Origin of the sequence: Amycolatopsis sp. MEPSY49 (assembly GCF_051337345.1) — a bacterium.
GTDB lineage: Bacteria > Actinomycetota > Actinomycetes > Mycobacteriales > Pseudonocardiaceae > Amycolatopsis.
Genome location: NZ_JBDLYJ010000013.1, coordinates 59,543 through 170,366, shown reverse-complemented (window position 1 = coordinate 170,366; position 110,824 = coordinate 59,543). Strand labels below are relative to the sequence as shown.

The window sequence follows — 110,824 nt, the reverse complement described above, 5'->3', positions numbered from 1 at the left end:
GCCGCCGTCGACGACGACGATCAGGTGCGGCAGGTCGAGCTCGGCCGCCGCGCGCCGGCTGAACGCGGGGCGTTCGCCGAGATCGGCGGCGAGCAGCTCGGCCAGGCCGGCCGCCGAGTCGGCCGCCAGGCGCCGGGACCCGACGGCGTCGGTCGCGCCGGCCGCCGTCGCGTGCGGCAGCCACTTCGCCCATTCCCAGTCGTGCTGCCGGTCCGCCGAGACGCACAGCGCGACCCGCAGGTCGGACGGGGAGTGGAAGGTGACGAGCTGGCACAGCAGCGCCCGCGTCAGGCCGAGCACGTCCGGCCGCCGCCCGGCCAGGGTGACCGCCGCGAACGAGCGCAGCGACAGCGCCACCGGCAGCCCGTCGACCGTGGAGTAGGTGCGGATGAAGTGCTTGAGGCTGGTGGAGGACACCGGGTCCAGGTCCTCCAGCGGCACGGTCTGCGGCGCCTTCAGCGGCGTCGCGAGCCGCTGGGGACCGGTCCCCGCGCGGACCTGCGCGAACTGGCCGTCGGTGCGCCGCCGGTCCCACAGCTGCCCGGTCTCGACGTAGGCCCAGAGGTCGGCCGGATCGGGCTGGAGCGCGATCATGGTCGCGCGCTGGCCGTCGGCGATGTCGCGGACCTGGCTGCGGAGCCCGGACAGGTACCGCTGGTAGTCGCGGCGCTCGTCGTTGATCTGCGCCTTCTTCGCCATGCCGCCGCGGCCCAGCGACATCACGACCATGCCGCCCATCGCGCAGACGAACAGGGCGCCGAAGATCCAGGTCATCACCCCGCCGTCGCGTCCGATGTAGACGAACGACATGGCGCCCATGCCGAGCATCATCGGCAGGAACATCATCAGCTGCACCATCCCGCCGGACGAGCTCTTCGGGAGCATCGGCGGCGACTGCAGCACGATCTCGGAAGGTCGCTCGGGCGGGATGCTCATGCGTCAAGGCTCCAGCAGATCGGAAGGGCGCTGACCGGTATTTTGGCCACTCGCCGACACGGCGCGGTGGGTACTTTTGCCGTCCGCCCGCTTCCGGGGCCGAACTTACGCTCTGCCGAGCAGCCACCCGCGGAAGGAGAGCCATGGCCGGCGAGTACCGGGCTGAGCCCGAGGCGATGCGCTCTTCCGTCGGGAACGTCGGAGGCATCATCGCCCACGGCATCAACGCGGTGTCCGACCTCGAGCGCCTGGTCGTGCAGCCGTTGTCGTTCGCGGGCTTCGGCAGCGCGGTCGCGGCCGCGAACGCCGCCCTGCACTCCAGCCAGGTCACCGCCGTCCGCACGCTCCTGCAGCTGCTGCAGCAGATCAACGGCCTGGTCAAGGCCAGCGCCGACGCCTACCAGGCGGCCGACCAGGCCACCGCGGCCGGCTACGGCGGCGGCCACGACGGCTCGGCGGCGGCGCCGGCGTCGTCGATCTGGGGGAGCCCGCACGCCTCGGAGCTCGCCACCCTGGCGATCAACGACAGCGCGGGCGCCCACGGCGAACCGTCGTCGGTCGGGAACGTGCTGCGCTACCTGGGGGACGCGCGGCTCGGGCAGCTCGGCGACCACCCGATCACCGACACCCGCTTCCACGGGGTCGCCGACTTCAACGACTGGCTGGCCGGCGACGCCGACAACCAGGCGCGCGTCGGGCTGATCGAGGTCTACGCCGGCACCGCGCGCACCTTCTCCGACGTCCCCGGCGGCGTGCACAGCGGGGACGTCGTGGTCGTGGAGCCGCTGCTGTTCTCCGACCGCCAGCCGGTCATCGGCGTCGCCGGCGACGGCGGCCGCCTCTACAACCACGGGCTCCTCGACGCCCGCATCAGCGGACTGGCCAAGGTCAGCGTGTACCGGCCCGCGTCCGTCGTCGCCTGATCGTCCGTCCTTGAATCTCTGTGAGGTCCGATGCTGACTTTCCCGAACTCCAGCGCGATGGACGCGACCGCGTCCTCGGGCGGGCCGATCACCATCCTGCCGCAGATCGTCACCGGCCAGCCCGAGCAGATCGCGAAGCACGTGGCGGACCTGGTCCGCAAGGCCGAGCAGTTCCTCAGCATGTACAACGAGCTGACGAAGGCCGCCGACCAGCTCGGCAAGATCTGGTCCGGCGCGGCGAGCGAGTCGGCGCTGAAGAAGATCTCCGACTCCCTCGACCAACTGACGAAGATCATCGGCGTGGTGCAGAAGGGCGCCGAGCTGCTCGGCGTCTCCGGCACGCTGATCAAGACCGCGCAGGAGGCCTACCGCGCGGTGGTCTCGGCGGTGAACCCGACGGTCGCCGCGCTGATGTCGAACTGGTGGACCTACGGCGCGGCGGTCGCTTTGTCGACCGCGACGAGCGCGTCGCTGCGGGCGTTCATCACCGCGATCGGCGCGCTGCTCAAGGCGCTGGGCGCGGTCGACCTCGCCCAGCAGATCACGCAGCTCGCGCAGGTCATCGGCCAGATCGAGAAGCTCTTCCACCACGACTCCGGCAGTTCGGGCGCGACGACGCCGTCGATCGGGAACACCCCGGTCACGGCGCCCCAGGCCCCGTCGCCGGTGGCGAGCCCGTCGGGGCAGCAGGCGGTGGCGGGCGGGAGCGGCGGGGGGATCCCGCAGCAGCCTTCGTTCACCGACTACACCCCGCCCGCGCTCGCCACCGGCGGCGGTTCCAGCTCTTCGGGCGTGCCGGTCTCCGGCAACGGCACCCCGCTGAACCCGGCGAACAGCTGGATCGCCGTGGACCCCGGGCAGCATGGCGCCACCGTGCCGACCCAGCCGGCGCCGGTCACCCAGCCGGCGCCCGCTCCGGTGCACAGTGCCGACGAGGTCGTCATCCACACCAACCTCACCACCGGTGAGTCCACTGTGGAGGCTCCGGGCGGCCAGGACTTCGACCTCGACATCGACCTGGACTACAACGGCAAGCACTTCAGCCAGCACGTCGGCTACGACGCCGCCGGGAACTAGCCGTGTGGTCCTCGGGGGTCGTCGACGCGTCGGGGGTGGTCAGCTCCGTGCTGTCCGGGTACCGGCGCGTCCTGGTGGAGTGCCGGAGACGCGTCACCGGTGACCCCGGTGCGCTCAGTGCCGCGTCGCAGCGGGTCGCCACCCAGGCTTCGACGGTTTCCGGCAAGGCTCGCGAAGTCGACGAGTCCGCGAAGGCGTTGCACGCGGACTGGGACGGCGACGCCTACACCGCGTTCGCCACCGCGTCCGGGAAGCTCGGCGAAGAGCTCACCGAAGCGGCGGCGAAGCTCGACGACCAGGCGAAACGGCTCGCCACCGCGGCGCGGCTGGTCCAGTCCGCGGAGGCCGCCGTCGACTCGATCATCGCCCAGTTCGACCAGTACGCCCAGCAGCTGACGGCGCAGGCCCGCGCGGTGAACTCCGGCTCGGTCGGCGCGTTCATCCAGGCCGCGCGGCAGCTCGGCGAGCAGAGCGTGGAGGCCGCCCGCCAGGTCGTCGACGAATTCTCCGACGCGCTCGCCGAGCTGTTCCCGCCCGAGGGCGTCGGACGGCTGGAGCACGAGCTGGGCAAGTGGGCGCGTGGCCCGCTGCACTGGCTCAACGGCGAACCGCTGGACGGCCGGAAGCGGCCGCGGACCGTGCCGTCGTGGTTCGGCAACTCCGGCTGGAAGAAGCTCACCTGGGACGGCCTGGAAGGCACCCGCGCGCCGAAGAAGGCGGACACGCCGTTCGGGCAGCCGGAAGCCGAAGGCCTCAAGGAGAAGATCGGCCGCAACACCGAGATCACCTACTACAAGTTCCAGCACGAGCAGGACGGGTTTTCCCCGGAGTACGACGGGAAGATCACGTCGAAGGGCTGGGACGTCGGCGCGTCCGGGCACGCGGAACTCGCGGCCGTGCACGGCGAAGCCGAGCTCAAGAAGGAGTGGGGCGTCGCCGAAGCCCACGCCAAGGGCACGGTGTTCGCCGGCGGCGAGGTCAGCGCGTCCGGCACGATCGGCGCGCACGGCGTCGGCGCGCACGCGAACGCCTTCGTCGGCGGGAAGGTCGAGGGCGAGGTCGCCGCGGACGTCGCCGGCATCGGCGTCGGCGCGAACGGCACGCTGCAGTACGGCCTCGGCGCGCAGCTCGACGCCCAGGCCGTCTACGACGCCGGGCACCTCAAGGTCAACTTCAAGGCGGGTGCGGCACTGGGCCTCGGCCTCGGGGTCGGCGCGAAGATCGACATCGACCTGCCGAAGCTCGGGCACACCATCGGCGAGTACGGCGGCGCCGCCGTCGACGCCGTGAGCCACGCGGCAACCGATGCGGCCGACGCCGTCGGATCCGCTTGGGACGACGCCGTTTCGTACGTGGGGCTGTGATGACCCTTCCCCTCGACTTCGTCATCCCGGACGGCTGGACCGCCGTCGACCCGGGCGACTCCGGCGCGGTGTTCGTCGCCGTGCACGACGCCGCACCGGGCGAGTTCGTCCCGAACATCACGGTGAGCGTCCAGCAGCGGCCGGACGACGCGTCGATCGACGCCATCGCCGCCGAAGCCGTCGAACGCCTTTCGCTGGTTTCGGCCGGGCTCGAGGTGTTGAGCCGCCGCGACGTCGGCGCCCCGGCCGCGCCCGGCGTCATGCAGCTGCTTCGCCTGAGCACCGGCGAAGGCGACGAGCTGATCCAGACCCAGGTGCACCTGACCGTCCCCGGCGCGACGCCGGAGGAGCGGCTGGTGCTCGAGCTCGCCTGCACGGCCGCGCCCGCGACCGCGCGGCGGCTCTCACCCGGTTTCCAGCGGTTCGTGGGCAGCGTCCACGTCCGCCAGCACGAAGGGACGCAACAGTGACCGATCCGTACGCGGTGCCGGACATGGACGAGCTGCTCGCACAGGTGCGCAAGCAGACCGAAGAGGTCCAGCGGATCCAGCGCACGGTCGAGGCGATGGAGGTCAAGGCGCACTCGCGGCAGAACGAGGTCACCGTCACCCTCCGCGGCGACGGGCGCTTCACCTCGATCGACATCGACCCCCGCGCGATCCGCGAGTACGACGCCCGCAACCTGTCGGAGATCGTGCTGGAGGCGGTGAACGCCGGGCTGCAGAAGCTCGCCGAGGCGTCCAACGCCAAGTTCGCCCCGGTCATCTCGGCCGCCAAGAACGTCTGATGACCGCCGCCGCTCTCACGGGGACGACCCGGCGGGTCACGGTGGTGACCCCGCGGGCGCGCGTCGACGTCGCCCTGCCGCAGCAGTCGACGTTCGCCGAGCTGGTGCCGCAGCTCGTGCGGCTGGCGGGGGCCGCCGGGCAGGCGTCGGCCGAACACCCGGGCTGGGTGCTGTCCCGGCTCGGCGGAGCGCCACTCGCGCTCGGGCTCAGCGTCGCGGCCGCCCAGATCCGCGACGGCGAAGTGCTCCACCTGACCCCGCGGGAACGCCCGCGGGGTCCGCTGCTGTTCGACGACGTCGTCGACTCGATCGCCAGCGTCGCCGACTCGTCCGGGGGCTGGGGCCCGGCGGTCGCGCGGCGGTCCGGTCTGGTGGCGGCGGTCGTGCTGCTGCTGGCCGGCGGCCTCCTGGTGCAGGCGGCGGCGTCCGGCAGCGTGCTGGCCCCGATCGGGACCGGGCTGCTGGCGCTGGTGCTGCTCCTCGGCGGCGGCGCGCTGAGCCGCGCTTACGGCGACGCCGAGGCGGGCGCGGCCGGTTCCCTGGCGGGAGTCGGCGTCGCGTTGCTGGCGGGGATGTCCGTGCTGCCGCCGCACCCGCTGTTCTCACTGTCGGCGGGCCCGCTCGCGGCGGGGCTGGCGGCGGTGACGGTGTACGGCGTCCTGGCGGCGGTCTCGGTGGCCGACCGGTTGCCGTGGTTCGTGGCGATCACTTCGTCGGCGGGGTTCGGCGCGGTGACGACGGGCGTGGTCCTGCTGGCCGGCGTTTCTCCCGTGTCGGCGGCGGCGGTGGTCGCGGTGCTCTGCACGGCGCTGGCGGCGGTGGCCCCGATGCTGGCGTTGCGCTTGGCGCGCCTGCCGCTTCCGCGCGTCCCGGACGACATGGAGGCGTTCCGCGCGGACGAGCAGCCGTCCCTGGGCACGGAGATGATCGGCCGCACGTCCCGCGCGCAGGCGGTGCTGACGGGCCTGCTGGTCGGCTTCGGCTTGGTGGTGCTGGCGTCGTCGGTGGTGCTGGCCTCGGGCGGCCCGTGGGATGCGGGCCTGGCGGGACTGCTGGGCGTGGCGTGGATCCTGCGGTCCCGGTCGTACGCGGGCCGGGTACAACGGCTGGTGCTGGTCGGCTTCGGCATTCTTGCGCTGGTGAGCGCGGGAGTGTGGCTGGTGGCCTCGGGCGACCGCACGGTGGTGTTCGCGGCGGGCGGCACGGTGATCTTGGCCGCGGTGGTGTGCCTGGTGTACGCGACGCGGGTGGCGCGCGGGCTGCGTTCCCCTTACTGGTCACGGCTTTTGGACGTGTCCGAGTTCCTGGTGCTGCTGTCGCTGGTGCCGTTCGTGGGCATGATCGCCGGGGTCTACGAGGCTGTTCGCGGGTAGGGCCTGCCCGGCGCGAACACGCCGGACAGGCCCCGCGCTCAGCGTTTGAGCGTGAAGGTGAAGTCACCCGAAAGTCGGCCGTCCAGCCGGACGGCCGACACGAGTTTCCCTTCCGTGAGCAGCCTTTCGACTTCGGCCCGCGGCAGTTCGCACCCTTCGGCGATCAACCGCACCGGCCGGACCGGGATCGGCGCGGCGAAGCGCACCGACACGTCGATCACCTCGCGGTCGAGGTGATCCGTTCCGCCGGTGTCGAGACGCCAAGCGCCGTCCCAATCGAGGGCGATGCGGTTCCGGCGCCGCAACGCCGGATCGCGCAGCAGCTCGGCCGCGAGGCCGGGATCGTTGTGGTGCAAGCGATCCAGAAAATCGGGCGGTACCGATCGGACGTTCGTCCGCTCGAAGACCGTGAGCTTGACGGTGTCCCCGCACGAGGTGCACAGCGCGAGGAGCCAGGCGTCGATCAGTTTGTGGTGGGCGTTGACCCGGAACTTGCCGGTCGTCCGGAAGGTCTCCGCCGCGCACGCGTGGCAACGGCGGCGGACGAGCGGCAGGCGGGTGGGCAGGACAAACCAATGGGAGAGCACAGAAGTACACCGGTTCCCGTGAGAATTCCGCAGCAAAAGGCGGCGCGACGCAGGCATGCGTCGCGCGACGGTTCAGCACGAAGGGGTTCTCACGCGATGTACAACGGCACGTCCCGGACTCGGCGACTCGGTCAGGCGCAAGATAACGGCAGACGACCGCGTCGCACCAACGATTTTCAGCTGTCCAGCGCGAGCGGCAGCGTCTGGCGGACCGCGGCACCGTGCCGCCCGTGCAGCGGGATCGCCGCCGCCAAGACCGGCACCGGCGCGCCCGGCCGGGCACCCACCCGGATCGTCACTTCGGCCTTCTCACGCCCGCCCGGCGTCCGGGTGAGCGTGTACGACGTCGCCGTGAAAGCCGCTTCCGGCACCGAAAAGTCCAGCACCCGCGCCGACCTCGGCCGGTAGCACACCTGCGGCGCGCCACCCCACGTCCACGACCGCCACCGGTCGGGTTCGCCACCGGGAGCCCCCTGGACGCCCAGGGCCACGCGAAGCTCCTTCGCCAGCTCGCCGGCCTCCAGCACGGTGCTCTGGTACCCCGCCTCGGCCAGCGCGCCCATCAGGCTCAGCGCCGCCGACGCCGTGCTCCGCAACGCCCCCAGATCGCCGCCGCCGCGGGCCAGCGCCGCGATCGGCGCGAGGTCCGGCCGGTAGCGGACCGCCAGCCAGCGGACCCGCAGCACCTGGTCGCCGCGGGGAATGGCCCACGTCAGCAGCTGCGCCGAGGCGAGGGGAACGTCGGTCCGCCGATAGGCCTCGCGCAACGCCTCCACCAGCGGTCCCGGCGCGCCCGGCCCCTGCGTCAGCCGGACCAGGGCGCTCCAGCCGCCGTCGACTTCGGCGACGCCGAAGCGGTTTCCCGCGCGGTCGACGTGCTGGCGCACCTTCACCGGCCCGGCGACGCGCAGCAGCGGGTCGGGGCTCTCGCGGCGCGTGTCGTGGCGCCGCAGCCGGAACGCCGTCCAGGTCAGCGCCCAGCCCGCCAGGTGCCGCCCGGCGAACCGCGCCGACGTCAGCAGCACCAGGAGTCCGGCGGCCACGCTGACGCCGATCTGCACGGGCCGCGCGACGCCGTCGGCCAGCCACGCGAGCAGCACGGCGATGCCGGCGATCTCCCACAGCGCGGCCTGCAGCGGCCGGATCGGCAGCAGCCAGGGCAGCGGTGTCGACGCGGGCCGCGGCGGTGCCGGGCGGACGGCGCCGGCGGTTTCGACGGACACGGGCTCCCCTTTCCCCGGGTCCTGCGACGCTACTGCCTCCCCAGATGCCGCGTGGGCGTAAAAATTACCCTCCCCGTCCACCGGCCGGGTGCCTAGCGTCGAGCACTCGGGAGGACGACGCACAGCCGGGGGCCAGTCAGCGTGTGGACGCAGCGGGACCAGATCCAGGCGTACCAGTTCCTCCGGCGCAGGCTCGTTTCCGCACTCGTCGCGGCCGACGCCAACCACCCCGTCTCGCCCAGCCGCCGGCTCGTGCTCGGCACGGTGCTGGGACTCGTCGCCGCCCTGCTGATCACCGCCGTCTTCGGCATCATCGGCCTGCTCAACCCCTCCGGCGGCAAGGACTGGCTGGCCGGCGGCAAGGTGATCGTCGAGGAGGGCACCGGCGCGCGGTTCGTGCTCGGCGCCGACGGCGTGCTGCACCCCGTCCTCAACTACGCCTCCGCGCGGCTGCTGGCCGGCGGCGCCGGCGACGCGACCGTGTCCGTCTCCTCGGAGAACCTCGGCAAGGCCGGCCGCGGCACCCAGATCGGCATCCCGGGCGCGCCCGACTCGCTGCCCGCGTCGACCGCGCTCGTCACGACGCCGTGGACGAGCTGCAGCCGCACCACCCAGGACGCGCCCGCGTCGGCCGAGCCGCGCACCGCCGTCCTGCTCGCCGCGCCCGCGTCCGGCGTCGAACTGCCGCGCGACCAGGGCGTGATCGTCCGGCTGCCGTGGGGCGACCGGTTCCTGCTCGCCGGCGGCCGCCGCTACAAGCTGTCCGACGAGGCCGCGACCGCGCTGCAGTTCGACAGCTACCCGACGATCGCGGTGTCCGCGCGCTGGATCGACACCGTCCCGGCCGGCCGCGACCTGACCGCGCTGCCCGTCGACGGCGCCGGCGACCGCGGCCCCGCGGTGGGCGGGCGCGACACCCGCGTCGGCGAAGTCCTCGCCGTCGTGGACGCGATGGCCGCGCCCGGTGCCGCCACGTCGTACTACCTCGTGCGCCGCGACGGGCTCGAACCGGTCGGGCAGACCGAGGCGAGCCTGCTGGTCACCACCGAGGCCAACGCGGCCGCGTACGAGGGGACGCCGAAGCCGGTCGAGGTCCGCGCGGCCGACGTCGCCGCCGTGCCGAAGGTCGCCGCGCCCCGGGCCGGGGGCGCCGACCCCGCGGCCTTCCCGGACCGCATTCCCGGCAAGGCGCCGATCACCGGCGGCTCGGTCGCGTTGTGCGTTCAGGGCAGCCGGTTGCTCGTTTCGGCCGAATTCCCGCTTTCCCCTGGTGCCAAGGCAATCCAGGTCGCCACGAGGACCGAAGCACGGGTGGCGGACGAGGTGTTCGTACCTCCGTCGGGGGGAGCCGTCGTCGTCGAATCCGGCTCGGCCACCACTTACCTGGTGACCGATACGGGCCGGAAGTACCCGGTGGTGAACGCGCAGGCTTTGGCCTCGCTCGGCTACGGAAGCGTGGCGAAGTCACCGGTCGCAGGTAGTTTGCTGGCATTGGTGCCGACGGGCCCCGCGCTGGACCCGGCCACGGCCGGGCAGCCGGCTCCGTCGGGTGGAACGGGGTGAAAGTCGTGCAAATGACAGAAGAGCGTTCGACCGGCGAAGTGGGCCAAGGGCGGGTCCGCGTCGCGGTCATCGAGGACCACCCGTTGTACCGCGTCTCGGTGGAGCGGGTGCTGGCCGAAGCCGAGTTCATCGAGCTCGGCGCGGTCGTGGACTCGGTGGCGCGGTTCCACGTGCACCGGCAGCCGCCGGGCAGCGTGGTGCTGCTGGACCTGGGCCTGCCCGGCGTCGCGGGGGCGGCGGCGGTGCTGGAGGTCTGCGAGCTCGGGCACCACGTGCTCGTGGTTTCCGCGCAGGCCGAACCCGAAGTCGTGCTGGGGGCGATCGCCGCGGGGGCGCGGGGGTTCCTCTCGAAGGACGTCGACGCGGACGAGCTGCTGATCGCGATCAAGACGGTGGCCGACGGCGGCGCGTACGTCTCCGCCGTGGTCGCCGGGATGATCATGAAGGACAACGCGGACCGGCCCGCCGTCTCGGCGGACGTCGAGCTGTCGCCGCGTGAGGAACAGGTGCTGCGGCTGGTCGCGGCGGGGGAGCGCGACGTCGACATCGCGCTGATCCTCGGCATCGGCGTCCGGACCGTGCGGGGCTACCTCGACCGCATCCGCGACAAGACCGGCGAACGGCGGCGGCCGGGGCTGGTCAAGGAGGCCATCCGGCGCGGCCTGATCGGCGGCTCCGGGCCTCGTCGCGGCGGCCGGAAATGAGCGAACCGGCCCCGCCGCCCGCCGCGTCCGGCCGGCGGATCGCGGTCGGGGTCATCGAGGACCACCCGCTCTACCGGTACGCGCTCACGCGCGTGCTCACCGAGGCACCGGACATCGAGCTCGGCGCGGTCGCCGACTCGGTGGCCCGGTTCGCGGTCCAGGACCAGCCGGCGGGCAGCGTCGTGGTCCTCGACCTGAAGCTCCGGGGCGTCCAGGACGCGGCCGCGGTCCTGGAAGTGGGGCAGATGGGGCACAAGGTGCTGGTGGTGTCCGCACACGCGGAACAGCCGGAGGTGCTGGGGGCGATGCAGGCGGGCGCGAAGGGGTTCCTGTCGAAGGACGTCGACGGCGACGAGCTCCTGCGCGCGATCCGCACGATCGCCGACGACAACGCGTACGTGTCGCCGACGCTCGCGGGGATGATCATCCAGGACAGCGAAGAGCGCCACGCGGGCCCGAAGATCGTGCTGTCCGAGCGCGAGAAGCAGGTCCTCCGGCTGGTGGCGGCCGGGGAGCGCGACGTCGACGTGGCGGAGATCCTGAACATCAGCGTCCGGACGGTCCGCTCCTACCTGGACCGCATCCGCGACAAGACGGGCGAACGCCGGCGCGCGGGCTTCGTCCGGGTCGCGATCCGCGAAGGCCTCCTCCGCTAGCCCGAAGCGTCACTTTCCCCGAGAAAGATGCGCCCGGAGGGGCCCTGGACGCATCTTTCCTGGGGAAAGCTCGACTTTGAAACGCAAAGTCGCACTTTCACGTGAAAGTGCCGCTAGAGGCGGCGGTTGGCCAGGGCGCCGGTGGCCGTGCGGGCCTTGGCCGACACCGCCGGGTCGACGTCCGCCACGAGCGTCTCCGGCCCGGCGCCCGCGGCGGCGTGCACCCGGCCGAAACCGTCCGCGACCAGCGAGTACCCGATCCCGGTCGGCGCCTTCGGGTTCACCGAGAGCCCCGACGCCGCCGGGTCGGCCTGGCCGCACGCCAGCACCCAGCAGCCCGAATCCAGGGCCCGCGCCCGCACCAGCACCTCCCACTGCTCGCGCTTGCCCTCGCCGGCGCCCCAGGACGCCGGCAGCAGCACGACGTCGGCGCCGTCGTCGGCCAGCGCGCGGAACAGCTCCGGGAAGCGCACGTCGTAGCAGGTCGCGACGCCGTAGACGACGCCGTCCAGCTCGAAGGTGGCGGGCGCAGCACCGGGCGCGACCGTGTCCGACTCCGCGAAGCCGAACGCGTCGTAGAGGTGGATCTTGTCGTAGCCGCGGTGCTGCCCGCGGCCGGTGATCAGCAGCGTGTTGCGCACGCGGCCCTCGTCGGCCGGGGTGAACATGCCGGCGACGACCACGACGTCGTGCTCGGCCGCCACTGCGGCCACCGCCGTCGCCCACGGCCCGTCGAGCTCCTCCGCGACCGGCGCCAGCGGACGCCCGAACCGCGCCATCGCCGCTTCGGGGAACACGACGATCCGCGCGCCGTCGGCCACCGCGGTCTCGACGCCGGAGCGAATCAGCTTCAGGTTCGCCTCCGGCTCGTCACCCGAGTTGACCTGGCACAACGCGATTCGCGCCACCGCTGCCTCCTGCATGCTGGGATCGGCCGTCACCGGGGAGTATCGCTGAAAAGCCGCTGGGCGTGACCTCGTACCCTGGGGGCATGTTGAACCGCACCGACCTGCGCGGGCAGGTCCCGACCGCCGCCGAACTGCGCGCCACGCTCCCCCGCGCCGAATACGACGTGGACGCGGCGCTGCATCACGTGCGCCCGGTGGTCGAGGCGGTCCGTGCCCGCGGTGTCGAAGCCGTCCTCGAGTACACCGAGAAGTTCGACAAGGTGCGGCCCGCGTCCGTGCGGGTGCCGCGCGCTTCGTTGACGCAGGCATTGCAGCAGCTCGACCCCGAGGTGCGCGCCGCGCTGGAGGAGTCGATCACCCGCGCCCGCAAGGTGCACGCCGAGCAGCGCCGTACCGATGTCACGACGACGGTCGTCGAGGGCGGCACGGTCACCGAGAAGTGGGTGCCGGTCGAGCGCGTCGGGTTGTACGCCCCGGGCGGGCTGGCCGTGTACCCGTCGACCGTCGTGATGAACGTCGTCCCGGCGCAGATCGCCGGCGTCGCCTCGCTGGTCGTCTGCTCGCCGCCGCAGGCCGCGTTCGACGGCCTGCCGCACCCGACCATCCTCGCCGCGGCCGAGCTGCTCGGCGTCGACGAGGTCTGGGCGGTCGGCGGCGCGCAGGCCGTCGCGCTGCTGGCGTACGGCGGCACGGACACCGACGGTGCCGAGCTCGCCCCGGTCGACATCGTCACCGGCCCGGGCAACATCTACCTCACGGCGGCCAAGCGGCTGCTGCGCGGCCTCATCGGCATCGACGCCGAGGCCGGCCCCACCGAGATCGCGATCCTCGCCGACGAGACGGCCGACCCGGTGCACGTCGCCGCCGACCTGATCAGCCAGGCCGAGCACGACCCCCTCGCCGCGAGCGTGCTGGTCACGACGTCGGTGGAGCTGGCCGACGCCGTCGACGGGGAACTGGTGAACCGCGTCGCGGCGACGAAGCACAGTTCGCGGGTCGCCGAAGCACTGGCGGGCAAGCAGTCCGGCGTCATCCTGGTGTCCACAGTGGACGATGGGCTGCGCGTTGTCGACGCTTACGCCGCCGAGCACCTGGAGATCCAGACGGCGGACGCGCGTACGGTCGCCGCCCGGGTCCGCAACGCCGGCGCGATCTTCGTCGGCGCGTACGCCCCGGTGTCGCTGGGCGACTACTGCGCCGGGTCCAACCACGTCCTGCCCACCGGCGGGTTCGCCCGCCACTCCTCGGGCCTGTCCGTGCAGAGCTTCCTCAAGGGCATCCACGTCGTGGACTACACCGAGGACGCGCTGCGCGAGGTCGCCGGCCGCGTCGTCGCGCTGGCCGACGCCGAGGACCTGCCGGCGCACGGCGAGGCCGTCACCGCGCGCTTCGGAGGTTCGGTCCGATGACGATCGGCGAAGAGGTCACGCTGGACGCGCTGCCGCTGCGGGAGGACCTGCGCGGCAAGACGCCGTACGGGGCGCCGCAGCTGGACGTCCCGGTCCGGCTCAACACCAACGAAAACCCGTACCCGCCGCCACCTTCGCTCGTCGAAGACGTGGCCGAGGCGGTCCGCGTGGAGGCGGCTGAGCTGCACCGCTACCCGGATCGCGACGCGGTGGCGCTGCGGCAGGACCTGGCCGACTACCTGAGCGTGTCGACGCGGGTGGTGCTGTCGGAGGCGAACGTGTGGGCCGCCAACGGGTCCAACGAGGTGCTGCAGCAGATCCTGCAGGCGTTCGGCGGGCCGGGGCGCAGCGCGCTCGGGTTCGAGCCGTCGTACTCGATGCACCCGATCATCGCGTCCGGCACGCGCACCGAGTGGGTCCCGGCGCCGCGCCGGGACGACTTCACCTTGGACACGGCCGCGGCGGCCGCGGTGATCTCGGACCGGCGGCCGGACATCGTGTTCGTCACGAGCCCGAACAACCCGACGGGCGGCTCGATCCCGCTCGACGAGCTCCGGTCCGTTTTGGACGCGGCCACCGGGATCGTGGTGGTCGACGAGGCGTACGCGGAGTTTTCGTCGCAGCCCAGCGCGGTCTCGTTGCTGGCGGACTACCCGGCGCGGCTGATCGTGTCGCGCACGATGAGCAAGGCGTTCGCGTTCGCGGGCGGCCGCCTCGGCTACCTGGCGGCGGCCCCGGCGGTGGTCGACGCGCTGCAGCTGGTGCGGCTCCCGTACCACCTGTCGCGGCTGACGCAGGCGGCGGCGCGGGCGGCACTGCGGCACGCGGACGCCACGTTGGACAGCGTGCACAAGCTGGCGGCGGAACGCGACCGCGTCGTGGAAGCGTTGGCGGGCCTGGGTTACGACCCGGTGCCGAGCGACTCGAACTTCGTCCTCTTCGGACGGTTCAGCGACCCGCACGCGGCTTGGCAGTCCTATTTGGACAAGGGGGTGCTGATCCGCGACCCGGGCATCCCCGGCCACCTGCGCGTGAGCATCGGCACCCCGGAAGAGAACGACGCCTTCCTCGAGGCGAGTAAGGAAGTCTCGCGATGACCCGCATCGGCAAGGTCGAACGGACCACCAAGGAGTCCTCGATCGCCGTCCAGCTGGATCTCGACGGCACGGGCGAGGTGGAGATCTCCACAGGCGTGCCGTTCTACGACCACATGCTGACGGCCTTCGGCGTCCACGGCTCGCTGGACCTCAAGGTGGAGGCGACGGGCGACATCCACATCGACGCGCACCACACGGTCGAGGACACGGCGATCGTGCTGGGCCAGGCGATCCGCCAAGCGCTGGGCGACAAGAGCGGAATCCGCCGCTTCGGCGACGCGTGGATCCCGATGGACGAAACCCTGGCCCACGCGGCGATCGATGTGTCGGGCCGGCCGTACTGCGTGCACGTGGGCGAGCCGGAGCAGTTCAACACCTTCACGATCGGCGGAAACTATCCCTTCGTGCTGACGCGCCACGTGTTCGACTCGCTGTCGTTCCACGCGCAGATCGCGCTGCACGTGCGGGTGATCCACGGCCGCGACCCGCACCACATCGCGGAGGCGGAGTACAAGGCGGTGGCGCGGGCGCTGCGAGCGGCGACGGAGCCGGACCCGCGCGCGGGCGGCATCCCGTCGACGAAGGGCGTGCTTTAGACGGCGAAGACGGCGGTCGGAGGGTGCCGACACGGCTGTTGCCGGTGACCTCCGCCGCCATCCAGGCTCCCGGGCACGCTCGCGCTGCCCGGCACGATCGGCTCCCACGGCATGTGGCACCCTGACCGGCGTGAACAGTGGTGTGGTCGGCGTCCTCCTGCTCGCCCTCGGCGGTTTCCTCGTCGGCGGGGTCTACTCGACGTGGAAGACGGCCAAGTTCATGGCCGTGGTGCTGGCCGTCGCGGCCCTGCTCGCCATCGGCGGCGCCATTTTCTGGCTCATGAGCTGACCGATTCCTTTCGCCGCCGGCGGCGGTCTGCACTGCATGACGACGACGGACTGGTCAGAGGAGTTCGCGCAGCAGGCCGAGCCCCTCCGGCGCGAACTGCTGGCGCACTGCTACCGCATGGTCGGCTCGGCCGACGACGCCGCGGACCTGGTGCAGGAGACGTACCTGCGGGCATGGCGGGCGTACGGCACGTTCGAGGGGCGCTCGTCGCTGCGCACGTGGCTCCACCGCATCGCGACCAACGCCTGCCTGTCGGCACTCGAACAGGGCAGCAGACGCGCGCTGCCCTCCGGCCTGGGCGGTCCGGCCGACGACCCTGACGCGCCGGTCCCGGCGGTGCCCGAGGTGGCCTGGCTGGGCCCGGTCCCGGACGCTCTGGTGAGCCCGGAGACCCGCGACACCGTGCGGCTGGCGCTCGTCGCCGCCCTGCAGTACCTGCCGGCCCGGCAGCGGGCCGTCCTCCTGCTCCGGGAGGTGCTGGGGTTCAGCGCCGCCGAGGTCGCGGCGATGCTCGACGTCTCGGCCGCCGCGGTCAAGAGCACCCTGCAACGGGCCCGCGCCCGCCTCGACGAAGTCGCGCCCTCGCCCGAGGACGTCGTCGAGCCGGCCGAACCACACACCCGGGAGCTGCTGCGCCAGTACGTCGCCGGGTTCGAGCACGCCGACCTGGCCGCCCTCGAGAAAGCACTGCGTGCCGACGCCGCCATCGAACTGGTGGGCACGCGGACCTGGTTCGCCGGCAAGGCGACCTGCCTGCGCTACCTGGCGCACGTGCTCGGATCTCCCGGCGACTGGCTGATGACGCCGACCCGCGCCAACGGCCGGCCCGCCGTGGCCACCTACTACCGCGCCGCCGACGGACCCCACCAGGCCCTCGGCGTCGCCGTGCTCGAGGCGACGCCCACCGGGATCGCCCGCGTCACCGTCTTTCCCGGTGGTCCTGACCTGGTCGCGAGCTTCGGCCTGCCGCCGACGAGGACCGCCGTGCCGGCCGACGAAGAGTTCCGGGCCTACAACGAAGGCGTCATCGGCGAATTCCGCGCGAACCACGGCACGGTCAGCCGGCCCCCGTTCCCGATCCTGCTGCTGACCACGACCGGGGCGCGCACCGGACGACGGACGACGGTGCCGCTCGGCTTCGCGGTCGACGACCGGGGCCGCGTCTTCGTGGTCGCGTCCAAGGCGGGCGCTCCCCAGCACCCGGCCTGGTACCACAACCTCCGCGCCAACCCGGCCGTGACGGTCGAACTCGGCGACGGCACCTACGAGGCCCTGGCCGTCGTGACGACCGGCGAGGAACGCGACCGCCTCTACCGCACGGTTTCCGACGGCACCTCCGCCTACGAGCGGAACACCGACCGGGTGTTCCCGGTGATCGTCCTCGACGGCGTTCCCGCCCCGGCCTGACCGGGGTCAGCGGCTCGCGCCGACCAGCTCCCGAGGCTCGTCACCCGGCGCGTCGAGGTGCTTCGTGAGCTTCTCGCCCTCCACGTCCACATCGGGCAGGATCCGGTCCAGCCACTTCGGCAGCCACCACGCGCCGCGGCCCAGCAGCGACATCACCGCCGGCACCAGCGTCATCCGGACCACGAACGCGTCCACCAGCACGCCGAACGCCAGCGCGAACCCGATCGACTGGATCAGCGTCGACTCGGCCAGCACGAAGCCGGCGAACACGCTGATCATGATCAGCGCCGCCGCGACGACCACCCGCGCGCCGTGGCGGAAGCCGGTCACCATCGCTTCCTGGGGTTCCGCGCCGTGCACGTGCTCCTCGCGCATCCGCGTCACCAGGAACACCTGGTAGTCCATCGCGAGTCCGAAGAGGACACCGATGAGCAGGATCGGCAGCATGCTCATGATCGGCCCGGTCGACTCGACGCCCAGCAGGTCCGTCAGCCAGCCCCACTGGAACACCGCGACCACCGCGCCGAACGTCGCCGCGACCGAGCCGAGGAAGCCGATCGTCGCCTTCAGCGGCACCACGACCGAGCGGAACACCAGCATCAGCAGCACGAACGCCAGCCCGACGATCAGCGCGAGGTAGGGCAGCATCGCGTCGGACAGCTTCTCCGAGACGTCGATGTTCGCCGCGGTCTGCCCGGTGACGGCCAGCTTCGCGCCCGTCGCGTTCTCCAGCACGCCGGATTCACTGCGGATCGCGGCGACCAGGTCCTCGGTCTGGGTGCTGCTCGGCCCGCTCTTCGGGATCACCGTGAGCAACGCCGTGTCACCGGTCTGGTTGACGCGCGGCGGGGTGACGGCGGCGACGTCGGGCAGCTTCTGGATGTCCGCCGCGGCCTGGCCGAGCGCGGCCTGGCGGTTGGTGCTCGCGCCGGTGTCGACGACGACCAGCAGCGGCCCGTTCGACCCTTCGCCGAAGCTGCGGCTGGCGATGTCGTACGCCTTCTTCTGCGTCGACTCCGGCGCCGCGGTCGCGTCGTTGGGCAGGCCGAGCTGCATACCGAGGGCGGGCAGCGCGACGACGGCCATCCCCGCCACCGCGACGAGCAGCACCGGCCACCGGTGGCGGGCGACGAACCGCGCCCAACGCTCGCCGTGCGTCGTTTCGACCGGCTTGCGACGCAGCCGGATGCGCTCGCCGGCGACCCGGGTGCCGGCGAAGCCGAGGATCGCGGGCAGCAGCGTCAAGGCGATGACGACGGCGACTGCGACCGTGACCGCGGCGGCCACGCCCATCTGGCCGAGGAACGGGATGCCGATGACGGTGAGCCCGGCCAGCGCGATGATCACGGTGAGCCCGGCGAACACGACGGCTGAACCGGCGGTGCCGGTGGCGCGGCCCGCGGCCTCCTCCGGATCGCGACCGAGCCTCAGCTCGTGCCGGTAGCGCGAGACGATGAACAACGCGTAGTCGATGCCGACGGCCAGCCCGATCATCAGCGCGAGGATCGGGGTGTTCGAGTTCAGCTCGAGAAAACCGGAGGCGAGGAAGATGCCGCCCATCCCGGTGCCGACGCCGATCAGCGCGGTGAGCAGCGGGATCCCGGCCGCGACCAGCGAGCCGAAGGTGATGATCAGCACGACGGCGGCGACCGCGACGCCCAGGCCCTCGGTCGCGCCGGTCTCGGGGATGCCCTGCACGGCGTCGCCGCCGAACTCGACGGTGAACCCGGCGTCGCGCGCCGCGTTCGCCGTGTCGAGCAATGCCTGCCGGTCACCGTCGGTGAGCTCGTACGCCTTCGCGCCGTAGCTGACCTGGGCGAGTGCCACGTGCTTGTCGGGCGAGATCGACTGCGCCTGGAACGGGTCGACGACGGCGGCGACCTTCGGCGCCGTCTTCAGCTGCCCGACCAGGGCTTCGACCGCGGCCTTGCCCTTGGCGTCGGTGACCGTGGTGCCCGCGGGGGCCTCGATGACGACGCGCGCGGTGGCGCCACCCGCGTTGGCCTGCGGGAACTTCTCGGTCAGCTGGTCGACGGCCCGCTGCGACTCGGTGCCGGGGATCGTCACCGAGTTCGACAGCTGGCCGGACAGCGTGAGGGCGCCCAGCCCGAGCGCCACGAGGACGGCCGCCCAGACGGCGGCGACCAGCGCTCGCCGTCGGAAGGACAACCGGCCGAGCCGGTAGAGAAAGGTCGCCACGAGTCAGCTCCGTTTCGCCCGAACGGGGTCGGTTCACTCCATCGAATTACTGACCAAGCTAGCCGATCGGCAAGGAGACGTCCAAGCCGATCGGCAAGTATGTGACTTGCCGAACAGCAAGGTTTATCCCAGCCGATCGGCTAGTAGTCGGTTTGCCGATCGACAGGCAGTGACGTACGCTCCGACGGCTCGCTGAGGAGGAAGAATGACCGCCGGCCCGGACGGGGACACCCGGACCCGACTGCTGCAGACCGCGCTGCGGCTGTTCACCGAACACGGTGTCGAGGGCACGTCGCTGCAGATGATCGCCGACGCGCTGGGCGTCACCAAGGCCGCGGTCTACTACCACTTCAAGACGAAGGCGGAGATCACCGAGGCGGTGGCCGAGCCCGGCGTCCGCGACCTGGACGACCTGGTCCTGCGCGCGGCCGCGCAGAAGCGCCGCGGCGCGCAGGTGGACCTGCTGCTGGAGGGGTTCGTCGACCTGGTGATCCGGCACCGCGCGCTGGTGGCGCTGTTCTCGAGCGACCCGGGGATCGCCCGTGCGATCGAGAAGTCGGCGCACGGCGGCATGGAGGGCTTCGGCCAGGCGCTGCTGGGCATCCTGTCGGGCCCGGACCCGACCCCGTCGGCCCGGGTCAACGCGATGGTGACGTTGACGGGCATCGCGATGGCCGGCGGGTCCCCGGACCTGGCCCGGCTGGGCGACGAAGAGCTCCGCGCGGAGCTGCTGGACGTGGGGCGCCGCCTGCTGGGCCGCCCCCGTCGTCGCGGTCTCGCCCCGGTGACCTAGCCGTCAGCCGACGCGGTACAGGTACTCCGGCGGCACCGCGGCCGTCAGCCACACGCCGTTCGCGCTCACCTGGAACGCGTGTCCCGCGGCGGCCAGCCCCGCGGCGTCGACGCGCAGGATCACCGGCTTCCCGCGCCGGGCGCCGACGATGCGCGCCGTGTCGAGCGTCGCCGAGAGGTGGACGGCGTGGCGGTTCATCGGCCGCAGTCCCTCGCGCAGGATCGCGTCGAGGAACTTCGCGACCGTGCCGTGGTAGAGCACGTCCGGCGGGACGGCGTCCGCCAGCCCGAGGTCGACCTCGACGCTGTGGCCCTGGCTGGCGCGGATGCGGGTGCCGGTTTCGTCGAAGGCGAAGCGGCGCTTGTTGTTCGTCTCGACGACTTCGTCGAGCTGCTCGCGGGTGATCTTCAGCGCGTGCAGGAGCTGCTCGACCGGCGCCCAGCCGTCCGGGCTCAGCGTGAGGCCGATGGCGGCGGGATCGTGGCGCAGGTGCCGCGCCAGCCGCTTGGAGATGCGGATCGTTTCTTTCTCGTTCATTTCCTGCCCAGGATCCCGCGGCGGGCAAGCGATTTAGATGCCGCCTTCGACCGCGGGACGCAGTTTGCTCGCCCCCGGCCCGAAGCGGGCCAGCGCGTCGTCGTTGTTGTAGAGAGCGCAGCTGCGCAGGGACAGGCAGCCGCAGCCGACGCAGCCGGTGAGCCGGTCGCGAAGGCGTTGCAGGGCGTCGATGCGGGCGTCGAGCTCGTGCTGCCAGTCGCGGGACAGGCGCGCCCAGTCGGCCTTGGTCGGCGCGTGGTCGGCGGGCAGCGTCTTCAGCGCGGAACTGATGTCTTCCAGGGAGAGCCCGACGCGTTGCGCGGCGCGGATGAACGCGATCCGGCGCAGCACCGAGCGCGGGTAGCGGCGCTGGTTGCCCGCCGACCGCTCCGAGCTGATCAGCCCTTTTTCCTCGTAGAACCGCAGTGCCGTGTGCGGCACCCCGCTGCGGTCGGCCACCTGTCCGATGCTGAGATGTTCAGCGAGCCTCGTCACCTGCTCAGGCTATCCTTGACTTCGAGTTTAGTCGAGGTTGCATCGTCGAAGACATGACCACTGCGACCGAACTGGGCCACGCCGACCTGCCACGCCTGATTTCCCTGATGACCGGCGACGACAAGCACCACGCCGCCGCGGAGTCCACTGTGGACGTACTGTGGGTCCTGTACGACCGCGTGCTCGACATCACGCCGGCCAATTCCCGCGCGCCGGACCGCGACCGGTTCCTGCTGTCCAAGGGGCACGGTCCGATGGCGTACTACGCGGTGCTGACGGTGAAGGGTTTCCTGGCGGAGGCCGAGCTCCCGACGTGGTCGAACGCGTTGTCCCGCCTGGGCCACCACCCCGACCGCCGGCGCGTCCCCGGTGTCGAGATCTCGAGCGGTTCCTTGGGCCACGGCCTCCCGATCGCGTTGGGAACGGCGCTGGGCCTGCGTGCCCGAGGCTTGCCGTCAAAGGTGGTGACGTTGATCGGCGACGCGGAGCTGGACGAGGGTTCCAACCACGAGGCGATCGTGGTCGCGGCGCGTTCGGGCTTGGAGAACCTGACAACGGTGGTGATCGACAACCAGTCGTCCAGCCGGGGCTGGCCGGGCGGAATAGCGCGCCGTTTCGAGGTGGAGGGCTGGGAGACGCGCACGGTGTCCGGCCGCGACCATTCGGCGTTGTACTCGGCGTTTGTGGGTGCGCACCCGGGCAGGCCGTTGGCCGTGGTCGCCGTCGTCGAGCCGAAGGGGATTTCATGAGGGAGACGTTTCTCCGCGTCACGGAGGAGATCTTGGACGCGGACCCGGACGTGGCGGTGGTACTGGCGGACATATCGGCGGCCCAGCTGGCCGGCGCGGCCCGCCGGCACCCGGATCGGGTGATCAACGTGGGGATCCGCGAGCAGTTGCTGGTCAGCGCGGGGGCGGGGCTGGCGCTGGCGGGGTTGCGGCCGATCGTGCACACGTTCCCGTCGTTTTTGGTGGAGCGGGCGTTCGAGCAGATCAAGCTGGATTTTTCGCACCAGGAGGTGGGCGGGGTCCTGGTGTCGTACGGGGCTTCGTACGACATGTCGACCGAGGGGCGGACGCATCAGTCGCCGGGGGACGTTGCGTTGATCGATTCGTTGCCGGGGTGGACGGTCCATGTGCCCGGCCACGCTGACGAAGCCCGCCGGTTGCTGCTGGAGTCGATTCCGGGGGACGGGCGGGTTTACTTGCGGCTCTCTGCGCAGGCCAATGCTGCGCCGCATCTCGGGGTGGGGTTCACTCGGTTGCGGTTCGGGTCTTCCGGGGTCGTTGTGGCTGTGGGGCCGGTGTTGGATCGGGTGTTGCGGGCCTGTGCCGGTTTGGATGTGACGGTGTTGTACGCGTCGACGATCCGGCCTTTCGATGCCGCCGGTCTTCGGTCGGCGGTGCTTTCTTCATCGCCGTCTGTGGTTCTGGTTGAGCCTTACTTGGCGGGGACTTCGGCTCATTGGGCTTCGGATGCCTTGTCGGACTTGCCGCATCGGTTGAAGTCGTTGGGCGTGCGGCGGGATGTGGAGGTGCGGACTTATGGTGGGATCGCGGACCACGACTTGGCTCATGGGCTGGATGCCGGGTCGTTGAGGTTGTCGATCAGGGATTTCCTGGGGGAGTAGCGGCTGGTGGAGGATTGGCCGCAGTCGGGGGTTGGTAGCTCAAGTCTTCGCGTTTCCCGCGGAGCAGATCCATCAGCCTCGTGTTGGTGGAGCGTTCCTCGGCAGAGCTCCTCGGATGTCGGATCCGAAGGCTCTCGTAAAATTTGAACCTGTTGAGGTCGATCAGCGTTCTGAGGGCCGTCGTGTATTCGTCGGCCGCGGAGACCGAGGCGCGGTACGCGAGATAAGTCAAACCGTAAGTGGCCAAGCCGATGAACAGCCACCAGCCATCCGTCACCAAGCAGGCGACGGTCTCCAAGGTAGCGAGCGCGGACACGACGCAGAGGCGAACCGAGGTGTCCAGTTGCTGGCGGGCGTCACGGAGATACTGCACATGTCGCTCGTCCGCGATGAGCGCGAAGTGGGGAGCAGTGACGACCGCGTCGAGGCCGTATTGTCGTCCGGCGCGGTCTTCTTCGCGGCGAAGTGCGTTGCCCAACCGAGTGGGCATGAGCCGCGCTGGATCGGGGAACCTTTCCGTCGCGTAGCCGAGTGCGTCCAGCGCGAGAACCCAGGCGGTCAAGTCGTTGGCTCGCCGAGAATTCAGCAAGCTCCGCCGCTTCTTCTCGTATGTCACCGGGTCCCACGAATTCGGTGATCCTTCCCCCATTGATTCGAGTCGTGCGTCGACGATCTCCCGCAGCTGACTGCTGACGTTCTCCCTGCGGTTTTCGAGTTCGCGTTGCTTCTTCCGATACCGGTCGATCTTCACGAGGGCGAGCGTCCGAGCGACCTTGGAGTGCCCCCAATAGCCTTCGAGCACCTGGGTCATGGCGAACTGGAGCGGGTGGAGGAAGAGACCGGTCACCAGGCTCAAGAGCAGGATCCAGGCGACTTTGGCCAAGGTGAGCTGGCCGAAGTCCGAGCCGAGCTGCTTCAACTGTGGCCCGCCGGTCCAGGCGCCGGCAGCGATCAACGCGGCCGACCACAGAACCAGGAAGAGTGCTGGCAGCATGCTGACGATGCCGAAGTATCGGCCGATGCGGCTCCCCATCGCGAAGGCGCTTTCGGCCAACGAAGGGGCAGTCACCTGACTCGACCTGGTCCCTCGTCGGAAGTCCTGCCGCAGTCGAGGCATTCGAGATCGTCGTCCGCGTTGCGGCGAAGCACGCCACCGCAGTAACGACAGCGACCGCCTCTACGCCCGGGCGACCTGGCCGGTGTGCGTGGGGAAGGATCGTGGTGACCGAACAGTGCGAAGCCGAGCGTCAGCCGAAGTCTTCGCATCCGCCTCACCCCGCCCTCCAGGATTCGACCATGTTAGGTCAGCATTCAGGCCTAGTCGACAAGTCGGGACGAGGTGGTGATGGGCTTCTCGCCCTGGGCGGTGCCCGCTGTGGGGATCGCCGTAGTCGCCGTGGCCGGGGTGTTCGGGGCCGGCTGGGCCTGGTTCGCCGTCGGGGCCCTTCTCGCCGCTGGGATCGGCTGGCTCGGCTGGGTGGTGCTTCGCGAGCCGCGGGCCGATAGCGTGGCCGGTATGGGGTCCAGCATTCGGCCGATCGCGCTCGGCCTGATCCGGCGGCGTGCGCAAATCCTCGTCTTCGAAGGGCGCGATGACGTCAAAGGCGAGACCTACTACCGGCCTCTCGGCGGGGGCATCGAGTTCGGTGAGCACAGCAAAGCCGCTCTCGAACGTGAGTTCCGCGAGGAACTCGACGCCGAGATCAAGGTCGGCGAACTTCGAGGCGTCCTCGAGAACGTCTTCGCCTGGCGGGGCGACCCCGGGCACGAGATCGCCTTCGTCTACGACGCCGAGTTCGTCGACCCCGCCCTCTACGCCAACGACGAGATGAAGATCCTCGACGATCCCGCCACCGCGATCTGGGTGCCGCTGGCCGACTTCCGAGACGGCCGCAAGATCCTCTACCCCAACGGGCTCACCGCACTGCTCTCATCGGAGCAGTGAACGCGAAGTCGGCTCCAAGGACTCGGCGCCGGGAGAAGGCGAACGGCTGAAGGACACCGTGAACGGACCGTCCGTCCGCACCGGCAACTGCGGGAAGTTGTTCGGCCCAGGCTCGGTCTCGAACACCGCGAAGGCCGACGGCGCCACCCCGAAGGACACGTACACCCCCGACCCCGGCGGCGGCGAAGCCAACCCGCGCACGACCGGACGCAGCAGCAGCACGTTGTCCGAGTCCACCATCGTCGCGTTGGCCTCGTCCCGAAACCGCCGCCACACCGGCCCGGAGTAGAACGCGGAAAGAGCGTCGAAACGAGCCGCAAGGGATGGGAACCCGCGCAGCCACACGAAAGAGTCCGGGGACGATGGCACGCGGAACAGCCCGAACAGATGCGCCCCCACCGCCTCCTGCGGCGAAACGAACTCGCGCTCGAACAACGAGATCAGCTCGTCCCGGCGCCCCGGGTGCAGGGTGTAGCGGCGCAGCTCCAGCACCGTCTCGAACGAAGAAGAGTCCACGACCCGGACACTAGAGACCACCACCGACAAAAACCGCTCAGCGGAACGCCGCCAGCCCCGTCACCGCCTGGCCGAGCGACAGCGCGTGCATCTCCTCCGTGCCCTCGTACGTCAGAACCGTCTCCAGGTTCGCCATGTGGCGCATCACCGGGTACTCGAGCGAAATCCCGTTCGCGCCGAGCATCGAGCGCGCCGAGCGGGCCGCGTCGAGCGCCGAGCGTACGTTCGCCATCTTGCCGAAGCTCACGTGGTTGTGGTGCAGCGTCCCCGCGTCCTTCAGCCGCCCGATCTGGAGCGCCACCAGGCCGGCTCGGTTGACCTCCACCAGCAGGTCCGCCAGCTTGCGCTGCGTCAGCTGGAACCCCGCCAGCGGCTTGCCGAACTGCGACCGCGACAGCGTGTACTCCAACGCCGCCTCGTAACACGCGCGAGCCGCGCCGACCACGCCGAACAAGATTCCGTAGCGCGCCTCGTTCAAGCACGACAACGGTCCCCGCAAGCCCCGGACCTCGGGGAACGCCGCCGAGTCAGGCAACCGGACGCCGTCCAGGACCAGTTCCGCCGTCAGGGATGCCCGCAGCGACAGCTTGTGCTTGACCTCGTTGGCCGTGAACCCCGGCGTCGACGTCGGGACGACGAAGCCGCGGATCCCGTCGTCGGTCTGGGCCCAGACCACCGCCACGTCCGCGACCGTTCCGTTGGTGATCCACATCTTCGTGCCCGACAGCACCCAGTCCGACCCGTCGCGCACCGCCCGCGTGCGCATCGAGCCCGGGTCGCTGCCCGCGTCCGGCTCGGTCAGGCCGAAGCAGCCCAGCGCGTCGCCCGTGGCCATCCGCGGCAGCCACTCCTGGCGCTGCTCCTCGCTGCCCCACTTGTGGATCGCGTACATCGCCAGCGACCCCTGCACCGACACGAAGCTCCGCAACCCCGAGTCGACGGCTTCGAGCTCCCGGCACGCGATGCCGTACGCGACCGCGCTGGTGCCGGCGCAGCCGTAGCCCTCCAGGTGCATGCCCAGCAGTCCCAGCGAGCCGAAGCCCTTGGCGAGCTCGGCGGCCGGCAACGAGCCCGATTCGTACCAGTCGGCGACCTGGTCCAGCAGATTGTCCTTCGCGTACGCGCGGACGGCGTCGCGGATGCCGCGCTCCTCCTCGGCGAGCCCGGCGTCGAGGTCGAGGAAATCGTGCGGGTCAGGGGTGCGGCTGCTCATGAGGGCTCCCGGGGGACGCGTCGATGCGGCCCCCGCAGGAAACCACAGTCAGGCGTCTGTCCTCCGCGTGGCGTTCGTCACGCGGACAGCAGACGCGGACGGCGTGCACCGCGGCCGGACCTGCTGGCGGGGGATCAGCAGCTCGCTGAACTGCGGAAACGGCACGCTCTCGATGTCGTCACGCCAGGCGTGCAGCATCTGGGACAGCAGATCGTCCTCGGCCATCTTCGCCTCCCTGGCGTCCGGTCGCGCGGAGCTCAGCCCACACGATCGGGTGACTTGATACCCAGCGGGCGGGACGCCGAAACGTCCTTCTTCAAGATTCTTCCGGCGCGTGACCCACTCGTGGCAGGATCCCGCCGCCGCTCCGGAGACTTCAACTCCCGAGGAGCGCACCTCGCGGTGACGGACGTCTATTCGGTCGAGCGCCGCTGAGCCCTGCGGCTACGCTGGGTGGCGTGTCTCGTGTGGTGATCCTCGACTACGGTTCCGGCAACCTCCGCTCCGCCGAACGCGCTGTGGCGCGCGCCGGGGCCGACGTCGAGGTCACCGCCGACCCGCATGCCGCCGTCGAGGCCGATGGCCTGGTCGTGCCCGGCGTCGGCGCCTACTCGGCGTGCATGGCCGGGCTGCTCGACGTCAAGGGCCACCGGATCATCGGCAAGCGCCTCGCCGGCGGCCGGCCCGTGCTCGGCATCTGCGTCGGCATGCAGATCCTTTTCTCCCGCGGCGTCGAGCACGGCGAGGAAACCGAAGGCACGGGGGAGTGGCCGGGGGTCGTCGACCGGCTGCACGCCGACGTCCTGCCGCACATGGGCTGGAACACCGTGCGCGCGCCCGCTGGCTCGCAGCTGTTCGCCGGGCTCGACCCGGACGAGCGGTTCTACTTCGTGCACTCCTACGCCGCGCGCAAGTGGGAGCTGGAATCGGGCATCGGCCAGGAGCCGAAGGTCACCTGGGCCAACCACGGCGAGGACTTCGTCGCGGCGGTCGAGAACGGGCCGCTGTGGGCCACCCAGTTCCACCCCGAGAAGTCCGGCGACGCGGGCGCGCGGCTGCTGAAGAACTGGCTCGCGACCCTCTGACCGGGTGACGCACGTCTCCGCCCTAGAGTTACCGGCGTGACTTTCACGCTGCTTCCCGCCGTTGATGTGGCCGATGGCCAGGCCGTGCGACTCGTCCAGGGCGAGGCCGGCACCGAGACCTCCTATGGCAGCCCGCTCGAAGCGGCGCTGGCCTGGCAGCGCGACGGCGCCGAGTGGATCCACCTGGTCGACCTCGACGCCGCCTTCGGCAAGGGCAGCAACCGCGAGCTGCTCGCCGACGTCGTCGGCCGGCTCGACGTGCAGGTGGAGCTCTCGGGCGGCATCCGCGACGACGCGTCGCTGAAGGCCGCGCTGGCCACCGGCGCCCGCCGCGTCAACCTCGGCACGGCCGCGCTCGAGGACCCGGAGTGGACGGCGCGCGTGATCGGCGAGTACGGCGACCGCGTGGCGATCGGCCTGGACGTGCGGATCACCGAGGCCGGCCACCGGCTGTCGGCCCGCGGCTGGACCTCCGACGGCGGCGACCTGTGGGAGGTCCTGGAGCGCCTGGACCGCGACGGCGCGTCCCGCTACGTGGTGACGGACGTGAGCAAGGACGGCACGCTGCGGGGCCCGAACCTCGAGCTGCTGCGCGACGTCGTCGCGCGGACGGACGCGCCGGTGATCGCTTCGGGCGGGGTGTCCAGTGTGGACGATCTCGTGGCGCTGGCCGGGTTGGCCGCCGACGGGGTCGAGGGGTCGATCGTGGGCAAGGCGCTTTACGCGGGGGCGTTCACGCTGCCGGAGGCGCTTGCGGCGGTCGCGAAGGTCTGAGCCGGCATTACCTCCGGCGTAATCGACGCCGTACCGAAAGCGCGTCAGGATTCCTTTCACGACAACGAAAGGACCGCCGTGACCGCTTACGGACTAGCCGACCTGCGCCCGCCCGCCGTGCTGCACGAGGACGTCTTCCGGTACCTGGAACGCATCCAAGCGACGCTCGACCCCTACGGCGGCAAGTTCGTCGTGCACGGCTCGCCCGTCGAGGTCGTGGAAGGGGAGTGGCCCGGCTCGCTCGTCGTCATCGAGTTCCCGGACCTCGACGCCGCCCGCGAGTGGTACGGCTCGGCCGCCTACCAGGAGATCCTCCCCCTGCGGGCCGACCACATCCCCGGTGACCTGGTGCTCGTCGACGGCTGCGGGCCGGACCACGACTCGGCCGCACTCGGTGCCGCCTTGCGCGCGATGGCGTAACCGGCGCAAAAGGGGCTGACAGTGCGCCCCGGGAAGCCGTAGGTTGCCGCGGGTGGAAGAGATCGTCACCGAGCTCGAAATGACCGCCGTCGACCAGCTCAACCCCGCGCCGGTCGTCGACGGCGTCACCTTGAAAGCCACCGAGCCCGGCCCGCTCATCCGGGATCTGCACGTCCGGATCGGGACGCCCTACCGGTGGCCGAGCGCGACCCGGAGCGACGACGACTGGGCACGCTGGCTCGCCGAACCGGGCCGCCGGTACCGGCTCGTCGACTACCGCGGCGAAATCGCGGGCGCCGCCGACTTCGAGCCGCAGAACGAAACCGACGTCGAGATCACCACCTTCGGCCTGCTGCCCGAATTCGTCGGCAAGGGCCTCGGCGGCTACGCCCTCACCCTCGTCGTCGCCGACGCGTGGGCGCTCCCCGGCACGAAAAGAGTCTGGCTGCACACCTCGACGCTCGATCACCCCAACGCGCTGCCGAACTACCTGCGGCGCGGGTTCCGCAGTTTCAGCCGTCCAGCTTGACCGCGATCCCGACCGTCCGGTCGGCCGGGCCGCGCAGCTTCGAGAAGAACATCGTGACGCGCCCGATGATGCCGTACTTGCGGCCGATCACCCGGCGAACCCGCTCGGTCTCCGCGAGGTCCAGCAGCCGTGCCTGGCCGCTGACGACCGCGCCGTGCGTCTTCTGCCCGCGCAGGTCGCACGCCTGGACCTCGACGCGCCCGCTGTTGCGGATGCGCTTGACCTTCCCCGCCTTGCGCTCGGACCAAAACACGAGCTCGCCCGCGTCGCCCGCCAGCCAGATCGGGGTCGGCACCGCGCGCCCGTCACGGCGGAACGTGGTCAGCAGGACGTAGCGCTCGGCGGCGAGCCGGTCCGTTTCGGAGGCCATGGCCCCACGGTAGTCACGGCGTCCGGCGCCGCAGCGTCGCCGCGCCGAGCACCAGCGCCAGCAGCGCGCAGCACGCCACGACCACGAGGTTGCGCAGGATCACCGCGTCCACCGTCGACGACGCCGTGACGCGCGTCAGCGCCTCGACCGCGTACGACAGCGGCATGACGTCCGAAAGCCACCGCAGCAGCCACCCCATGTCGCCGCGCGGCACGAACAGGCCGCACAGCAGGATCTGCGGCAGCACGAACACCGGCATGAACTGGATGGCCTGGAACTCGGTGCGCGCGAACGCGCTGACGAACAGCCCGAGCGCCATGCCCAGCAGCGCGTCCAGGACGGCGATCACCAGCAGCATCCCGACCGAGCCCGCGAGGTCGAGCCCGAGCCACCACAGCGAGACGCCGGCCGCCAGCGAAACCTGGACGACGGCGATCGCGCCGAACGCCAGCGCGTAGCCGAAGAGCAGGTCCAGCCGGCCGATCGGCAGCGTCATCAGGCGTTCGAGGGTGGCCGTCGTGCGCTCCCGCAACGTCGTGATCGACGCGATGAGGAACATGATCAGGAACGGGAACACGCCGAGCAGCGCGGGCGCGACGTGGCTGAACACCAGCGTCGAGTTGAAGACGTACCGCAGCAGGATCATCAGCAGCGTCGGCACCAGGACCAGCATCACGACGGTGCGCGGGTCGTGCCGCAGCTGGGTGAGGATGCGCCGGGTCGTGGCGAGCGTGAGCGCGGGGTTCACGACGCGGCCCGCACCAGGTGCAGGAAGGCGCCTTCGAGGTCGGCGGCGCCGGTGCGCTCGCGCAACACCGCGGGCGCGTCGTCGGCCAAGAGCGTGCCTTCGCGCATGAGCAGGAGGCGGTCGCAGCGCGCGGCTTCGTCCATGACGTGGCTGGACACCAGCAGCGTGGCACCGCCGTCGGCGAGCCGGCGGAAGAGCGCCCAGAGCTCGTCGCGCAGCAGCGGGTCGAGCCCGACGGTCGGCTCGTCGAGCACCAGCAGTTCCGGCGTGCCGAGCAGCGCGACGGCGAGGTTCGCCCGGTTGTGCTGCCCGCCGGACAGCGAGCCGACGAGCTTCCCGGCGTGGTCGGCCAGCCCGACCTCGGCGATCACTCTGTCCACGTCGGACGCCGGCGCGCGCAGCACCGCGGCGAAGTAGCGCAGGGCTTCCCGCACGGTCAGGTCGGCGTAGATCGCCGGGTTCTGCGTCGCGTAGCCGATCCGCCGCCGCAGCGGCGGGCTGCCGGCGGGCAGGCCGAGCACGGTGACCGTGCCGCCCTCGACGATCTGGACGCCGACGATCGCCCGCATCAGCGTCGTCTTGCCGCAGCCGCTCGGGCCGAGCAGCCCGGTGACGGCCCCGCGCGGGACTTCGAAGCCCACGTCCCGCACGACGAGCCGGCCACCCCGCCGGACCCGCAGGCCGGTGACCTCGAGCGCAGAATTAGTCATGTGTTTAATTCTGCGCGCGATGAGTTTCCGGAGTCAAGGGGCGAAGCGGCGCAACGCGATGGGGCATGACGGCAGAAGCGCGCCAAGCCCCCGTCTTGCGACGATTCATCGGTCGGGCTGTGCACCCGCGTACCGGAGGGAACGTCGATGGCTCTCAAGCAGGAAGTCCCCGTTCATCCCCAAGCAGGTTTCTTCGGCGAAGGGCCGTACCCCGCCCGGCGCGCCGCGATCGCCGTCGTCGCGATCCTGGCCGGGTTCGGCCTCACCGCGATCTGGTCGGCGCCGTTCGTGGACTCCGTGATCGGCGACAGCGTCGCCAACGGGCTCCTCGGCTACGACGCCAAGGCGACGCCGATCAGCGGCGCCCTCGCCGGGACGCTGTTCGCGTTCGTCTCCGGGCTCGCCGGCTCGTTCACCGCCTGCAACATCGCCGCGTTCGGGGCGGTCGCGCCGCTGGTCGGCGGGCAGGCGGGCGAGAAGCGCAGCCCGTTCAAGCCGCTCGGCTGGATCGCCGCGGGCATGCTCACGGTCTCCGTCGCCTACGGCGTGATCGTCGCGCTCGTCGGCACGAGCATGCCGCAGTTCTCCACCGCGACGGCCAACGGCCTGTCCCCGCGCAGCATCCAGTCCATGGTCGCCTTCGGCGTCGTCGGCCTCGTCTTCCTGCTGATGGGCCTGGTCGCGCTCGGCATCGTCCGCAACCCCTTCGCCGCGTTCACCCGGCGGCACCCGGCGGCGCCGCACGTCCTGATGGGCGCGCTGATCGGCGGCTTCCTCATCGGGCGGCCGTACCCGCTGTTCCGGATCATGTTCCGGAGCGCCGCCGAGCAGCACAACGTCTTCTACGGCGCCGCCGCGTTCGCCCTGCAGTCGATCGGCAACATCGTCGTCATGGCGGTGCTGTTCCTGATCCTCACCTACGCCACGCGCGGGCGCCTGCAGCGGTGGTTCGCCGCGAAACCGTCCCGGATCGCCGCCGTCACCGGTGCCGCGCTGCTCGTCGGCGGCACGTTCACGCTGCTCTACTGGGACGTCCGCGTGCTCGGCAGGCTCGGGATCATCTGGTTCCCGATGGTCAGCTGGTAGCCCGGCCGAGCCACCGGTAGTCGGGCGCCGGGTCGAGCTGGACGCCGTTCGCGACGGCGATCAGCTCGGCCTCCGGCCGCGCGCCCGACACCGTCAGCCAGCGCCCGGACGGCAGCCGGACGGCGACCATGCCCTCCCTGAAGAACCCCTGGCCGCCGCGGACGGTGACGGGTGTGGCGCCGTTGACGCCGGGCGAGCCCGCGCTCGCCGTGACCCGGACCGCGGGCACCGACGGCCGCGCCGGGTCGGCCGCGGTCAGCTCGGTGCTCGCGTCGGCCGGGCCGGTGCCCTTGACCGCGGCCGAGCGCTCGGTCAGCCCCGCCGGGAGCGGGCCGAAGCGCAGCTCGCCGCGAACGCCGACCGGCGTCGCGGTGACCCCCTGAGCGATCCCCAGGGCCACCACCCGGGCGTCGGGGACCCCGGCGACCCGCGCCGTCAGGACGTGGTCTTCGTCGGCGAGCCAGGTGATCAGCGCGGCCGTCCCGGTGTCGCCGGTGACCATCGCGACGCGGCCGCCCACCAGGACCTGGTCGCGGATCGACGCGATCCGCAGCTCGGTCTGCGACCACTCGGGGTCGGCGGTCGAGTAGACCGACAGCGTGATCTCCGCGGGGCCGGCGAACCATCGCCGGACCTGCGGCGTGGTGCCGGGGCCGCCTTCGCGGAACTGCTCGGTGAAGCCGTCCGGCAGCCGGCCGGGGCTGTAGCCGAGCACCGGGCGGCTCGCGGCCGGGTCGAGGTCCGGGGTGGTGAGCGCCCGCGCGCCCACGAAGACCCCGGCGACCAGCACGACCACCGCCGCCGCGACCAGGGCCAGCTTCGTCGCCGGACGCCGCTGCCGCTCGGCGCGGGCCAGCGCGTCCCGCACCGCCCGGCCGTCCGGGGCGCGGGTGGCGAGGCGGTCGAGGCTGTCCCGGATGAGCGTCTCGGTCTCCTGCTCGCTGTGGGTCATCCGTGGTCTCCGGTGAGGACGTCGGTACGCGGGGCGGCCCGCAGGGTGGTGAGGGCGCGCGAGATCTGGCTGCGCACGGTGGAGGTCCCGCAGCGCAGGACGGCGGCGATCTCGGCGTCGGAGTAGTTCTCGTAGTAGCGCAGGACGATCGCCGCGCGCTGCTTGCGGGGCAGCGTGGCGAGCAGGCCGAGCATCGCGTCCCGCTCGTCGTAGGCCGCCGACGGGTCGGCGGCAGGCGGGCCGAGCGCGTCGAGGACGTCGTGGCTGCTCGGCACCATCCGCCGCACGGCCCGCCGGCGCCACGAGAGGTACTCGTTGGTGACCATCCGGCGCACGTAGGTCGGCGGGGCGGCGATGCCGTCCCACCGCTGCTGGGCGCGCAGGAGCACGTCCTGGACGATGTCCTGCGCGAGGTGCGGGTCGTTCGTCAGGACGGTGGCGTAGCGCAGCAGCCCGTCCAGCCGCTCCGCCACGAACTCTTCGAAACCCACCCCCTATGGACGCACGAGGGCACCTGGGTGCTGCACGCGGGCGGAGTTTTTTTTCAGCGGTCGGGCGTCACCGGTGGGGGAGGACGTCGTCGAGCCGGACGAACGCGAATCCCGTGGTCGCGAGGTCACCGACGGCCGGGCGGCGCTCGCCGTCGTGGACCACCAGCAGGCCGTGCGGGAACCGGCGCCCGAGGGAGGCGGTGCTGATCGCCGAGCCGTCGGAGTGCTCCACCGAGTCGGTGCCGCGGCCCGCGACGATCCGCAGGTCACGCGTGCGCGGGCCGTAGACCACGAACCGCGAGTCACCCTGGCTGGAGGCGAACAGCGTCCCGTCCGCGACGGCCAGGCCCTCGGCGTCGGCCGTCAGCCACTTCCCGCCGAAACCGGGGTCGGCGCCGTCGGGCACGCACTCTTCGGCTTCCGCGTCCCACCGCTGCGGGACGCCGTACGAGCGCACGCGGTCGACCAGCTCGGGCCGCCCGAAGCCGCGGGACGTGAGCGGGATCCGCCAGATCCCGACGTCCTCCTGCGCGGTGTAGAGCACCCGGCCGTCGAGGACGGACCCCTCCAGCTGCGGCCCCTCGCCCGGTTCCTCGCAGGGCGACCAGATCGTGCCGTCCGGCAGCCGGAACGAGGACGGCAGGTCGACGGTGGCCAGCTTCTCCGTGCCGACGGTGCCACCGGGCCGGTCGGCGAGCTTCAGCAGCGCCACCCGCGTCTCGTGCCGCCGGGTCACCGCCGCCCAGCGGATCCCGGTGACCGGGTCGCGGCCCGCGGCCAGGCCGTAGGCGGTGCGCTGTTCGTCCACATCGGACTCCGGGAACACCCGCGCGGCGGCGGGGTCGGTGACGTCCCGCAGGACGGCCGCGCCGGCGGCGGCGCCGCGCGGGTCGATCCGGTAGGACCGGACCTGGTCCCGGCCCCGGTCGCTGACGACGGCGAGGTCGCCGACGACGTCGACGTTGTTGAACCGCCCGCCGTCCCCGGCCGGGACGAGCTGCAGGGTCCGCGCGTCCAGGTCGAACGCCGCGAGGCCGCCCTCCTTGAGCGTCCCGAGCACGACGCTGCGGGCGGGGTCGTGGGGGTGGACCCAGATGGCGGGGTCGTCGGCGTCGGCGGGCTCGGCGAAGGCCTGGGTCTGGAGCACCGGCGCGGGATCGCGGGGCGCGGCGGAGGCGGGGACGGCGGTCAGCAGGGAGACGGCGGCGACGGCCACCGGAAGGAGTCTGCGCACCGGCGCAAAGTAGACGAATCGGGTGGCCGGAACGTGAACGCGCGGTGTGGCGCAGCCCCCGGTCTCCAGTCTACGGCGGGGGACCGACAGTTTTCCGGCTCGGCCCAAGCGGCCCAATGTGGCCTTGGTTGCGTCTGACGCACCGAAGGCCGCCTTGGGTGCGTCTGACGCACCGAAGGCCACATTGGGGCGCTTACGGCGGGGGACCGACAGTTTTCCGGCTCGGCCCAAGCGGCCCAATGTGGCCTTGGTTGCGTCTGACGCACCGAAGGCCGCCTTGGGTGCGTCTGACGCACCGAAGGCCACATTGGGGCGCTTACGGCGGGGGACCGACAGTTTCGCGGCCGTCGAGGTAGTACTGCGCCACCGGGGCCAGCAGCGCCACGATCTCCTCGTCGTCCGCGTCGGCCAGCGGGGGGAGCTTGATCACGTACCGCAGCAGCGCCACGCCCATCATCTGCGCCGCGATCCCCGTCACGCGGATCTTCGGCACGTCCAGCGCGCGCGCCACCTCGGCCAGGACCGTGCGCTCGATGAACTGGCGCATCATCAGCGCCACCTGCTCGTTCGTCGCCGCCGCGCGCAGCATCGCGATGAACGGCGTCCTCCCCTCGGGCGCCGCCCAGACCGTCAGGAACGCCCGCACCAGGCGTTCCCCGACGCCCGGGCGGGGGCCGCTCAGGATCGCCGGGACCAGCGTGGCCGGGTTCACCGGGAGGTTCATCGCCGCCGCGAACAGCGCCTGCTTGCTGCCGAAGAAGTGGTGCAGCAGCGCCGCGTTCACGCCCGCGTCGGCGGCGATCCCGCGGACCGTCGCGCCGTCGTACCCCAGCTCGGCGAACCGGTGCCGGGCCGCGTCGAGGATCTTCTCGCGCGTCTCCGTCTGCCCCGGCCGCCGTCCCGCCCGTGCCATTGCCCGAGCTTAGAGCCTTATTCTGGTTAGCCCGCCGCACCCCGAGCGCCGACCGCCGGGTCCGCGCGGAAGTCATGCGGCGGGCGACGGCTGAATAAGGCTCTCTGAACGCTCTTGACTACGCTGGTGGGCATGTCTGTCGCGGTGCGGGTGATCCCCTGTCTCGACGTCGACGCGGGCCGGGTCGTGAAGGGCGTCAACTTCGCCGGCCTCCGCGACGCCGGCGACCCCGTCGAGCTGGCCCGGCGCTACGACGCCGAGGGAGCCGACGAGCTGACGTTCCTCGACGTCACGGCCTCCTCCGGCGACCGCGAGACCACCTACGACGTCGTCCGCCGCACCGCCGAGCAGGTCTTCATCCCGCTCACCGTCGGGGGCGGCGTCCGCAGCAACGACGACGTCAACCGGCTCCTGCGCACCGGCGCCGACAAGGTGAGCATCAACACCGCCGCCATCGCCCGGCCAGAGTTCCTCAGCGAGGCGTCGAGAAGGTTCGGCGCGCAGTGCATCGTCCTGTCGGTCGACGCGCGCCGCGTCCCCGAAGGCAGCGAGCCGACCGCGTCCGGCTTCGAGGTCACCACCCACGGCGGCCGCCGCGGCACCGGCATCGACGCCGTCGAGTGGGCCGCCCGCGGCGAGGAGCTCGGCGTCGGCGAGATCCTGCTCAACTCCATGGACGCCGACGGCACCAAGAACGGCTTCGACCTCGAGCTCATCGAGCTCGTCCGCAAGGCCGTGCGGGTCCCGGTGATCGCCAGCGGCGGAGCGGGCGCGGTCGAGCACTTCCTGCCCGCCGTGAGAACGGGCGCGGACGCCGTGCTCGCGGCCAGCGTGTTCCACTTCGGACAGTTGAAGATCGGCGACGTCAAGGACGCGCTGCGCGAAGGCGGGGTCGAGGTCCGGTGAAGTCCTGGCAGGCACCCGCCGAGGTGAAGGTCACCGCCGCGCTGCTGGTCGGGCTGCCGGTCGCGTGGGCGCTGCTCGACCTGATCCCGGTGCTGAGCGCCGGGTCGGGCCTCGAGATCTACCGGATGCCCGCGCTCGCGCTCATCCTCGGCGGCGTCGTGACGACCGGGCTCGTGCTCAAGATGGGCAGCGCCCGCATCGGCGGCCTGGTCGTCAGCGTCGTCTTCGCGCTGCTGCACGCGTTCCTCCTGCTCGGCGCCGCGCTGTGGTGGAACAAGCTGTTCTCCGGACTGTCCTTCGCCGGGTACGGCTACGCCTTCGTCCTGTTGAACTCGATGCCGCTCAAGCGGCACATCCTGGGAGTACGGGCATGACCCTGGACGCGGCCGTCTCGGCGCGCCTCAAGCGCAACGCCGACGGCCTGATCGCCGCGGTCGTCGTCGAGCACGCCACTTCGGACGTGCTGATGATGGCCTGGATGAACGACGACGCCCTCGCCGCCACCCTGTCCACCCGCCGCGGCACGTACTGGTCGCGCAGCCGGGGGAAGCTGTGGGTGAAGGGCGAGACGTCCGGCCACTACCAGCACGTCCGCGAGGTGCGGATCGACTGCGACGGCGATACGGTCCTGCTGCGCGTCGACCAGACCGGCCCGGCCTGTCACACCGGCACGCACACCTGTTTCGACACCGAGGAGCGCCTGCTCCTGGCCGACGAGAAAGAGCCCGCGTGACCATCGTCGCCGACGTCCTGATCGGGCTCGTCGCCCTGATCCACTTCTACATCGTCGTCCTCGAGATGTTCCTCTGGACGACCCCGCGCGCCCGCGCGGCCTTCGGCACGACGCCGGAGTTCGCCGAGGAGTCCAAGACGCTGGCCGCGAACCAGGGGCTGTACAACGGCTTCCTCGCGCTGGCCCTCGTCTGGGGCCTGGTCGCGGACCAGTACCAGCTCCAGCTCTACGGTCTCGTCTGCGTGATCATCGCGGGCCTCTACGGCGCGGCGACGGCCAGCAAGCGGATCCTGTTCGTGCAGGTGCTGCCGGGCGCGCTGGCCCTGATCGCGTTGCTGATCGCCCGCTGACCCTGCCCCCTTGCACGCCCGGCGGGGCCGCCGGGTTGCCCCGGTGTGCGGTATCGCCGGAGCCCCGCTGACCTGCGGTTCAGCGCCCTAGGCTGCGCGCATGGACCTGGACGGCGAAGCTGTCGCTCACCCCACGCCGGCGTCGCGCACGGCGTGGGACTTGGACGCGCTCCCGGCCTGGTGCGCGGCGGTGATCGGGTCGGTGATGCCGGGCGTCTTGGTCGCGGCCCGCATCGTGGACGGCGACCGCCGGGCCGCGGCGCTGCCGGACTTCGGGCCCTGGTCGGCGCCGGAGGAGCCGCTCGACGGCGGGAGCGTCGTCGACTTCGCGGAGGAGACGGGAAGGCTGCGCCGCTCGGCCCGGCGGGCGGCGGTGTTCGCGGCGGTCTGGTGCGCGGTGGTGGCCGGCTTCGTGGTGCTCGCCGCGGCCGCCCCGAACCAGGACGCCGGCGGCGCCGGCGCGGTCGGTGAAGTCGTCGGCGTCGTGCAGCCGACCGGCGGCCCCGGCCCGCGGCTGGTCCGCGTGGAACTCCGGGTCGACGGCACGACCCGCACCGTGGCCATCACCCGGGACGACGTCGGCGGCTACTCGACCGGACAGGTCGTGACGGTGGTCTACGACCCGCCCGGCCTGCGGAACCCCCGCCTCGCCGACGAGCGCGCCGGCGGCTCGTCCCCGACCGCGCGCGGCGTCGTGGCGCTCGTGCCGCTCGTGCCGTTCGCCTACGTGGGCTCGGCCGCGATGTTCGAGGCGCTGAGCCGGCGACGGCGGTACCTCGCGGTCCGGCGGACCGGCTGGCGCCGCGCCGCGGTGACGGTGGTTCCCGACCGTTCGATGGTGGACCGGCGTCAGCCGGTGATCGACGTCCGCTACCGCGACGGCTCGACGATCGTGCTGCGCGCGGCCGTGTCCACCCACGGCGCCAGGAAGATGAAGGACCCGCCGGACCGCATCGCCTGGGTCGGCGGCTGGGGACGCGACATGGTGGTGCTGTTCCCGTACCGGCCGAAGGAGGAAAGGCCTTACGCGGTACCGGCGTTCGCGCTGTCCGTGCGCGAGAACGCGTGATCGACCGCGGACCGCCACGCCTGCGCGGAGACGGTGAGCTGACCGGCACCACGGGCCTTGGTGTCCCGCACGCCCACGACCGGCCCCAGCGCCACCTCGACACAGCTGTAGTTTTCGTTGCTGTGAGATGACTTTTGCCATTCGGCCATGTGGTCGCCTCCGCTAGTGCGCAGCCTCCTCGAGCAGCTCCCGGGAGGCGGCTTCGCTCAGTGCCCGCTCACCGAGCATCTTAGCAACCTGCCGGTAGGCAAGGGTTTGCTCGCTCTCGTGGAGGAACGCACTCGACTTGATGTGCTCCACAAAAGTGATCGGGGGCGTATCGGGAAACTCGTAGATCTCGAACGGGCCGGTCAGGCCCACGTGATAGCCGATTCCGGCCGGCACGATTCGCACGGAAATGTTCTTCCGCTGTCCCATCGCGAGCAGATGATCCACCTGGTCGGACATGATGTCCGGTCCGCCGATGGTTTCCTGGAGCGCTCGTTCGCCGATCAAAGCGCTCAACCGGACCGGTTCTGGGCACGCGAGCACCTCCTGCCGCTTGAGCCGGATGCGCAGGCGCTTGTCCGCCTCCTCGACCGGGACCGCGGAGGCTTCCATGATCGCCCGGATGTAGTCGGGCGTCTGCAGCAGCCCGGGGATGAGCAGCGGCGACCAGGTCGTGATCGCGGTTGCCGTGCCCTCGAAGGTCAGCAATGCCGTGAGCGCGTGCGAAATGTCGGCATTGCTCGACGCGAGCCAATTGGGCTCCCGCGCGTGCCTTGCCAGGGTCCGGATGCGGTCCCGTTTCTCCCCGGTCACCCCGAGCAGCGCGAGGATCGCCGACACATCCTCGACGCTCGGCAACCGCTGCCCCTTCTCCCACAACGACAGCACTTGCGGCAGGACTCCCAATTGCTCCGCGAGCCGGCGAAGGCCGACTTTGCGCGCTTCGCGTTCTTCGCGCAGAGAAGCGGCGAGCGTTCTCGCGGCCGGGCTTGAAGACGTTGGCTTCACGGACGAAGCATACGAATCCCGTCGATTCCCCGAATGCGCGAACGGTGTCAGCGAATGGTGACGCCTGGTCCCTTACACGCCTGGGACTGCCGCCCGGTTGTCTCGTCGTCGTATGTTCTTTCTCGCAGCGTCCACGCGGGCCGCTGCGCCCTAGCATCACTCCATGCGGGCACTCTGGGTGGGCATCATCGTCGTCTTCTCGGTCCTCGCCGGGCTCGGCGCCGCCGGCACGGTGTACTCGCTCATCACCCGCGACGACGATCTGCCGGGCAACGCGATCCTCCTGATCGGTGCCGCCGCGTTCGCCGTCTTCGGCCGGCACGGGCTGCGGGTCTTCGACCGCGGCGCGCTCATTGCCGCCCGGGACTTCGGGCGGTGGCTGCCCGCGGCGGATCCCGCCGACGGTGCCCACCCGGAACTGAATGCCCGCATGCGCCGGTCCGCCCGTCGCGCGACGGGCTTCGCCGTGGGCTGGGCGGTGGTGTTCATGGCCGGGTTCACCCAGCTCTCCCTGGTCACCGCGGCCGCCGAGGATCTGCTCCACACCGGCTTCCACGAGATCGGCGAGGTGGTCAGCGTGCGCCACAGCAGAGGCACGACGTACATCCGGGTGAGCCACGGCAACCGGACCGACGTCCTCGTCCGGGATTCGGACCGCGACTACCGGGTCGGCGAGGAGGTGATCGTCATCTACGACCCGGCCGACCCGTCGCGCGTGCGCACCGCGGACGAATCGAACCCAAGCGATTCTCAGCTCGCCTTCGGCATAGTCCCGATGCTGGTCGCCCTGTTCGGCCTGCCGTTCTGGATCGGGCGGGCGGCGGGCTGGCGGCGCCGGATCCGGACCGTCGAGCGCACCGGGTGGCGGCGGGCCGGCGTGAGCGACGGGCCGATAGCGCACGACGGGCGGCACCTGCACGCGGAGTTCCGCGATGGTACTGCGATCACGCTCCGCCGCTCGTGGGCGTTCCTCCGCCTGTCGCCGTCGGCGGGCTGGAAGAACAAGCAGGCCTGGGTCGGCGGCTGGGGCAAGTCGATGGTCGTGGGGACCGAGGACCGCCCCTACGTCCTGGCCGTCCACGCGATCCGGGAGCGGGTCAGCCGATCTCCCCGGTGAGGTAGCGCTGCAGGTTCGGCGCCACCGCGCGCACCAGCACCTCGACCTCCTCGGTGGCGAACGGCTCGAACTTCGCCACGTACCGGATCATGCCCATGCCCACCATCTGGGACGCGCAGAGCGTCATGCGCAGCGGGACGTCGTCCGAGCCGATCGACGAGATCAGCGCGGTGAAGAACTTCTGGAAGAAGTCGCGCAGCACGTGCCCGGCCTGCTCGTGGCCGGTGATGCTGCGGATGAGCGCCACGAACACGCCGCCGCCCGCGCTGTCCCAGCGGGTGATGAAGGTGCGGACGATGCGTTCGCCGAGCTCGTCGTCGGGGCCGTCGCGCAGAACCCCCAGCAGCTCGAGGGGGTCGAACGGCAGCTTCAGCACCGCCTGGGCGAACAGGCCCTCCTTGCCGCCGAACCAGTGGTTGACCATCGCCGCGTCGACGCCCGCGCGGGTGGCGATCGCGCGCACGGTCGCGCCGTCGTAGCCGTTCTCGGCGAACACGGCCCGGGCTGCCTCGATCAGCGCCGTGCGGGTGTCCTGGCCGGCGGGCCGCCGCCCGCGGCGGCGCGAAGTAGGCTCGGTGGTGCTCACGCCGTCATCATGACGCACGGACTCCCTGAATTCAACACTCATTGAATTCAGGGTCCAGGAGAACCCCCATCCGGGGTGCAGCACAATGAGGCCCATGGTCAGCGCAACCACCGGCCCCGGCTCGGTCAGCCCCTCCCGCGAAGACTTCCGCGCCCTCGCCGAAAGCCGCCGCGTGATCCCGGTCGTGCGCCGGGTCCTCGCCGACGGCGAGACGCCGATCGGGGTCTACCGCAAGCTCGCCGCCGACCGGCCGGGCACGTTCCTGTTCGAGTCCGCGGAGAACGGCGCCTCCTGGACGCGCTGGTCGTTCATCGGCGTCCGCAGCCCGGCCGCGCTCACCGTCCGCGCCGGCGAAGCGGTCTGGACCGGCACCCCGCCGGTCGGCCTGCCCAGCGAGGGCAACCCGCTCACCGTGCTGCGCGAAACGATCGAAGCGTTGCACACCGAGCCGCTGCCCGGATTGCCGCCGCTGACCGGCGGCATGGTCGGCTACATCGGCTACGACTCGGTGCGCTGGCTGGAAAAGCTGCCCGAGCTGGCCGAGCGCGACCTCGACATCCCCGAGCTGACCATGCTGCTGGCCACCGACCTCGCGGCGTTCGACCACCACGAGGGCACGGTCACGCTCATCGCGAACGCCGTCAACTGGGACGACTCGCCCGAGCGCGTGGACGCGGCCTACGACGACGCCGTCGCCCGGCTGAGCGCGATGACCGAGCAGCTGCAGGTGGCCGCGCCGGCCACCGTCGCCGCGTTCGACCGCCCCGCGCCCGAGTTCGTCCGCAAGCGCTCCAAGGAAGACTTCCACGCGGCCGTCGAGAAGGCCGTCGAGGCGATCAAGGCCGGCGAAGCGTTCCAGATCGTGCCGTCGCAACGGTTCGAGATCCCGACCGCGGCCGACGCGCTCGACATCTACCGCGTGCTGCGGACGTCCAACCCGAGCCCGTACATGTACCTGCTGCGGCTCGAAGGCTTCGACATCGTCGGCTCCAGCCCGGAATCCCTCGTCACGGTGCGGGACGGCCGCGCGACCACGCACCCGATCGCGGGCACGCGCTGGCGCGGCGCCGACCCCGAAGAAGACGCCCAGCTGGCCAAGGACCTGCTGGCCGACGAGAAGGAGCGCGCCGAGCACCTGATGCTCGTCGACCTCGGGCGCAACGACCTGGGCAAGGTCTGCAAGCCGGGCACGGTGCGCGTCGTCGACTTCTTCCAGATCGAGCGCTACAGCCACGTCATGCACATCGTGTCGACCGTCACCGGCGAGCTGGCCGAGGGCAAGACGGCGTTCGACGCGGTCACGGCGTGCTTCCCGGCCGGAACGCTCTCGGGCGCGCCGAAGGTCCGCGCGATGCAGCTGATCGAGGAGCTGGAGCCGGTCCGCCGGGCGCTGTACGGCGGGGTCGTCGGCTACCTCGACTTCGCCGGCGACGCCGACACGGCGATCGCGATCCGCACCGCGCTGGTGAAGGACGGCATCGCGCACGTCCAGGCCGGCGGCGGGGTGGTCGCCGACTCGGTGCCGGACTACGAAGACACCGAGTCGTTGAACAAGGCCCGGACCGTGCTTTCTGCCGTGGCCGCCGCGCAGACGATGGTCGCGGCGGGCTCCCTCGACCCGGCCGCGGACTCCGCGCATGTCTGAGGAAGCCAAGCCGTCCCGCCGTCCACTGTGGATGATCGTGGGTGCGCTCCTGCTCGGCGCGCTGGCGCTGTGGGGCGCGTCACGGCTGACGTGGTTCGCCGAGTTCCGCGACGGCGGCGTGCGCGGCACGGTGCCCTACCGCGAGACCGGCGAGCAGCGCGCGACGGCGCTCGTGCCGCTGGCCCTGCTCGCCCTCGCCGGTGTGGCCGGGGTGATCGCGACCGGCGGCTGGGCGCGGCGCGTGCTGGGCGTCGTGCTGGCGCTGGCCGGCGCCGCCGCGGTCTGGTCGGGCGTGTCGGGCGTGAAGTTCTCCGGCTGGGCCGACGGCCTGCCCGTCACCGAGATGCTGCTGGGCCGCGGCCTGGCCGTGCTCGGGGGAATTCTCGTCGCCGCCGGCGGGTTGGCAGCCGTCAAGGGCGCGGCCAAGACGGCGCGGCTCGGCACCAAGTACGCGGCGCCGGCGACCCGGAAGAAGGTCCGCGATCCGGACGCCGAGCTGTGGGAAGCGCTGTCGGAAGGGGAGGACCCGACGGACGTCAAGGGGAGGCATTCGGAGTAACGCGCGCACCCGGAACCGGGCGCTCCAGATGCGGGGGTTAGCATCGTTTCGGCGGGAAGGGGAAGGTTTTTGTGAGCGACCTTGCGAAGGAAACCGTGAGCGCGTACCAGGGCGGGGGCGCCCGGTGACCGTGCTCGAAGACATCGTCGCCGGTGTGCGCGAGGACCTCGCGGCACGCGAGGCCGTGCTGCCGTTCGACGAGCTGAAGATCCGCGCGGCGGCCGCCCCGGCGCCCCGCGACGTGATGTCCGCGCTGCGCGAGTCCGGCATCGGTGTCATCGCCGAGGTCAAGCGGCGCAGCCCCTCCAAGGGCGACCTGGCCGACATCCCCGACCCGGCCGCGCTGGCGAAGGACTACGAAGACGGCGGCGCGCGCGTGATCAGCGTGCTCACCGAGCAGCGCCGCTTCGGCGGCTCGCTGGCCGACCTCGACGCGGTCCGCGCGGCGGTCGACACCCCGATCCTGCGCAAGGACTTCATCGTCAGCCCCTACCAGGTGCACGAGGCCCGCCTGCACGGCGCCGACATGGTGCTGCTGATCGTCGCCGCGCTGGAGCAGAACGCGCTCGTCTCGCTGCTCGACCGCGTCGAATCGCTCGGCATGACCGCGCTGGTGGAGATCCACAACGCCGAGGAGGCCGACAAGGCCCTCGAAGCGGGCGCCAAGGTCATCGGCGTCAACGCGCGCAACCTGCACACCCTCGAGGTGGACCGGGACGTCTTCTCGCGGCTGGCCCCCGGCCTGCCGATGGACGTCTACAAGGTCGCCGAGTCCGGCGTCCGCGGGCCGGGCGACCTGATGTCCTACGCCGGCCACGGCGCCGACGCGGTGCTGGTCGGCGAGGGGCTCGTCGCGTCCGGCGACCCGAAGGGCGCCCTGGTCAAGCTGGTCACCGCCGGTTCGCACCCCGCCTGCCCGAGGCCGTCGCGGTGACCGAGCAGCACGACAAGCACGACCCGGACGAGCGGGGCTACTACGGCCCGTACGGCGGGCGGTTCATGCCGGAGGCGCTGATCGGCGTCGTCGACGAGGTCGCCACCGAGTACGACAAGGCCCGGCACGACCCGGAGTTCCTGAACGAGTTCAACCGCCTGCTGCGCGAGTACGCGGGCCGTCCGTCGCTGCTCACCGAGGCCAAGCGCTTCGGCGAGCACGCCGGCGGCGCGCGGGTGTTCCTCAAGCGCGAGGACCTGAACCACACCGGCTCGCACAAGATCAACAACGTGCTGGGCCAGGCGCTGCTCACCAAGCGGATGGGCAAGAAGCGCGTGATCGCCGAGACCGGCGCGGGCCAGCACGGCGTCGCGACGGCCACGGCGTGCGCGCTGCTCGACCTCGACTGCGTCGTCTACATGGGCGAGGTCGACACCGAGCGCCAGGCGCTGAACGTGGCCCGGATGCGGCTGCTCGGCGCCGAGGTGATCCCGGTCAAGACGGGGTCGCGGACGTTGAAGGACGCGATCAACGAGGCGCTGCGCGACTGGGTCACCAACTCCGACACCACGCACTACCTCTTCGGCACGGCCGCCGGCCCGGCGCCGTTCCCGGCGATGGTCCGCAACTTCCACCACGTCATCGGCACCGAGGCCCGCGAGCAGATCCTCGAGCAGGCGGGGCGGCTGCCCGACGTCGTCGCGGCGTGCGTCGGCGGCGGGTCGAACGCGATCGGCATCTTCTCCGGGTTCTACGACGACCCGTCGGTGCGGCTGGTCGGCCTGGAGCCGGGCGGCGAGGGCATCGAGGGCAACCGCCACGGCGCTACCTTGACCAAGGGCACCCCGGGCAACCTGCACGGCGCGATGACGTACCTGCTGCAGGACGAGGACGGCCAGACGGTCGAGTCGCACTCGATCTCGGCCGGGCTCGACTACCCGGGCGTCGGCCCGGAGCACGCGTGGCTCAAGGACACCGGCCGCGCCGAGTACCGCCCGGTCACCGACGCCGAGGCGATGGACGCGTTCAAGCTGCTGTCCCGCACCGAGGGCATCATCCCGGCGATCGAGTCGGCGCACGCGCTGGCCGGCGCGCTGGTGCTGGGCCGCGAGCTGGGGCCGGACGGGCTGATCATCGTCAACCTGTCGGGTCGCGGCGACAAGGACATGGACACGGCGGCGAAGTGGTTCGGGCTGGTGAACGGATGAGCGGGCTGGACGACCTCTTCGCGACGACGCGCGCGGAGGGCCGCGCCGCGCTGGTCGGCTACCTCCCGGCGGGCTTCCCGACGGTCGACGGGTCGAAGGACCTGATCGCGGCGTGCGTCGACGGCGGCGCCGACCTGATCGAGGTCGGCGTCCCGTACTCGGACCCGGTGATGGACGGCCCGACCATCCAGGCCGCGTCGGTGACCGCGCTGGACAACGGCTTCCGCCTCAAGCACGTGTTCGAGGTCGTGGAGTCGGTGTCTTCGCGGGGCGGCCGCGCGGTCGTGATGACGTACTGGAACCCGGTGAACCGCTACGGCGTGGACCGCTTCGCGCGCGACCTCGCTTCGGCGGGCGGGCTCGGCCTGATCACGCCGGACCTGATCCCGGACGAAGCTTCCTCGTGGATGACGGCTTCTTCGGAGCATGGTCTGGACCGGATCTTCCTGGTGGCGCCTTCGTCGTCGGAAGAGCGGCTGGCTTTGACGGCTTCGGCGTCGTCGGGGTTCATCTACGCGACCGCGGTGATGGGCGTGACGGGCGCGCGCGACCAGGTCGGCGCGGGAGCGGAGGCGCTGGTCCGCCGCACGCGAGCCCACACGGATCTGCCGATCGGCGTGGGTCTGGGCGTCCGCTCGGGCGACCAGGCGGCCGAGGTGGCGTCGTTCGCGGACGCGGTGATCGTGGGTTCGGCCCTGGTCACGGCGGCGGCCGAGGGACCCGCCGGGGTCCGGCGCCTGTCGGAGGAGCTGGCGGACGGCGTGCGCCGGGCGGTCGCCACCGCTTGACCTGGAGCGCGCTCTAGGTGCCACCCTGGGTCGGTGACGTCCTACACCCCGGCCCAGGTGACCGAAAAGACCGGTTTCACGATCGACACGCTGCGGTACTACGAGCGCATCGGCTTGCTCCACGAGGTGGGCCGAACCGCAGGTGGGCGGCGGTTCTTCACCGAGCAGGACGTGGAGTTCCTGCAGCTGCTGCGGTGTCTTCGGTACACGGGCATGCCGGTGGCGGAGATGCTGCGGTTCGTGGAGCTGCTGCGGTCGGGCGAGGCAACGCGCGAGGAGCGGGTCGACGTGCTCCGGGAGCATGAGGCCCGGGTGGCGTCGCAGATCGCGCGGCTGCAGGAGCACCAGGAGCACATCCGGTTCAAGATCCGGCTGTACAGCGGGGCGGGGGAGCTGGCCTCGGCGGGCTAGAGCTGCGCTGTTCTGCCGGTGTGACCCCTTCACCTGATCCAGAACTGTCGGTGGCGGTCCGCATACTCCTCGTGTGATGATCCACAACGAGGGGACCGAGCGGACATGCCACACTGGAGAAGACCCACGGCGACGCGCTGGAACGGAGGTGACGCGCAATGGCAGCACCGGTTGAGCCCGGGACCGATTTCCACATCCCACCACGGCCCGACGGCTGGACCGTCGATGAAGTTCTCGCTCTGCCCGAGGCTCAGACCTCACTGCAGCGGATCGAACTCGTGGACGGAGCTCTCCTCGTGAGCCCGTGGCCGAGGCTGGAACACCAGCGACTGGTCCGCGTGCTCACTGGGCAGCTCAGCGCCGGAGCGGAGCCTGCGTTCGAGGTGTTCCCCGGCGCGAACCTGGTGCTGGGCAACCGCGGTGACCGCCTGGTCATACCCGATCTGGTGGTGACCGACGAGCCCGGGCTGGAGGGCGTGAGCCTGACCGAGAAACAGGTAGTGCTCTTGGCCGAGATCGTCTCACCGTCGACCAAGGCGCAGGACCGGATCCTCAAGCGGGGCATCTATGCCGAGGCGCTGATCCCGTTCTACCTCTTGGTGGAGCCCGGCGAACAGAACACCGCGACCCTGTTCGAACTCCAAAGCGGCGAATACGAACCCATCGCCAAGAGCGACAACGGGGAACTCCACCTCACCCGCCCCTTCGAGGCCACCCTCCGCCTCTGAACCCCTTTGTACGAAAGCTGTACAGCGCCGCGGGAAAGTCCACCGCATGGACATCGCACACCTCCCGCGGCGCACCTTCCTCCGCGGCACCGCCGGCCTGGTCGCGGCCGGAGCCGCGGGGCTTCTCCTCCCGCGAGCCGCGCAGGCCCAAGACGTCCCGCGGATCTACTCGTGCGCCGAGTGGGGAGCGAGGCCGCCCGCGGACGCCCTCACCACCCTCGACCACCCCGCCGACCGCGTCCTCATCCACCACATCGCCTGCCCCAACAGCACCGACTACTCCCTGGCCCACGCCTTCCAGGTCGCCCGGGACGACCAGCACGACCACATCGACAACAACGGGTGGTCCGACACCGGCCAGCACTTCACCGTCAGCCGAGGTGGGTATCGGCTCGAAGGGCGGCACGGCAGCCTCGACGCCCTCCGCGGCGGCACCACCATGATCCAGGGCGCGCACTGCCCCGGCCAGAACACCAACGCCATCGGCATCGAGAACGAAGGCACCTACACCAGCGTCGAGCCGCCCGAAGCGCAGTGGGCGTCCCTCGTCGTCTTCTGCGCCTACATCTGCCGCCAGTACGGCATCCCCGTCGAAGAAATCAAGGGCCACCGCGACTTCTACAACACCGAATGCCCCGGCGACCGCCTCTACGCCAAGCTTGCCCAGCTCAGGGACGAAGTCTCAATGCAGGTAGCGCATGACCTCGCACAGCTCGCCGGGCGGCAGTGAGCCCAGCCGCGAGATCTCGCCGCGGCGCACGTCCATCAACGTCGTCGCGAACTCCTCCCCGAACGCCGACGTCAACGCGGAGTCCGCCTCGAACGCCGTCACCGCGTCCGCCAGCGACGTCGGCAGGCGGACCGCCGACGGGAGCGTGCCCGGGTCGACGTCCACCGGCTCCGGCAGCGACGCCTCCTCGGAAAGCCCGGCCAGGCCCGCGAACAGCAGCGCCGCCACCACGAGGTACGGGTTCGCCGTCAGGTCGAAGCACTTGACTTCGAAGTTCGCCGCCCGGTCGCGCTGCCCGGCCGGTCCTTGCACCAGCCGCAGCGGTGCCTCGCGGTTTTCCAGGCCCCACACCGAAAACACGCCCGCCCAGTGGTGCGGCTCGAGCCGCAGGTAGCTGACCACCGACGGCGCGCCGATCGCCAACAACGCCGGCAGCCGCGTGAAGATCCCGGCGCCGAACGCCTCCGCCGTCGGTGTCAGGCCGAACCGGCCGTCGCCGCCGGAACACAGGTTCCGGTCGCCGTCCCAGAGGCTCAGGTGGACGTGCCCGCCGTTGCCCACGCCGTCCGGCGAGAACTTCGGCGTGAACGACGCCCGCAGCCCGTGCCGCTCGCTCACCATCCGGATCGTCTCGCGCGTCAGGACGGCGATGTCCGCCGCGCGCACCGGGTCGTCCGGCGCCACCGACAGCTCGAACTGGCCGGCCGCGTACTCGGGGTGGATCTGCTCCACCGTCACGCCCTGGGCGGACAAAGTGGACACCAGCGTGCGCAAGTACGAAGCCTGCGAGGACAGCCGCGCGAAGCCGTAGGCCGGGCCCGCCGTGGCCGAACGCGGGTCGTCCGGCGCGTCCGCCGACGTGATCACCCACTCGATCTCGAACGCCGTCCGCACGTTGTAGCCGAGCGCCGCCACCTGCGCCGTCGCGGTCGCGGCCAGCGCCCGCGCGTCCTGCGGGTGCGGCTCGCCGTCGGTGTCGTACTTCCGGACCGGCGCCCACGCCCAGCCCGGCTGCGCCGCCAGCGGCACGAGCGCGTCGAGGTCCGGGTGCAGCCGCAGGTCGCCCACCGGCCCCCGGGAAAAAGAACCGTCGGTGATGTCGTCGGTGGCCAGGAAGAAGTCGAACGAGTTGGACGCGCCGACACCCCACGCCGCCGCCGACCACAGCCGGTCCACCGGGACGGCCTTCACCCGCGCGATGCCGCTGTTGTCCACGAACGTCAGCGCGACGAGCTCGACGCCGGCCGCGCGCAGGGCGTCGGCCCGCAGTGCGCCCTGTTGTGCGAGTTCTGCCCGATCGAGCTGGCTCATTCCGCTCCCGTCGATGTTCACTGAGTACTCAAGAAAAGAGGTGGAGATCGTGTCAGACACCGTCGAAACCCGTCCAGGGCTGCGCCGCTCCCTCTCCGTCTGGCAGGCCGTCGGCCTGTCGGTGGCGTTGATGGCCCCCAGCATGGCCGCCAACATCAACCCCCAGCAGACCGCGGCCGCCGCCGGCCGCGCCGTCCCGCTCGCCTTCCTGCTCTCCGCTGTCGGCGTGCTGCTGGTCGCGTACGGCTTCGTCAAACTCTGCCAGCACTACCAGCACGCGGGATCGGTCTACGCGTTCGTCGGCGCGACGCTCGGCCCGCGCGCCGGCGTCGTCTCCGGCATCGGCCTGCTCGGCACGTACACCTTCTACGCCGTCGTCACGAGCTCGGCCGCGGGCACACTCGGCACCGCCTTCCTGACGCAGGTGGGCATCTGGCCGGACCCGCCGTCCTGGGGGCCGTTCGTGCTGACGGCCGTCGCGCTGATCGGCGCCTGGCTGCTTTCGGTGGTGCCCGCGCGCCGCGGCACGAGCACGCTGCTCGCCGTCGAAGGCGCGACCATCGCGGTGATCCTGCTGGTCACGGTCGTGATCCTGGTCCGGCTGCTCGCCGGGAACGCGCCCGGGGGCGGCCGGTTCACGCTGGACGTCTTCGTCCCGGAAACCGGCCTGTCCGGGGTGTTCCTCGGCGCGGTCTTCGGCTTCCTGTCCTTCGCCGGGTTCGAGGCCGCCGCGACGCTCGGCGAGGAGACCCACGATCCGAAGCGCAACATCCCGCGCGCGATCCTCGGCACGGCCATCTTCGGTGGCGTCTACTTCGTCGTGGTCACGGCGGTGGAGATGATGGCGTTCGGCACGGACGCGACGGCGTTCCACGACTCGCCTTCCCTGCTCGGCGACCTCGGCAGCCGGTACGCGGGCGCGTGGGTCGGCGACGTCATCAGCGTCGGCGCCGCGATCAGCGCGTTCGGCTGCTGTCTGGCCTGCGTCGTCGGCGGCTCGCGATTGCTCTACGCCCTGGGCCGCGACGCGGGTGGCGGCCTCGGCCGGACGTCCTCGCGGGGTACGCCGGTGGCGGCGGTCAGCGCGGTGACCGCCGCGGCAGTGCTGATCATCCTGGTGTGCGCGGTGTTCTTCGGCGCGACGGCGTCGGACACGTTCGCGTGGAGCGGCTCGATCGGAACGTTGATCCTGCTGGTGATCTACCTGCTCACGACGGCCGGCGCGATCCTGCTGCTGTTCGTCAAGCGGCGGATGCGCGTGCCGGCGTGGCACCTCGTGTTCCCGATCGGCGCGCTCGCCGTGCTCGGGTACACCGTCTACGTCAACGTCGTGCCGTACCCGACCGAGGGCCCGGCGCGGTGGTTCCCCGTGGTGGCCGGCGGGGTGCTGGTGCTGGCGGCGATCTTGGTGCTGTCCGCGCCCGGCTTCGCTCGTAGGGTGGGGGAGAGGCTGACCACCGTGGACGGAGGCGCATGACCGACCTGCTCCCGTTCGTCGCGGACCTGCCGCTGGTGGACCACCACTGCCACGGCGTCGTCACCGGCGACGTGGCCCGCGCGGACTTCGAGGCGATGCTGACCGAGGCGGACACGACGTCGCCGCTCGGCACCAGCCTCTTCGACTCGCTGATCGGGCTCGCGGTGCGCGAACGCTGCGCACCCGTGCTCGACCTGCCGAAGCACGCTTCGGCCGAGGCCTACCTCGAGCGCCGCGCCGAACTGGGCGCGGCCGAGGTGGCGCGGCGGTTCCTGCGCGCCACCGGCACGACCGACTTCCTGCTGGACGGCGGTTTCCGGCCCGACGCGCTGACCACGACCCGCGAGTTCGCGGAGCTGGCCGGCGCCCGCGCGCACGACGTCGTCCGGCTGGAGCAGGTCGCGGAAGCCGTCATCCAGGGGACGACCGCCGGCGGTTTCGCCGCGGCCTTCACCGACGAGCTGGGGAAACGCGCCGAAACCGCCGTCGGGCTGAAGTCGGTCGCGGCCTACCGCGTCGGCCTCGGGCTGGCGGGGGAGCGGCCGTCGCCGGCGGAGGTCGAAGCCGCCGCCGGCCGGTGGCTCGCCGCGGGCGGTACCCGGCTGGCCGACGAGGTGCTGCACCGGTTCCTCGTCTTCACCGGCCTCGACCTGGGGCTGCCGGTGCAGTTCCACGTCGGGTACGGCGACTCCGACGTCGACCTGCACCGCTGCGACCCGCTGCACCTGACCGGGCTGCTGCGCGCGACCCGCGACCGCGGCGTGCCGATCCTGCTGCTGCACAACTACCCGTTCCACCGCAATGCCGCGTATCTGGCGCAGGTCTTCGAGCACGTGTTCGTGGACGTCGGGCTCGCCACCCACAACGCGGGGTTCCGCGCCCCGGCGATCCTGGCCGAGCTGCTGGAGATCGCGCCCTTCGGGAAGGTCCTCTTCTCCACCGACGCCTTCGGCCTGGCCGAGCTGTACCACCTGGGCACGGCCCTGTTCCGGCAGGGACTTTCGGACTTCCTGCGCGCCGGGCTCGACGCCGGCGCGATGTCCGAAGTGGACGCCGTCCGGCTGTGTGCTTTGGTGGGACACGAGAACGCGAAGAGGATCTACCGCTGGGAGCGCGCGTGAGTGACCTGTGGGACGCCTGGACCGGGGCGATCGAGGACGAGCTGCCGGCCGCGATCGAGCTGCGGCACGCGGTGCACGCCGACCCGCGCGGTTCCGGCGACGAGGAGGACACCGCCCGGCTGGTCGCCGGCGCGCTGGGGGCCGGCGACGGCGTCCGCGTCGCGAAGACCGGCCGCGCGATCCTCCTGCCCGGCGGCGAGGGCCCGGCCGTGGCGCTGCGGGCCGAGCTCGACGCCCTCCCGGTGCTGGAGGGCACCGGCGTGCCGTGGGCGTCGGGCAACGAGTACATGCACGCGTGCGGCCACGACGTCCACCTCGCCGCGCTGGTCGCCGTCTGCCGGGCGGCGCGGCGCGTCGGCGTCCCCCGGCCGATCCTGGCGCTGCTGCAGCCGCGCGAGGAGACGTCGCCGCCCGGCGCGCTCGACGTCGTCGAGTCCGGGGTGCTGGCCGAGGCCGGGGTGGATGCGGTGATCGGCGCGCACGTCCAGCCGCGGATCGCGCACGGCGTCGTCGCGGCGGTGCCGGGCCCGGTGAACGCGTCCACCGACGAGTTCGAGGTCACGATGCAGGGCCAGGGCGGCCATGCCGGCTACCCGCACCTGCTGCGCGACCCGATCCTGGCGCTGTCGCAGCTGGTCGTGAGCCTGCAGCAGCTCGCGTCGCGCCGGGTCGACCCGGTGTTCGGCGCGGTCTGCTCGATCGGCCGGATCCAGGGCGGCGCGGCGGCCAACGTCGTCCCGAACACCGCGACCGCGTTCGGCTCGCTGCGCGTGATGCGCACGAAGGACCGTGAGAACGCGCTGCAGGCGCTCGCGGACATCGTGCACGGGACGGCGCGGGCGCACGGCTGCACGGCCGAGCTGGAGATCAGCCCGTGCGAGCCGGTGCTGGACAACGACCCGGCGCTGGCGGTGGGGGCGCGGCGCTGGCTGAGCCACGGCGGCTTCGTCGTCGACGACGGGTTCCGGTCGTTCGGCGCGGACGACTTCGCCCACTACTGCGGCGGCGCGACCCGCGGCCTGATGCTGTTCGTCGGCCTCGGCGACACCGCGGGCGTGCCCAGCCTGCACGACGACCAGTTCCTCCCGCGCGACCAGGCGGTCGTCCAAGTGGCGCACGCGCTGGTCGCGGGGTACCTGGCCGCCTTGGAGGCTCCGGCCCCTTAGCGCTACGGTGGCCGCGTGATGACCGCCTACCTCGCGACGATCCCGAGCCCCGACCGCGGGGTGTGGCACCTGGGACCGATCCCGATCCGCGCGTACGCCCTGTGCATCATCGCCGGCATCATCGTGGCGATCTGGTGGGGGGAGCGGCGCTGGGCCGCCCGCGGCGGCACCAAGGGCACGGTCATCGACATCGCCGTGTTCGCCGTGCCGTTCGGCCTGGTCGGCGGCCGGCTGTACCACGTCATCACCGACCCCGAGCTGTACTTCACCGAGGGCAAGAACCCCTGGAACGCGTTCGCGATCTGGGACGGCGGCCTCGGCATCTGGGGCGCGATCGCCCTCGGCGCGGTGGGCGCGCTCATCGCGTGCCGCCGCAAGGGCATCCCGCTGCCGGCGATGGCGGACGCGATCGCCCCGGGCATCGTCGTCGCGCAGGCCATCGGCCGCATCGGCAACTACTTCAACCAGGAGCTGTACGGCGCGCACACGGACCTGCCGTGGGGTCTGGAGGTCTACCAGCGCTTCAACCCGGAGGACCCGGACAACCTGCTGAACGGCGTCGCGACGGGGCACATCCCGCTGCCGGAGAGCCCGGTCCACCCGACGTTCCTGTACGAGCTGATCTGGAACCTGCTGGTCGCGCTGCTGGTGGTGTGGGCGGACCGCAAGTTCAAGCTGGGCCACGGGCGGGCGTTCGCGCTGTACGTCGCGGGGTACACGGTGGGCCGCGGCTGGATCGAGATGATGCGGACGGACACCGCGAACCACATCCTCGGGCTGCGGGTCAACGTGTGGACGTCGATCCTGCTGTTCATCGCGGCGGTGGTGTACTTCGTGCTCGCGGCGAAGCGGGGGCCGCGGGAGCTGCCGGAGACGCTCGTGAGCAAGGACGCGCCCGGTCCGGAGGAGAAGCCGCTTTCGGAGGCTTCCGACGCGGCTTCGGGTCCGGCGGTTGCCGATTCGGCTTCGGACTCGGCGGCTTCCGCCGCCGGGGCGGAGCCCGCGGAGCCCCGCGAGCCGGAGCACGCCAAGGTGGCCGCTGCCGAGGCGCCGGCTTCGGAGAAGCTCGCTACGGACGACGCACCAGCCTCGACTGAGGAACCGAAGAAGACCGACGAGAGCTGACCGCTTTCCCGAAGGCCACCCACCGGCACCGCCGGCTGGTGGCCTTCGTCGTTTCCGGCCCGGTTCCCAAGCGCCCCAAGGCCACATTGGTTGCGTCTGACGCACCGAAGGCCACATCGGGTGCGTCTGACGCACCGAAGGCCGCCTTGGGGCGCTGGCCGGTTGCCAACAGCGGGCCGGGAGCGAGTGGCGACCCCGCCGGATGACGTGAATGACTCATTCATGTCGCCAGGCGACATGAATGAGTCATTCACGTCATCTCGAAGCCGCCCGAGGTCAGCCCAGGTCGGGCAGACCCAGCTCCAGGTTGGGCGCCTGCAGCCCGCCGTCGACCTCGAGGATCTTCCCCGTGATGTACCCGCCGGCCCGCGACGCCAAGAACACCACCGTCGCCGCGATGTCCTCGGCCTCCCCGATCTTCCGGAGCGGCGTCGACGACTCCATCTTCGACCGGAGCTCCGGGTTGCCCGCGACGATCTCCAGCGCCGATGTCAACACCGACCCGACCGAAATCGCGTTCACCCGCACCCGGGGCGCCAAGTCCGCCGCCGCCAAGCGCGTGTAGTGCGCCAGGGCCGCCTTCGCCGTTCCGTACGCCGCGAAGCCGCGGCCGGACACCCGGCCCATCACCGACGAAATGTTGACGACCGAGCCGCCCGTCTCCAGCAGCGAAGGTGCGGCCGCCACCGTCAACGCGTGCGCCGTCGCCACGTTGAAGCGGAACGCCTCCTCCATGAAGTCCACCGAAGACTCCAGGAGTGGCCGCGGGTACGTGCCGCCGACGTTGTTGACCACCAGGTCGAGCCGCCCGAACTCCGACACCGCCGTCGCGGCCAGTGCTGCCGCGGCGTCGGGCGAAGAGAGGTCCACCGGCACCGCGTGAGCCCGCCGGCCGACCGCCGAAACGCGGGCAGCGACTTCCGAAAGCTGAGCGGAGGTGCGGGACGCGATGACCACGTCGGCGCCCGCTTCGGCGAGGGCCACGGCCGTCGCCGCGCCGATTCCCCTGCCGGCGCCGGTGACCACCGCGACCTGGTCGGTGAGCTTGAACCGATCGAGGATCATGCGGCGAAATGTAACACGTTCTAGTGACCGGCGACACAAATCCGGGCTGCCGGGTCGGGCCCGTCACGTTAGGCTTGACGGGAGTTTCCGGGCCGTATACTTAGCAGAACGAACTACCGGGAACCCATCAGGAACTACGTCGTTCCGCGCAGCCAGATCGTTACCGTCCGACGTCGCTCGGGGCGCTCTGAACAGGTGCTGGCATGTTTCCCAGGTGTTAAAGTCGCGCTAACAAGCGGGCCATCGTCGTCCCGTGCGCTCCCCGGCCGGTAGCCCGGCCCCGCACGACAGACGACGAAGGAGGTCCCTTCATGATCTTCTCCGCCATTCCCGGCAAGCAGGGTCTTTACGACCCGGAGACCGAACAGGACTCCTGCGGTGTGGCCATGGTGGCCGACATCCGCGGGCGCCGCTCCCACGGCATCGTCACCGACGGCCTGGCCGCGTTGACGAACCTCGACCACCGCGGCGCCGCCGGCGCCGAACCCACCAGCGGCGACGGCGCCGGAATCCTGCTGCAGCTGCCCGACAAGCTGCTGCGCGCGGAAGCCGGCTTCGCGCTCCCCGAACCCGACGAGCACGGCCACCACTCCTACGCCGCCGGCATCGCGTTCCTCCCCGAAGACGCCGAGCAGCGCCGCAAGGCCGTCGAGCTGGCCGAACGCATCGCCGTCGAAGAAGGACTGGAGGTCCTCGGCTGGCGCGAGGTCCCCGTCGACGCCGACCGCGCCGACATCGGCCCGACCGCCCGCTCGGTCATGCCGCACTTCGCGATGCTTTTCGTGACGGCGGACGGAAAGGCCGGGCTGGAGCTGGACAGGCTCGCCTTCTGCCTGCGCAAGCGCGTCGAGCACGAAAGCGCGAACTCCGGCTGCGGCACCTACTTCCCGTCGCTGTCCTCGCGAACGATCGTCTACAAAGGCATGGTGACGCCGGAGCAGCTGCCGGCGTTCTTCGGCGACCTTCGCGACGAGCGGCTGGAAAGCGCCATCGCGCTGGTGCACTCCCGCTTCTCCACCAACACTTTCCCGTCGTGGCCCCTGGCCCACCCGTTCCGGTTCGTGGCCCACAACGGCGAGATCAACACCATCCGCGGCAACCGCAACCGCATGCGGGCCCGCGAGGCGCTGCTCGAATCCGACGTCATACCCGGCGACCTGTCGCGGCTGTTCCCGATCTGCTCGCCGGACGCGTCGGACTCCGCGTCCTTCGACGAGGTCCTGGAGCTGCTGCACCTCGGCGGCCGGTCGCTGCCGCACGCGGTGCTGATGATGATCCCGGAGGCGTGGGAAAACCACGCCACCATGAAGCCCGAGCGCCGCGCGTTCTACCAGTTCCACGCCAGTCTGATGGAGCCGTGGGACGGTCCCGCGTGCGTCACCTTCACCGACGGCACCCTGGTCGGCGCGGTCCTGGACCGCAACGGCCTGCGCCCGGCGCGGTGGTGGCGCACGGCCGACGACCGCGTCGTCCTCGCCAGCGAGGCCGGTGTCCTCGACGTCGCCCCGAAGGACGTCGTGGCCAAGGGGCGGCTCAAGCCCGGCCGGATGTTCCTGGTGGACACCGAAGCCGGCCGGATCGTGGACGACGAAGAGGTCAAGTCCGCGCTCGCCGGCAAGCTCCCGTACGAGGGCTGGCTGCACGCGGGCCTGCTGAAGATCGCCGAGCTGCCCGACCGCGACCACGTCGTGCAGAGCCACGATTCGGTGCTGCGCCGCCAGCTTTCCTTCGGCTACACGGAAGAAGAGCTCAAGATCCTGCTCGCGCCGATGGCCGAGAAGGGCGCCGAGCCGATCGGCTCGATGGGCTCCGACACCCCGCCCGCGGTGCTGTCGAAGCGATCCCGGCTCCTCTACGACTACTTCAAGCAGAACTTCGCGCAGGTGACCAACCCGCCGCTGGACGCGATCCGCGAAGAGCTCGTCACCTGCATGGCGCGGATCATGGGCCCGGAGCGCAACCTCCTGGCTCCCGGCCCGGCGTCGTGCCGGCACCTCAAGCTGCCGTACCCCGTCATCGACAACGACGAGCTCGCCAAGCTCATCCACATCAACGACGACGGCGACCTCCCCGGCTTCGCCTGCAGCGTCCTTTCCGGACTGTACGAAGTGGACGGCGGCGCCGAAGCGCTGGCCGGGGCGATCGAGCGCGTCCGCCGCGAGGCGTCCGAGGCGATCGCGGCCGGCGCGCGCACGCTCGTGCTGTCCGACCGCGACTCCGACCACCGGATGGCGCCGATCCCGTCGCTGCTGCTGGTCTCCGCGGTGCACCACCACCTGGTCCGCACCAAGGAACGCCTGCGCGTCGCGCTGGTCGTCGAATCCGGCGACGCGCGCGAGGTGCACCACATCGCGCTGCTGCTCGGCTACGGCGCCGCCGCGGTCAACCCGTACCTGGCCTTCGAGACCATCGAGGACATGATCGGGCAGGGCGCGGTCACCGGCATCGAGCCGGCCAAGGCGGTCCGCAACTACGTGCAGGCGCTGGTCAAGGGCGTCCTGAAGATCATGTCCAAGATGGGCATCTCGACGGTCGGCGCGTACACCGCCGCCCAGGTCTTCGAATCCCTCGGCCTGAGCCAGGACCTGCTCGACGAGTACTTCACCGGGACGTCGTCGAAGCTCGGCGGCGTCGGGCTCGAGGTGCTCGCCGAAGAGGTCGCCGTCCGGCACCGCCGCGCGTACCCGGACAACCCGACCGAACGAGTCCACCGTGGACTCGACACCGGTGGGGAGTACGCCTACCGCCGCGAGGGCGAGCTGCACCTGTTCACTCCGGAGACGGTGTTCCTGCTGCAGCACGCGTCCAAGACCGGCCGCGACGAGGTCTACCGCAAGTACACCGACGAGGTGCACCGCCTCTACCGCGAGGGCGGCACGCTGCGCGGGCTCTTCTCCTTCAAGAGCGGCGTCCGCGAGCCGGTCCCGCTCGACGAGGTCGAGCCGGCCGAGGCGATCTTCAAGCGCTTCAACACCGGTGCGATGTCGTACGGCTCGATTTCGGCCGAGGCGCACGAAACCCTGGCCATCGCGATGAACCGCATCGGCGGCCGGTCCAACACGGGCGAGGGCGGCGAAGACCCCGAGCGGCTCTACGACCCCGAGCGCCGCAGCGCGATCAAGCAGGTCGCGAGTGGACGGTTCGGCGTCACCAGCGAGTACCTCGTCAACGCCGACGACATCCAGATCAAGATGGCGCAGGGCGCGAAGCCCGGCGAGGGCGGCCAGCTGCCGCCGAACAAGGTGTACCCGTGGATCGCGCGGACCCGGCACTCCACGCCGGGCGTCGGGCTCATTTCGCCGCCGCCGCACCACGACATCTACTCCATCGAGGACCTGGCGCAGCTGATCCACGACCTCAAGAACGCCAACGAGCACGCCCGCATCCACGTGAAGCTGGTGTCCTCGCTGGGTGTCGGCACGGTCGCGGCGGGCGTGTCCAAGGCGCACGCGGACGTCGTGCTCATCTCGGGCCACGACGGCGGCACCGGCGCGTCCCCGATGAACTCGCTCAAGCACGCGGGCACGCCGTGGGAGATCGGCCTCGCCGAGACCCAGCAGACGTTGCTGCTCAACGGGTTGCGCGACCGGATCACCGTGCAGGTGGACGGCGCCATGAAGACCGGGCGCGACGTCGTCATCGCGGCGCTGCTCGGCGCCGAGGAGTACGGCTTCGCGACGGCCCCCCTCGTCGTCGCGGGCTGCATCATGATGCGCGTCTGCCACCTCGACACCTGCCCGGTGGGCGTCGCCACGCAGAGCCCCGAACTGCGCAAGCGCTACACCGGCCAGGTCGAGCACGTCGTCAACTTCTTCAAGTTCGTCGCCGAAGAGGTCCGGGAAACCCTTGCCGCACTGGGCTTCCGGACGCTCGACGAGGCCATCGGCCACGCCGAGCTGCTGAACACCGACGAGGCCGTCGACCACTGGAAGGCGTCCGGTTTGGACCTGGCGCCGATCTTCGAGATGCCTTCGGAGACCCCGTACGGCGGCGCCAAGCGACGCACGCGCGGCCAGGACCACGGCCTCGAGCACGCGCTGGACCGCACGCTCATCCAGCTCGCCGAGGCGGCGCTGGAAGACGCGCACCACGTGAACATCGAGCTGCCGGTGCGCAACGTCAACCGGACCGTCGGCACGCTGCTCGGCTCGGAGATCACCCGCCGCTACGGCGGGGACGGTCTGCCCGAGGGCACGATCCACGTCACGCTCACCGGTTCGGCGGGCCAGTCGCTCGGCGCGTTCCTGCCGCGCGGCATCACCCTCGACATGGTCGGCGACGCGAACGACTACGTCGGCAAGGGCCTGTCGGGCGGCCGGATCGTCGTCCGCCCCGACCCGGACGCGTCCTTCGCGGCCGAGGCGCAGACGATCGCGGGCAACACGATCGCCTACGGCGCCACCGGCGGCGAGATCTTCCTGCGCGGTCAGGTCGGCGAACGCTTCTGCGTCCGCAACTCCGGTGCCACGGTCGTCGCCGAGGGCGTCGGCGACCACGCCTTCGAGTACATGACCGGCGGCCGCGCGGTGGTGCTCGGCCCGACCGGGCGCAACCTGGCGGCCGGTATGTCCGGTGGCATGGCGTTCGTGCTCGACGTCGACCGCAAGAAGGTCAACCAGGACATGGTGGACCTGCTCAAGCCGACCGCGGACGACCTGGCCTGGCTCAAGAAAACGGTGCAGCAGCACCACGATCTCACCCGCTCCGCGGTGGCGGCGTCGCTGCTCGGCGACTGGCCGCGCCGCTCGGCGGCGTTCACGAAGGTGATGCCGCGCGACTACCAGCGGGTTCTGGACGCGGCGAAGGCGGCGAAAGCTGCGGGCCGCGACGTCGACGAGGCGATCATGGAGGCCGCTCGTGGCTGACCCGACCGGTTTTCTCAAGTACGAGCGCGAAGAGCCGAAGAAGAAGTCCAAAGAGGACCGCCTGCACTCCTGGGGCGAGGTCTACGCCGACGTCGACCCGGGCGAGCGCAACGAAAAGGTGCGCAAGCAGGCGTCGCGGTGCATGGACTGCGGCATCCCGTTCTGCCACTCCGGCGGGTCCGGCTGCCCGCTGGGAAACCTGATTCCCGAGTGGAACGACCTGGTCCGCCGCGGCGACTGGGCCGCGGCGAGCGACCGGCTGCACGCCACCAACAACTTCCCCGAGTTCACCGGGAAGCTGTGCCCGGCGCCGTGCGAGGCCGGCTGCGTGCTGTCCATCTCGCCGCTTTCGGGCGGGCCGGTGGCGATCAAGCGCGTCGAGCAGACGATCGCCGACCAGTCGTGGGAAGCGGGCTACGTCCAGCCGCAGGTGTCCGAAGTGTCCAGTGGGCAGCGCGTCGCGGTCGTCGGCTCCGGGCCCGCGGGCCTGGCCGCCGCCCAGCAGCTGACCCGCGCCGGGCACGAGGTCACGGTGTTCGAGCGCGACGACCGCCTCGGCGGCCTGCTGCGCTACGGCATCCCCGAGTTCAAGATGGAGAAGAAGGTCCTCGACCGGCGCCTCGCGCAGCTGCGCAAGGAGGGCACCCGGTTCGTCACCGGCTGCGAGGTCGGCGTCGACCTGTCAGTGGAGGACCTGCGCGCGCAGTACGACGCCGTCGTGCTCGCGGTCGGCGCGCTGCGCGGCCGCGACGACACGACGACGCCGGGCCGCGACCTGGCCGGCATCCACCTGGCGATGGAGCACCTGGTGCCGGCCAACAAGTTCGTCGAGGGCGACGGCCCGCCGGCGATCGACGCGCGCGGCAAGCACGTGCTGATCATCGGCGGCGGCGACACCGGCGCCGACTCCTACGGCACGGCCACCCGCCAGGGCGCGCTGTCGGTGACGCAGCTGGACCAGTACCCGATGCCACCGTCCACCCGGGACGACGAGCGGTCGCCGTGGCCGACCTGGCCGTACATCCTGCGCACGTACCCGGCGCACGAGGAAGCGGGCGAGCGGAAGTTCGCGGTGGCGGTCAAGCGGTTCGTCGGCGATGCCGAGGGCCGGGTGAGTGCGGTCGAGCTGCAGCAGGTGAAGGTCCAGAAGGACCCGGCGACCGGACGCCGCGAGGTGATCCCGGTGAATGACGAGGTCGAGACGCTGCCGGCGGACCTGGTCCTGCTGGCGATCGGCTTCGAGGGCGTCGAGCAGATGCCGCTGCTGGACGGGCTCGGCCTGTCGCTGACCAAGCGCGGCACGCTGTCGTGCGGCGCGGACTGGCAGACGGAGACGCCGGGCGTGTTCGTCTGCGGCGACGCGCACCGCGGCGCGTCGCTGGTGGTGTGGGCGATCGCGGAAGGCCGTTCGGTGGCCAACGCGGTCGACGCGTTCCTGACCGGCGCGTCGGACCTCCCGGCCCCGGTGCACCCGACGGCGTTGCCGCTCGCGGTCGTCTGATCCGCACGTCTCGAAAGCCCCCTCGCCGCTGGTGAGGGGGCTTTCGACCGGTTCGACCCATTGCTCCGAATGGCGGCTGTGCAGTGTGTACACAGCCAACTACTTTCGAGTAGCTGTGCCGCTTTTGCGACAATTCACTTCCGCGGAAGGTGGGGCGTCTTGAAGCACACGACATTCCGGGCAGCGGTCGTCACCGCGCTCCTCTCCCTCGCGTTCGCCCTGGTCGGCGCGCCCGCCCAGGCCGCGCCGAAACCCTTCTGGACGCCCGATGCCATGCGGGCGGCCGTTCCCATGGACAACCTCGTGAAAGCGCCGGCCTTCACGCCGAGAGACGTGGCCAAGGGGCAGAGCGCGATCATCCAGAGCATCCCCAACGGCGGGGGTGCCTGGACCGGCGGCGGCAAGGTCACCCAGACCGCCGGCCGCGTGTTCTTCCTCTTCAACGGCCAGAAGGCCTCCTGCTCCGGCGACGCCGTGACCAGCACCAACGGCAGCGTCGTCGTCACCGCCGGGCACTGCGTCAAGTACCAGGGCACCTGGCACACCGAATGGGTCTTCGTGCCGGGCTACGACAACGGCAACGCGCCCTACGGCCAGTGGGCGGCCAAGGCCACCCTGACCACGCCGCAGTGGGAAGCCAGTGAGGACATGAACTACGACGTCGGCATGGCCGTCGTGAACCCGCTCAACGGGCAGCGGCTCACCGACGTCGTCGGCGCGCAGGGGATCGCCTTCAACCAGCCGAAGAACCAGAGCATGTACACCTTCGGCTACCCGGCCGCCTCGCCCTACGACGGCACGAAGCTGATCTACTGCAGCGGCAGCACCTTCACCGACTTCCTGCTGACGCAGGACCACGGCATGCGGTGCAACATGACCGGCGGCTCCAGCGGCGGGCCGTGGTTCCTGTCGTTCAGCGAGGCCACCGGCGCCGGCGTCCAGGCTTCGGTGAACAGCTTCGGCTACACTTTCCTGCCCGGCTACATGTTCGGGCCGTACTTCGGCACCGACGCGCAGAACCTGTACAACCGCGCGCAAGCCGCGTGACCACCGTCAGCCCAGGGGAGGACCTTCGCGTCCGGCCCCTGGGCTGACGCCCGCGCGCCCCTGCCGGGCCAAGCTCGGCGTATGCGGAAACCGTTGGTATCCCTGACTTTCCTGCCCCTGCTCGCCGCCCCTCCGGCGGAGGCGTCGCCGAGTCTGAAGTGGACGACGCCGTGTCCGGACTACGGCATGTCACCGTCGCCCACAGCCGGGCTCGAGTGCGCGACCCTGCGCGTCCCGCTCGACTACGCGCATCCCGGGCGCACCATCGAGCTGACGATCTCGCGGCACGCCGGCGTCCCCGGCAAGCGGCGCGGGCGTCCTGCTGATGAACCCCGGCGGCCCGGGCAGTCCCGGGCTCGCCATGCCCGCCCAGCTCGTGCAGCGGATGGGCGGCTCCGGCCTGCCCGACGCCTACGACGTCATCGGGTTCGACCCGCGCGGCACCGCCTACAGCACGCCCGTGACGTGCGCGATGACGCCCGAGCAGCGGGGCGCCGTGCTGGGCCCGTACGCGGACGGCCCGCGTGACGTCGGCACGACCGCGGCCAAAGCGCGGATCGTCGCGAAGCAGTGCGGTGAAACGTCCACAAAGGACCTGCTGCCGCACATGACGACCGCGAACACCGCGCGCGACCTGGACCGGATCCGGGAAGCGCTGGGAGAGCGAAAGATCTCCTACTACGCTTCGCCGAAGGGTTCGACGACCGCTTCCCGGACTTCGCCGCCTGGGCCGCCGCCCGCGACGAGGTCTACCACCTGGGACGGACGCCGGCGGCGGTGACGGCGAAGTTCTCCTAACTGGCCGCCGCCCGTGGACCGGAGTTCCGCGCGAACACCTGGAACGGCCTCTACGACGACGCGTTCTTCCCCGCGCTCGCGGCCGAGTGGGCAGGCGGCGGCCGCGTGGCGGCGGGTCCGCTGGACGGCGACAACCACGCGGCCCTCCAAGTGCAGGTGCTGTGCAACGACTCGGACTGGCCCGAGCCGATCGGCTACTACCAGCGCGCGGTCGACCGCGAACGGGCCCGGCACCCGATGTTCGGCCCGGCGGCGGCGACCGTGAACCCGTGCGCGTTCTGGCCGGTCGAGCGAGCCGAACCCCCCGGTGCGCGTCGGCGGTCCGGGGCCGGCCGATGTGCTGCTGGTGCAGAACGAGCGCGACCCGGCGACCCCGCTGTCGGGCGCGCGGGAGACGCGGGCGGCGTTCGGCGCGGGCGCGGATGGTGACCGTCGACGCGGGTGGGCACGGTGTCTTCACGCGGGAGAACGCCTGTGGGAACGCGGCGGTGCTGGAGTATCTGCGTGATGGGGTTTTCCCCGCGGTGGATCGCTTCTGCCGGTGAGAAAATCCCCGCTGCCCGATGGGGCTGACTCGGTCACCCATCCGGTTGGCGAAGCCGACTTTTCCCGTTCCGGGGCGCACAATCACTCCGCCCGGCCTCCGGGGTCCACTGTGGATCAAGCACGGAGCCGGGCGGAGAGGTGGCAAGTCATGTCCAGACTCGTGCGGGCCGCGGTGGTGGCCGTGTCGGCCGCGGCCGTGGTCGTCGCCGCGCCCGGCGCCGATGCCGGCCAGGGCGGCCTGAAGACGGTCGCCACCGGGCTGAACAACCCCCGGCACCTGACCGTCCACGACGGCAAGGTCTACGTCGCCGAAGCCGGCGCGGGAGGCACCGGCAAGTGCGTCGAAGGCCCGGAAGGGCCCGCCTGCTTCGGCCTCAGCGGCTCGGTGGCGCAGCTCGACGGCCACGGCGGGGTGCGCCGGATCCTGACCGGCCTGCCGTCCGCGGCCGCGCCCGGCGGAGCCGCCGTCGCCGGTCCGACGGACGTCGCGTTCGTCCACGGCGTCCCGGCCCTGCTCGCCGGCGACGTGCTCATCGACCCGGCGACCGGCGCCAACCCGTTCGGCCCGGCCGGGCGGCTGCTCGGGAAGCTGTCGTTCGCGTTCGGCCCGCACGTCGTGCCCGGCCCGGACTTCGCCGCGTTCGAGGCGAAGAACAACCCCGACCACGGCGCCGGGGCCGGCCCGGACACGCCGGTGATCGACTCGAACCCGTTCGGGATGACCCGCTACCGCGACGGCTTCGCGGTCGCCGACGCCGCGGGCAACGACCTGCTCTACGTCGACGGCCGGGGCCGGATCAGCGTGCTCGCGGTGTTCCCGCCGAAGCTCGTCGCCGCGCCGCCCACCCTCGGCCTGCCGCCGGGGACGCGGATCCCGGTGCAGAGCGTGCCGACGTCGGTCGTCGTCGGCCCGGACGGCGCGCTCTACGTGTCCGAGCTGAGCAGCATCGCGGTGGGCGCGGCCCGCGTGTGGCGCGTGGTGCCGGGGCAGCAGCCGAAGATCCACGCCGACGGCTTCACGGCGCTGACCGACCTCGCGTTCGACCGCAAGGGCAGGCTGCTGGCCTTGACGTTCGCTCGGGACGGGATCGCGGCGCCGCCTTCTCCCGGCGTGCTGACCCGGGTGGAGAAGAACGGCAGCCGGACCGTCCTGGCGTCGGCCGGCCTGGCCGCGGCGACCGGGCTCGCCGTGCGCGGGGACGAGGTGTTCGTCGGCACCAACGGCACGTCGCAGGGCACGGGCTCGGTCGTCCGGCTCGTCCCGCGCGGCTGACCAGCCCCCAGGGTCGTGAGCGGGAAACAGCGTTCCGACCCTGTTTCCCCCCCACGACCGGGGTGTCGGTGAACCTGAGGAAGCGCCCAGGAGCGGGAACCCTATCCTGGTGTTCGTGAACTGGACTGTGGACGTCCCCGTCGACACGCTGCCCGAACTGCCGCCGCTGCCGCCGGAGCTGCGCACCCGGCTCGACAAGGCACTGGACCTGCCCGCGGCGCAGCAGCCGGAGTGGCCCGACCCGGACGCGACCCGGCGGGTCCGCGGCGTGCTGGAGAGCGTGCCGCCGATCACGGTCCCGGCCGAGATCGACCGGCTCAAGGACCGGCTGGCGATGGTCGCCCGCGGCGAGGCCTTCCTGCTGCAGGGCGGTGACTGCGCGGAGACGTTCGAGTCCAACACCGAGCCGCACATCCGCGCCAACCTGCGCACGCTGCTGCAGATGGCGGTCGTGCTGACCTACGGCGCGAGCCTGCCGGTGGTCAAGGTCGGCCGCATCGCCGGCCAGTACGCGAAGCCGCGCTCGGCCGCGACGGACGCGCTGGGCCTGCCGGTCTACCGCGGCGACATCATCAACTCCCTCGTCGCCAAGCCCGAGCTGCGCGTGCCCGACCCCGGCCGGATGATCCGCGCCTACGCGAACGCGGGCGCGGCGATGAACCTCGTCCGCGCCCTCACCGGCGCCGGCATGGCCGACCTGCACCAGGTGCACGACTGGAACAAGGACTTCGTCTCGGCGTCACCGGCGGCGCAGCGCTTCGAGGCGCTGGCCAACGAGATCGACCGCGGCCTGCGGTTCATGTCGGCCTGCGGCGTCACGGACACCTCGCTGCAGTCCACCGAGATCTTCGCCAGCCACGAGGCGCTGCTGCTCGACTACGAGCGGTCGATGCTGCGGCTGGACAAGGCCGACGCGGCGAACCCGAAGCTGTACAACCTGTCGTCGCACTTCCTCTGGATCGGCGAGCGGACCCGCCAGCTGGACGGCGCGCACATCGCGTTCGCCGAGCTGCTGGCCAACCCGATCGGGTTGAAGATCGGCCCGACGACCACGCCCGAGCAGGCGCTGGAGTACGTCGAGCGGCTCGACCCGCGCTTCGAGCCGGGCCGCCTGACGCTCATCTCCCGGATGGGCAACGGCAAGGTCCGCGAGGTGCTGCCGGCGATCGTGGAGAAGGTCGAGGCCTCCGGCCACAAGATCATCTGGCAGTGCGACCCGATGCACGGCAACACGCACGAGTCGTCCACCGGCTACAAGACCCGCCACTTCGACCGGATCGTCGACGAGGTCCAGGGCTTCTTCGAGGTCCACAACCAGCTGGGCACCTACCCGGGCGGCATCCACGTGGAGCTGACCGGCGAGGACGTCACGGAGTGCCTGGGCGGGGCGCAGGAGATCTCGGACATCGACCTGTCCGGCCGCTACGAGACCGCCTGCGACCCGCGCCTGAACACGCAGCAGTCGCTGGAGCTGGCGTTCCTGGTCGCGGAGATGCTCCGCGGTTAGGCCCCGGCCCCGCCGTCGACCGGCACGATCGCCCCGGTCACCATCGCCGCGCGGTCGCTGAGCAGCCACGCGGCCGCCTCGGCGACCTCGCGGGGTTCGGCCATGCGGCCGAGCGGGATCGAGGCGGTGATCCGGGCGACGACCCCGGGTGAGGCCGCTTCCCACGCGTCGATCATGTCCGTGGCGGTGCCGCCGGGGGTGATGCCGTTGACCCGGATGCCGTGCGGGCCCCAGGTGACGGCCGCGGTCTCGGTGAGGCTGTTCAGCGCCCGCTTCATGGCGCCGTAGGCGGGCAGGGCGGGGTTGGCGCGGCGGCTGCCGATGCTGGACGTGTTCACGATCGCCCCGCCGCTGCCCCGGCGCATGAGCGCGGCCTCGGCCGTCATGGCGGTCCAGTGCGCGCGGAAGTTGACCGCGAACTGCTCGTCGATGTCTTCCTCGGTGGTCGTCTCGAGCGGGCCGGGCCGCTGGATGGCCGCGCCGTTGTTGAACGCGCCGTCGAGACGGCCGTGGAGCTGCTCGACGCGGTCGACGGCGGCCCGGATGCTCGCGGGATCGGCCAGGTCCAGCGCGACGGCGTCGGCGGTGCCGCCCGCGTCGCGGATCTCGCCGGCGACGCGGTCGAGGGACTCGGTGCCGCGCGAAGCCAGCACGACGGCGGCGCCTTCCTGGGCGAAGAGGCGGGCCGCGGCCGCGCCGATGCCGCGGCTGGCGCCGGTGATGAGCACGACCTTGCCGGTGAGCAGGCCGATCGAGGGGGATTCGCTGGTGTTCGTCATGGTCCCGACGATGGCCCGGTCCGCGCCCCGGAGGCAGGCACCAGCCGTACCAGGATCCGGCGGCGGGGCGTCCGCATACTGGGGAGGTGGACAAGCAAGAGCTCGGGGCGTTCCTCCGCAGCCGACGTGAGCGGCTGCGGCCGCAGGACGTCGGCCTGCCCGCCGGGCCGCGCCGGAGAACCCCGGGCCTGCGCCGCGAGGAGGTCGCGGTGCTCGCGCACATCTCGACCGAGTACTACGTCCGCCTCGAGCAGGGCCGGGCGCCGCGGCCGTCGGGCGAGGTCCTGGCCGGGATCGCCGGCGCGCTGCGGCTGACCGACGCCGAAACCGAGCACCTGCACGTCGTGGCGGGCACCGCGCCGATCCGGACCGACGTGCACCGCCGCGACGTGCGGCCCAGCATCCTCGCGCTGCTGCGGCGGCTGCCGCAGACGGCAGCCATCGTCATCTCCGCCACGTTCGAGGTGCTGGCGTGGAACGACCTCGCGGCGGCGCTCATGGAGGATTTCGCCGTCGTCCCACCCGAGCGGCGCAACCTCGCCCGCAAGGCGTTCCTCGGGCCGGCCGAGCCGCCGTACGGGATCTCCGACGCCGCCGAGTTCCGGCTCACGGTCGTCATGGAGCTGCGCGCCACCCTGGCCCGTTACCCCGCCGACCCGGCGGTGCGCGGGCTGGTCGAGGAGCTGCGCACGGGCAGCGCCGACTTCGCCCGGCTGTGGGAGCGGCACGACGTCCAGGCGACGCCGGTGCTCACGAAGACGTTCCGCCACCCGGCAGTGGGCGAGGTGACGGTCGACTGCGACTCGCTCGCGCTGCCCGACCGCGACCAGCACCTGGTGCTCTACACCGCACCGCCCGGCTCCCGCAGCGCCGAGGCGCTGGCGTTCCTGGAAGTGGTGGGCGTGGCTCCGTGAGTCAGGAGGCGTCGGCCAGCCGGGCCGCGGACTTCAGGACCGCGTCCCGGAGCGAGCCCACGTCCGGGACCGCCGCGCCGTTGACCTGCAGTCCGATGTGGACCGAGTCGCGGTAGGTGGCCACCGCGATGCCGACCGCGTGGCGCGGGGCCAGCGGGACGAACGGGTACAGCTCCGCCAGCCGGGCGCCGCCGAGGGACAGGCGGGCCGGGGGCACCGGGACCGTCGTGATCACCAGGTCGAACAGCATCGGCGCGGCCAAGCCCGCCGTGCGCGTGCCCAGGCGGTGCAGCAGCGGCGGGACGCGGCCGGCCAGCAGCGGCAGCGCCCCCGCGCCGCGGCTCGGGCCCGCCGCCTTGTTGCGGGTCATCGCGCGGCGGACCACCCGCAGCCGCTCGACCGGGTCGTCCTCGCCGACCGGCAGGTCGCACAGGTACCCCGACAGCTTGTTGCCGCCAAGCTGATCGGCCGCCCGGCCGCGGACGCTCACCGGGATCAGCGCGCGCAGCGTGCGCCCGTCGGCGCGGTGGCCGCGGTTGACCAGCCACTCGCGCAGCGCGCCGGACAGTACCGCCAGCACGACGTCGTTGGTCGTGCCGCCGTGGGCCTTGCGCACGCGGCGCAGCTCGGTCAGCGGCAGCCGGACGAACCCGAGCCGGCGCTCGGCCGACTGCGGCGCCGACACCGGCGACAGCGGCGGCCGCGCGGCCCGCACGAGCGACGACGCGATCCCGGCCGTCTCGTTCGCCTGGCCCCAGGCCGTGCCCAGCGCGTCCTTCACCGTGTCCAAAGTGGAGCGCGGGGCCGGGATCGGCCGGGACGGCGATGGGATCCGCTCCGGCAGCTTGACGCCGTCGAGCAGGCCGGCCGCGACCGCGTACGCGCCGGCACCGTCGGTGAGCGCGTGGTGAAGTTTGAGCAGGAGTGCGAACTTCCCGTCCGGCATACCGGTCACGAGGGTGAGGTGCCACAGCGGCCGGGACGTGTCGAGCGGCTCGGCGATCCACCGCGACGCGTACGCCGCCAGGGGGTCCGGTTCGTACAGCGAGCTGAGCCGCACGTGGTGAACGTGGTTCGCCGCAACGAAGTCCGGGTCGTCGGCCCAGCTGGCCGAGCCCGGCGGGAACAGCTCCGCGCGGGCGCGCTGGCGCAGCTTCGGCAGCCGGGCGGCGCGCTCGGCGAGCAACGCGGTCAGCGCGGTGGGGTCCACCGGGCCGCGGGCGGTGAAGGTGACCACCGCACCCATGTGCATCGGGGAGGTTTCGCTTTCCAGGCACAGGAAAGCGACGTCGAGCGCGCTGAGCGGCGAGCCTGCCATGGGCGACCTTTCCGGGTTCGCGGGTGTGCACGGCCACGTGCGTCGGAAGGGGGAACCAGCGTCTTTTCGGGGGTCCGGGTGGCGGAGCCCCCGGCCCGGGGCGGAGCCCCGGTGCTAGCACTGCACCAGCCCAGCGTGACGGGCGGGTGGTCGAAGTGTTTCCACGACGCTAACTACTCACCCCGTTAATCCATTCGAGATACCCCAGGCTCCGGTGCCCGGGGTCACAGATCAAGAACGTTCACTCACCCGGGGCGGCGTCCGGTTGCTCCTGGACGACGGCGGGCCCCCATTCGGGGGTGAGGGCCACCTGCTTGCCGACGCGGCGCACGGGCAGGCCGTTCACCTGCCGCTTGCCCAGCCCCGGCCAGATCTCCGCGGCGTCCTTCGCCGCGGCCCGGATCGCGCCGCCGTCGAGCGTCGTGCGCGTCTCGGGGATCTCCCGGTCGGTCCACTGGACGACCAGCTTCAGCGGGCCGGCCGGCGGGAGCGGCCACAGGAACACCTCGTGCTCGACGGCGAAGCGCGTGCCGCCGACGGGCTGCGCCCGCAGCACCGGTTCCTCCGGTTCGGACGCCGACGGCACCGAGACCGCCTCGGAGCTCGCCCGGCTGCCGTCGGCGTAGAGCACGCCGAAGAGCAGCCCGTTGTAGTCGGGCTTGCGCCGGTGGTCGATCAGGCCCTCGGCGGGGTCGTCGACCAGGCTGTCCCGGGAGTAGACCGTGACGCGCAGCGTGAACGCCCGCGGCCACACCTCGACCGAGCGCAGCGCCACGACGGTGCGGTCGGACCGGCCCAGCGGCTGCGCCAGCGGCAGCACGGCCGGGACGATGTACTCGCGCGGGGCATCGGTCCAGTGCCGGCCGTTGAACGCGTACAGCTCCTGCTCCGGGACGGGGAACAGGGGACGCTCGCGGGGACCGCCGGTGAAGAAGCTGCTCATCGGGCGGCCCGCGACACGCTGTCCGGCACCATGCGCCCACGGTAGGACAACCGCTCCGGAATTTCCGCCCCCGAACGGGCGTACGGCCCTTGCCTCCCGTGATCCGGGACACAAAAGCCGTACGCAGCGTGACGTGCTAGTCGCTCAGCTTGAGTTCGCCGTTCTTCCGCGCGGACTCGTCCAGCTCCTTCTCGGGCGGCTTGCCCATGGCGTCCATCAGCTGCCGGGCCAGGCCGAGCCCGGTCCCGCCGAGCGACAGCGCCTTGGCGAACATGTCCGACATGCCGTCGGCGCCGTTGAGCACGACCATGTGGTCGACGTTGCCGAACGCGCTCGCGCCCGCCTCGACGATCTCCGGCCAGCGCTCGGCCAGCTGCTGCGCCACGACGGCTTCCTGGTTGTCCGCCAGCGCCGCCGCGCGCGCCTTGATCGCGTCCGCCTCGGCGAGACCCTTCGCGCGGGCCGCTTCGGCTTCGGCCAGACCGCGGGCCTTCGCGGCCTCCGCCTCGGCGAGACCGCGGGCCTTGGCCGCGGCGGCCTCGGCCTCACCGGTCGCCCGGGTCGCTCCCGCCGACGCCTCGGCGCGCGCTTTGGTGGCCTGCGCCTCGGCCTCGGCGGCCGTCTTCACGCGGGTCGCGTCCGCCGCGGCGCGCAGCTCGGTCTCCTTCGCCTCGGCCTGGGCCTTGGCGATCGAAGCGTCACGGGCGGCGTCGGCCGTCGTACGCGTGTCGTACGCCTTCGCGTCGGCCGGCTTGCGGACCTGCGACTGCAACCGCTGCTCGGCCAGCGCCGCCTCCAGCTCGGCCGCCCGCGTCTCCTGGACGACGACCTCCTGGCGCGCGGTCGCCTCGGCCAGCGGGCCCGACTGCGACGCCTTCGCCCGCGCCTGGTCCACCTCGGCCTGGTAGCCGGCCTGCTGGATCTGGCTCTCGCGGACCGCGGCCGCCTTCTTGGCGGCGGAGACCTGCTCGACCTCGGCGGCCTCCTGGTCGCGCTGCGCCTCGGCGATGCGGGCCGACGCGGCGACCGCGGCGGCGTGCGGTTTCCCCAGGTTCAGGATGTAGCCCGACTCGTCGTCGATCTCCTGGATCTGCAGCGAGTCGACGATCAGCCCGAGCTTGATCATCTCCGTGGCCGAGGACTGCCGGACCTCGCCGGTCAGCGCGTCCCGGTTGTGGATCATCTCCTCGATGGTCAGCCCGCCCACGATCGAGCGGAGGTGCCCGGAGAACAGCTCGTGGATCGTGTCGTTCATGCCTTTCTGCTGGTCCAGGAACCGGCGGGCGGCGTTGGCGATCGACGCGAAGTCGTCCCCGACCTTGTAGATGACGACCGCCCGCACGGTGACCGGCAGCCCCTGCTTGGTCACGCAGGACACCTGCAGGTTGACGCCGCGGGTGTCCAGCGAAAGCCGGCGCGCGGTCTGGAAGCCGGGCAGGACGTTCACCCCGCGGCCGGTGATGATCTTGAACCCCAGGCTGTCCGCGGTGTCCGCGCGGTCGACGCGGACGCCGAGCCCGGAGATGATCAGCGCTTCGTTCGGCTCCGCGACCTTGTAGAGCAACCGCAGGATCCCGAAGATCACCACCAGCGCGACGATGAGCCCGCCCACCGAATACAGCAGGATTTCCACGAGACTCATGGCACCGACCCCCTCGCTCTTCTGTTGTGGGTGTGTTGGTGCCCCTTCGACGCCGTCAGCGGGTCAACGGTTGCCACCGCTCGACATAAACCGTCCGCGGGGGTTCGAAGTCCACGACGAGCACCTGCGTGCCGGAGCTGAACGTCTCGTCCGGGTCGGCCGGGTAGGCGTAGAACGCCTCCGTGCCGCCCCGGACGTTCAGCAGGACTTCGCCGATGAGGCCGGGGCCGATCGTGCCGGTGACGCGGCCTCGGCTGCCGATCATCCCCCGAAGCCCTTCAGCTTGACCTTGGAGCCCTTCTGCACGAACGTGCCCGGCTGCGGGTCCTGCTGGAAGACGAAGTCGAACCCGCCGCCACCGGGACCACCCTGCCCGCGGCCCTTGCCGCCGTCGCGGTCGGCCTTCAGCCCGGCCTGCTCGAGGATCTTCTGCGCGTCGTCGAACGAGCGGAACCGCACGTCCGGCACCTGGACGGCGTTGTTGACGAAGACGCCGATCCGCTTTTCCCTGGCCTGCGAGTTCGCCGGCGGGTCGGTCCGCGTGACGGCGCCGCCCGGGACCTCCTGCTTGAACTCCTCGCCCGCCTGGAACGGCTCGAACCCGGCCTGCTGCAGCAGCTGGAACGCCTCGTCCTTGCTCCGCCCGGTGACGTCCGGGACCGGCGGCAGCGGGAGCGGGCCCTTCGACACGATGATCGTGACCTGGCCGCCGATGTTCAGCTGGCTGCCCGCGCCCGGCGTGGTGCGGATGACCGCGCCCTGCGGGACCTCGGCGTCGTAGTCGTCGGCGCCGCGCGTCGGGGTCAGCTGGGCGGTCTTGATCGCCTGCTCGGCGTCGGACAGCGCGGTGCCCGGCCGGATGTCCGGCACGGTCGGGCGGCCCTTCGACAGCACGACCGACACCGTCGAGTTCGGCGCCAGCGGCGTGCCCTCGGCGGGCTCGGCGCGCAGCACGGTGTTCGACGGCACCGTGTTGTCGTACTCCTGGCTGAACTGCGGGGTCAGCTTCACCGCGCGCAGCGCGTCGCCCGCCGCGGCCTGGTTCAGCCCGACGAGCTTCGGCACGGTGGCCGTCTTGTCGCCGCCGGTGTCGGTGAGCATGAAGATGAACGCCGTGATCAGGCCGCCGAACAGCAGCACCGCGCCGGCGATGACGGCGATCCGCTTCCGGTTGTCGGCCGGCTTCTCCGGCTCCGGCTCGCTCCGGCGCCGGGCGACGGGCGGCCGCACGGGCGGGATCTGCTGGGTGATGCCCGGGGGCGGGGTGCCGGGGTGGCTCAGCGCGCGCGTCGCGTTCGGGCGGTGCACCGGCATCGTCTTCTCGCTGTCCGGCGCCACCTGCGGGATCCGCGGCAGCGTGCGCTCGGTGTCGGCGAGGTCGCCCTGGCCGTGCGACACCGGGACCGGGACGGTCACCGGCAGCAGGCCCAGCTGCGCGCGCACCGCCGTCAGCTCGGTCAGGAACTCCCCGGCGTCGGCGGGGCGCAGCTCGGGGTCCCGCCGGGTCGCGCGGGTGATCAGCTCGTCGAGCTCCGGCGGCAGGTCCGGGCGCAGCGCGCTCGGCCGCGGGACGTCGTCGTTCACGTGCCGGTAGGCCACGGAAATCGCGGTGTCGCCGGTGTAGGGCACCTGCCCGGTCAGCATTTCGTAGAGCAGGATGCCCGCCGAGTAGACGTCGCCGCGCGCGGTCGCCGCGCCGGTCTCGACCTGCTCCGGCGAGAGGTAGGCGACGGTGCCGAGGATGACGCTCGAGCTCGTCGTGCCCGCGCTCGCCACCGCGCGCACCAGGCCGAAGTCGGCGACCTTGACCGCGCCGCCGGTGTGCGGCCCGGTCCGGCCGATCAGCACGTTCTCCGGCTTGACGTCCCGGTGCACCAGGCCCGCCCGGTGCGCGGCGGCCAGCGCCGAGAGCACCGGCTCGGCGACGCTCAGCGCCAGCGCGACGTCCAGCGGGCCCCGGTCGTCGAGCAGGTCGCGCAGGGTGCCGCCGTCCACCAGCTCCATCACCAGGAACGCGAGGCCCGACTCGGCGCCCTGGGGCAGGTCGAAGCCCTGGTCGTGCACCGCCACCACGTGCGGGTGGTGCAGCTGCGCCGCCGACTGCGCCTCCCGGACGAAGCGGTCCACGAACGACCGGTCGTCGGCGAACCGCGGGTCCATGATCTTGATCGCGACCGGACGGTCCAGCCGGGTGTCCGTCCCCCGGTAGACGGAAGACATCCCCCCGTGCGCGAGCAGCCGGTCCACCCGGTAGCGCCGCTCGAGGAGCGTGCCGACCAGGCTGGGGTGGGTGCGAGTCACGAGTATGGATCGTACGGAACCGCACACGGTTCGTGGAGGAGACCTCGCGGGTCACCCGTGCGCACTAGCGGGAGTGAGTGCGGAATGTGGCAGAGTGTCACGTGTGAGTGGGATTCCTGTCGCCGACGACGTCCTCGACACCGCCATCGCGGTTCTTCCGCTGGCGGAAGTGGCGAACGTCCTCGGGACCTCCGCCAACAAGGTCCGCCAGATGCTGCGCGACGGGCAGCTGATCGCCTTCAAGCGCGGCGGTGACCTGTGCGTGCCCAGCGACTTCTTCGTCAAGGACGGGGTGGTCAAGGGCCTGGCCGGCACGATCACGGTGCTCGCCGACTCCGGGTTCTCGCGGACCGAGATGCTGCGCTGGCTCTTCGAGACCGACGAGAGCCTGCCGGGCAAGACCCCGGTCAACGCCCTGCGCACCAGCCACGGCACCGAGGTGAAGCGGCGCGCGCAGGCGATGGCGTTCTGACCTGCCCAAACAGCTCGCGGCGGCGCCCAGTTGGACGGCCGCGGCGGCGAGCAGGCACGCCGGGAGCGACCACGCCGCCAGCGGGCCGGCCAGTGCCGCCCCCGCCGCCAAGCCGGTGATCTTGACGCTCGCCGCCGTCGTGAACACCTGAGCCCGCACGTGCTCCGGCGCTTCCCGGTGGCGGATCGCGAACAAGGCCGTGAGCTGCGGTCCTTCGGCGAGCCCGGCGATCGCGGCGGCTGCCACCAGCGAGACGGTGCCCGGGCCGACGGCCGCCAGCGCGGCGCTCGCGGCCAGGACCAGGGTGCTCAGCCAGACGGTCCGGTCCGGTGGCCACGGCAGCGGTTTCCGCGTGAAGACCGCGTTGGCCAGCAGGGACGTGACCGCGAGAACGGCCAGCAGGAGAGCGCCGTCTTCTGGGCCGCGTAGGTGAGCCGCCCCGAGCAGGGGGTAACAGACGGTGACCATGCCGATGCCGGCGCAGGAGATCACCGACGCCGTCGTCGCCCGCCTCAGCGGGACGTTGCGCACGAGGACCGTGAAGCCGTCCCGGAGGCGGGTTTTCCGCTGGGGGCGTTTCCGCGGGAGGAGCCAGGCGACCGGCGTGGCCGCCGCGACCAGGACGACGGCCAGTCCGAGGCCGATCGGGCCGCCGAGGAGCCCGGCGAGGCCGGGACCGGCGAGGGCGGCGGCGGTGAAGGTCAGGGCGTCGAGGCGGCTGGCTTTCGGGACTTCCTTCCCGGCGACGGCGGGCAGCTGAGCCGTCCAGCCGCCGGCGATGGCCGGGTTGAGCAGGCCGGTCACGACGGCGATGGCGACCACGCTCGCGAGCGGCAGGTGCCCGAACGCCGTGGCGATGACGGCGAGCCCGCCGGCGTACCCGGCGAGGGCGACGGCTAAGAGCCGGCCGGGCTTGGTACTGCGATCGAGGAAGGTGCCGAAGACCGGGCCGCCCACGGCGGCGGCCGCGGTCAGCCCGGCGAGCAGCGCCGACCCGGTGTGCGGACCCGCGGTGAGCCCGAGCAGGAGCAGCGCGGGGCCGGACAGCTCGTCGCCGGTCCGCGCGAGCGTCGCGCCGGCCAGGTAACGCCTTAGCATGGTCGAGACGTTACAGTGGGGCATGGCCTTTCCGCACCGGGATTCCGTGCAGCGCGCGGTCGACCTGCTGGGTGTGCTGCTGGTTTCGGACCCTGCGCCGGCGGCCGTCGCGGAGGTTCTGCGTGCCCACGGCGAACCGGACGTCCGGCTGTCGGCCGCGGAAGTCTCTTCGTTGCAGGTTGCTGCTCGTGAACTGCGTGAAGTGTTCGCGGCACCCGACGTGGCTTCGGCGGCTTCGGTGCTCAACGCGTTGTTCGCGGCGTACGCGGGGCCGCCGCGCTTGACGGACCACGAAGAGGGCTACGGCTGGCACCTGCACGTCGACGCGGCGGACGACGGGCCGTGGGGAGCGTGGCTGGTGACGTCGTCGGCGCTCGGGCTGGCAGCGCTGCTGGCGGAGCGCCAGGACGTGCCGGGCGGGTTGTGCGCTTCTCCGTCGTGCGGGAAGCCGTTCGCCCACACGGGCGGAGGAAGTCCGCGGAAGTTTTGCTCAGCCCGGTGCGCGACGCGGGAACGGGTCGCCGCGCACCGGGCGCGAGCGTGATCAGCTGCTGGTCTTGTCGCGCCAGGCGATCCACTTCTTGAGGGCGTCCAGGTCGTAGTCCGGGCCGCCGACGCCGACCGTGAACGTCGTGACGCCCAGGTCCAGCAGCTTCGGGCCCAGCTCGTCCGGCTCGCCCTGGACGCCGCACGACCGCTCGATCTCGCCCGGGTCGCGGCCGACGTCGGCGCAGTGCTGGTCGAGGATCTTCACCTTGCGCTCGACGACCTCGGGGTCGCCGAAGCCGTGCCAGATGTCGCCGTGCTTGGCGACCAGCTTGAGCGTCTTCTTCTCGCCGCCGCCACCGATCAGGACCGGGATCTTGCGCGTCGGGGCCGGGTTCAGCTTGCCCAGGCGGGACTCGATGCGGGGGAGCGACTCCGCGAGGTCGTCGAGGCGGCCGCCCGCGGTGCCGAACTCGTAGCCGTACTCGTCGTAGTCCTTCTCGAACCAGCCCGAGCCGATGCCGAGGATGAGCCGGCCGCCGGAGATGTGGTCGACGGTCCGCGCCATGTCCGCCAGCAGCTCGGGGTTGCGGTAGCTGTTGCAGGTCACCAGCGCGCCGATCTCCACCCGGGACGTCGACTCCGCCCACGCGCCCAGCATCGTCCAGCACTCGAAGTGCAGGCCGTCGGGATCGCCGTACAGCGGGTAGAAGTGGTCCCAGTTGAAAACGATGTCGGCGCCGAGGTCCTCGGCGGCCGACGCGGTGCGCCGGATGGTGTCGTAGTCGGCGTGCTGCGGCTGGAGCTGCAGGCCGATCCGGATGCGTCGTTCGGTCATGATCGCAGCCTACGACCGCCTCGGAACGTCTCGCGCGCCCAAACCGTGGCCAATGGTGGTAGTGCCACCACCAGCCTGCGCGAGTTCGGGACCACCGCCCGCCGCGTGAGGATGTCGTAGTCCAGGGCCACGATCTCGTCCAGGATGCCCTCGTACAACGTCAACGCCGTTCGCACGCACGGCCGCGATTCGGGACGCAGCAACGCAACCCCGGCTTCGGCCCGCCGGTACACCGCCCGCGTCCGCGCGACGAAGTACGCCAGCGCCGCCCGGATCCGCGGGTCCGGCCGCTTCTCCTCGAGCAACGAGCGCGAGACGCCGAAGGCCGCCAGTTCTTCCGAAGGCAGGTACAGCCGCCCCCGGTCGAGGTCTTCGCCGACGTCGCGCAGGAAGTTCGTCAGCTGGAACGCCTCACCCAGCGCGACGGCCCCGGGCTCGGCGTCCGCCGGCGGGCCCACCGTGCCGAACACCGGCAGCATCTGCAGCCCGATCACCGCGGCCGAGCCGTACATGTACGCGCCCAGCTCGGCGAACGTCCGGTACTCGACCGGCGAAAGGTCCATCCGCATGGACTTCAGGAACGCGTCGAACAGGTCGCGCGCGATGCCGTAGCGCCGCACCGTGTCGGCCAGCGCCACGAGCACCGGGTCGTCCGGAGTGCCGCCGTCGTAGACGACGTCCACCATCGCCGCGACGCGGTCCAACGACTCGGCCGGGTCGCTGCCCGGCTCGGGGTTGTCGACCAGTTCGTCGGCCATCCGCGCGAAGCCGTAGAGCGTGTGCGCGGCCGGCCGGGCCCGCGCCGGCAGCAGGCGCGTCGCCAGGAAGAACGTGCGTCCGTACTGGGCGTTGATGCGGCGGCATTCCGTGTATGCGGCCCGCAGGTCCGGCGAGTGGATGCCCGCGGCGTCGAGTTCGTTCACCGGCCGGTGATCCTTTCCGCTGCCAGTCGTCCGGAGATGAGCACGGGCGGGATGCCGACGCCGGGCGTGGTGCCGCAGCCGGCCAGCACGACGTTGCCCGCCGCCCGCACCAGGTTCGCCGGCCGGAACGGGCCGGTCTGCGCGAACGTGTGCGCCAGCGAGAACGGCGTCCCGGCGGCGAGCCCGCGCGCCGCCCAGTCCGCCGGGGTGATCGTCTCGTCGACGGTGAACTCGTCGCCGAACCCGGTCAGCCCGCGCGCTTCGAGCGTGCGGAACAGCTCGTCGCGGTACGGCTCGCGGACGCGGTCCCAGTCGATCTTGCCGCTGCGCAGGTTCGGCGCGGGCGCGAGCACCGAGACGATCTCGCCGCCGCGGCCGGCCAGCCCCGGGTCGGTCGCCGTCGGCCGCGTGACCAGCAGCGACGGGTCGCTCATGAGCTTGCCATCGCGGATGATCTCGGCGAACGTCCGCTCCCAGGCGTCGCCGAAGAAGATCGTGTGGTGCCCGAGGTCCCACTTCGCGGTGGTCCGCCCGTGCAGGACGACGGCCGACGGCGAGTAGCGCAGCGGCACGGGCCGCCGAGGCCGCGCGCCGATGAGCCGGTACGCCGCGGTCAGCTCGGTGGCCAGCACGACGGCGTCGCACGCGATCCGCTCGCCCGAGCGCGTCCGCACCGCGCGCACCCGCGAATTCACCCGTTCGAGCCAGGCGGCTTCGGTGCCGAACCGGACGTCGGCGCCCGCCCGCGCGGCCGCGCCGGTCATCGCCCGGCCGATCTCGCCCATGCCGCCTTCGGGGTAGTAGACGCCGCCGACGGTGTCCATGTAGGCGATGACGCCGTACGCGCCGATCGCGCTCGCCGGGTCGAGACCGGCGTAGAGCGCCTGGAAGGTGAAGAGCCGCCGGACGCGCTCGTCGAGCAGGTAGCGGCCGACGCGCGGGCCGAGCCGCCCGAACCCGCCCAGCGCGGCGAGCTTCGCCAGCTCGGGGCGGGCCAGGTCGAACGGCGAATCGAAGTTCGTCCCGATGAACCGGTCCTTCTGCACCGCGTACAGCTCGGTCAGCCAGCGCCGCAGCGCCCGGTAGCCCGCCGCCTCGCGGCCGCCCGCGAAGGCGCGGATCTCGGCCTCCATGGCGTCGCCGTCGGTGTGCAGCGCCAGTTCCGAGCCGTCCGCGAACCGCGCCCGGTACGCCGGGTCCAGCCGGGTCAGACGCAGGTTCTTGGCCAGGGGCTCGCCGACCGCGGCGAACGCCTCTTCCAGCAGCTCCGGCATGGTCAGCACGCTCGCGCCGGTGTCCACGGCGTTGCCGTCGAAGTTCTCCTGCCCGGCGCGTCCGCCCGGGGTGTCCGCCTGTTCCAGCAGCGTGACGCGCCGGCCGGCGCCGAGCAGGTGCAGGGTCGCCGAAAGCCCGGCCAGGCCGGCGCCGATCACGACGACGTGGTCGGCCGCCCCGACGGACCTCCTGCTCGTCCGCACGTCAGTACGTCCGCTGGGTGGCCTTGACGACCAGCCCGGTCAGCGCCCCGGGCGCGGGCTCGGCCAGGTGCGCGCGGTCCAGCGCGGCCATCGCCGCGGTCGTCAGCTCGTCGATCCGGCGCTCCACGGCGTCGACCGCGCCGACCTGCTGCAACGCCATCCGCACGGTCTCGACGCCTTCGTCGGAGAGGTCCGCGTCGCCGATCGCGTCGGCGATCACGGTGGCCGCGGCCGGCTCGCCCTTCTCGGCGGCGAGCTGCAGGCCGAGCGCGACGAGCAGCGTGCGCTTGCCCTCGCGCAGATCGTCGCCGGCGGGCTTGCCGGTGACCGACGGGTCGCCGAACACGCCCAGCAGGTCGTCGCGCAGCTGGAACGCGACGCCGACCTCGCCGCCGAACTCGAGCAGCGTGGCGATCAGTTCCGGGGAGGCGCCGCCGAGCGCGGCGCCGAGGTGCAGCGGCCGCTGCACGGTGTAGGCGGCGGTCTTGAGCCGGTCGATCTTGAGCGCGGCCTCGACGGAGGCGTCGCCGGTGGCCTGCGTGCGGACGTCGAGGTACTGCCCGGCGAGGACTTCGGTGCGCATCGCGCGCCAGGCCGGGCGCGCCGCGGCGAGCGTCTCGGCGGGCAACGGCGCGTCGGCGAACATGTCGTCCGCCCAGGCCAGCGCGAGGTCGCCGACGAGCACCGCCGTGGCCAGCCCGAACGTCGCGGGGGAGCCGAGCCAGCCCCGGTCGGCGTGCAGCTTCGCGCCCGCGATGTGCACGGTCGGGAAGCCGCGGCGGGAGTCGGAGGAGTCGATGAGGTCGTCGTGGATCAGCGCGCACGCCTGGATCAGCTCGAGGCTGGCCACCGCCTGCAGCACGCCTTCGGCGTCCGCGCCCGCCGGGTCGCCGCCCGCGCCGCGCCAGCCCCACCAGGCGAACGTCGGGCGCAACCGCTTGCCACCGTTGAGCACGAACCCGCGCAGCGCGTCGATCCCCGCGGCCACGGTCGGTTCGGTGCCCAGGATCTCGGCGCCCGCCCGATCGAGGAACCCGGCCAGCGCGCGCTCGACGTGGGCGGGCAGATCGGCGTCGGTGACGGGCGCGTTCATCCCGCCATCCTCGCCGAACCCGCGGGGCCGCGGGCCGCCGGGGCACCCGGATGTGGCGAATCAGACTCCGGCCGTGGCCGGGGCCCAGAACGGCCCGGTCAGGCCCGCCTCGGCGAAGTAGGCGACCGCGCTGTCCGGCTCGCGCCGCCGGTAGCCGCGCTCGAGCCGGCCCGCGTACCAGCCGCGCGCGAGCCGCCAGAGCGTGACGAGGTCCATCACGTACCCCTTGGCCTGCCCGGTCGCCGCGAGCCAGGCGTCCACACAGGACTCGCAGCAGAACAGCCGCTGGTTCCCGCAGGTGTGCAGCACGTCGTCCCACATCCGCGAGGCCGGCACCAGGAAGTGCGCCACCTGGGCGCCCTCCGGTGGCTCCGCCCGGTTCACGACCAGGGCGTGCGGCTGGCCGCAGCCGGGGCAGCGGGTCGCGACGAGCACCTCGGGCTCGTCGTCGACCAGGTGCGGGATGGCGAACGAGTCCCACGCGCAGCCGCCCCACCACAGCGTGTGCGAACCCATCACGGAGAACCCGAGCGACTTCGCCGCGAACGGGTGGGCCAGCACGACGTGCTCGCACTCGTCGAGCACCAGGTGGTGGGCGTCGGCGAGGCGGTGCAGCGCCTGCTTGGCGACGGCGAGCGACCCGCCCGCCGCGTCGGCCAGCTCCGGCCCGGTCGGCGCGCGGCCGCGGTCGGCGAAGGCGTGGTAGACGGCGAGGCGCACGTCCTCGTCCCAGCTGGCGTCGTCGTACCTCATCGCTCACTCCTGTATCGAGTCTAAAGCCAGGGCCCTTAACATTCGAGGTATGACGTCGGTGATCGAGCGGTTGCGAGGAGACGGGCCGAAGTTCTCCATCGAGTTCTTCCCACCCCGGGACGCGGCGGACGAGGCCGTCCTGTGGAAGGCGATCCGGGAGCTCGAGCCGTACGACCCGGCCTACATGTCGATCACCTACGGCGCCGGCGGCTCCAGCCGCGACGGCACGATCCGCAGCATCGCCCGGGTCGCGACCGAGACGACGCTGGTGCCGATGGCGCACCTGACCGCGGTCAACCACTCCGTCGCCGAATTGCGGAACGTGATCGGCTGGTACGCCTCCGTCGGCGTCCGCAACATCCTCGCGCTGCGCGGCGACCCGCCGGGCGACGTCTACGGCGACTGGATCCCGCACCCGGAGGGCCTGACCTACGCCGAGGAGCTGGTCCAGCTGGTGCGCTCGCTCGGCGACTTCTGCATCGGCGTGTCGGCCTACACCTACGGCCACCCGCGCTCGGCCGACCTCGAGACCGACACGAAGTACCTGGTCAGCAAGCTGCGGGCGGGCGCCGACTTCGCGATCGCCCAGCTGTTCCACGACGCCGAGGACTTCCTGCGCCTGCGCGACCGGGTCGCCGCGACCGGCTGTGACGTCCCGGTGCTGCCGGGCGTCATGCCGCTGACGACCATGCGGACCCTGCAGACGACGATCAAGCTGTCCGGCGCCCCGGCGCCCCGCAAGCTGCTGGACCGGCTCGAACCGCTGGCCGACGACCCCAAGGCGTTCCGCGCGGCGGGCATCGACGTGACCACCGAGCTGTGCGAGAAGCTGATCGCCGAAGGCGTGCCGAACCTGCACTTCTACACGTTCAACCGGTCGAAGGCGACGCGCGAGGTGATCGCGCGGCTGGGGCTCGTCCCGGCCCGTGCTTAAGACCTGGTCTCAAAACTTAAGGGCGTGTCACTGCGACCAGCGCCGCGCGGTCCGGGTGGGCGGCCCCGGATCGATGACCGTGCCGCGCTGGAGGGGATCTTGTTCGTGCTCGACACCGGCTGCCGCCGGCGAGACCTACCCGAGCAGCTCGGATGCGGTTCCGGGCACACCGCGTGCGGCGGTTACGTGAGTGGCAGGACGCCGGCGTGTGGGACCGGCTGCACCATGAACGAGCACTCTCGTCGGGAAGTGATCAGCCATCGGTGGGGCCGCCTCTTCAGAGGCGTTCGATGCGGTCGGCCTGCGGGCCCCGGTCGCTCTGACGCACCGCGTACCGGACCCGGTCACCCTTCTGCAGCGGCTCCGACCCCATGACCACGGACACGTGGGCGAAGAGATCGTCGCCGCCTGCGTCCGGGGTGATGAAGCCGAAGCCGCGGTCGGCGTCGTAGCGCGCGACGACGCCCTCGCCGCCTCGTACGGGCACGTCCCGCGCCGCCGGCCCTGCGGCCGCGGCAGGTGCCGACCGCTGCGGCGCCGTCTGGGGCTCGGCGCCCCGGACCAGGTGCACGTCGCGGGCCTGCGGGCCCTTGTCTCCACTAGCCACTTCGTAGGCGACGCGGTCGCCCTCCGCGAGCCACGTCAGCCCCTCGGCCAGGGCCCGGGCGTGAACGAAGACGTCCCCGGCGCCGGAGTCGGGGTTGATGAAGCCGAAGCCCTTGTCCTCGTCGTACCAGGCCACCGTGCCGTCGGCACCGTCCGCGATACCAGCCGCAGCANCGGTCGCCCTCCGCGAGCCACGTCAGCCCCTCGGCCAGGGCCCGGGCGTGAACGAAGACGTCCCCGGCACCGGAGTCGGGATTGATGAAGCCGAAGCCCTTGTCCTCGTCGTACCAGGCCACCGTGCCGTCGGCACCGTCCGCAGTACCAGCCGCAGCGGGTGAGCCGGCCCCTGCTCCCAGCGGGATCACGTGCCCGGCCTGCGGGCCGCGCTCGCCTTCGACGATCAGGAAGGCCACCCGCTGCCCCTCGGTGACCACGCCGCCGGTCACGATGGCGGAGCTGTGCACGAAGATGTCGGCGCCGCCGCCGTCCGGCGACGCGAAGCCGTACCCCTTGGCCGGCTCGTACCAGTTGACGGTGCCGAGCAGGCCCACGGCGCTGCCGGTGGCCGCATCGGCGGTGACGCGAACGCGCAGCGCCTGGGGCCCGCGGTCGTTCTCGCCGACCTCGAACACGACGGCCTGACCCTCGCGGAGCACTTTCGCGCCGCCGTCCCCGACGATCTCGGAGGCGTGCACGAACACGTCCGGCGAGCCGTCCTCGGGCGCGAGGAAGCCGAAACCACGTTCGGCGTCGAACCAACGGACGGTCCCTTGCGGCATCAACGGCTCCAGGTCGAGAGGGCGGGCACTGGCCCCCAGTCTCTCTGACAGACCTCCGGTCCGTCGGGCCGGGCCCACAGGCGGGCGGTGCGGAGCCAGGGGCGGGCCGCTGGTTCACCTGGCGACACGCCGAGTTTTGAGACCAGGTCCAAGTACGTACCAATGGGTCCTGGTGGCCCGGTAGCGTGCGGCGCATGGCTTCTACTGCTTCCGACGGCGTGCACGGCATCTGTGACCGCTACGTCGACGACTACGCGGCCGCGGACCCGGTCGCCGCGACCGCCTACGGCATCAAGGGTCACGACGACCGGCTGACCGACTACTCGGCGGACGGGTTCGCCGAGCGCGCCGGACTGGCCGCGCGGGCGCACGCCGCCGTCACCGCCACCGAGCCGCGCGACGCCGCCGAGCGCGCCGCCAAGGCCGTGTTCACCGAGCGCGTCGGGCTGGAGCTGGAGATCCACGAGGCCGGCCTCGACGTGGCGAGCCTGAACGTCATCTCCAGCCCGGTGCAGGAGCTGCGGATGGCGTTCGACCTGATGCCGCTGGAGACCGAAGAGGACTGGTCGACGGTGTCGGCCCGCCTCGGCGAGGTCCCGCGGGCGCTGGCGAACGTGCGCAGCGGCCTGCTGACGGCGTCCGACGCGGGGCACGTCGCGGCGTTGCGCCAGGTCGGCAAAGTCGCGGAGCAGTGCGAGACGTGGGCCGGGCTGAAGGACGAGACGGGCTACTTCACCCAGCTCGTCAGCGGCGCGGCTCCGCAGTCGCTCGCGGCGGACCTCGCGCACGGCGCGCGGGCGGCCGAGGAGGCGTTCGCGGAGTTCGCCGGGTTCCTGCGGGCCGAGCTGGCCCCGAAGGCCCCGGTGAAGGACGCGGTCGGCGAGGACGTCTACCGCCTGTGGTCGCGGTATTTCGTCGGCGCGGCCCTGGACCTGCGCGAAGCGTACGAGTGGGGCTGGGCGGAGTTCGCGCGCATCGAGTCGGAGATGCGCGCGGTCGCGAACCGGATCAAGCCGGGCGCGTCCCTGGCGGAGGCGGCGGCGGTCCTGGACGCCGACCCGCGCTACCGCGTCCGCGGCCGCGCGGAGTTCGAGGCGTGGATGCAGCACCTGTCGGACGAGGCGATGAAGTCGTTGCGCGGCAAGCACTTCGACATCTCCGACCGCGTGATGGCGTTGGAGTGCAAGATCGCCCCACCGGGCGGCGGCGTCGGCGCGTACTACACGGGCCCGAGCGAGGACTTCAGCCGCCCGGGCCGCATGTGGTGGTCCCTCCCGAGCGGCCGCGACGAGTTCTCGACGTGGCGCGAAACGAGCACGGTGTACCACGAGGGAGCACCGGGCCACCACTTGCAGATCGCGACGGCGGTGGACCAGTCCGAGAGGCTGAACAAGTACCAGCGCCTGATGGCGTTCACGTCGGGCCACGCGGAGGGCTGGGCGCTGTACGCGGAGCGCCTGATGGAGGAACTGGGCTACCTGGCCGACGACGGCGATCTGCTGGGGATGCTGTCGGAGCAGCTGTTCCGCGCGGCCCGGGTCGTGGTCGACCTGGGGATGCACCTGGAGCTGGTGATCCCGTCGGGGACGGGGTTCCACGAAAGTTCGCGGTGGACGCCGGAGCTGGGCCTGGAGTTCATGCTGACCCGGACGATCACGGACCAGGCGCATGTCCGCGACGAGATCGACCGGTATCTGGGCTGGCCCGGCCAGGCACCGGCGTACAAGATCGGCGAGCGGCTGTGGCTGGCGGCGCGGACCGAAGCGCAGGGGCGCGCGGGGGCCGGGTTCGACATCAAGCGGTTCCACACGGAGGCTCTGCGGATGGGCGGGATGGGGCTGGACACGTTGCGGGAGCAGCTGGCCCAGCTGGACTGAGGTCTCGAGGGATCGGGCGGGGCCCGGTCCCTCAAGCCTCGTCCGGCGGTGGTTTCCGGGTTCGCGGCCGCACTACGACGTCGACAGCGCGGGCGCGGGCGCCCACGCCCGCGGGCCTTCGAGCGCTGCCTCGCGCGCCCGCGCGCGGTATCGGCCCGGCGCGTCGCCGTGGGCACGGCTGAAGGCCCTGCTGAACGCGGGGAGCGAGGTGTAACCGACCGCGGCGGCGACGCTTTCGACCGTGTCGTCGGTGTCGCGCAGCCGGACCGCGGCGAGGTCCATCCGCCACTGCGTCAGGTAGGCCCCGGGGCTCTGCCCGATCGCCGGCGGGAACCTGCGGGCGAGCGTCGCGCGGGACACCGAGATCGCCGACGCCAGGGTGGTCGCGGTCCAGGGCCGGGACGGCTCACGGTGGATGCGTTCCAGCGCCTCTCTGACCACCGGATCGGCCAGCATGCCGAGCCACGTCCCGTGCTGCTCGGCGGGGCAGGTCGCGAGCCAGGCCCGCAGCACCTGGATCAGCATGATGTCGGCGAGGCTGTTCAGCACGGCGGCCGTCGCCAGCTGCGGCTGGGCGAGTTCGCGGCCGAGCAGGCGCACCGCGTCGTCGAAACACGCCGCGCCGGTATCGGCGCGCACGTGGACCAGCGGCGGAAGCGCGCGCAGCACCTGGGTGCACACCGCGGGGTCGTGGTCGTAGTGCATGGTCACCAGCCGGGTCCGCGCCGGCGCCGACCCGATCGTGACCGTCTCGCCGGACTCGCGGGCACGAGCGGCGCCCTCCGCGTCGCAGGCCTGGGCCGTGACGCCGGGCGCGCTGACGAGCGTGTGCACGGTGCCTGCCGCCAGCAACACGACATCGCCGGTGGTGAGCTCGCGCGGCTCCGCGCCGTCCACGATCAGCCACGCGCTGCCGGACGTGATCGCGTGCATCGTCTCGCCGGGGCAGTCCTCCAGGCGGATCCCCCACGTGCCACCGGCCTCGATCCGGGTGCCGATCGTGCCCCGGACACCGGAAACGGCGAGCACGTCAGCCAGTACGTCCATGGCCTGCACGGTACTCAAAATTCTCGCGGAGTGAGGCAGACGGCTAACTATCTGACTCGATCAGCCATCGTTCGCCGCTTCGCAGGCCCATACGTTGGTGATACGGCACAACTGCGAAGAGAGGGAACAATGCAACTGCGTGGAGCCACCGCACTCGTCACCGGAGCCAACCGGGACCTCGGCAGGGACTTCGCCCGGGAACTGCTGGAGCGGGGCGCGGCCAAGGTCTACGCCACGGCACGCCGCCCGGAGCTGGTCGATCTCCCGGGCGTCGAGGTGCTGCCGCTGGACGTCACCGACCCCGCGTCGGTCGCGGCGGTCGCGGCCGCCGCCGGGGACGTCACCCTGCTGGTCAACAACGCCGGAGTCTCCTACGGCGTCAACCTCGTCGACGGGGAGCTGAGCAAGATCCGGGCCACCCTCGACGTCCACCTCTACGGCACCCTGGCGATGATCCGGGCGTTCGCGCCCGTGCTGGGCCGCAACGGCGGCGGCGCGATCCTCAACGTGCTGTCGAACCTGTCGTGGCTGAGCTACGACGGGAACAACGCCTACGCCGTCGCCAAGTCCGCGGAGTGGAGCCTGACCAACGGCGTCCGGCTGGAGCTGGCCGGTCAGGGCACGCTCGTCAGCGGCCTCGTCTTCGGCCCGACCGCGACCGCGACCATGCTCGAGCACGCGGCCGACGCGGTGATGAACGATCCGGCGGACATCGTCCGGACCGCGCTCGACGGGATCGAGGCCGGCACGACCGAGATCATCGCCGACCGGTTCGGCGCGGAGGCGAAGGCCGCGCTGTCCGGGCCGCCCCGCGGATTCGTCCTGGAGACGGTTTCCCGCTGACGGCGGGCGAGCAGGCCGACGTGTTCCGGTCGGCCTGCTCAACCATCCCCCTGGTGGTAGAGGCCCTCGATCACGCCGGAGTACTTCTCGTCGATCACCCGGCGGCGCAGCTTCATCGTGGGGGTGAGTTCGTGACCGGGCAGCCACTCGGCGTCCAGGACGGCGAACTTCTTGATCTGCTCGACGCGCGCGAGACCCGCGTTCGCGGCGTCGATCTGTGCCTGGACGGCGGCTGACACGGCCGCCTCGGTGTCGCCGGGGCCGAAGGCCGCGCGATTCGGCACGACCAGGCACACGTTGTAGGGGCGCCGATCCCCGATGACGCACACCTGGCTGATCGCACGACCGGCGGTGAGCACGGCCATCTCGATGTTCGCCGGGGACATGTTCTTGCCGGCCGCGTTGATGATGAGCTCTTTCTTGCGGTCGACGATCCACACGAATCCGTCGCCGTCGATCCGCGCGACGTCACCGGTGTGGAACCAGCCGTTCGCGTCGATCGCTTCCGCCGTCTTCTCGGGCAGGCCACGGTAGCGGCGCATGAGTTGAGCGCTTCGGACGAGAAGCTCACCGTCGTCGGCGAGCGCGAGTTCGACGCCACTCAACGGCTTGCCGACGCTTCCCGGCCGCCGTCCGGCCGGCGTGCTGATCGTGACCAGGCAGGACACCTCCGACATCCCCAGCACCTCGCAGAGCGGGAGACCGACGGCGTCGAAGAACTCCACGACACTCGGCGGTGTGGGCGCGGCGCCGGTGTTGACCCACGTGGCAGCGTCCAGTCCGAGGCGTTCGCGGACGTGAGCGGCGAGGGCCGGGTTCCCGCGTACGTCCGAAATGAGGTCGCCTTCGTATTCTTTTTCTGCTCGGACCTTCAGCTTTTCCCAGATCCGGGGAACCGCGCCGAAGATCGTCGGACGGACCTCCGCGATCGCCTCGAACAACTCGGACGCATCAGCGACCGACGTCACCGTATTGCCGTAGGTCATGAAGGCCGAGTAGTGCGAAGCCCACCGGTCGGCCACGTGAGCCGCCGGCAGAAAGCTGATCTGGCGGCCGCCGCCGCTCAGCGGCAGGGCCGAATGCACGCCACGGAGCTGCTCGAGCATGCCCCGGTGCGTCAGTTCGACGCCCTTGGGCGGCCCCGTGGTTCCCGACGTGTAGATCAGCGTCAGGAGATCATCCGGCCCCACGCCGGCGGACGAGAGGTCGAAATCGGTCGTGTCCGCGGCGAATTCCGCCGCGAGCTCGTCGATCACCAGCACGTGCTCCAGCGGAGTGTCCAGTCGCCGGGTTGCCGCCACCGCGCTCGAGAAGGCTGGTTCCGTCACGAGGAGACGTGCCCCGGAATCGACGAGGACGTGTCTCAGCTGCTCGGCCGGCGCCGTGTTGTAGAGGCTGAACGGCACGGCGCCGAGGAACATGACAGCGGCGTCGACGACGTGGAACTCCGGCCGGTTGCGCAGCAGGAGGGCCACGACGTCACCGCGACCGACACCTCGCTCCCGGAGACGGCCAGCCACCTCACCGATGCGGGCCAGCACCTGGCGGTACGTCCACCCGGCCTTCGACTCGGGTGACCGGAGGGCCGGCTGGTCGAGTCGCGAAGAAGCGGTCGCGAGGAATACCTCGCACAACGAGGTGGACTGCTCCAGCCGGGCAGCGGGTGAACTTTGCGACACGAACCTTCCTTCACCGGTCGACGTGCGTTCGCGGTCAGTTCCCGCGCGCCCGCTTCGCGAATCCCACGACGTCGGCGACGGCCGCCTCCGAGCTGGCGCCGATGTAGTGGCGGAAGATGACCTCGGCACCGTGGACGATGCCCAGGTTCACCCGTGCCGACACCGCGACGCCGGCTCGCGCGAGCTTGCGGGCGAAGGCGATGCCCTCGTCGCGCAGTGGATCCAGCTCGTTGACCGAGATCACGAACGGCGGTAACCCGCGCAGATCCTCTTCGGTGGCGTAGTAGGGCCAGGCGATGGGGTCTTCGATGTGCTCACCGTGCGGGTCGTAGGCGCGGACGAGGAGATCCATCATGCCGGTCTCGATGAAGTACCCGTCGTTCTCGATCAGCGAAGGCAGCTCGGCGAGCCGCCGTTCGCGGTCCCACCCGTAGCCACCGCTGATGTACGGAACGCTGGCGTGGACGCCGTCGATGGCGTCGATTCCGCGCCGCTTCGCGAGCAGTGCCGTGGCGATCGCCAGGTTGCCGCCGCCCGACTCACCTTGGGTGACGACCGACGAGAGGCCCAACTCGCCCCGGTGTTCGTGGACCCACACCGCACCGGCGAGGCAGTCCTCGACGCCGGCGGGGAAGGGGTCGTGGGTCGCCGCGGTGCAGGCATTGCGGAAATCGACCATCACGACGACCGCGCCGGCGAGGGCGAGGTCGGTGCACCAGCGGCGGTGCACCGGGTTGTCGGTGGTCAGGATCGCCATGCCGCCGCCGTGCGTGTAGACGACCCCGGGCAAGGGGCCTGCCACGCCACGCGGCCGGAAGATGTGCAGGGTGATCTCGTTGCCGTCCACGCCGGTGATGCTCGCGGTGCTCACGTCGACGTCGTCGCGGTCGCCGGGCAGGGACAGCTCGATCGTCTCGTACAGCGCCTGGAACCCGTCGTGCGCGGCGCGGACGGCCGCCAGCACGGTCTCGAGGTCGTCGGACGAGGAGACGGGCGGGGGAGCTCCGGTGACGTCGAGTCCGACGGCGGCGAGGCCGGCGAGCATCGCCGGGGAAAAGCGCTCGTCGCTCGCGGGCGAGCGGGCCTCGTCGCCGAGTCGGCCGGGCAGTCCGGGTGAGGTTCGGAACGGGGTCGCAGTCATGCCCACCTCATCGTGGTCTCGGTCACAGTGCTCGCCACTGTAGGTCGAGGTGTTACATTTGGCAATGAGTAACAGGCGTCCCGCTGGGCCGCTCTCGGTCGAGGAGGCGCACGATGCTCGGGCCAGTCCCCCGCCTGCCGCACCTCTCGCGGGCGCTACGTCAGCAGGACCCGGACCGCGACGCCGACCTTGCTCGCGTCCGGCTCGCCGTCGCAGATCAGGTCGACGTAGCAGAACGACTCGGCGATGCGGACCAACAGGTAGGCGAGGTCGTCTATCGGCATGCGCTCGGCGCTTTCCGGGAGCTCCTCACGCAGCAGCTCGGCCACGTACGCGATGAAGTTGCGCTGCAGGCAACTGCTGCGGGTGGTCAGGATGCGAAGGGCGATCTCGCCCTCCTGGCGCAGGAACGCGCGCAGGAACGGCGCGTCGAGCACCGTCGCGATGAATCCCTCGAGCGTGCCCGCCACGACGTCGACACCCGATCCGGTCGACAGGTCCCGGGCTCGATCGAGCGCGTTCTCGGCCAGCGCCCAGTTGATCGTCCCGATCAACTGGTCCCGGCTGCCGACCCAGCGGTTGATCGTCATGCGGCTGACGCCGAGTTCGTCCGCGAGCGCCCGCATCTCGATGCGCTGGCTGTTGATGAACCACTTGCGCGCCAGGCGAACCGCCGCGTCCCGGCCCGGTGGCTCCGGCGTGCGCGTGCCGTCGTCGTCGTCGGGGAGGGCGGCTTCGGGCACGGGTCGATGCTACTCGTGGGCTTTCCCGTGGAGAGGCGCGTCGCGTGAAGAACACCAGAATCGTCCTGGCGGCCCGGCCCGACGGCGAACCGGCGGACAGCGATTTCCGGCTGGAGTCGTCGTCGACACCGCGGCCGGGGCGCGGGGAACTGCTTCTGCGCACCATCCACCTCTCGCTGGACCCGTACATGCGAGGGCGGATGAACGCGGCGCGAACGTATGTGGAACCGGTGGAGCTGGGCGCGGTCATGGTCGGCGCGACGGTGAGCGAGGTGGTGGAGTCGGCCGACGACGCCTTCGCTCCCGGGGACATCGTTCTCGCCGATTCGGGGTGGCAGGAGTTCGCCGTGGCCGCGGCGAGCCGGGTGCGCCGGCTGGATCCGGCCGTGGCGCCGATCACGACGGCGCTCGGTGTCCTGGGCATGCCGGGCTTCACCGCCTACGCGGGCGTGACGGCGATCGGGAAGCCGACGCCGGGTGAGACGCTCGTCGTGGCGGCCGCGACCGGCCCGGTGGGCGCGACGGTCGGCCAGATCGCCTCGGCCTTCGGCGCGAAGACGGTGGGGATCGTCGGAGGAGCGGCGAAGGAGGCAGCCGCTCGCCGCTTCGGCTTCGACGCGGTCATCGACCGCAAGGCGGGGGAGCTCGGCGAGGCGTTGGACACCGCGGCACCCGACGGGATCGACGTCTACTTCGAGAACGTCGGAGGCGCGGTGTGGGACGCCGTCCTGCCTCGGCTCAACACCTACGCGCGGGTGCCGGTGTGCGGCCTGGTCGCCACGCTCAACGGCCCGGCGGCCACCTCCGGCCCGGCTCACTCGCCGTCGCTGATGAGAACCGTGCTGACCAAGAGCCTGACCATCCGGGGGTTCATCCAGGACGAGTTCCGGGAGTCCCTGGCGACGTCCTTCACCGCCGACATGACCAGGTGGGTCCGGGACGGGCAGGTCACCTACCTCGAGGACATCACGCCGGGACTGGCCAACGCGCCCAAGGTGTTCCGGGGAATGCTGCGTGGCGAGAACCTCGGCAAGACGATCATCCAGGTGGGCGACGATCCCACGATCCGCGACCGGGGCGCCCGACGGGCCGCGGGTCCACCGCGCCGGCCGGGACGGGGCTCATGATCGCCATGGAGAAGCGCTCGAGCGCAGCCTGCTCGTTCGGGGGCTGCGGGCCACCAAGCCGCCGGAAAACCGGTGGCCGCGCGCCCGTCCCCGTCGTTAAGTTGCTCCCCGTGCGCCGGATTCTCTTCGTCACCCCGCCGCCCCGCGCCTGAGCGGGGTGGTCCCTCGCCGCGTGGCCGCCAGGCCCGCGGCTGATCTGTCGTGCACAACCGCCCCGCGTCGTCGAACTCCCTTTTCCTTCGACGCAGGAGCGTTCCCTTGCTCGTTCTTCCCACGCGCGCCCGTTCTTCGGCCGCGCTCGTTCTCGCCGGGGTCCTCTGGGGCACCGGTGGCCTCGCCGGCTCGCTGCTCGGCCAGCTGGCCGGCCTCCACCCGCTCGCCGTCGCCACCTACCGGCTGCTCGTCGGCGGGGGGATCGCCACCCTGGCCGTCCTCCTCAAAGGCGGCACCTTCCCGCGTACCGCCGAAGCCGCGAAACGGCTCCTCGCCGTCGGCGGGCTGTTCGCGCTGTTCCAGGCGAGCTACTTCGCCGCCGTCGCGTTCAGCTCCGTCAGCATCGCGACGATGACCACGATCGGCGCCGCCCCGGTCTTCGTCACGCTCGCTTCGGTGCGGAAACCGGGCCGCTGGACGCTTGTCTCGGTCGCCGGCACCCTCGCCGGTCTCGTCCTGCTGCGCTGGTCACCCGAGGAATCCGCCCACCTCGTCGGCGGCCTCGGCTTCGCGCTGCTCGCGGCGGCGGGCTTCGCGGCACTGACACTGCTCACCGCGAAACCGGTCATGGACCCACTGGCCACGACCGCGTTCGGCTGCCTGATCGGCGGCCTCCTGCTCACCCCCGCGGCGAGCTGGACGGGCCTGGCGCTTCCCCTGCACGCCGACGTTCTCGCGGTGGTCTGCTACCTCGGCGCGGTGCCGACCGCGCTCGCCTACGCCGCGTACCTGCGCGGCCTGGCGACGGCGCATCCCGTGCTGGGCGCGCTGTCGGCGGTGCTCGAGCCGTTGACCGCCACCATCCTGGCCGCGCTGCTGTTCGGTGAACGGCTGAGCGTCACGGCCTGGTGCGGCGCCGCCGTGCTGGTCGCGGCGCTGGTGATCGGGTACTGGCGGCCCGAACCCCGGTAGCCGGCGCTGCCCCTCGGCTCAGCGCGCGTCGAGGGGCAGCGCCCGCCCGAGGATCGCGAACGGCCGCGGGTCGCCGGCGAAGTGGTAGTCGCGCAGGACGTCGACGAACCCGGTGCGGCGGTAGAGCTTCCACGCCCGGCTGGTGCCCTCGGGCGTCGACAGCAGGACGTTCGCGCTCGGCANGGGGCCCCCCCCCCGCCCGAGGATCGCGAACGGCCGCGGGTCGCCGGCGAAGTGGTAGTCGCGCAGGACGTCGACGAACCCGGTGCGGCGGTAGAGCTTCCACGCCCGGCTGGTGCCCTCGGGCGTCGACAGCAGGACGTTCGCGCTCGGCACGCCGTCGAGCAGGCCGCGCAGCAGGTCCTCGCCGATCTGGTGGCCCTGGTTCTCCGGCTTGACGTGGATCTCGGTCAGCTCGAAGTAGTCCGACAGCCAGCGCTCGGCCGCTTCGGGGCCGAACCGGCGGCTCAGGCCGTGGCGGACCTGCTCGTGCCACCACTGCCCGGCCCGGCCGCGGTAGCCGTAGGCGAGCCCGAGCAGGACGTCGTCGGCGTCGAGGGCGGCCATGCAGCGCCAGCCCTCACGCAGCGCGTGGGTGAGCCACATCGGCGCGCGCTGCTCGGCGGTGCCCGCCGGGTACCGCATCGCCCGGACGTAGATGTCCAGGGCTTCGGGCAGGCGCGCGCGGAACTCGTCCGTCGAGAGCTGGACGTAGCGGGAGCAGCCGGCGGGCATCGCGGTCACAGCGATCCATCTTCCTCCGCGCCGTCGAGCGCGCCGGGGGTGCCCCCGGTCAAGGCGACCAGCTCGGCGAAGGTGGTCGGGTAGACGGTCTTCGGGTGCCCGGCGGCGGCCCACACGACGTCGTGGGCGCGCAGCGCGGTGTCGACGAGCGTCGGCAGCGGGGAGGGGTGCCCGGTCGGGGCGACCCCGCCGATCGGCTGCCCTGTGTGCGCCCTCACGAAATCGGCGTCGGCCTTGCCGATTTCGCCCCCGGCCAGGCGTTCGAGGGTGGCCGGATCGGCCCGGTGGGCGCCCGACGTCAGGGCGAGGAGCGCTTTTTTGTCGGACCCCAGGCGGAAGATGAGGCTGTTGGCGATGGCGCCGGTGGGCACGCCGAGCGCTTCGGCCGCCTGAGCGGCGGTCCGGACTTCGGCGGGCAGCACGCGGATGCCCTCGGCGGCGGCGTGCTGCCCGGCTTCGGCCAGCGCGGCCGCCACCTTGGCGACGGCGGGATGGTCCAGCGAACTCATGAGCCTATGAGATCACGCCACCGACCTGGTGTCCCGCGGGATTCCACCCCTGGGGTTGAGCGGACGCCGGGTGGAGGGTTACTCTGGATTTTGTTCGAACAGACGTTCGACATCGGTGAGCGCGCACCGGTCAGGTGCCCGGCTCCGGGGCGGGGGAAGCGTCTCGGCGCCGGGCACATGATCGGGCTCACCCAGCGCAGGAGGAGGGTCGTCATGTCCGTCAAGGTCGTGTCCCCCACGGAGTCCGGGCAGCCGCCGCTGCCCATGTCGCTGCGCCCGCACATCGGGCGGTCCCCGCTGCGCCCGTCGGTGTCGTCGGCCCCGCCGGTCCCGGGTTGCGTGGAGCCCCGCAAGCCCCGGCGGCGCCCGGTGGACGCCGGCCAGCCCGAGCTGCCGATGACGCCGGAGCCGGCTGCCGAGCCGGTGCGCCCGCCTGCTGCGCCGGTCGCCGGCGCTGAGGCCGCGGAGCCGCGGATCGAGCCGTCGCACCCGACCGTCACCGATGCGGAGTCTCCGTCGCGTCCCGCGGCGTCGGTCGCCGAGCCCGAGCTGCCGATGCCCGTGCACCAGCCTGCCGCGGCTGCGGAGCCGTCGTCGCGTCCGGCCGCCGCGCCTGAGCTGCCGATGCCCCTGCACCCGCCAGCCGCCGATGGCGATCGCGAGCAGTCCCAACTACCCATGTCCCTGCGCCCGCCCGCCCCGCCCGTGGCCGCCGGCCTGCTCGCCCAAGCCCGGCGCGGGCTCGCCGAAGCCGAGCGCGAAACCGATCCCGTCGAACGGTTCGTCGGCGCCTACCTCGCCGCCCTGCGCGGGGCCGCCGCCGTGCTCGCCGCCCGTGGCCGTCCGCACCGGGGGCGCGCCCGGCCGGCCAGCACCTGGATGCTGCTCGACTCCGTCGCCCCCGAACTGCGCGAATGGTCCGCCTTCTTCGCGAGCAACTCGGCCGCGCGCGCCGCCGCGCAGGCCGGGATCACCGGCAAGGTCACCGCCGAGTCGGCCGATGGGCTGGTGCGTGCCGCCACGCCGTTCCTCGAACTCGTCCGCCGGCTCGTGCACGGCCTGCCGATCACCGGGGAAGCCCATGTCGCGTGAGCACGGCCCGGTCGACCAGGGGCGGCTGCTCACGGCGTTGGGAATCGAAGGCCGGGTGCTGGCCGAAGCCGTCCGCGCGGCGCCGCTCGAAGCGCCGGTGCCCGCCTGCCCCGGCTGGTCGCTCGGCGAGGTCGCCCGGCACGTCGGGAGCCTCTACCGGATGGTCCGGCGCCGGCTGGCCGACGGCCGCGGCCCGGACGACTGGCAGCGCGACCCCGAACCGGGCCAGAGCCTGGGCGAGTACCTGGAAACCGGGCTGACGGAGCTGCTCGACGAGCTCGCCGCGCACGATCCGGAGGACCACGCCGACACGTGGTGGCCGGCGGACCCGACGTACGGCTTCTGGCGACGGCGGATGCTGCACGAAACCCTGGTCCACCGCGTCGACGTCGAGCAGGCCGCGGGCGCCGAGCCGCGCGGCATCGACGAAGACCTCGCGATCGACGGCATCGACGAGGCGCTCACGCTGTGGTTTGGCCAGAAGCTGCCGATGCTGGGCCTGACCGGCACGAAAGCGGGCTCGGTCGGCGTGCGCGTCGGCGCGCACAGCTGGATCGCGCGCGCCGGACCCGACGTGACGGAGGCCTGGCGCTGTTCGGCCGAGGAAGCCGAGGCCGCGGACGACGTCGTCACGGCCGGCGAGCCCGAGCGCGTCTACCTGTGGTTGTGGGGCCGGTCGTCCCTGACCTCGGTGAGCGTCCGGGGTGTGCACGACCAGGCGGCCCAGCTCTGGGCGCTGCTGCGGCTCGCGACCCGATGACTCCGGTAGGTGGGGAAGCCGAACCGGAACTGTCGGGGGTGGCGGTTAGCCTGCGGCGCATGAACACGCGGCTGGTGAACCTGGTGATCGACGCGGCGCGGCCGACGGTCCTGGCGGACTTCTGGGCCGCGCTGCTCGGCTGGCGCGTCGCCGTCGAGGAACCGGACGAGGTCGACGTGCGCGCCCCCGAGACCGACGGCTGGGACCTGGATCTCGTGTTCGTCCCGGTGCCCGAGCCCAAGGAGGTGAAGAACCGGATCCACCTGGACCTGGCGAGCCCGACGCCCGAGCACCAGGCGGAGCTGGTCGCGCGCGCCCTTGAGCTGGGCGGCCGCCGAGTCGACCTCGGGCAGGGCGCGGTGCCGTGGGTCGTACTGGCGGACCCGGAGGGCAACGAGTTCTGCGTCCTCGAGCCCCGCGACCGGTACGCCGGGGCGGGCGCGGTGGCGTCGATCGTGGTCGACGCCCACGACCCGGAGCGCCTGGCGGGCTTCTGGACGCGGCTGACGGGCTGGCCGGTCGGCTCCCGCGAGGGAGACGCCTTGGTCGGGCTGCGCGCGCCGTCGGGCCGCGGACCGTGGCTGGAGTTCCTCCGCAATGGCGACGTGAAGCGGGTCAAGAACCGCGTGCACCTCGATGTCGCGCCGCCTGAGGGGGCCGACCACGGCGAGTCGGTGGCCGAAGTGGTGGCCGGGGGCGCGGCGCCGGCCGACCTCGGCGGCCCGGACCTGCCGTGGCGCGTGCTGATGGATCCGGAAGGCAACGAGTTCTGCGTGCTGACCCCGCGCTGAGGCGTTTCGGCCGCGTTGCCGAGCCGTCCCGAACGCTGATCTGCGCGAAACACCCGCGTCCCGGGTCGGCAACACACGCGGGGGACCGTGGGGGCATGGAGACCTCCAGAGCGTTGCCCCAGCTCGACCCGGCGGCCGACGTCGAGGCGGCGGGTACGCCGTCGGCGTGGCGGGTGCGGGTCCGGATGCACGACCACCCCGGCACCCTGGCCCGCATCGCGATCCGGCTCGCCGACCTCGAGTGCAACATCCTCGGCCTGTCGGTGCTGCCCGTGCCCGGCGGCGTGCTCGACGAGATCGTCCTGCGCCCGGCGACCGGCCTGCCCCGGCGGCACCTCGTCGACGCCATCCGCGCCGAGGGCTGCGAATGCACGGCGATCATCGACGCGGACGTCCACGAGCTGGTCGACCCCTCGTCGTCGACGCTGCTCGCGGCCCGGCGCGCGATCGACGACCCCCCCCGGCTCGCCGAGGTGCTGAAGGACGTGCTGGCCGCGGACGTGGTCACGCGCGTCCCCGAGGTCGAGGCGAACCCGGGCCGCACCGAAAGCGGGCACCGCGCGGTGTTCGCGCTGGGCGACGGAGAAGCGCTGGTGGCGCGGCGCCGGTGGGCGCCGTTCGTGCAGCTGGAGCTCACCCGCGCCGAAGCGCTGGTGACCTTGCTGGGCGCGGCGGCCCGCAACATCGCGGGCCCGGTGGTCCTGAACCGCCCGGACGGCGCGGCGATCGTCCTGCGCAAGGGCGTGCCGGCTGATGCCGAAGCGGTGTCGGAGCTGCACCGCCGCTGCTCGACGGCGACGCTCTTCCGGCGCTACCACACGGGCGTTCGCACGGTCCCGCGCCGCTGGCTGCACCGGTTGCTGATGCCGCCGCGCGGGACGAGCGTGCTGGCGGTCTTCGGCCGCGAGGTGATCGGGCTGGCGCAACTGATCCCGTCGGCCGCGGGCGGCGCCGAGATCTCGTTGCTGGTGGAGGACGACTGGCAGAGCCAGGGCATCGGCACGGCGCTGTTGTCCCGCGTGGCGGCGCTGGCGGAGGCGCAGGGGATCACGGAGCTGCGAGCGGACTGCCTGTCCGGCGACGACGTGCTCCCGCGCACGGCGGCCCGGGCGGGCCTGCGCGCGGAACGCTCGGCCGAGGAGAGCACCCAGCTGCGGATGTTCCTGCGCGACTGAGCGGCCCGGCTGTGCTGGACAAGTCCGGTGGCGCCTGGCTCAGCTGGTCAGCGCTTCCAGAACCAGTCCTTGTCGCGCGCTTCGCGTAGCGCCGTCTTCTTGCGCTCGGCCGTCAGGCGGTCCAGGTACAGGATGCCGTCCAGGTGGTCGGTTTCGTGCTGGAGGCACTGGGCCAGCACGTCTTCGCCCTCGACCTCGATCGGCTCGTTGTGGATGTCGACGCCGCGGACCTTCGCGTGCTTCGCCCTCTTCGTGGGGAACCACAGCTCCGGGACCGACAGGCAGCCCTCGTCGATCTCGTGCGTCTCCTCGGACAGCTCGACTATCTCCGGGTTGATCACGTAGCCCGTGAGCCCGGCGACGTCGTAGCTGAAGATGCGCAACCCCACCCCGATCTGCGGGGCCGCCAGCCCGGCGCGTCCGCCGGGTTTCACCGAGTCGACGAGGTCGCGCACGAGCGCCTCGAGCTTTTCGTCGAACACGGTGACCGGGTCGCAGACGGACTTGAGGATCGGGTCGCCGAAATAGCGCAGTTCGCGCATCGCCATGAGCAGAACATCCTTCGTGCGGTGTCGAACTGGCAGCTTAGGCCCGCAGGCGCAGACCGGACGGCGTGGCCCGGAAACCCGCCTCCCGCAGTACCTCCGCCAGTTCCGACGTCAGTGCCTGCTCGCCGTCTGCGCGCTGGACCGACAGCTGACCCAGCCAGCCCTCCCGCACCGCCGCCGACAACGCCTGCGCCGCGTCCACCAGCGGTTGCCGCTCCTCCGTGAAACTCAGCAGCGACTTGCCTCCTCGCTCGACGTACAGCGCCGGCACGCCGTCCACCAGCACCGCCAGCGCGCCGGCCTTGCGGGCCGGACGGTGTTTCGTGTCGCCCGTCGCGGCCGGCCAGGGGAGCGCCGCGCCGTACGGCTGGGCCGGGTCCGCCGCCGCCAGCACCACCGCGCGGCCGGGCGCCGGACGGCCCGGGCCCGACAGCGCGCGCAGCCGGTCCACCGCGCCCTTCGCCGCGAACTGGGCCGCGCCGAGCCCTTCCACGACGTAGCCGCGGATCACCTGGCCGGTGTCCTCCATGCCGCGCAGCACCTTGTAGATCCCGGAGAACCCGCCGGTGACGCGTTCGGTGTCGAGCGCCCCGCGGGTCAGGACGCCGTGGCGTTCCAGGAACGCCTCCGTCCGCGCGTGGGCGCGCCTGGTCGCGTCGGTTTCGCGGTCCGGTGTCAGTGCCCAGCGGCCGGCGACCGTCGGCGGCCCCGACCTCGACGGCATCTGCGGCCGCCCCGCTCGCAGCCGCGCGTACCGGCCGCGGGGTGCCTGGCGCCGCGGCTTGTGCGCGCCGTGCCCGGCCACCTGGGCCCGCAGCGGCCCCAGCGTGTCGCCGGTGACCAGCCCGGCCCACACCAGGTCCCACAGCGCGGCGACGACTTCGGCGTCGTTCGGCGCCTTGTCCACCAGGACGGTCGCGCGGTCCACCAGCTGGCGGAAGAACAGCGCGCCACCCTCCAAAGTGGACACCAGCGCGTCGTGCAACGGGCCGGTCGGGATGTCCTCGACGACTTCCGGCAGCAGCAGGTCGGCGACGTCCGTCGGGGCGAGGGCGATCCAGCCGTCCCCGCCGGACAACGCGCCGCACCCCGCCCACGTGACCTCGCCGGCCGTCGTCAGCTCGTCCAGCAGCGCGGGGGAGTAGCCCGGCAGCCGCCCGGGCAGGATCAGCGACTCCACCGCGCTCGCCGGCAACGGCGCCCCGGCCAGCTGCTCGACCACCGACAGCACGTCGTCCGCCGTCGGCGCCGCCCGGACGCGGCCGCCGAACCCGTGCCACGACGGCAGGAACCGGCCCAGCGCCGCCGGTTCGACCGGCTCCACCTCGGCCCGCAGCTTCGCCAGCGACGCCCGCCGCAGCCGCCGCAGCACCGCGGAGTCGCAGTACTCGACACCCACCCCGTGCGTGTCCGGATGCCCGACCGGGCTCAGCTCGCCGCGCACCAAGCGGCCTTCGCCGGTCATCCGGTCGAGGACCCCGGTGACGACGGCCAGCCCGAGCCCGAACCGCTTGGCCACCTCCGAAGCGGCGAACGGCCCCCGGCTCCGGGCGTAGCGGGACAGCAGGTCGCCGAGCGGGTCCGCGACCGGTTCGGTGAACGCCTCGGGGACGCCCACCGGCAGGGCGGTGCCCAGCGCGTCCCGGACGCGGCCGGAGTCTTCGATCGCCAGGAACCGTTCGGTGCCGCCGATCCGCACCCGGATCGCCCGCCGCGCCGCTTCCAGCTCGGTGAGCCATTCCGCCTGGATCCCGCGCTCCGCGGCTTCCTCGACCGTCAGGTCGCCGAGGAACCGCAGCAGGTCGGCGGCGTCCTCCGCCGAGCGCGCATGCCTATCGGGGTCGAGCCGCTGCAGCGACCGGGTCACTTCGGCGACGGCCTCGGGATCCAGCAGCTCGCGGATGGCCTCGGTGCCCAGGAGCTCGGCCAGCAGCGCCGAGTCCAGCGACAGCGCCGCCGCCCGCCGCTCGGCCAGCGGCGCGTCGGTCTCGTACAGGAACATTCCGACGTAACCGAACAGCAGGCTCCGCGCGAACGGCGACGCGGCCGGCGTCTCGACCTCCACCAGCCGGACCTTGCGGGCCCGGACGTCGGTCATCAGCTCCCGCAGGCCGCCCACGTCGTAGACGTCCTGCAGGACCTCCCGCATCGCCTCCAGCACGACCGGGAACCGCTCGTACTTCGCCGCGACCGACAGCAGCTGCGACGCTCGCTGCCGTTGCTGCCACAGGGGAGTGCGGCGCCGCGGGTCCCGGCGCGGGAGCAGCAACGACCGCGCCGCGCACTCCCGGAACCGCGCCGCGAACACGGCCGAACCGCCGACCTCCGCGACGATCAGCTGCTCCACCTCTTCCGGATCGAGCAGGATGTCGTCCGCGCCGATCGTGACGTCGCCGCCGTCGGCGTCGAGGGCGTCGGGCAGGCGCAGCACGATGCCGTCGTCGGAGTGCGCCACCTGCGCGTCCACCCCGCGGTTCTCCCGCAGCCGCGCGGCAATCGCGAGGGCCCACGGCGCGTTCACCTGCGCGCCGAACGGCGAGTGCACGATGATCCGCCAGTCGCCCAGCTCGTCGCGGTAGCGCTCCAGGAGGATCGTCCGGTCGTTCGGCACGTGCCGGGTGGCGGACTTCTGCTCGGCCAGGTAGTTCAGCAGGTTGTCGCACGCCCGCTGGTCCAGCCCCGCCGCGGCGGCCCGCTCGCGCGCCTTCTCGTCGTCCGATGTGGACAGTTCGCGGACGAACTTCCCCAGCGCCCGGCCGAGTTCGAGCGGGCGGCCCGGCGCGTCGCCCTTCCAGAACGGCATCCGCGCCGGTTCGCCCGGCGCGGGCACCACGATGACCCGGTCGTGCGTGATGTCGGTGATCCGCCACGACGACGTGCCGAGCAGGATCGTGTCGCCGACGCGCGACTCGTACACCATCTCCTCGTCGAACTCGCCGACGCGCGAACCGGGCTTGTCGTCCCCGCCCGGCGTCATCACGGTGAACAGGCCGCGGTCCGGGATGGTGCCGCCCGACGTGACGGCGAGCCGTTGCGAGCCGGGCCGGCCGCGCAGCTCGCCACTGATGCGGTCCCAGGTGATCCGTGCGCGCAGCTCGCCGAACTCCTCGCTCGGGTACCGGCCGGCGAGCATGTCGAGCACCGCGTGCAGCGCATCGTCCGGCAGCGACGCGAACGGCGCCGCCCGCCGCACCAGCGAGGCCAGGTCCGGCACCGTCCACGGCTCCAGCGCCACCATCGCGACGACGTGCTGCGCCAGCACGTCCAGCGGGTTGCGCGGGTAGCGGACCGCCTCGATCGCGCCGGTCGCCATCCGTTCGGCGACCACCGCGCAGGAGACGAGGTCGCCGCGGAACTTGGGGAACATGACGCCGGAGGACACCGCGCCGACCTGGTGCCCGGCGCGGCCGACGCGCTGCAGGCCGGACGCCACCGTCGGCGGCGCCTCGATCTGGACGACCAGGTCGACCGCGCCCATGTCGATGCCCAGCTCCAGCGACGACGTCGCCACCACGCACGGCAGCCGTCCGGACTTGAGGTCCTCCTCGACGTGCGTGCGCTGCTCCCGCGACATCGACCCGTGGTGCGCCCGGGCGATCACCGGCGGCGCGCCGGTGGTCACGCCGGACTGCCCGACCGCCTCGGCCGGGAACGAGTCCTCCGGCGTCAGCTCCGTCTGTTCCGCGGCCAGCTCGTTGAGCCGGGCGGTGAGCCGCTCGGTCAGCCGGCGCGAGTTGGCGAAGACGATCGTCGAGCGGTGGTCGCGGATCAGGCTCAGCACCCGCTCCTCGACCGCCGGCCAGATCGACGGCCGCTGCACCGGGTTGCCCGCCATCTCCTCCAGCGTGCCCAGGCCGCCCGGGGCGATGTCACCGGGCGGGAACGCCTCGGTCAGCGACTCCAGCTCGTCGAGCGGGCTCGGCGCCGGGCCGCCGCGCGGGGCGTCGAGGTTGCTCATGTCGTCGACCGGGACCTCGACGCGCACCTCGATGGTCTTCGCGAGCTTCGGCTGGACCACGCGCACCGGGCGGCCGCCGGCCAGGAACGCGCTCACCTCGTCGATCGGGCGGACCGTCGCCGACAGGCCGATCCGCTGGGCCGGCTTCGGCAGCAGCGAGTCCAGCCGCTCCAGCGACAGCGCGAGGTGCGCGCCGCGCTTGCCGCCCGCGACCGCGTGCACCTCGTCGACGATCACGGTTTCGACGCCACGCAACGACTCCCGCGCCGACGAGGTGAGGATCAGGAACAGCGACTCCGGCGTGGTCACCAGCACGTCCGGCGGGGTCTTGCCGAACGAGCGGCGCTCGGCCGCCGTGGTGTCGCCGGTGCGCATGCCGACCTGGATGTCGGGCACCGGGAGCCCGAGCCGCCTGCTGGCCTGCGAGATGCCGGCGAGCGGGGCGCGCAGGTTCCGCTGGACGTCGACCGCGAGGGCCTTCAGCGGGGAGACGTAGAGGATCCGGCAGCGCTTGGTGGCCTCCGCCGGCGGTGGCTCCACCGAAAGCCGGTCCAGCGCCCAGAGGAACGCGGACAGGGTCTTGCCGGACCCGGTCGGTGCGACGACGAGGGCGTGCTCGCCCGCGTGCGCCGCCCGCCAGGCGCCGTCCTGGGCCGCGGTGGGCGCGGCGAAGGCCCCCGCGAACCAGTCCCGGGTCGCGGGGGAGAAGAGGTCGAGCACGTCAACTGCCACGTCGTCCATGATGCGCGGCACCACCGACAATTTCGGAAGCGTCGGCGACGATCACGCTGTCGGCGAACGCCGGGTACACGGCGTCGATCGTCGGCTCGTCGGTGATGAGCCGGTACTCGCGGTCGAGCGGCGTCCAGTAGGAAAAAGGGGCCTGGTCCAGCTTGGAGCGGTCGGCCAGCACGTAGGCCTCGGCGCCCGCGTGCAGCATCGCGTGCTTGACCACCGACTGCTCCAGTGACGGGCAGCACAGCCCGCGGCCGGGCACCAGGCCGTCCGCGCCCAGGAACACCCGATCGGGTGAGATGTGCCGCAGCTGGCCGAGCACGCTCTCGCCGAGGATGGCCTCGTTGGGGTGCCGCAGCCGGCCGCCGAGGACGATCAGGTCGATCCCGGCGAAGCCGGCCAGCTCGCGGATGGCGGTGACGCCGTTCGTGACGACGGTCAGCCCCTCGCGGTGGGCGAGGTGGCGGGCGAGCCTGCCGGTGGTCGTGCCGGCGTCGAGCAGCACTACCTCGCCGTCGCGCACCAGCGCGGCGGCCTGCCGGGCGATGGCGTCCTTCGCCGCCGCGTTCTCGCGGTCCTTCTCGTGCGGGCTGCGTTCGGCGTCGAGCGCGCCGCCGTAGGTACGGACGACGTGCCCGGCCCCGGCGAGGGAGGCGAGGTCGCGGCGGATCGTCGACTCCGAGACGCCGAACTCCTCGGCCAGCTCCGCGATGCCGCCCGAGCCGTCGCGGACGGCTTCCAGGAGCATCGCGCGCCGGTCACGGGTGCCTGGTCGCGGCTGGGACATGCGCCGAGTCTTCCACGGGTGCCGGTTTCAGCCCGAAGAACGCCAGCCCGGCGGCCACGGCGAGGAACGCGGCCAGGACGACGAACCCGGTGGTCGCGCTGCCGGTGACGTCGGTGAGCCAGCCGACCAGGTAGGGCCCGGCGAACCCGCCGAGGTTGCCCAGCGCGTTGATCAGGCCCATCGCCACGGCGACGACCTCGATGCCGAGGATGCGGCTGGGGATGGCCCAGAACGGCCCGTACGGCATGTAGACGCCGGTCGCGACGACGCAGAGCAGCACCAGCTGCACCGCCGCCGGCCAGTGCACGAGGTTGCCGAGCAGCAGCCCGGCGATGGCGACGACCAGCGGCACCGCGACGGCGAGCCGCCGGTTGCCGGTGCGGTCCGACCAGTGCGCGCACGCGACCATCCCGGCCAGCGCGAGGACGTACGGCACCGCTGACAGGAACCCGACGGCGGTGGCCGAGCCGCCGGTCATCGTCTTCACGACCGACGGCAACCACAGGCTGAAGCCGTAGAAGCCGGTGATCCAGAAGAAGTAGACGCCGATCAGCAGCAGCACCTGCCGGTTCGCCAACGCCTGCCGGTAACCCTGCTTCACGAACGCGGGCTTCGCCTCTTCCTCGGCCCGCAAGGTGGTTTCGAGGTACTCGCGCTCCTCGGCGGAGATCCAGCGGGCCTTCGCCGGCCGGTCGGCCACCGCGAACCACCAGACGACCGCCCACAGCAGCGGCGGCAGGCCCTGCAGCACGAACACCCAGCGCCAGGACATGTGGTCGAGCATCAGCCCGGACAGCGGGGACATGACGATCGCCGAGATCGGCAGGCACGTCATCCACAGCGCGTTCGCCCGGGCGCGTTCGGCCTGCGGGAACCAGGACGCCAGCAGGATCAGCACCGCGGGCCAGACGCCACCCTCGAACAGCCCGAGCAGCAGGCGAGCCAGGTGCAGCTGCGTTTCGTTCCGCACCAGCCCGCAGAGCACCGCCGCGAACGCCCACGCGATCATCAGGATCAGTACCGTCTTGCGGGCGCTCCACTTCGCCGCCAGCACCGCCGCCGGGATCTGCAGCACGAGGTAGCCGACGAAGAAGATGCCGCTCGCCAGCCCCTTCGCGCTGGCCGACAACGGGAAGTCGTCGCCGATGTAGGGCAGGATCACCGCGACGTTCGTGCGGTCGAGGTAGGCCAGCATGTACATGACCACCGCGACCGGGATGACGTACGCCCAGCGCTTGCGGGGGATCACCGGACGCCCGGCGGGTAGATCGACGGCAGCTTCCGGGCGTAGGGCGCCAGCGTCGCCGCCGCTTTGAACGCCGCGACCATCGTGCCGTGCGAGGCCCGGCCGGTGCCGGCGATGTCGAACGCCGTGCCGTGGTCGACCGAGGTGCGCAGGATCGGTAAGCCGACGGTCACCGACACCGTGCCGTCGAAGTCGTACGTCTTCGAAGCGATGTGCCCCTGGTCGTGGTACAGCGAGAGCACGCCGTCGAACCGGCCCTGGATCCCTTGGTGGAACACGGAATCCGCCGGGATGGGGCCGACCACGTCGAGCCCCGCGGCGCGCGCGGCCGCGACCGCCGGGGCGATCGCGACGATCTCCTCGTCGCCGAACTTGCCGTTCTCGCCGCCGTGCGGGTTCAGCGCGGCCACGGCGAGTCTCGGTTTCTCCGTGCCGAACACTTCGAGGGCGGTGTAGGCCTCGCGGATCGCGTGCTCGATGTTCTCCCGGGTGATCTGGTTGATCGCTTCGCGCAGCGAAAGGTGCCGGGTGGCGAAGAAGATCTTCAGCCCGGACACCCAGAACATCGTGTTGTACCGGGTCGACCCGGTCAGCTCGCCGAGCATCTCGGTGTGCCCGAGGTGCTGGGAACCGGCGGCCCAGATCGCCTCCTTGTTGATCGGCGCGGTCACGACCGCGTCGACCTCGCCGGCCAGCGCGAGCCGGGTGGCCACTTCGATCGCGCCGACGGCGGCGGCGCCCGCGGTCGCGTTGACTTCGCCCCACGGCAGGTCTTCCCGGACCACGCCGAGGTTGAGGACGTCGATCACGCCGGTGGTGAAGCGCGCGTCGGCGACCGTGGCGATCGGGTTGATCTCCAGGTGCAGGCCGAGGTGCCGGACCAGGCGCTCCAGCACGATCGCGTCGCCGACCGCCACCCCGCGTGCCAGCTGCAGCGACTCGGGCTCGGCGAGGGTCTTCAGGGTGATCTCCGGGCCGATGCCGACGGGGTCGCCGAGGGTCACGGCGAGGATCGGGAGGTCGCTCACGGGTTCTTCCTTCCGGTGGCCAGCACGTGGTTCAGGTGTTCCAGGCAAGCGACGGCGGCATCGCGCCCGCCGATCAGCCCGCCCTTGGTGGCGAAGGGCAGCCCGGCGTGCGGGCCGCCGGAGAGCCGCCCGGCGACCGCCAGCGGCAGCACCTCGGTGTCGATCTCGAAGCCGTCGGCCCCGAGTGCCTTCGTGACCTCGACGGCGATGTCGCCACCGGTGGCGTAGAGCCCGCCGATCCGGTGCGCGCCGAGCACCAGCCGGGTCGCTTCGCCGAGCGCCGGCGGGATCCGCGCCGCGACGCTCGCGTCGATCGGGACGCCCGGCGTGGGTGCCCGGGTCCGGATGCCGACGACGCGGTGCCCGGAGCCGAGCAGTTTCCCGGCCTCGGCGGCGATGGCCGCCGGATCGGGCCGCTCCGGGGCGACGTCGACGTACCGCGCGTCCAGCACCAGCTCGGTTTCCAGCACCTGGTCCCGGGTCTGCCCGGTGATGCTGCCGATGACGGCCAGGACCGGCGGGATGGTGCCGTGGCCGGGGGCGAGGCCCAGTGCGGCCGCCAGCCGGACCCCGAACGGCCCGGAGTCGACGGAGATCCAGCGCGTGCCTTCGGTCGCGAGCCGGGCGGCGGCCTTGGCGACGGTGGTGAGGTGCCGGTTCGTCGTGGCGTCGCAGACGACGATCCCGGCCGGGCCGCGCAAGGCGGCCTCGACCGCGTCCACGCCGTCCTCGACGACGTCCAGCGGCAGCTCGGCGATCTCCCGGCCGGTCGGCCGCAGGAGCGTGCGGACCCGCGACGTCCGGACCGGGGCGAGGGGGTCGCGGGCGGCGGGGCTTTCGGCCAGCGGCACGCCGTCGACCAGGTGCAAGCCGCCGAGGGTGACCCGGCCGGCGTCCGGGAACGCCGGCACGACCAGGGCACGGGCTCCCGGCGCCGCCGCCAGGACGGCCTCGGTCTCCACGCCGACGTTGCCGCGCAGGGTCGTGTCCACGCGCTTCACCGTGAGCTCGACGGGCCCGGCCAGCTCGACCACGTCCCGCACCGCCTGCGCGGCGTGTGGTGGCGAGGCGTGCCGGGTACCCAGGTTGACCACCAGCGCGTCGATTCCGCTTCCCGCTCGGAAGCAGGGCGCGCCTGGCTCGAGCGGCGCGTTGACGGAAACCGCGCGCAGCCCGAAACGGGCGTAGAGCGCTCCGGTCGCGTTGCTGCCGGTCAGGTCGTCCCCGAGGACGAGCAGCTTGGGCATCACCCGCTCCCTTGCGCGGTTCGTGCAACTCGGATGACCGAACTGCGCAACTATCGTGCCTCGTGATCCACCTCTCCGTCAAGGGGCCGGGGACTTTCGCGGGTCCGCACGCACGGTGACCGCGCGCATGGCAGCATCACCGCGAACGCCGTCACGGCGTGTTTCGCGAAGGGGAGTGCTGTGCGGATCCTGTCCGTGGACCTCGGGACGTCCAACACCGTCGCCGTCCTGTCGGCGCACGGCAGGCCGCCCCGGGTCGTCGAGGTCGACGGCTCGGCCAACATGCCGTCGGCGGTGTTCGCCACCGAAGAGGGCACGATCATGGTCGGCCGCGACGCCGAGCGCCGCGCCCGCCTCGACCCGACGCGCTTCGAGCCGAACCCCAAGCGCCGCATCGACGAGCAGACCCTGCTGCTCGGCACCGACGTCGTCCCGGTGACCGACGCGCTGGCCGCCATCCTGCGCCGCGTCCTCGAAGAAACGTCCCGCCAGCTCGGCGGCGAGCAGCCCGACGAGGTCCGCCTGACCCACCCCGCGCAGTGGGGCCAGACCCGCCGCAACGTGCTGATGTCCGCCGCCCGGCTCGCCGGGATGGGCCAGAACATCCTGCTGGTGCCCGAACCCGTCGCCGCGGCCGCGCACTTCGCGTCGTTCCCCGGCAAGTCGCTGGCCCCCGGCCAGGCGCTCGCCGTCTACGACCTCGGCGCGGGCACCTTCGACGTCGCCGTCGTCGGCGCCACGCAGAACGGTTTCACCGTGCTCGCCGAGGACGGCCTGCCCGACCTCGGCGGCCTCGACGTCGACCAGGCGCTGATGGTGCACGTCGGGCGCGAGGTCTCGCACTCGGACCCGCAGCGCTGGCAGCGGCTCCTGCGCCCGGAGTCCACCGGCGACCGGCGCACCCGGCGCGCGCTGCAGGAGGACGTCAAGGCGGCCAAGGAGGCGCTGTCGCGGCATCCGCAGACCGAGGTGCCGATGCCCGAGCCGTTCAAGGACGTCCTCGTCACGCGCGGCGAGCTGGAAGGCCTGGTCCGGCCGGCGATGCTGCGCAGCGTCGAACTGCTTTCGCGGACGCTGCGCTCGTCCGGGCTGACCCCGGACCGGCTGGCCGGCATCTACCTCGTCGGCGGGTCGAGCCGGCTGCCGCTGGTCGGCACGATGATCGCGGAGAAGCTCGGCGTCGTGCCGGGCAGCCTCGACCAGCCGGAGACCGCCGTCGCGCTCGGGGCGCAGCACGTCGCGCGCGACGGCATGGGCGCGCGGACGCAGAACGTCGAAGGGGCCGTTGCCGCGGGCCGCCCGCAGTACGCGCCGCCGCCTCCGCCGCCGCCGCAGTACCCGGGGTACGCGCCGGCGAACTTCCCGCCGAGCGGGCCGCAGCCGATGCCGTCGAACTTCCCCGCGTACTCGCCTTCGGCTTCGGCGGAGAAGCCGGAGCCGAAGTCCGGCGGGAAGAAGAAGCTGCTCATCGGGATCGCGGCGGCGGTCGTGGTGGTGCTCGCGGCGGGGCTGACGTACTTCCTGACGTCGTCGTCCTCGACGACGTACACGGCCGACCAGTGCAAGACGCCGGGGCCGGCCGACGACAAGGGCCTCACTGGCTGCCTGCGCCAGCTCGCCGGGAAGATCGCCGACACCGGCGACTGCAAGCCGGGCATGGGCAACGGCCCGGCGGCGCCGGCGGAGAGCCTCGGCGTGTCCTCGACCTGCTCCGCGCCGGGCCGGGCGGGCACGCAGGTGACCTACGTCCAGGGCGACAACGCCGACACGCTCAAGCAGTACACCGATGGCCTGCTCACTTCGGCGGGCGGCGACCGCACCGAAGCCGACTGGGGCGGCAACGGCCTCAAGGGGCACTACTCGTCGGCCGCGGGCAAGACGTCGGCGGTGCTCGTGTTCACGGTGTCGGACCGGCCGCTGGTGGGGTTCATCTACCAGCTGAACTCGAGCGACCAGGCCGCGGCGACCACGCCGGGCACGCTGGCCGACTACTTCGAGGCGAGCGTCCAGCCGGGGGAGTGACGCCTTCGGGGTCGTGGCAGGCCTTCTGTGGCACCTGTGTCGAATTCGCCGGCAGCGACCTGCGACGTCGTGAACGGGTCGTTCACCTCGTCCGACGTCATGAACGACCCGTTCATGAGGTCCGAACTGGTCGGCCGGCGGG

At 72.0% G+C, this 110,824-nt stretch carries 107 protein-coding genes and 7 pseudogenes (1 of these 114 only partly in view); 63 read left to right on the top strand and 51 right to left on the bottom strand.

Translation table 11 applies throughout. The annotated features are described in order from the left end of the window. Positions 1 to 936, bottom strand: the start of a protein-coding gene (eccCa, locus tag ABFJ78_RS40495) for a type VII secretion protein EccCa (RefSeq protein ID WP_436392783.1). The gene continues 2,991 nt to the left of window position 1, outside the view; the window shows 936 of its 3,927 coding nt (coding positions 1-936); the start codon lies at positions 934 to 936; its stop codon lies beyond the left edge, outside the window. 143 nt (positions 937 to 1,079) lie between these two features. On the opposite strand from eccCa, the gene ABFJ78_RS40490 reads away from it, so the two are divergent. The 6 genes from ABFJ78_RS40490 to eccD are packed head-to-tail and all read left to right on the top strand — an operon-like array spanning position 1,080 to position 6,460. Beyond that, positions 1,080 to 1,859, top strand: coding sequence for a WXG100 family type VII secretion target (locus tag ABFJ78_RS40490; RefSeq protein WP_436392782.1), 780 nt, complete (start codon positions 1,080 to 1,082; stop codon positions 1,857 to 1,859). A 30-nt stretch (positions 1,860 to 1,889) separates the two neighbouring features. Then, entirely contained in the window at positions 1,890 to 2,936 is a 1,047-nt protein-coding gene (locus ABFJ78_RS40485; RefSeq protein ID WP_436392781.1) for a hypothetical protein, read from the top strand. A 2-nt stretch (positions 2,937 to 2,938) separates the two neighbouring features. Beyond that, positions 2,939 to 4,300 carry a WXG100 family type VII secretion target gene (locus tag ABFJ78_RS40480; protein ID WP_436392780.1) on the top strand — a complete coding sequence of 454 codons (1,362 nt, stop codon included), beginning with the start codon at positions 2,939 to 2,941 and terminating at the stop codon, positions 4,298 to 4,300. Then, positions 4,300 to 4,770 carry a hypothetical protein gene (locus ABFJ78_RS40475; protein ID WP_436392779.1) on the top strand — a complete coding sequence of 157 codons (471 nt, stop codon included), beginning with the start codon at positions 4,300 to 4,302 and terminating at the stop codon, positions 4,768 to 4,770. Before ABFJ78_RS40480 ends, ABFJ78_RS40475 begins: the two co-directional genes overlap by 1 nt. After that, positions 4,767 to 5,087: a YbaB/EbfC family nucleoid-associated protein gene (locus ABFJ78_RS40470; RefSeq protein ID WP_086674669.1), complete on the top strand. Its 321-nt coding sequence runs from the start codon at positions 4,767 to 4,769 to the stop codon at positions 5,085 to 5,087. Before ABFJ78_RS40475 ends, ABFJ78_RS40470 begins: the two co-directional genes overlap by 4 nt. Further along, entirely contained in the window at positions 5,087 to 6,460 is a 1,374-nt protein-coding gene (gene eccD, locus ABFJ78_RS40465) for a type VII secretion integral membrane protein EccD (protein WP_436392778.1), read from the top strand. Before ABFJ78_RS40470 ends, eccD begins: the two co-directional genes overlap by 1 nt. 38 nt (positions 6,461 to 6,498) lie before the next feature. Here eccD and ABFJ78_RS40460 read toward each other — a convergent pair whose 3' ends face one another. Together ABFJ78_RS40460 and ABFJ78_RS40455 are read right to left on the bottom strand one after the other, a co-directional pair. Continuing rightward, positions 6,499 to 7,104, bottom strand: coding sequence for a DUF1062 domain-containing protein (locus ABFJ78_RS40460; RefSeq protein WP_436392777.1), 606 nt, complete (start codon positions 7,102 to 7,104; stop codon positions 6,499 to 6,501). A 119-nt stretch (positions 7,105 to 7,223) separates the two neighbouring features. Then, entirely contained in the window at positions 7,224 to 8,270 is a 1,047-nt protein-coding gene (locus tag ABFJ78_RS40455) for a type VII secretion protein EccE (RefSeq protein ID WP_436392776.1), read from the bottom strand. A 141-nt stretch (positions 8,271 to 8,411) separates the two neighbouring features. Between ABFJ78_RS40455 and eccB the strand changes: the two genes are divergently transcribed. The 3 genes from eccB to ABFJ78_RS40440 are packed head-to-tail and all read left to right on the top strand — an operon-like array spanning position 8,412 to position 11,193. Further along, positions 8,412 to 9,833: a type VII secretion protein EccB gene (eccB, locus tag ABFJ78_RS40450; protein ID WP_436392775.1), complete on the top strand. Its 1,422-nt coding sequence runs from the start codon at positions 8,412 to 8,414 to the stop codon at positions 9,831 to 9,833. Between the two features lie 11 nt (positions 9,834 to 9,844). After that, a complete protein-coding gene (locus ABFJ78_RS40445; RefSeq protein ID WP_436392774.1) occupies positions 9,845 to 10,537 on the top strand; it encodes a response regulator in 693 nt (230 codons plus the stop codon). Then, complete coding sequence (locus ABFJ78_RS40440; protein WP_436392773.1) at positions 10,534 to 11,193, top strand: response regulator; 660 nt, start codon at positions 10,534 to 10,536, stop codon at positions 11,191 to 11,193. The genes ABFJ78_RS40445 and ABFJ78_RS40440 overlap by 4 nt, the downstream gene beginning before the upstream one ends. A 113-nt stretch (positions 11,194 to 11,306) precedes the next feature. On the opposite strand, the gene ABFJ78_RS40435 is transcribed toward ABFJ78_RS40440, so the two are convergent. Beyond that, a complete protein-coding gene (locus ABFJ78_RS40435; protein WP_436392772.1) occupies positions 11,307 to 12,101 on the bottom strand; it encodes a carbon-nitrogen hydrolase family protein in 795 nt (264 codons plus the stop codon). 83 nt (positions 12,102 to 12,184) lie between these two features. Between ABFJ78_RS40435 and hisD the strand changes: the two genes are divergently transcribed. The 5 genes from hisD (at position 12,185) to ABFJ78_RS40410 (ending at position 16,899) form a co-directional block, all read left to right on the top strand. Further along, entirely contained in the window at positions 12,185 to 13,510 is a 1,326-nt protein-coding gene (hisD, locus tag ABFJ78_RS40430; RefSeq protein WP_436392771.1) for a histidinol dehydrogenase, read from the top strand. Then, entirely contained in the window at positions 13,507 to 14,607 is a 1,101-nt protein-coding gene (locus ABFJ78_RS40425) for a histidinol-phosphate transaminase (protein WP_436392770.1), read from the top strand. Before hisD ends, ABFJ78_RS40425 begins: the two co-directional genes overlap by 4 nt. Further along, a complete protein-coding gene (gene hisB, locus ABFJ78_RS40420) occupies positions 14,604 to 15,203 on the top strand; it encodes an imidazoleglycerol-phosphate dehydratase HisB (protein ID WP_436392769.1) in 600 nt (199 codons plus the stop codon). The genes ABFJ78_RS40425 and hisB overlap by 4 nt, the downstream gene beginning before the upstream one ends. Positions 15,204 to 15,333: 130 nt before the next feature. Then, positions 15,334 to 15,492, top strand: coding sequence for a hypothetical protein (locus tag ABFJ78_RS40415; protein WP_436392768.1), 159 nt, complete (start codon positions 15,334 to 15,336; stop codon positions 15,490 to 15,492). A 36-nt stretch (positions 15,493 to 15,528) separates the two neighbouring features. Further along, entirely contained in the window at positions 15,529 to 16,899 is a 1,371-nt protein-coding gene (locus tag ABFJ78_RS40410; protein ID WP_436392767.1) for an RNA polymerase subunit sigma-70, read from the top strand. A 6-nt stretch (positions 16,900 to 16,905) separates the two neighbouring features. Here ABFJ78_RS40410 and ABFJ78_RS40405 read toward each other — a convergent pair whose 3' ends face one another. Next, positions 16,906 to 19,098 (bottom strand): MMPL family transporter, encoded by a 2,193-nt coding sequence (locus ABFJ78_RS40405; RefSeq protein WP_436392766.1) that lies wholly within the window; start codon positions 19,096 to 19,098, stop codon positions 16,906 to 16,908. A gap of 205 nt (positions 19,099 to 19,303) precedes the next feature. Between ABFJ78_RS40405 and ABFJ78_RS40400 the strand changes: the two genes are divergently transcribed. After that, the gene (locus tag ABFJ78_RS40400) at positions 19,304 to 19,891 is read left to right on the top strand and encodes a TetR/AcrR family transcriptional regulator (protein WP_436392765.1); all 588 of its coding nucleotides are present in this window, start codon (positions 19,304 to 19,306) and stop codon (positions 19,889 to 19,891) included. Between the two features lie 3 nt (positions 19,892 to 19,894). Here ABFJ78_RS40400 and ABFJ78_RS40395 read toward each other — a convergent pair whose 3' ends face one another. Together ABFJ78_RS40395 and soxR are read right to left on the bottom strand one after the other, a co-directional pair. Beyond that, positions 19,895 to 20,428, bottom strand: a complete 534-nt coding sequence (locus ABFJ78_RS40395) for an RNA 2'-phosphotransferase (protein ID WP_436392764.1) — start codon at positions 20,426 to 20,428, stop codon at positions 19,895 to 19,897. 33 nt (positions 20,429 to 20,461) lie between these two features. Continuing rightward, positions 20,462 to 20,923: a redox-sensitive transcriptional activator SoxR gene (soxR, locus tag ABFJ78_RS40390; RefSeq protein WP_400881227.1), complete on the bottom strand. Its 462-nt coding sequence runs from the start codon at positions 20,921 to 20,923 to the stop codon at positions 20,462 to 20,464. 53 nt (positions 20,924 to 20,976) lie between these two features. Between soxR and ABFJ78_RS40385 the strand changes: the two genes are divergently transcribed. Both ABFJ78_RS40385 and ABFJ78_RS40380 read left to right on the top strand, forming a co-directional pair. Continuing rightward, positions 20,977 to 21,672, top strand: a complete 696-nt coding sequence (locus tag ABFJ78_RS40385; protein ID WP_436392763.1) for a thiamine pyrophosphate-dependent enzyme — start codon at positions 20,977 to 20,979, stop codon at positions 21,670 to 21,672. Next, positions 21,669 to 22,553, top strand: a complete 885-nt coding sequence (locus tag ABFJ78_RS40380) for a transketolase family protein (RefSeq protein WP_436392761.1) — start codon at positions 21,669 to 21,671, stop codon at positions 22,551 to 22,553. The genes ABFJ78_RS40385 and ABFJ78_RS40380 overlap by 4 nt, the downstream gene beginning before the upstream one ends. Here the strand turns inward: ABFJ78_RS40380 and ABFJ78_RS40375 are convergent. Then, the gene (locus ABFJ78_RS40375; protein ID WP_436392759.1) at positions 22,531 to 23,622 is read right to left on the bottom strand and encodes a hypothetical protein; all 1,092 of its coding nucleotides are present in this window, start codon (positions 23,620 to 23,622) and stop codon (positions 22,531 to 22,533) included. The genes ABFJ78_RS40380 and ABFJ78_RS40375 overlap by 23 nt on opposite strands. Before the next feature lie 327 nt (positions 23,623 to 23,949). Between ABFJ78_RS40375 and ABFJ78_RS40370 the strand changes: the two genes are divergently transcribed. After that, a complete protein-coding gene (locus tag ABFJ78_RS40370) occupies positions 23,950 to 24,498 on the top strand; it encodes an NUDIX hydrolase (RefSeq protein WP_436392757.1) in 549 nt (182 codons plus the stop codon). On the opposite strand, the gene ABFJ78_RS40365 is transcribed toward ABFJ78_RS40370, so the two are convergent. Genes ABFJ78_RS40365 through ABFJ78_RS40355 form a run of 3 tightly spaced genes read right to left on the bottom strand, consistent with a single transcriptional unit; the run spans position 24,484 to position 26,452 of the window. Beyond that, the gene (locus ABFJ78_RS40365) at positions 24,484 to 25,014 is read right to left on the bottom strand and encodes an NIPSNAP family protein (RefSeq protein WP_436392755.1); all 531 of its coding nucleotides are present in this window, start codon (positions 25,012 to 25,014) and stop codon (positions 24,484 to 24,486) included. The genes ABFJ78_RS40370 and ABFJ78_RS40365 overlap by 15 nt on opposite strands. 37 nt (positions 25,015 to 25,051) lie before the next feature. After that, positions 25,052 to 26,227 carry an acyl-CoA dehydrogenase family protein gene (locus ABFJ78_RS40360; RefSeq protein ID WP_436392753.1) on the bottom strand — a complete coding sequence of 392 codons (1,176 nt, stop codon included), beginning with the start codon at positions 26,225 to 26,227 and terminating at the stop codon, positions 25,052 to 25,054. 48 nt (positions 26,228 to 26,275) lie between these two features. Continuing rightward, positions 26,276 to 26,452 carry a hypothetical protein gene (locus tag ABFJ78_RS40355; RefSeq protein ID WP_372668814.1) on the bottom strand — a complete coding sequence of 59 codons (177 nt, stop codon included), beginning with the start codon at positions 26,450 to 26,452 and terminating at the stop codon, positions 26,276 to 26,278. Between the two features lie 242 nt (positions 26,453 to 26,694). On the opposite strand from ABFJ78_RS40355, the gene hisH reads away from it, so the two are divergent. The 4 genes from hisH (at position 26,695) to ABFJ78_RS40335 (ending at position 29,035) form a co-directional block, all read left to right on the top strand. Continuing rightward, positions 26,695 to 27,312, top strand: coding sequence for an imidazole glycerol phosphate synthase subunit HisH (gene hisH, locus ABFJ78_RS40350; protein ID WP_436392860.1), 618 nt, complete (start codon positions 26,695 to 26,697; stop codon positions 27,310 to 27,312). A 36-nt stretch (positions 27,313 to 27,348) separates the two neighbouring features. Beyond that, on the top strand, positions 27,349 to 28,086 hold the full coding sequence (gene priA, locus ABFJ78_RS40345) for a bifunctional 1-(5-phosphoribosyl)-5-((5-phosphoribosylamino)methylideneamino)imidazole-4-carboxamide isomerase/phosphoribosylanthranilate isomerase PriA (RefSeq protein WP_436392751.1): 738 nt from the start codon (positions 27,349 to 27,351) through the stop codon (positions 28,084 to 28,086). 78 nt (positions 28,087 to 28,164) lie between these two features. Next, positions 28,165 to 28,506, top strand: a complete 342-nt coding sequence (locus ABFJ78_RS40340; RefSeq protein ID WP_436392750.1) for a DUF1330 domain-containing protein — start codon at positions 28,165 to 28,167, stop codon at positions 28,504 to 28,506. Positions 28,507 to 28,558: 52 nt separating this feature from the next. Then, positions 28,559 to 29,035: a GNAT family N-acetyltransferase gene (locus ABFJ78_RS40335; RefSeq protein ID WP_436392748.1), complete on the top strand. Its 477-nt coding sequence runs from the start codon at positions 28,559 to 28,561 to the stop codon at positions 29,033 to 29,035. On the opposite strand, the gene ABFJ78_RS40330 is transcribed toward ABFJ78_RS40335, so the two are convergent. The 3 genes from ABFJ78_RS40330 to ABFJ78_RS40320 are packed head-to-tail and all read right to left on the bottom strand — an operon-like array spanning position 29,019 to position 30,863. Continuing rightward, a complete protein-coding gene (locus ABFJ78_RS40330) occupies positions 29,019 to 29,405 on the bottom strand; it encodes a PPOX class F420-dependent oxidoreductase (RefSeq protein ID WP_436392746.1) in 387 nt (128 codons plus the stop codon). The genes ABFJ78_RS40335 and ABFJ78_RS40330 overlap by 17 nt on opposite strands. Positions 29,406 to 29,418: 13 nt before the next feature. Further along, entirely contained in the window at positions 29,419 to 30,153 is a 735-nt protein-coding gene (locus ABFJ78_RS40325; protein ID WP_372668801.1) for an ABC transporter permease, read from the bottom strand. Further along, the gene (locus ABFJ78_RS40320) at positions 30,150 to 30,863 is read right to left on the bottom strand and encodes an ABC transporter ATP-binding protein (RefSeq protein ID WP_436392743.1); all 714 of its coding nucleotides are present in this window, start codon (positions 30,861 to 30,863) and stop codon (positions 30,150 to 30,152) included. The genes ABFJ78_RS40325 and ABFJ78_RS40320 overlap by 4 nt, the downstream gene beginning before the upstream one ends. Positions 30,864 to 31,010: 147 nt before the next feature. Between ABFJ78_RS40320 and ABFJ78_RS40315 the strand changes: the two genes are divergently transcribed. Beyond that, complete coding sequence (locus tag ABFJ78_RS40315) at positions 31,011 to 31,949, top strand: hypothetical protein (protein ID WP_436392741.1); 939 nt, start codon at positions 31,011 to 31,013, stop codon at positions 31,947 to 31,949. On the opposite strand, the gene ABFJ78_RS40310 is transcribed toward ABFJ78_RS40315, so the two are convergent. The 4 genes from ABFJ78_RS40310 to ABFJ78_RS40295 all read right to left on the bottom strand — a co-directional run bounded on the left by ABFJ78_RS40310 (position 31,939) and on the right by ABFJ78_RS40295 (position 35,539). Further along, positions 31,939 to 32,901 (bottom strand): hypothetical protein, encoded by a 963-nt coding sequence (locus ABFJ78_RS40310; RefSeq protein WP_436392739.1) that lies wholly within the window; start codon positions 32,899 to 32,901, stop codon positions 31,939 to 31,941. The two genes, ABFJ78_RS40315 and ABFJ78_RS40310, sit on opposite strands and share 11 nt — an antisense overlap. Further along, entirely contained in the window at positions 32,898 to 33,392 is a 495-nt protein-coding gene (locus tag ABFJ78_RS40305) for a SigE family RNA polymerase sigma factor (RefSeq protein ID WP_436392738.1), read from the bottom strand. Before ABFJ78_RS40305 ends, ABFJ78_RS40310 begins: the two co-directional genes overlap by 4 nt. Before the next feature lie 67 nt (positions 33,393 to 33,459). Beyond that, positions 33,460 to 34,608 (bottom strand): phytase, encoded by a 1,149-nt coding sequence (locus tag ABFJ78_RS40300; RefSeq protein ID WP_436392859.1) that lies wholly within the window; start codon positions 34,606 to 34,608, stop codon positions 33,460 to 33,462. A 334-nt stretch (positions 34,609 to 34,942) separates the two neighbouring features. Continuing rightward, positions 34,943 to 35,539 (bottom strand): TetR family transcriptional regulator, encoded by a 597-nt coding sequence (locus ABFJ78_RS40295; protein WP_436392736.1) that lies wholly within the window; start codon positions 35,537 to 35,539, stop codon positions 34,943 to 34,945. Positions 35,540 to 35,671: 132 nt separating this feature from the next. Here ABFJ78_RS40295 and hisF point away from each other — a divergent pair, with 132 nt between their 5' ends. The 5 genes from hisF (at position 35,672) to ABFJ78_RS40270 (ending at position 38,597) form a co-directional block, all read left to right on the top strand. Continuing rightward, positions 35,672 to 36,445 (top strand): imidazole glycerol phosphate synthase subunit HisF, encoded by a 774-nt coding sequence (hisF, locus tag ABFJ78_RS40290; protein ID WP_436392734.1) that lies wholly within the window; start codon positions 35,672 to 35,674, stop codon positions 36,443 to 36,445. Further along, positions 36,442 to 36,819, top strand: coding sequence for a hypothetical protein (locus ABFJ78_RS40285; RefSeq protein ID WP_400881185.1), 378 nt, complete (start codon positions 36,442 to 36,444; stop codon positions 36,817 to 36,819). The genes hisF and ABFJ78_RS40285 overlap by 4 nt, the downstream gene beginning before the upstream one ends. Next, on the top strand, positions 36,816 to 37,178 hold the full coding sequence (gene hisI, locus ABFJ78_RS40280; protein WP_436392733.1) for a phosphoribosyl-AMP cyclohydrolase: 363 nt from the start codon (positions 36,816 to 36,818) through the stop codon (positions 37,176 to 37,178). Before ABFJ78_RS40285 ends, hisI begins: the two co-directional genes overlap by 4 nt. Continuing rightward, positions 37,175 to 37,528 carry a DUF1304 domain-containing protein gene (locus ABFJ78_RS40275; protein ID WP_436392732.1) on the top strand — a complete coding sequence of 118 codons (354 nt, stop codon included), beginning with the start codon at positions 37,175 to 37,177 and terminating at the stop codon, positions 37,526 to 37,528. Before hisI ends, ABFJ78_RS40275 begins: the two co-directional genes overlap by 4 nt. A 100-nt stretch (positions 37,529 to 37,628) precedes the next feature. After that, positions 37,629 to 38,597, top strand: coding sequence for a DUF3592 domain-containing protein (locus tag ABFJ78_RS40270; RefSeq protein ID WP_436392730.1), 969 nt, complete (start codon positions 37,629 to 37,631; stop codon positions 38,595 to 38,597). On the opposite strand, the gene ABFJ78_RS40265 is transcribed toward ABFJ78_RS40270, so the two are convergent. Continuing rightward, positions 38,552 to 38,746 carry a DUF397 domain-containing protein gene (locus tag ABFJ78_RS40265; RefSeq protein ID WP_436392729.1) on the bottom strand — a complete coding sequence of 65 codons (195 nt, stop codon included), beginning with the start codon at positions 38,744 to 38,746 and terminating at the stop codon, positions 38,552 to 38,554. The genes ABFJ78_RS40270 and ABFJ78_RS40265 overlap by 46 nt on opposite strands. Before the next feature lie 13 nt (positions 38,747 to 38,759). Next, complete coding sequence (locus ABFJ78_RS40260) at positions 38,760 to 39,593, bottom strand: helix-turn-helix domain-containing protein (protein WP_436392728.1); 834 nt, start codon at positions 39,591 to 39,593, stop codon at positions 38,760 to 38,762. A 163-nt stretch (positions 39,594 to 39,756) separates the two neighbouring features. On the opposite strand from ABFJ78_RS40260, the gene ABFJ78_RS40255 reads away from it, so the two are divergent. Beyond that, positions 39,757 to 40,710 carry a DUF3592 domain-containing protein gene (locus tag ABFJ78_RS40255; protein ID WP_436392727.1) on the top strand — a complete coding sequence of 318 codons (954 nt, stop codon included), beginning with the start codon at positions 39,757 to 39,759 and terminating at the stop codon, positions 40,708 to 40,710. Here ABFJ78_RS40255 and ABFJ78_RS40250 read toward each other — a convergent pair. Further along, complete coding sequence (locus tag ABFJ78_RS40250; protein WP_436392725.1) at positions 40,691 to 41,338, bottom strand: TetR/AcrR family transcriptional regulator; 648 nt, start codon at positions 41,336 to 41,338, stop codon at positions 40,691 to 40,693. The genes ABFJ78_RS40255 and ABFJ78_RS40250 overlap by 20 nt on opposite strands. A gap of 52 nt (positions 41,339 to 41,390) precedes the next feature. Here ABFJ78_RS40250 and ABFJ78_RS40245 point away from each other — a divergent pair, with 52 nt between their 5' ends. The 8 genes from ABFJ78_RS40245 to ABFJ78_RS40210 all read left to right on the top strand — a co-directional run bounded on the left by ABFJ78_RS40245 (position 41,391) and on the right by ABFJ78_RS40210 (position 48,299). Then, complete coding sequence (locus ABFJ78_RS40245; RefSeq protein WP_436392724.1) at positions 41,391 to 42,941, top strand: anthranilate synthase component I; 1,551 nt, start codon at positions 41,391 to 41,393, stop codon at positions 42,939 to 42,941. Positions 42,942 to 42,972: 31 nt separating this feature from the next. Continuing rightward, on the top strand, positions 42,973 to 43,500 hold the full coding sequence (locus tag ABFJ78_RS40240) for a Trp biosynthesis-associated membrane protein (RefSeq protein WP_436392858.1): 528 nt from the start codon (positions 42,973 to 42,975) through the stop codon (positions 43,498 to 43,500). Positions 43,501 to 43,624: 124 nt separating this feature from the next. After that, positions 43,625 to 44,434: an indole-3-glycerol phosphate synthase TrpC gene (trpC, locus tag ABFJ78_RS40235; protein WP_436392723.1), complete on the top strand. Its 810-nt coding sequence runs from the start codon at positions 43,625 to 43,627 to the stop codon at positions 44,432 to 44,434. Further along, entirely contained in the window at positions 44,431 to 45,642 is a 1,212-nt protein-coding gene (gene trpB / locus ABFJ78_RS40230) for a tryptophan synthase subunit beta (RefSeq protein ID WP_436392721.1), read from the top strand. The genes trpC and trpB overlap by 4 nt, the downstream gene beginning before the upstream one ends. After that, entirely contained in the window at positions 45,639 to 46,430 is a 792-nt protein-coding gene (gene trpA / locus ABFJ78_RS40225) for a tryptophan synthase subunit alpha (protein WP_436392720.1), read from the top strand. Before trpB ends, trpA begins: the two co-directional genes overlap by 4 nt. A 33-nt stretch (positions 46,431 to 46,463) precedes the next feature. Beyond that, positions 46,464 to 46,841 (top strand): MerR family transcriptional regulator, encoded by a 378-nt coding sequence (locus ABFJ78_RS40220; protein WP_436392718.1) that lies wholly within the window; start codon positions 46,464 to 46,466, stop codon positions 46,839 to 46,841. A 158-nt stretch (positions 46,842 to 46,999) separates the two neighbouring features. Further along, on the top strand, positions 47,000 to 47,569 hold the full coding sequence (locus ABFJ78_RS40215; RefSeq protein ID WP_436392717.1) for a Uma2 family endonuclease: 570 nt from the start codon (positions 47,000 to 47,002) through the stop codon (positions 47,567 to 47,569). Between the two features lie 46 nt (positions 47,570 to 47,615). Next, positions 47,616 to 48,299 (top strand): peptidoglycan recognition protein family protein, encoded by a 684-nt coding sequence (locus ABFJ78_RS40210; RefSeq protein ID WP_436392716.1) that lies wholly within the window; start codon positions 47,616 to 47,618, stop codon positions 48,297 to 48,299. Here ABFJ78_RS40210 and ABFJ78_RS40205 read toward each other — a convergent pair. Next, positions 48,252 to 49,610, bottom strand: coding sequence for a glutamine synthetase (locus ABFJ78_RS40205; protein ID WP_436392715.1), 1,359 nt, complete (start codon positions 49,608 to 49,610; stop codon positions 48,252 to 48,254). The genes ABFJ78_RS40210 and ABFJ78_RS40205 overlap by 48 nt on opposite strands. Positions 49,611 to 49,659: 49 nt before the next feature. On the opposite strand from ABFJ78_RS40205, the gene ABFJ78_RS40200 reads away from it, so the two are divergent. Genes ABFJ78_RS40200 through lgt form a run of 4 tightly spaced genes read left to right on the top strand, consistent with a single transcriptional unit; the run spans position 49,660 to position 54,499 of the window. Beyond that, complete coding sequence (locus tag ABFJ78_RS40200; RefSeq protein WP_436392714.1) at positions 49,660 to 51,087, top strand: APC family permease; 1,428 nt, start codon at positions 49,660 to 49,662, stop codon at positions 51,085 to 51,087. After that, positions 51,084 to 52,208, top strand: a complete 1,125-nt coding sequence (locus tag ABFJ78_RS40195; RefSeq protein ID WP_436392712.1) for an amidohydrolase family protein — start codon at positions 51,084 to 51,086, stop codon at positions 52,206 to 52,208. The genes ABFJ78_RS40200 and ABFJ78_RS40195 overlap by 4 nt, the downstream gene beginning before the upstream one ends. Further along, positions 52,205 to 53,374 carry a M20 metallopeptidase family protein gene (locus ABFJ78_RS40190; RefSeq protein WP_436392711.1) on the top strand — a complete coding sequence of 390 codons (1,170 nt, stop codon included), beginning with the start codon at positions 52,205 to 52,207 and terminating at the stop codon, positions 53,372 to 53,374. The genes ABFJ78_RS40195 and ABFJ78_RS40190 overlap by 4 nt, the downstream gene beginning before the upstream one ends. Positions 53,375 to 53,392: 18 nt before the next feature. After that, on the top strand, positions 53,393 to 54,499 hold the full coding sequence (gene lgt, locus ABFJ78_RS40185) for a prolipoprotein diacylglyceryl transferase (protein WP_436392709.1): 1,107 nt from the start codon (positions 53,393 to 53,395) through the stop codon (positions 54,497 to 54,499). 276 nt (positions 54,500 to 54,775) lie between these two features. Here lgt and ABFJ78_RS40180 read toward each other — a convergent pair whose 3' ends face one another. Next, positions 54,776 to 55,564 carry an SDR family oxidoreductase gene (locus ABFJ78_RS40180; RefSeq protein ID WP_436392708.1) on the bottom strand — a complete coding sequence of 263 codons (789 nt, stop codon included), beginning with the start codon at positions 55,562 to 55,564 and terminating at the stop codon, positions 54,776 to 54,778. A gap of 311 nt (positions 55,565 to 55,875) precedes the next feature. Between ABFJ78_RS40180 and gltB the strand changes: the two genes are divergently transcribed. From gltB to ABFJ78_RS40140, 8 genes and pseudogenes are all read left to right on the top strand, one after another. After that, positions 55,876 to 60,429, top strand: coding sequence for a glutamate synthase large subunit (gene gltB, locus ABFJ78_RS40175; protein ID WP_436392706.1), 4,554 nt, complete (start codon positions 55,876 to 55,878; stop codon positions 60,427 to 60,429). Then, entirely contained in the window at positions 60,422 to 61,930 is a 1,509-nt protein-coding gene (locus ABFJ78_RS40170; RefSeq protein ID WP_436392705.1) for a glutamate synthase subunit beta, read from the top strand. The genes gltB and ABFJ78_RS40170 overlap by 8 nt, the downstream gene beginning before the upstream one ends. A gap of 159 nt (positions 61,931 to 62,089) precedes the next feature. Then, a complete protein-coding gene (locus ABFJ78_RS40165) occupies positions 62,090 to 62,977 on the top strand; it encodes a trypsin-like serine peptidase (RefSeq protein WP_436392703.1) in 888 nt (295 codons plus the stop codon). A gap of 325 nt (positions 62,978 to 63,302) precedes the next feature. Continuing rightward, on the top strand, positions 63,303 to 63,758 hold the full coding sequence (locus tag ABFJ78_RS40160) for a hypothetical protein (RefSeq protein ID WP_436392702.1): 456 nt from the start codon (positions 63,303 to 63,305) through the stop codon (positions 63,756 to 63,758). 324 nt (positions 63,759 to 64,082) lie between these two features. Further along, positions 64,083 to 64,133 (top strand): annotated as a pseudogene (locus ABFJ78_RS40155) (hypothetical protein); the annotation flags it as partial. After that, positions 64,111 to 64,320, top strand: coding sequence for an alpha/beta hydrolase (locus ABFJ78_RS40150; RefSeq protein WP_436392700.1), 210 nt, complete (start codon positions 64,111 to 64,113; stop codon positions 64,318 to 64,320). The pseudogene ABFJ78_RS40155 and the gene ABFJ78_RS40150, both read left to right, overlap by 23 nt. Positions 64,321 to 64,469: 149 nt before the next feature. Next, entirely contained in the window at positions 64,470 to 65,594 is a 1,125-nt protein-coding gene (locus ABFJ78_RS40145; RefSeq protein WP_436392699.1) for a ScyD/ScyE family protein, read from the top strand. 115 nt (positions 65,595 to 65,709) lie between these two features. Continuing rightward, complete coding sequence (locus ABFJ78_RS40140; RefSeq protein ID WP_436392697.1) at positions 65,710 to 67,101, top strand: class II 3-deoxy-7-phosphoheptulonate synthase; 1,392 nt, start codon at positions 65,710 to 65,712, stop codon at positions 67,099 to 67,101. Here ABFJ78_RS40140 and ABFJ78_RS40135 read toward each other — a convergent pair. Further along, the gene (locus ABFJ78_RS40135; protein ID WP_436392695.1) at positions 67,098 to 67,880 is read right to left on the bottom strand and encodes an SDR family NAD(P)-dependent oxidoreductase; all 783 of its coding nucleotides are present in this window, start codon (positions 67,878 to 67,880) and stop codon (positions 67,098 to 67,100) included. The two genes, ABFJ78_RS40140 and ABFJ78_RS40135, sit on opposite strands and share 4 nt — an antisense overlap. 86 nt (positions 67,881 to 67,966) lie before the next feature. Between ABFJ78_RS40135 and ABFJ78_RS40130 the strand changes: the two genes are divergently transcribed. Continuing rightward, positions 67,967 to 68,794: a helix-turn-helix transcriptional regulator gene (locus tag ABFJ78_RS40130; RefSeq protein ID WP_436392694.1), complete on the top strand. Its 828-nt coding sequence runs from the start codon at positions 67,967 to 67,969 to the stop codon at positions 68,792 to 68,794. 1 nt (position 68,795) lies between these two features. On the opposite strand, the gene ABFJ78_RS40125 is transcribed toward ABFJ78_RS40130, so the two are convergent. The 5 genes from ABFJ78_RS40125 to pknB form a co-directional block, all read right to left on the bottom strand. Beyond that, positions 68,796 to 70,112: a wax ester/triacylglycerol synthase family O-acyltransferase gene (locus tag ABFJ78_RS40125; protein WP_436392693.1), complete on the bottom strand. Its 1,317-nt coding sequence runs from the start codon at positions 70,110 to 70,112 to the stop codon at positions 68,796 to 68,798. Positions 70,113 to 70,353: 241 nt separating this feature from the next. Continuing rightward, positions 70,354 to 71,055, bottom strand: a complete 702-nt coding sequence (locus ABFJ78_RS40120; RefSeq protein ID WP_436392691.1) for a hypothetical protein — start codon at positions 71,053 to 71,055, stop codon at positions 70,354 to 70,356. A 136-nt stretch (positions 71,056 to 71,191) separates the two neighbouring features. Further along, the gene (locus tag ABFJ78_RS40115) at positions 71,192 to 72,697 is read right to left on the bottom strand and encodes an SPFH domain-containing protein (protein WP_436392690.1); all 1,506 of its coding nucleotides are present in this window, start codon (positions 72,695 to 72,697) and stop codon (positions 71,192 to 71,194) included. Positions 72,698 to 72,752: 55 nt separating this feature from the next. Next, positions 72,753 to 72,962 (bottom strand): hypothetical protein, encoded by a 210-nt coding sequence (locus ABFJ78_RS40110; RefSeq protein ID WP_436392689.1) that lies wholly within the window; start codon positions 72,960 to 72,962, stop codon positions 72,753 to 72,755. Beyond that, positions 72,959 to 74,998 carry a Stk1 family PASTA domain-containing Ser/Thr kinase gene (gene pknB / locus ABFJ78_RS40105; RefSeq protein WP_436392688.1) on the bottom strand — a complete coding sequence of 680 codons (2,040 nt, stop codon included), beginning with the start codon at positions 74,996 to 74,998 and terminating at the stop codon, positions 72,959 to 72,961. The genes ABFJ78_RS40110 and pknB overlap by 4 nt, the downstream gene beginning before the upstream one ends. A 103-nt stretch (positions 74,999 to 75,101) precedes the next feature. Between pknB and ABFJ78_RS40100 the strand changes: the two genes are divergently transcribed. Continuing rightward, the gene (locus tag ABFJ78_RS40100) at positions 75,102 to 75,470 is read left to right on the top strand and encodes an Rv2175c family DNA-binding protein (RefSeq protein ID WP_436392857.1); all 369 of its coding nucleotides are present in this window, start codon (positions 75,102 to 75,104) and stop codon (positions 75,468 to 75,470) included. 183 nt (positions 75,471 to 75,653) lie between these two features. On the opposite strand, the pseudogene ABFJ78_RS40095 reads toward ABFJ78_RS40100, so the two are convergent. Continuing rightward, positions 75,654 to 76,568 (bottom strand): annotated as a pseudogene (locus tag ABFJ78_RS40095) (MFS transporter); the annotation flags it as partial. A 22-nt stretch (positions 76,569 to 76,590) separates the two neighbouring features. Here ABFJ78_RS40095 and ABFJ78_RS40090 point away from each other — a divergent pair. Then, positions 76,591 to 77,112 carry a CGNR zinc finger domain-containing protein gene (locus tag ABFJ78_RS40090; protein WP_436392856.1) on the top strand — a complete coding sequence of 174 codons (522 nt, stop codon included), beginning with the start codon at positions 76,591 to 76,593 and terminating at the stop codon, positions 77,110 to 77,112. On the opposite strand, the gene ABFJ78_RS40085 is transcribed toward ABFJ78_RS40090, so the two are convergent. Genes ABFJ78_RS40085 through merB form a run of 5 tightly spaced genes read right to left on the bottom strand, consistent with a single transcriptional unit; the run spans position 77,113 to position 82,139 of the window. Continuing rightward, positions 77,113 to 77,892 (bottom strand): LLM class F420-dependent oxidoreductase, encoded by a 780-nt coding sequence (locus ABFJ78_RS40085; protein ID WP_436392687.1) that lies wholly within the window; start codon positions 77,890 to 77,892, stop codon positions 77,113 to 77,115. It abuts the gene before it with no gap. Further along, positions 77,889 to 78,815: a phytoene/squalene synthase family protein gene (locus tag ABFJ78_RS40080; protein ID WP_436392686.1), complete on the bottom strand. Its 927-nt coding sequence runs from the start codon at positions 78,813 to 78,815 to the stop codon at positions 77,889 to 77,891. Before ABFJ78_RS40080 ends, ABFJ78_RS40085 begins: the two co-directional genes overlap by 4 nt. Further along, entirely contained in the window at positions 78,812 to 80,293 is a 1,482-nt protein-coding gene (crtI, locus tag ABFJ78_RS40075; protein WP_436392685.1) for a phytoene desaturase family protein, read from the bottom strand. The genes ABFJ78_RS40080 and crtI overlap by 4 nt, the downstream gene beginning before the upstream one ends. 1 nt (position 80,294) lies before the next feature. Continuing rightward, positions 80,295 to 81,386: a polyprenyl synthetase family protein gene (locus ABFJ78_RS40070; protein ID WP_436392684.1), complete on the bottom strand. Its 1,092-nt coding sequence runs from the start codon at positions 81,384 to 81,386 to the stop codon at positions 80,295 to 80,297. Between the two features lie 60 nt (positions 81,387 to 81,446). After that, positions 81,447 to 82,139, bottom strand: a complete 693-nt coding sequence (merB, locus tag ABFJ78_RS40065; RefSeq protein ID WP_436392683.1) for an organomercurial lyase — start codon at positions 82,137 to 82,139, stop codon at positions 81,447 to 81,449. Between the two features lie 49 nt (positions 82,140 to 82,188). Between merB and metF the strand changes: the two genes are divergently transcribed. After that, the gene (gene metF / locus ABFJ78_RS40060; protein ID WP_436392682.1) at positions 82,189 to 83,073 is read left to right on the top strand and encodes a methylenetetrahydrofolate reductase [NAD(P)H]; all 885 of its coding nucleotides are present in this window, start codon (positions 82,189 to 82,191) and stop codon (positions 83,071 to 83,073) included. Between the two features lie 24 nt (positions 83,074 to 83,097). After that, positions 83,098 to 83,297: pseudogene (locus ABFJ78_RS40055) on the top strand (transposase); the annotation flags it as partial. Positions 83,298 to 83,350: 53 nt separating this feature from the next. Here ABFJ78_RS40055 and ABFJ78_RS40050 read toward each other — a convergent pair. From ABFJ78_RS40050 to ABFJ78_RS40035, 4 genes and pseudogenes are all read right to left on the bottom strand, one after another. Continuing rightward, positions 83,351 to 83,680, bottom strand: coding sequence for a cold-shock protein (locus ABFJ78_RS40050; protein WP_436392855.1), 330 nt, complete (start codon positions 83,678 to 83,680; stop codon positions 83,351 to 83,353). Between the two features lie 18 nt (positions 83,681 to 83,698). Then, positions 83,699 to 83,815: pseudogene (locus ABFJ78_RS40045) on the bottom strand (cold-shock protein); the annotation flags it as partial. 97 nt (positions 83,816 to 83,912) lie between these two features. After that, positions 83,913 to 84,230 (bottom strand): annotated as a pseudogene (locus ABFJ78_RS40040) (cold-shock protein); the annotation flags it as partial. Between the two features lie 30 nt (positions 84,231 to 84,260). Next, positions 84,261 to 84,458, bottom strand: a pseudogene (locus ABFJ78_RS40035) (cold-shock protein); the annotation flags it as partial. Between the two features lie 194 nt (positions 84,459 to 84,652). Here ABFJ78_RS40035 and ABFJ78_RS40030 point away from each other — a divergent pair. After that, entirely contained in the window at positions 84,653 to 86,335 is a 1,683-nt protein-coding gene (locus ABFJ78_RS40030; protein ID WP_436392681.1) for a DUF885 domain-containing protein, read from the top strand. A 72-nt stretch (positions 86,336 to 86,407) separates the two neighbouring features. Here ABFJ78_RS40030 and ABFJ78_RS40025 read toward each other — a convergent pair whose 3' ends face one another. Then, complete coding sequence (locus ABFJ78_RS40025) at positions 86,408 to 87,382, bottom strand: AraC family transcriptional regulator (RefSeq protein WP_436392680.1); 975 nt, start codon at positions 87,380 to 87,382, stop codon at positions 86,408 to 86,410. A gap of 129 nt (positions 87,383 to 87,511) precedes the next feature. On the opposite strand from ABFJ78_RS40025, the gene ABFJ78_RS40020 reads away from it, so the two are divergent. Next, positions 87,512 to 88,225, top strand: coding sequence for an SDR family oxidoreductase (locus ABFJ78_RS40020; protein WP_436392679.1), 714 nt, complete (start codon positions 87,512 to 87,514; stop codon positions 88,223 to 88,225). Between the two features lie 38 nt (positions 88,226 to 88,263). Here ABFJ78_RS40020 and ABFJ78_RS40015 read toward each other — a convergent pair whose 3' ends face one another. The 3 genes from ABFJ78_RS40015 to ABFJ78_RS40005 all read right to left on the bottom strand — a co-directional run bounded on the left by ABFJ78_RS40015 (position 88,264) and on the right by ABFJ78_RS40005 (position 91,788). Further along, a complete protein-coding gene (locus ABFJ78_RS40015; RefSeq protein WP_436392678.1) occupies positions 88,264 to 89,904 on the bottom strand; it encodes an AMP-dependent synthetase/ligase in 1,641 nt (546 codons plus the stop codon). A 34-nt stretch (positions 89,905 to 89,938) separates the two neighbouring features. Next, positions 89,939 to 91,045 carry an alpha/beta hydrolase fold domain-containing protein gene (locus ABFJ78_RS40010; protein ID WP_436392677.1) on the bottom strand — a complete coding sequence of 369 codons (1,107 nt, stop codon included), beginning with the start codon at positions 91,043 to 91,045 and terminating at the stop codon, positions 89,939 to 89,941. A gap of 155 nt (positions 91,046 to 91,200) precedes the next feature. Then, positions 91,201 to 91,788 carry a QsdR family transcriptional regulator gene (locus tag ABFJ78_RS40005; protein WP_436392676.1) on the bottom strand — a complete coding sequence of 196 codons (588 nt, stop codon included), beginning with the start codon at positions 91,786 to 91,788 and terminating at the stop codon, positions 91,201 to 91,203. Between the two features lie 44 nt (positions 91,789 to 91,832). Here ABFJ78_RS40005 and ABFJ78_RS40000 point away from each other — a divergent pair, with 44 nt between their 5' ends. Together ABFJ78_RS40000 and ABFJ78_RS39995 are read left to right on the top strand one after the other, a co-directional pair. Then, positions 91,833 to 92,915 (top strand): NADP-dependent oxidoreductase, encoded by a 1,083-nt coding sequence (locus ABFJ78_RS40000; protein WP_436392675.1) that lies wholly within the window; start codon positions 91,833 to 91,835, stop codon positions 92,913 to 92,915. A 258-nt stretch (positions 92,916 to 93,173) separates the two neighbouring features. After that, positions 93,174 to 94,040, top strand: a complete 867-nt coding sequence (locus tag ABFJ78_RS39995; RefSeq protein ID WP_436392674.1) for a DMT family transporter — start codon at positions 93,174 to 93,176, stop codon at positions 94,038 to 94,040. 195 nt (positions 94,041 to 94,235) lie between these two features. Here ABFJ78_RS39995 and ABFJ78_RS39990 read toward each other — a convergent pair. After that, positions 94,236 to 94,784: pseudogene (locus tag ABFJ78_RS39990) on the bottom strand (GNAT family N-acetyltransferase); the annotation flags it as partial. After that, a complete protein-coding gene (locus ABFJ78_RS39985; RefSeq protein WP_436392673.1) occupies positions 94,781 to 95,293 on the bottom strand; it encodes a YbaK/EbsC family protein in 513 nt (170 codons plus the stop codon). The pseudogene ABFJ78_RS39990 and the gene ABFJ78_RS39985, both read right to left, overlap by 4 nt. 213 nt (positions 95,294 to 95,506) lie before the next feature. On the opposite strand from ABFJ78_RS39985, the gene ABFJ78_RS39980 reads away from it, so the two are divergent. The 4 genes from ABFJ78_RS39980 (at position 95,507) to ABFJ78_RS39965 (ending at position 99,111) form a co-directional block, all read left to right on the top strand. Beyond that, positions 95,507 to 96,385, top strand: coding sequence for an SAV_6107 family HEPN domain-containing protein (locus ABFJ78_RS39980; protein ID WP_436392672.1), 879 nt, complete (start codon positions 95,507 to 95,509; stop codon positions 96,383 to 96,385). After that, positions 96,375 to 97,145 carry a maleylpyruvate isomerase family mycothiol-dependent enzyme gene (locus tag ABFJ78_RS39975; RefSeq protein ID WP_436392671.1) on the top strand — a complete coding sequence of 257 codons (771 nt, stop codon included), beginning with the start codon at positions 96,375 to 96,377 and terminating at the stop codon, positions 97,143 to 97,145. The genes ABFJ78_RS39980 and ABFJ78_RS39975 overlap by 11 nt, the downstream gene beginning before the upstream one ends. A 59-nt stretch (positions 97,146 to 97,204) precedes the next feature. Beyond that, a complete protein-coding gene (locus tag ABFJ78_RS39970; RefSeq protein WP_436392670.1) occupies positions 97,205 to 97,936 on the top strand; it encodes a VOC family protein in 732 nt (243 codons plus the stop codon). Between the two features lie 95 nt (positions 97,937 to 98,031). Continuing rightward, positions 98,032 to 99,111 carry a GNAT family N-acetyltransferase gene (locus ABFJ78_RS39965; protein ID WP_436392669.1) on the top strand — a complete coding sequence of 360 codons (1,080 nt, stop codon included), beginning with the start codon at positions 98,032 to 98,034 and terminating at the stop codon, positions 99,109 to 99,111. Positions 99,112 to 99,158: 47 nt separating this feature from the next. On the opposite strand, the gene def is transcribed toward ABFJ78_RS39965, so the two are convergent. The 6 genes from def to ABFJ78_RS39935 are packed head-to-tail and all read right to left on the bottom strand — an operon-like array spanning position 99,159 to position 108,660. Continuing rightward, positions 99,159 to 99,659: a peptide deformylase gene (def, locus tag ABFJ78_RS39960; RefSeq protein WP_436392668.1), complete on the bottom strand. Its 501-nt coding sequence runs from the start codon at positions 99,657 to 99,659 to the stop codon at positions 99,159 to 99,161. A gap of 37 nt (positions 99,660 to 99,696) precedes the next feature. After that, entirely contained in the window at positions 99,697 to 104,358 is a 4,662-nt protein-coding gene (locus ABFJ78_RS39955; RefSeq protein WP_436392667.1) for a DEAD/DEAH box helicase, read from the bottom strand. After that, entirely contained in the window at positions 104,339 to 105,139 is an 801-nt protein-coding gene (locus ABFJ78_RS39950) for a DeoR/GlpR family DNA-binding transcription regulator (protein ID WP_436392666.1), read from the bottom strand. Before ABFJ78_RS39950 ends, ABFJ78_RS39955 begins: the two co-directional genes overlap by 20 nt. Then, positions 105,111 to 106,388, bottom strand: a complete 1,278-nt coding sequence (locus ABFJ78_RS39945) for an MFS transporter (protein ID WP_436392665.1) — start codon at positions 106,386 to 106,388, stop codon at positions 105,111 to 105,113. The genes ABFJ78_RS39950 and ABFJ78_RS39945 overlap by 29 nt, the downstream gene beginning before the upstream one ends. Beyond that, complete coding sequence (gene pdxA / locus ABFJ78_RS39940; RefSeq protein WP_436392663.1) at positions 106,385 to 107,413, bottom strand: 4-hydroxythreonine-4-phosphate dehydrogenase PdxA; 1,029 nt, start codon at positions 107,411 to 107,413, stop codon at positions 106,385 to 106,387. Before pdxA ends, ABFJ78_RS39945 begins: the two co-directional genes overlap by 4 nt. Continuing rightward, positions 107,410 to 108,660, bottom strand: coding sequence for a four-carbon acid sugar kinase family protein (locus ABFJ78_RS39935; protein WP_436392662.1), 1,251 nt, complete (start codon positions 108,658 to 108,660; stop codon positions 107,410 to 107,412). Before ABFJ78_RS39935 ends, pdxA begins: the two co-directional genes overlap by 4 nt. 180 nt (positions 108,661 to 108,840) lie before the next feature. Here ABFJ78_RS39935 and ABFJ78_RS39930 point away from each other — a divergent pair, with 180 nt between their 5' ends. Further along, positions 108,841 to 110,682, top strand: coding sequence for an Hsp70 family protein (locus tag ABFJ78_RS39930; protein WP_436392661.1), 1,842 nt, complete (start codon positions 108,841 to 108,843; stop codon positions 110,680 to 110,682). Positions 110,683 to 110,824 lie beyond the last annotated feature (142 nt).

What these genes read in the sequence shown, in the direction of transcription:
- hisB (WP_436392769.1), top strand. Translation starts at nt 14,604, where the DNA reads ATGACCCGCATCGGCAAGGTCGAACGGACCACCAAGGAGTCCTCGATC.
- ABFJ78_RS40490 (WP_436392782.1), top strand. Translation starts at nt 1,080, where the DNA reads ATGGCCGGCGAGTACCGGGCTGAGCCCGAGGCGATGCGCTCTTCCGTC.
- ABFJ78_RS40240 (WP_436392858.1), top strand. Translation starts at nt 42,973, where the DNA reads ATGATCGTGGGTGCGCTCCTGCTCGGCGCGCTGGCGCTGTGGGGCGCG.
- ABFJ78_RS40425 (WP_436392770.1), top strand. Translation starts at nt 13,507, where the DNA reads ATGACGATCGGCGAAGAGGTCACGCTGGACGCGCTGCCGCTGCGGGAG.
- merB (WP_436392683.1), bottom strand. Translation starts at nt 82,139, where the DNA reads ATGAGGTACGACGACGCCAGCTGGGACGAGGACGTGCGCCTCGCCGTC.
- ABFJ78_RS40250 (WP_436392725.1), bottom strand. Translation starts at nt 41,338, where the DNA reads ATGAGTGTTGAATTCAGGGAGTCCGTGCGTCATGATGACGGCGTGAGC.
- ABFJ78_RS40205 (WP_436392715.1), bottom strand. Translation starts at nt 49,610, where the DNA reads ATGAGCCAGCTCGATCGGGCAGAACTCGCACAACAGGGCGCACTGCGG.
- metF (WP_436392682.1), top strand. Translation starts at nt 82,189, where the DNA reads ATGACGTCGGTGATCGAGCGGTTGCGAGGAGACGGGCCGAAGTTCTCC.
- ABFJ78_RS40475 (WP_436392779.1), top strand. Translation starts at nt 4,300, where the DNA reads ATGACCCTTCCCCTCGACTTCGTCATCCCGGACGGCTGGACCGCCGTC.
- ABFJ78_RS40160 (WP_436392702.1), top strand. Translation starts at nt 63,303, where the DNA reads ATGAACCCCGGCGGCCCGGGCAGTCCCGGGCTCGCCATGCCCGCCCAG.
- ABFJ78_RS40025 (WP_436392680.1), bottom strand. Translation starts at nt 87,382, where the DNA reads ATGGACGTACTGGCTGACGTGCTCGCCGTTTCCGGTGTCCGGGGCACG.
- lgt (WP_436392709.1), top strand. Translation starts at nt 53,393, where the DNA reads ATGACCGCCTACCTCGCGACGATCCCGAGCCCCGACCGCGGGGTGTGG.
- eccD (WP_436392778.1), top strand. Translation starts at nt 5,087, where the DNA reads ATGACCGCCGCCGCTCTCACGGGGACGACCCGGCGGGTCACGGTGGTG.
- ABFJ78_RS39935 (WP_436392662.1), bottom strand. Translation starts at nt 108,660, where the DNA reads ATGCCCAAGCTGCTCGTCCTCGGGGACGACCTGACCGGCAGCAACGCG.
- ABFJ78_RS39975 (WP_436392671.1), top strand. Translation starts at nt 96,375, where the DNA reads ATGTCGCGTGAGCACGGCCCGGTCGACCAGGGGCGGCTGCTCACGGCG.
- ABFJ78_RS40195 (WP_436392712.1), top strand. Translation starts at nt 51,084, where the DNA reads ATGACCGACCTGCTCCCGTTCGTCGCGGACCTGCCGCTGGTGGACCAC.
- ABFJ78_RS40315 (WP_436392741.1), top strand. Translation starts at nt 31,011, where the DNA reads ATGGCTCTCAAGCAGGAAGTCCCCGTTCATCCCCAAGCAGGTTTCTTC.
- ABFJ78_RS39955 (WP_436392667.1), bottom strand. Translation starts at nt 104,358, where the DNA reads ATGGACGACGTGGCAGTTGACGTGCTCGACCTCTTCTCCCCCGCGACC.
- ABFJ78_RS40090 (WP_436392856.1), top strand. Translation starts at nt 76,591, where the DNA reads ATGGCCTTTCCGCACCGGGATTCCGTGCAGCGCGCGGTCGACCTGCTG.
- ABFJ78_RS40395 (WP_436392764.1), bottom strand. Translation starts at nt 20,428, where the DNA reads ATGAACGAGAAAGAAACGATCCGCATCTCCAAGCGGCTGGCGCGGCAC.
- hisF (WP_436392734.1), top strand. Translation starts at nt 35,672, where the DNA reads ATGTCTGTCGCGGTGCGGGTGATCCCCTGTCTCGACGTCGACGCGGGC.
- ABFJ78_RS40310 (WP_436392739.1), bottom strand. Translation starts at nt 32,901, where the DNA reads ATGACCCACAGCGAGCAGGAGACCGAGACGCTCATCCGGGACAGCCTC.
- ABFJ78_RS40355 (WP_372668814.1), bottom strand. Translation starts at nt 26,452, where the DNA reads ATGGCCGAGGACGATCTGCTGTCCCAGATGCTGCACGCCTGGCGTGAC.
- hisD (WP_436392771.1), top strand. Translation starts at nt 12,185, where the DNA reads ATGTTGAACCGCACCGACCTGCGCGGGCAGGTCCCGACCGCCGCCGAA.
- ABFJ78_RS40400 (WP_436392765.1), top strand. Translation starts at nt 19,304, where the DNA reads ATGACCGCCGGCCCGGACGGGGACACCCGGACCCGACTGCTGCAGACC.
- hisI (WP_436392733.1), top strand. Translation starts at nt 36,816, where the DNA reads ATGACCCTGGACGCGGCCGTCTCGGCGCGCCTCAAGCGCAACGCCGAC.
- ABFJ78_RS40030 (WP_436392681.1), top strand. Translation starts at nt 84,653, where the DNA reads ATGGCTTCTACTGCTTCCGACGGCGTGCACGGCATCTGTGACCGCTAC.
- ABFJ78_RS40070 (WP_436392684.1), bottom strand. Translation starts at nt 81,386, where the DNA reads ATGAACGCGCCCGTCACCGACGCCGATCTGCCCGCCCACGTCGAGCGC.
- ABFJ78_RS40320 (WP_436392743.1), bottom strand. Translation starts at nt 30,863, where the DNA reads ATGACTAATTCTGCGCTCGAGGTCACCGGCCTGCGGGTCCGGCGGGGT.
- ABFJ78_RS40215 (WP_436392717.1), top strand. Translation starts at nt 47,000, where the DNA reads ATGGCAGCACCGGTTGAGCCCGGGACCGATTTCCACATCCCACCACGG.
- ABFJ78_RS39965 (WP_436392669.1), top strand. Translation starts at nt 98,032, where the DNA reads ATGGAGACCTCCAGAGCGTTGCCCCAGCTCGACCCGGCGGCCGACGTC.
- ABFJ78_RS40295 (WP_436392736.1), bottom strand. Translation starts at nt 35,539, where the DNA reads ATGGCACGGGCGGGACGGCGGCCGGGGCAGACGGAGACGCGCGAGAAG.
- ABFJ78_RS40255 (WP_436392727.1), top strand. Translation starts at nt 39,757, where the DNA reads ATGCGGGCACTCTGGGTGGGCATCATCGTCGTCTTCTCGGTCCTCGCC.
- ABFJ78_RS40440 (WP_436392773.1), top strand. Translation starts at nt 10,534, where the DNA reads ATGAGCGAACCGGCCCCGCCGCCCGCCGCGTCCGGCCGGCGGATCGCG.
- ABFJ78_RS40210 (WP_436392716.1), top strand. Translation starts at nt 47,616, where the DNA reads ATGGACATCGCACACCTCCCGCGGCGCACCTTCCTCCGCGGCACCGCC.
- trpA (WP_436392720.1), top strand. Translation starts at nt 45,639, where the DNA reads ATGAGCGGGCTGGACGACCTCTTCGCGACGACGCGCGCGGAGGGCCGC.
- ABFJ78_RS39950 (WP_436392666.1), bottom strand. Translation starts at nt 105,139, where the DNA reads ATGTCCCAGCCGCGACCAGGCACCCGTGACCGGCGCGCGATGCTCCTG.
- ABFJ78_RS40445 (WP_436392774.1), top strand. Translation starts at nt 9,845, where the DNA reads ATGACAGAAGAGCGTTCGACCGGCGAAGTGGGCCAAGGGCGGGTCCGC.
- gltB (WP_436392706.1), top strand. Translation starts at nt 55,876, where the DNA reads ATGATCTTCTCCGCCATTCCCGGCAAGCAGGGTCTTTACGACCCGGAG.
- ABFJ78_RS40020 (WP_436392679.1), top strand. Translation starts at nt 87,512, where the DNA reads ATGCAACTGCGTGGAGCCACCGCACTCGTCACCGGAGCCAACCGGGAC.
- ABFJ78_RS40135 (WP_436392695.1), bottom strand. Translation starts at nt 67,880, where the DNA reads ATGACGAACACCAGCGAATCCCCCTCGATCGGCCTGCTCACCGGCAAG.
- ABFJ78_RS40110 (WP_436392689.1), bottom strand. Translation starts at nt 72,962, where the DNA reads ATGATCGGCAGCCGAGGCCGCGTCACCGGCACGATCGGCCCCGGCCTC.
- ABFJ78_RS40485 (WP_436392781.1), top strand. Translation starts at nt 1,890, where the DNA reads ATGCTGACTTTCCCGAACTCCAGCGCGATGGACGCGACCGCGTCCTCG.
- ABFJ78_RS39985 (WP_436392673.1), bottom strand. Translation starts at nt 95,293, where the DNA reads ATGAGTTCGCTGGACCATCCCGCCGTCGCCAAGGTGGCGGCCGCGCTG.
- ABFJ78_RS39980 (WP_436392672.1), top strand. Translation starts at nt 95,507, where the DNA reads ATGTCCGTCAAGGTCGTGTCCCCCACGGAGTCCGGGCAGCCGCCGCTG.
- ABFJ78_RS40385 (WP_436392763.1), top strand. Translation starts at nt 20,977, where the DNA reads ATGACCACTGCGACCGAACTGGGCCACGCCGACCTGCCACGCCTGATT.
- ABFJ78_RS40270 (WP_436392730.1), top strand. Translation starts at nt 37,629, where the DNA reads ATGGACCTGGACGGCGAAGCTGTCGCTCACCCCACGCCGGCGTCGCGC.
- ABFJ78_RS40115 (WP_436392690.1), bottom strand. Translation starts at nt 72,697, where the DNA reads ATGAGTCTCGTGGAAATCCTGCTGTATTCGGTGGGCGGGCTCATCGTC.
- ABFJ78_RS40265 (WP_436392729.1), bottom strand. Translation starts at nt 38,746, where the DNA reads ATGGCCGAATGGCAAAAGTCATCTCACAGCAACGAAAACTACAGCTGT.
- ABFJ78_RS39970 (WP_436392670.1), top strand. Translation starts at nt 97,205, where the DNA reads ATGAACACGCGGCTGGTGAACCTGGTGATCGACGCGGCGCGGCCGACG.
- ABFJ78_RS40085 (WP_436392687.1), bottom strand. Translation starts at nt 77,892, where the DNA reads ATGACCGAACGACGCATCCGGATCGGCCTGCAGCTCCAGCCGCAGCAC.
- ABFJ78_RS40245 (WP_436392724.1), top strand. Translation starts at nt 41,391, where the DNA reads ATGGTCAGCGCAACCACCGGCCCCGGCTCGGTCAGCCCCTCCCGCGAA.
- ABFJ78_RS40460 (WP_436392777.1), bottom strand. Translation starts at nt 7,104, where the DNA reads ATGCCTGCGTCGCGCCGCCTTTTGCTGCGGAATTCTCACGGGAACCGG.
- ABFJ78_RS40330 (WP_436392746.1), bottom strand. Translation starts at nt 29,405, where the DNA reads ATGGCCTCCGAAACGGACCGGCTCGCCGCCGAGCGCTACGTCCTGCTG.
- def (WP_436392668.1), bottom strand. Translation starts at nt 99,659, where the DNA reads ATGGCGATGCGCGAACTGCGCTATTTCGGCGACCCGATCCTCAAGTCC.
- ABFJ78_RS40410 (WP_436392767.1), top strand. Translation starts at nt 15,529, where the DNA reads ATGACGACGACGGACTGGTCAGAGGAGTTCGCGCAGCAGGCCGAGCCC.
- ABFJ78_RS40125 (WP_436392693.1), bottom strand. Translation starts at nt 70,112, where the DNA reads ATGGCAGGCTCGCCGCTCAGCGCGCTCGACGTCGCTTTCCTGTGCCTG.
- ABFJ78_RS40150 (WP_436392700.1), top strand. Translation starts at nt 64,111, where the DNA reads ATGTGCTGCTGGTGCAGAACGAGCGCGACCCGGCGACCCCGCTGTCGG.
- ABFJ78_RS40010 (WP_436392677.1), bottom strand. Translation starts at nt 91,045, where the DNA reads ATGACTGCGACCCCGTTCCGAACCTCACCCGGACTGCCCGGCCGACTC.
- ABFJ78_RS40120 (WP_436392691.1), bottom strand. Translation starts at nt 71,055, where the DNA reads ATGAGCAGCTTCTTCACCGGCGGTCCCCGCGAGCGTCCCCTGTTCCCC.
- ABFJ78_RS40360 (WP_436392753.1), bottom strand. Translation starts at nt 26,227, where the DNA reads ATGAGCAGCCGCACCCCTGACCCGCACGATTTCCTCGACCTCGACGCC.
- ABFJ78_RS40380 (WP_436392761.1), top strand. Translation starts at nt 21,669, where the DNA reads ATGAGGGAGACGTTTCTCCGCGTCACGGAGGAGATCTTGGACGCGGAC.
- ABFJ78_RS40145 (WP_436392699.1), top strand. Translation starts at nt 64,470, where the DNA reads ATGTCCAGACTCGTGCGGGCCGCGGTGGTGGCCGTGTCGGCCGCGGCC.
- ABFJ78_RS40180 (WP_436392708.1), bottom strand. Translation starts at nt 55,564, where the DNA reads ATGATCCTCGATCGGTTCAAGCTCACCGACCAGGTCGCGGTGGTCACC.